General features: G+C 67.1%; 100 protein-coding genes and 3 tRNA genes (2 of these 103 cut by a window edge). 49 read left to right on the plus strand and 54 right to left on the minus strand.

The genetic code is table 11. The annotated features are described in order from the left end of the window. From G4D77_RS22635 to G4D77_RS22655, 5 genes are all read left to right on the plus strand, one after another. Positions 1–541, plus strand: partial view of an EamA family transporter gene (locus G4D77_RS22635; RefSeq protein WP_016451038.1) — the 3' portion only. The gene continues 341 nt to the left of window position 1, outside the view; the window shows 541 of its 882 coding nt (coding positions 342–882); the start codon falls outside the window, past its left edge; it ends in the stop codon at positions 539–541. Between the two features lie 14 nt (positions 542–555). After that, positions 556–1,410, plus strand: a complete 855-nt coding sequence (locus G4D77_RS22640) for a DUF429 domain-containing protein (RefSeq protein ID WP_034347629.1) — start codon at positions 556–558, stop codon at positions 1,408–1,410. 42 nt (positions 1,411–1,452) lie between these two features. After that, the gene (locus G4D77_RS22645; RefSeq protein ID WP_154833628.1) at positions 1,453–2,097 is read left to right on the plus strand and encodes a LysE family translocator; all 645 of its coding nucleotides are present in this window, start codon (positions 1,453–1,455) and stop codon (positions 2,095–2,097) included. A gap of 97 nt (positions 2,098–2,194) precedes the next feature. After that, positions 2,195–3,220 (plus strand): AraC family transcriptional regulator, encoded by a 1,026-nt coding sequence (locus G4D77_RS22650; RefSeq protein WP_026062612.1) that lies wholly within the window; start codon positions 2,195–2,197, stop codon positions 3,218–3,220. Between the two features lie 142 nt (positions 3,221–3,362). Further along, a complete protein-coding gene (locus G4D77_RS22655) occupies positions 3,363–4,376 on the plus strand; it encodes a Bug family tripartite tricarboxylate transporter substrate binding protein (protein ID WP_016445688.1) in 1,014 nt (337 codons plus the stop codon). Here G4D77_RS22655 and G4D77_RS22660 read toward each other — a convergent pair. From G4D77_RS22660 to G4D77_RS22685, 6 genes are all read right to left on the minus strand, one after another. Beyond that, positions 4,363–5,814 (minus strand): amidase, encoded by a 1,452-nt coding sequence (locus G4D77_RS22660; protein ID WP_154833629.1) that lies wholly within the window; start codon positions 5,812–5,814, stop codon positions 4,363–4,365. The two genes, G4D77_RS22655 and G4D77_RS22660, sit on opposite strands and share 14 nt — an antisense overlap. 100 nt (positions 5,815–5,914) lie before the next feature. Then, entirely contained in the window at positions 5,915–7,408 is a 1,494-nt protein-coding gene (locus G4D77_RS22665) for an ABC transporter substrate-binding protein (protein ID WP_154833630.1), read from the minus strand. A gap of 136 nt (positions 7,409–7,544) precedes the next feature. After that, entirely contained in the window at positions 7,545–8,387 is an 843-nt protein-coding gene (locus G4D77_RS22670; RefSeq protein WP_154833631.1) for an ATP-binding cassette domain-containing protein, read from the minus strand. Then, complete coding sequence (locus G4D77_RS22675; RefSeq protein ID WP_074921104.1) at positions 8,384–9,439, minus strand: ABC transporter ATP-binding protein; 1,056 nt, start codon at positions 9,437–9,439, stop codon at positions 8,384–8,386. Before G4D77_RS22675 ends, G4D77_RS22670 begins: the two co-directional genes overlap by 4 nt. A 14-nt stretch (positions 9,440–9,453) precedes the next feature. After that, positions 9,454–10,371, minus strand: a complete 918-nt coding sequence (locus G4D77_RS22680) for an ABC transporter permease (protein WP_016445693.1) — start codon at positions 10,369–10,371, stop codon at positions 9,454–9,456. Further along, positions 10,368–11,330, minus strand: a complete 963-nt coding sequence (locus tag G4D77_RS22685; protein WP_016445694.1) for an ABC transporter permease — start codon at positions 11,328–11,330, stop codon at positions 10,368–10,370. The genes G4D77_RS22680 and G4D77_RS22685 overlap by 4 nt, the downstream gene beginning before the upstream one ends. A gap of 290 nt (positions 11,331–11,620) precedes the next feature. On the opposite strand from G4D77_RS22685, the gene G4D77_RS22690 reads away from it, so the two are divergent. After that, positions 11,621–11,884 (plus strand): YfhL family 4Fe-4S dicluster ferredoxin, encoded by a 264-nt coding sequence (locus G4D77_RS22690; protein ID WP_016445695.1) that lies wholly within the window; start codon positions 11,621–11,623, stop codon positions 11,882–11,884. Between the two features lie 4 nt (positions 11,885–11,888). Here G4D77_RS22690 and pth read toward each other — a convergent pair whose 3' ends face one another. The 7 genes from pth to G4D77_RS22725 all read right to left on the minus strand — a co-directional run bounded on the left by pth (position 11,889) and on the right by G4D77_RS22725 (position 17,827). Beyond that, positions 11,889–12,512: an aminoacyl-tRNA hydrolase gene (pth, locus tag G4D77_RS22695; protein ID WP_154833632.1), complete on the minus strand. Its 624-nt coding sequence runs from the start codon at positions 12,510–12,512 to the stop codon at positions 11,889–11,891. A gap of 124 nt (positions 12,513–12,636) precedes the next feature. Then, positions 12,637–13,266 (minus strand): 50S ribosomal protein L25/general stress protein Ctc, encoded by a 630-nt coding sequence (locus G4D77_RS22700; RefSeq protein WP_016445697.1) that lies wholly within the window; start codon positions 13,264–13,266, stop codon positions 12,637–12,639. Positions 13,267–13,438: 172 nt separating this feature from the next. Further along, positions 13,439–14,398, minus strand: a complete 960-nt coding sequence (locus G4D77_RS22705) for a ribose-phosphate pyrophosphokinase (protein WP_026063011.1) — start codon at positions 14,396–14,398, stop codon at positions 13,439–13,441. Between the two features lie 44 nt (positions 14,399–14,442). Then, positions 14,443–14,519 (minus strand) — tRNA-Gln (locus G4D77_RS22710). A gap of 29 nt (positions 14,520–14,548) precedes the next feature. Further along, positions 14,549–15,412 carry a 4-(cytidine 5'-diphospho)-2-C-methyl-D-erythritol kinase gene (gene ispE / locus G4D77_RS22715; RefSeq protein WP_017405119.1) on the minus strand — a complete coding sequence of 288 codons (864 nt, stop codon included), beginning with the start codon at positions 15,410–15,412 and terminating at the stop codon, positions 14,549–14,551. Between the two features lie 70 nt (positions 15,413–15,482). Beyond that, entirely contained in the window at positions 15,483–15,995 is a 513-nt protein-coding gene (locus tag G4D77_RS22720; protein ID WP_046240494.1) for an outer membrane lipoprotein LolB, read from the minus strand. 44 nt (positions 15,996–16,039) lie between these two features. Beyond that, positions 16,040–17,827, minus strand: a complete 1,788-nt coding sequence (locus tag G4D77_RS22725) for a tetratricopeptide repeat protein (RefSeq protein WP_026062311.1) — start codon at positions 17,825–17,827, stop codon at positions 16,040–16,042. Positions 17,828–17,889: 62 nt separating this feature from the next. Here G4D77_RS22725 and mutM point away from each other — a divergent pair, with 62 nt between their 5' ends. From mutM to mutY, 3 genes are all read left to right on the plus strand, one after another. Continuing rightward, positions 17,890–18,717, plus strand: coding sequence for a bifunctional DNA-formamidopyrimidine glycosylase/DNA-(apurinic or apyrimidinic site) lyase (gene mutM / locus G4D77_RS22730; RefSeq protein WP_016445702.1), 828 nt, complete (start codon positions 17,890–17,892; stop codon positions 18,715–18,717). Positions 18,718–19,055: 338 nt separating this feature from the next. After that, positions 19,056–21,053 (plus strand): dynamin family protein, encoded by a 1,998-nt coding sequence (locus G4D77_RS22735; RefSeq protein WP_017405122.1) that lies wholly within the window; start codon positions 19,056–19,058, stop codon positions 21,051–21,053. 4 nt (positions 21,054–21,057) lie between these two features. Further along, entirely contained in the window at positions 21,058–22,128 is a 1,071-nt protein-coding gene (gene mutY / locus G4D77_RS22740; RefSeq protein ID WP_154833634.1) for an A/G-specific adenine glycosylase, read from the plus strand. 22 nt (positions 22,129–22,150) lie between these two features. Here mutY and G4D77_RS22745 read toward each other — a convergent pair whose 3' ends face one another. The 7 genes from G4D77_RS22745 to G4D77_RS22775 form a co-directional block, all read right to left on the minus strand. Then, a complete protein-coding gene (locus tag G4D77_RS22745) occupies positions 22,151–22,411 on the minus strand; it encodes a hypothetical protein (RefSeq protein WP_016445705.1) in 261 nt (86 codons plus the stop codon). Then, positions 22,408–23,841, minus strand: coding sequence for a cell envelope integrity protein CreD (gene creD / locus G4D77_RS22750; RefSeq protein ID WP_016445706.1), 1,434 nt, complete (start codon positions 23,839–23,841; stop codon positions 22,408–22,410). The genes G4D77_RS22745 and creD overlap by 4 nt, the downstream gene beginning before the upstream one ends. 124 nt (positions 23,842–23,965) lie before the next feature. After that, positions 23,966–25,426, minus strand: coding sequence for a two-component system sensor histidine kinase CreC (gene creC, locus G4D77_RS22755; protein WP_154833635.1), 1,461 nt, complete (start codon positions 25,424–25,426; stop codon positions 23,966–23,968). Between the two features lie 16 nt (positions 25,427–25,442). Further along, complete coding sequence (creB, locus tag G4D77_RS22760) at positions 25,443–26,165, minus strand: two-component system response regulator CreB (RefSeq protein ID WP_016445708.1); 723 nt, start codon at positions 26,163–26,165, stop codon at positions 25,443–25,445. Between the two features lie 30 nt (positions 26,166–26,195). Further along, the gene (gene rapZ / locus G4D77_RS22765; RefSeq protein WP_016445709.1) at positions 26,196–27,098 is read right to left on the minus strand and encodes an RNase adapter RapZ; all 903 of its coding nucleotides are present in this window, start codon (positions 27,096–27,098) and stop codon (positions 26,196–26,198) included. Between the two features lie 4 nt (positions 27,099–27,102). Further along, positions 27,103–28,878, minus strand: a complete 1,776-nt coding sequence (recN, locus tag G4D77_RS22770) for a DNA repair protein RecN (protein WP_046986090.1) — start codon at positions 28,876–28,878, stop codon at positions 27,103–27,105. Between the two features lie 2 nt (positions 28,879–28,880). After that, entirely contained in the window at positions 28,881–29,777 is an 897-nt protein-coding gene (locus tag G4D77_RS22775) for an NAD kinase (RefSeq protein WP_016451050.1), read from the minus strand. A gap of 30 nt (positions 29,778–29,807) precedes the next feature. Here G4D77_RS22775 and hrcA point away from each other — a divergent pair, with 30 nt between their 5' ends. The 3 genes from hrcA (at position 29,808) to G4D77_RS22790 (ending at position 31,203) form a co-directional block, all read left to right on the plus strand. Next, on the plus strand, positions 29,808–30,812 hold the full coding sequence (hrcA, locus tag G4D77_RS22780) for a heat-inducible transcriptional repressor HrcA (RefSeq protein ID WP_016445711.1): 1,005 nt from the start codon (positions 29,808–29,810) through the stop codon (positions 30,810–30,812). 67 nt (positions 30,813–30,879) lie between these two features. Then, positions 30,880–30,958, plus strand: a tRNA-Ile gene (locus tag G4D77_RS22785). Between the two features lie 168 nt (positions 30,959–31,126). Beyond that, positions 31,127–31,203 (plus strand) — tRNA-Arg (locus G4D77_RS22790). A 79-nt stretch (positions 31,204–31,282) separates the two neighbouring features. Here G4D77_RS22790 and G4D77_RS22795 read toward each other — a convergent pair. From G4D77_RS22795 to G4D77_RS22815, 5 genes are all read right to left on the minus strand, one after another. Then, positions 31,283–33,661 carry a CHASE2 domain-containing protein gene (locus G4D77_RS22795; protein ID WP_213757741.1) on the minus strand — a complete coding sequence of 793 codons (2,379 nt, stop codon included), beginning with the start codon at positions 33,659–33,661 and terminating at the stop codon, positions 31,283–31,285. 27 nt (positions 33,662–33,688) lie between these two features. Next, positions 33,689–35,479, minus strand: a complete 1,791-nt coding sequence (locus G4D77_RS22800) for a FecR family protein (protein ID WP_154833638.1) — start codon at positions 35,477–35,479, stop codon at positions 33,689–33,691. Continuing rightward, positions 35,476–36,189 (minus strand): response regulator transcription factor, encoded by a 714-nt coding sequence (locus G4D77_RS22805; RefSeq protein ID WP_016445714.1) that lies wholly within the window; start codon positions 36,187–36,189, stop codon positions 35,476–35,478. The genes G4D77_RS22800 and G4D77_RS22805 overlap by 4 nt, the downstream gene beginning before the upstream one ends. 95 nt (positions 36,190–36,284) lie before the next feature. After that, a complete protein-coding gene (locus tag G4D77_RS22810) occupies positions 36,285–37,577 on the minus strand; it encodes a tryptophan--tRNA ligase (protein ID WP_017404606.1) in 1,293 nt (430 codons plus the stop codon). 75 nt (positions 37,578–37,652) lie between these two features. After that, positions 37,653–38,330, minus strand: a complete 678-nt coding sequence (locus G4D77_RS22815) for a site-2 protease family protein (RefSeq protein WP_016445716.1) — start codon at positions 38,328–38,330, stop codon at positions 37,653–37,655. 176 nt (positions 38,331–38,506) lie between these two features. Between G4D77_RS22815 and G4D77_RS22820 the strand changes: the two genes are divergently transcribed. Next, on the plus strand, positions 38,507–39,832 hold the full coding sequence (locus tag G4D77_RS22820) for a methyl-accepting chemotaxis protein (protein ID WP_154833639.1): 1,326 nt from the start codon (positions 38,507–38,509) through the stop codon (positions 39,830–39,832). Between the two features lie 77 nt (positions 39,833–39,909). Here the strand turns inward: G4D77_RS22820 and G4D77_RS22825 are convergent, their stop codons facing one another. Together G4D77_RS22825 and G4D77_RS22830 are read right to left on the minus strand one after the other, a co-directional pair. Next, the gene (locus tag G4D77_RS22825) at positions 39,910–40,554 is read right to left on the minus strand and encodes an L-threonylcarbamoyladenylate synthase (RefSeq protein ID WP_016445718.1); all 645 of its coding nucleotides are present in this window, start codon (positions 40,552–40,554) and stop codon (positions 39,910–39,912) included. A 25-nt stretch (positions 40,555–40,579) separates the two neighbouring features. Further along, positions 40,580–41,443, minus strand: a complete 864-nt coding sequence (locus G4D77_RS22830; protein ID WP_016445719.1) for a 3',5'-nucleoside bisphosphate phosphatase — start codon at positions 41,441–41,443, stop codon at positions 40,580–40,582. 211 nt (positions 41,444–41,654) lie between these two features. Here G4D77_RS22830 and G4D77_RS22835 point away from each other — a divergent pair, with 211 nt between their 5' ends. After that, complete coding sequence (locus G4D77_RS22835) at positions 41,655–43,427, plus strand: methyl-accepting chemotaxis protein (protein ID WP_046984442.1); 1,773 nt, start codon at positions 41,655–41,657, stop codon at positions 43,425–43,427. Between the two features lie 57 nt (positions 43,428–43,484). Here the strand turns inward: G4D77_RS22835 and G4D77_RS22840 are convergent, their stop codons facing one another. The 7 genes from G4D77_RS22840 to G4D77_RS22870 form a co-directional block, all read right to left on the minus strand. Then, entirely contained in the window at positions 43,485–44,147 is a 663-nt protein-coding gene (locus G4D77_RS22840) for a DUF799 domain-containing protein (RefSeq protein ID WP_017407772.1), read from the minus strand. Position 44,148: 1 nt separating this feature from the next. Further along, positions 44,149–44,523 (minus strand): DUF4810 domain-containing protein, encoded by a 375-nt coding sequence (locus G4D77_RS22845; RefSeq protein WP_016445722.1) that lies wholly within the window; start codon positions 44,521–44,523, stop codon positions 44,149–44,151. Continuing rightward, positions 44,520–45,200 carry a CsgG/HfaB family protein gene (locus tag G4D77_RS22850; protein WP_154833640.1) on the minus strand — a complete coding sequence of 227 codons (681 nt, stop codon included), beginning with the start codon at positions 45,198–45,200 and terminating at the stop codon, positions 44,520–44,522. Before G4D77_RS22850 ends, G4D77_RS22845 begins: the two co-directional genes overlap by 4 nt. A gap of 98 nt (positions 45,201–45,298) precedes the next feature. Further along, complete coding sequence (gene recJ, locus G4D77_RS22855) at positions 45,299–47,017, minus strand: single-stranded-DNA-specific exonuclease RecJ (protein ID WP_154833641.1); 1,719 nt, start codon at positions 47,015–47,017, stop codon at positions 45,299–45,301. A 10-nt stretch (positions 47,018–47,027) separates the two neighbouring features. Beyond that, complete coding sequence (locus tag G4D77_RS22860) at positions 47,028–48,026, minus strand: hypothetical protein (protein ID WP_063328199.1); 999 nt, start codon at positions 48,024–48,026, stop codon at positions 47,028–47,030. Positions 48,027–48,092: 66 nt separating this feature from the next. Then, positions 48,093–49,418, minus strand: a complete 1,326-nt coding sequence (locus G4D77_RS22865; RefSeq protein WP_154833642.1) for a sulfatase family protein — start codon at positions 49,416–49,418, stop codon at positions 48,093–48,095. Between the two features lie 44 nt (positions 49,419–49,462). Beyond that, positions 49,463–50,485, minus strand: coding sequence for a tripartite tricarboxylate transporter substrate binding protein (locus tag G4D77_RS22870; protein WP_154833643.1), 1,023 nt, complete (start codon positions 50,483–50,485; stop codon positions 49,463–49,465). 143 nt (positions 50,486–50,628) lie between these two features. Here G4D77_RS22870 and G4D77_RS22875 point away from each other — a divergent pair, with 143 nt between their 5' ends. The 3 genes from G4D77_RS22875 (at position 50,629) to lolD (ending at position 53,159) form a co-directional block, all read left to right on the plus strand. Continuing rightward, positions 50,629–51,135 carry a MarR family winged helix-turn-helix transcriptional regulator gene (locus G4D77_RS22875; protein WP_223275107.1) on the plus strand — a complete coding sequence of 169 codons (507 nt, stop codon included), beginning with the start codon at positions 50,629–50,631 and terminating at the stop codon, positions 51,133–51,135. A gap of 61 nt (positions 51,136–51,196) precedes the next feature. Continuing rightward, positions 51,197–52,450 (plus strand): lipoprotein-releasing ABC transporter permease subunit, encoded by a 1,254-nt coding sequence (locus G4D77_RS22880; protein ID WP_034347641.1) that lies wholly within the window; start codon positions 51,197–51,199, stop codon positions 52,448–52,450. Beyond that, positions 52,443–53,159 (plus strand): lipoprotein-releasing ABC transporter ATP-binding protein LolD, encoded by a 717-nt coding sequence (lolD, locus tag G4D77_RS22885; protein WP_013800885.1) that lies wholly within the window; start codon positions 52,443–52,445, stop codon positions 53,157–53,159. Before G4D77_RS22880 ends, lolD begins: the two co-directional genes overlap by 8 nt. A gap of 43 nt (positions 53,160–53,202) precedes the next feature. Here lolD and G4D77_RS22890 read toward each other — a convergent pair whose 3' ends face one another. After that, a complete protein-coding gene (locus tag G4D77_RS22890) occupies positions 53,203–54,669 on the minus strand; it encodes a methyl-accepting chemotaxis protein (RefSeq protein ID WP_209799619.1) in 1,467 nt (488 codons plus the stop codon). Positions 54,670–54,883: 214 nt separating this feature from the next. Here G4D77_RS22890 and G4D77_RS22895 point away from each other — a divergent pair, with 214 nt between their 5' ends. From G4D77_RS22895 to G4D77_RS22935, 9 genes are all read left to right on the plus strand, one after another. Continuing rightward, complete coding sequence (locus tag G4D77_RS22895) at positions 54,884–55,705, plus strand: TatD family hydrolase (protein ID WP_043789797.1); 822 nt, start codon at positions 54,884–54,886, stop codon at positions 55,703–55,705. A gap of 75 nt (positions 55,706–55,780) precedes the next feature. After that, on the plus strand, positions 55,781–56,326 hold the full coding sequence (locus G4D77_RS22900) for a DNA-deoxyinosine glycosylase (RefSeq protein WP_016451089.1): 546 nt from the start codon (positions 55,781–55,783) through the stop codon (positions 56,324–56,326). Positions 56,327–56,346: 20 nt separating this feature from the next. Then, positions 56,347–57,147: a class I SAM-dependent methyltransferase gene (locus G4D77_RS22905; protein ID WP_016445733.1), complete on the plus strand. Its 801-nt coding sequence runs from the start codon at positions 56,347–56,349 to the stop codon at positions 57,145–57,147. A gap of 69 nt (positions 57,148–57,216) precedes the next feature. Continuing rightward, positions 57,217–59,019, plus strand: coding sequence for a type IV pilus assembly ATPase TfpB (gene tfpB / locus G4D77_RS22910; RefSeq protein ID WP_016445734.1), 1,803 nt, complete (start codon positions 57,217–57,219; stop codon positions 59,017–59,019). A gap of 196 nt (positions 59,020–59,215) precedes the next feature. After that, positions 59,216–59,704, plus strand: a complete 489-nt coding sequence (locus G4D77_RS22915) for a tripartite tricarboxylate transporter TctB family protein (protein WP_016445735.1) — start codon at positions 59,216–59,218, stop codon at positions 59,702–59,704. Positions 59,705–59,719: 15 nt separating this feature from the next. Beyond that, a complete protein-coding gene (locus tag G4D77_RS22920) occupies positions 59,720–61,231 on the plus strand; it encodes a tripartite tricarboxylate transporter permease (protein WP_016445736.1) in 1,512 nt (503 codons plus the stop codon). Positions 61,232–61,384: 153 nt separating this feature from the next. Then, complete coding sequence (locus tag G4D77_RS22925) at positions 61,385–62,701, plus strand: DUF3422 family protein (protein WP_016445737.1); 1,317 nt, start codon at positions 61,385–61,387, stop codon at positions 62,699–62,701. Positions 62,702–62,841: 140 nt separating this feature from the next. Continuing rightward, the gene (locus tag G4D77_RS22930; RefSeq protein WP_016445738.1) at positions 62,842–63,639 is read left to right on the plus strand and encodes an SDR family oxidoreductase; all 798 of its coding nucleotides are present in this window, start codon (positions 62,842–62,844) and stop codon (positions 63,637–63,639) included. A 183-nt stretch (positions 63,640–63,822) separates the two neighbouring features. Next, positions 63,823–66,573, plus strand: a complete 2,751-nt coding sequence (locus tag G4D77_RS22935; protein ID WP_046984437.1) for a bifunctional diguanylate cyclase/phosphodiesterase — start codon at positions 63,823–63,825, stop codon at positions 66,571–66,573. Here G4D77_RS22935 and G4D77_RS22940 read toward each other — a convergent pair. Then, entirely contained in the window at positions 66,548–67,459 is a 912-nt protein-coding gene (locus G4D77_RS22940; RefSeq protein ID WP_016445740.1) for a DMT family transporter, read from the minus strand. The two genes, G4D77_RS22935 and G4D77_RS22940, sit on opposite strands and share 26 nt — an antisense overlap. Positions 67,460–67,600: 141 nt before the next feature. Here G4D77_RS22940 and G4D77_RS22945 point away from each other — a divergent pair, with 141 nt between their 5' ends. Together G4D77_RS22945 and G4D77_RS22950 are read left to right on the plus strand one after the other, a co-directional pair. Next, positions 67,601–68,581 (plus strand): quinone oxidoreductase family protein, encoded by a 981-nt coding sequence (locus G4D77_RS22945; RefSeq protein WP_016445741.1) that lies wholly within the window; start codon positions 67,601–67,603, stop codon positions 68,579–68,581. Further along, positions 68,578–69,402, plus strand: coding sequence for an NUDIX hydrolase (locus G4D77_RS22950; protein ID WP_016445742.1), 825 nt, complete (start codon positions 68,578–68,580; stop codon positions 69,400–69,402). The genes G4D77_RS22945 and G4D77_RS22950 overlap by 4 nt, the downstream gene beginning before the upstream one ends. Before the next feature lie 21 nt (positions 69,403–69,423). On the opposite strand, the gene G4D77_RS22955 is transcribed toward G4D77_RS22950, so the two are convergent. From G4D77_RS22955 to G4D77_RS22970, 4 genes are all read right to left on the minus strand, one after another. Then, on the minus strand, positions 69,424–71,088 hold the full coding sequence (locus G4D77_RS22955; RefSeq protein WP_016445743.1) for a Na/Pi cotransporter family protein: 1,665 nt from the start codon (positions 71,086–71,088) through the stop codon (positions 69,424–69,426). Between the two features lie 253 nt (positions 71,089–71,341). After that, positions 71,342–71,857, minus strand: coding sequence for a signal peptidase II (gene lspA, locus G4D77_RS22960; RefSeq protein WP_016445744.1), 516 nt, complete (start codon positions 71,855–71,857; stop codon positions 71,342–71,344). An 18-nt stretch (positions 71,858–71,875) separates the two neighbouring features. Further along, positions 71,876–74,731: an isoleucine--tRNA ligase gene (gene ileS, locus G4D77_RS22965; RefSeq protein ID WP_209672037.1), complete on the minus strand. Its 2,856-nt coding sequence runs from the start codon at positions 74,729–74,731 to the stop codon at positions 71,876–71,878. Positions 74,732–74,836: 105 nt separating this feature from the next. Further along, positions 74,837–75,886 (minus strand): bifunctional riboflavin kinase/FAD synthetase, encoded by a 1,050-nt coding sequence (locus tag G4D77_RS22970; protein WP_034399628.1) that lies wholly within the window; start codon positions 75,884–75,886, stop codon positions 74,837–74,839. A 157-nt stretch (positions 75,887–76,043) separates the two neighbouring features. On the opposite strand from G4D77_RS22970, the gene G4D77_RS22975 reads away from it, so the two are divergent. Then, positions 76,044–76,652, plus strand: coding sequence for an HNH endonuclease (locus G4D77_RS22975; RefSeq protein ID WP_016445747.1), 609 nt, complete (start codon positions 76,044–76,046; stop codon positions 76,650–76,652). Between the two features lie 9 nt (positions 76,653–76,661). Here G4D77_RS22975 and G4D77_RS22980 read toward each other — a convergent pair whose 3' ends face one another. The 3 genes from G4D77_RS22980 to G4D77_RS22990 all read right to left on the minus strand — a co-directional run bounded on the left by G4D77_RS22980 (position 76,662) and on the right by G4D77_RS22990 (position 82,128). Then, the gene (locus tag G4D77_RS22980; RefSeq protein WP_154833646.1) at positions 76,662–77,978 is read right to left on the minus strand and encodes a methyltransferase domain-containing protein; all 1,317 of its coding nucleotides are present in this window, start codon (positions 77,976–77,978) and stop codon (positions 76,662–76,664) included. A 113-nt stretch (positions 77,979–78,091) separates the two neighbouring features. Then, positions 78,092–80,161: a sensor histidine kinase gene (locus tag G4D77_RS22985; protein WP_154833647.1), complete on the minus strand. Its 2,070-nt coding sequence runs from the start codon at positions 80,159–80,161 to the stop codon at positions 78,092–78,094. Then, positions 80,149–82,128 carry a sensor histidine kinase gene (locus tag G4D77_RS22990; protein WP_046238072.1) on the minus strand — a complete coding sequence of 660 codons (1,980 nt, stop codon included), beginning with the start codon at positions 82,126–82,128 and terminating at the stop codon, positions 80,149–80,151. Before G4D77_RS22990 ends, G4D77_RS22985 begins: the two co-directional genes overlap by 13 nt. A 168-nt stretch (positions 82,129–82,296) precedes the next feature. Between G4D77_RS22990 and G4D77_RS22995 the strand changes: the two genes are divergently transcribed. From G4D77_RS22995 to G4D77_RS23005, 3 genes are all read left to right on the plus strand, one after another. After that, positions 82,297–82,998: a response regulator transcription factor gene (locus G4D77_RS22995; RefSeq protein WP_016445751.1), complete on the plus strand. Its 702-nt coding sequence runs from the start codon at positions 82,297–82,299 to the stop codon at positions 82,996–82,998. 407 nt (positions 82,999–83,405) lie between these two features. Continuing rightward, on the plus strand, positions 83,406–85,664 hold the full coding sequence (locus G4D77_RS23000; protein WP_227740913.1) for an IPTL-CTERM sorting domain-containing protein: 2,259 nt from the start codon (positions 83,406–83,408) through the stop codon (positions 85,662–85,664). A 124-nt stretch (positions 85,665–85,788) separates the two neighbouring features. Continuing rightward, positions 85,789–86,736, plus strand: coding sequence for a bestrophin family protein (locus G4D77_RS23005; protein WP_046238074.1), 948 nt, complete (start codon positions 85,789–85,791; stop codon positions 86,734–86,736). 113 nt (positions 86,737–86,849) lie between these two features. Here the strand turns inward: G4D77_RS23005 and G4D77_RS23010 are convergent, their stop codons facing one another. The 3 genes from G4D77_RS23010 to G4D77_RS23020 form a co-directional block, all read right to left on the minus strand. Then, positions 86,850–87,965, minus strand: coding sequence for an acyl-CoA dehydrogenase family protein (locus G4D77_RS23010; protein ID WP_154833649.1), 1,116 nt, complete (start codon positions 87,963–87,965; stop codon positions 86,850–86,852). A 69-nt stretch (positions 87,966–88,034) separates the two neighbouring features. Further along, the gene (locus G4D77_RS23015; RefSeq protein WP_017405188.1) at positions 88,035–89,216 is read right to left on the minus strand and encodes an acyl-CoA dehydrogenase family protein; all 1,182 of its coding nucleotides are present in this window, start codon (positions 89,214–89,216) and stop codon (positions 88,035–88,037) included. 109 nt (positions 89,217–89,325) lie between these two features. Continuing rightward, complete coding sequence (locus tag G4D77_RS23020; protein WP_016445756.1) at positions 89,326–90,006, minus strand: YceH family protein; 681 nt, start codon at positions 90,004–90,006, stop codon at positions 89,326–89,328. Between the two features lie 96 nt (positions 90,007–90,102). Here G4D77_RS23020 and purN point away from each other — a divergent pair, with 96 nt between their 5' ends. Continuing rightward, positions 90,103–90,681, plus strand: coding sequence for a phosphoribosylglycinamide formyltransferase (gene purN, locus G4D77_RS23025; protein WP_034364124.1), 579 nt, complete (start codon positions 90,103–90,105; stop codon positions 90,679–90,681). 7 nt (positions 90,682–90,688) lie between these two features. Here purN and G4D77_RS23030 read toward each other — a convergent pair whose 3' ends face one another. Next, positions 90,689–90,961 (minus strand): DUF1653 domain-containing protein, encoded by a 273-nt coding sequence (locus G4D77_RS23030; RefSeq protein ID WP_016445758.1) that lies wholly within the window; start codon positions 90,959–90,961, stop codon positions 90,689–90,691. A 92-nt stretch (positions 90,962–91,053) separates the two neighbouring features. On the opposite strand from G4D77_RS23030, the gene G4D77_RS23035 reads away from it, so the two are divergent. Beyond that, positions 91,054–92,382 (plus strand): RsmB/NOP family class I SAM-dependent RNA methyltransferase, encoded by a 1,329-nt coding sequence (locus tag G4D77_RS23035; RefSeq protein WP_016445759.1) that lies wholly within the window; start codon positions 91,054–91,056, stop codon positions 92,380–92,382. A gap of 116 nt (positions 92,383–92,498) precedes the next feature. Further along, positions 92,499–93,722, plus strand: coding sequence for a DesA family fatty acid desaturase (locus G4D77_RS23040; RefSeq protein WP_046238076.1), 1,224 nt, complete (start codon positions 92,499–92,501; stop codon positions 93,720–93,722). Here the strand turns inward: G4D77_RS23040 and G4D77_RS23045 are convergent. Further along, positions 93,697–94,065, minus strand: coding sequence for a hypothetical protein (locus G4D77_RS23045; protein WP_016445761.1), 369 nt, complete (start codon positions 94,063–94,065; stop codon positions 93,697–93,699). The genes G4D77_RS23040 and G4D77_RS23045 overlap by 26 nt on opposite strands. Positions 94,066–94,276: 211 nt before the next feature. On the opposite strand from G4D77_RS23045, the gene G4D77_RS23050 reads away from it, so the two are divergent. Next, positions 94,277–95,761, plus strand: a complete 1,485-nt coding sequence (locus G4D77_RS23050; RefSeq protein ID WP_016445762.1) for an aminotransferase-like domain-containing protein — start codon at positions 94,277–94,279, stop codon at positions 95,759–95,761. A 66-nt stretch (positions 95,762–95,827) separates the two neighbouring features. Here the strand turns inward: G4D77_RS23050 and rpmG are convergent, their stop codons facing one another. The 3 genes from rpmG to trxB all read right to left on the minus strand — a co-directional run bounded on the left by rpmG (position 95,828) and on the right by trxB (position 97,474). Then, a complete protein-coding gene (gene rpmG / locus G4D77_RS23055; RefSeq protein WP_012207164.1) occupies positions 95,828–95,998 on the minus strand; it encodes a 50S ribosomal protein L33 in 171 nt (56 codons plus the stop codon). 20 nt (positions 95,999–96,018) lie between these two features. Beyond that, entirely contained in the window at positions 96,019–96,252 is a 234-nt protein-coding gene (gene rpmB, locus G4D77_RS23060; RefSeq protein ID WP_012207163.1) for a 50S ribosomal protein L28, read from the minus strand. 268 nt (positions 96,253–96,520) lie between these two features. Then, positions 96,521–97,474 (minus strand): thioredoxin-disulfide reductase, encoded by a 954-nt coding sequence (gene trxB / locus G4D77_RS23065; protein ID WP_016445763.1) that lies wholly within the window; start codon positions 97,472–97,474, stop codon positions 96,521–96,523. 260 nt (positions 97,475–97,734) lie between these two features. Between trxB and G4D77_RS23070 the strand changes: the two genes are divergently transcribed. From G4D77_RS23070 to G4D77_RS23080, 3 genes are all read left to right on the plus strand, one after another. Beyond that, entirely contained in the window at positions 97,735–100,098 is a 2,364-nt protein-coding gene (locus G4D77_RS23070; RefSeq protein WP_154833651.1) for a DNA translocase FtsK, read from the plus strand. 28 nt (positions 100,099–100,126) lie between these two features. Further along, positions 100,127–100,762, plus strand: a complete 636-nt coding sequence (gene lolA, locus G4D77_RS23075) for an outer membrane lipoprotein periplasmic chaperone LolA (RefSeq protein WP_047217411.1) — start codon at positions 100,127–100,129, stop codon at positions 100,760–100,762. Between the two features lie 167 nt (positions 100,763–100,929). After that, a complete protein-coding gene (locus G4D77_RS23080) occupies positions 100,930–102,456 on the plus strand; it encodes a methyl-accepting chemotaxis protein (RefSeq protein WP_154833652.1) in 1,527 nt (508 codons plus the stop codon). Here G4D77_RS23080 and brnQ read toward each other — a convergent pair. Next, positions 102,443–103,756, minus strand: coding sequence for a branched-chain amino acid transport system II carrier protein (gene brnQ, locus G4D77_RS23085; RefSeq protein ID WP_016451105.1), 1,314 nt, complete (start codon positions 103,754–103,756; stop codon positions 102,443–102,445). The two genes, G4D77_RS23080 and brnQ, sit on opposite strands and share 14 nt — an antisense overlap. A 441-nt stretch (positions 103,757–104,197) precedes the next feature. Here brnQ and G4D77_RS23090 point away from each other — a divergent pair, with 441 nt between their 5' ends. Continuing rightward, positions 104,198–105,508, plus strand: a complete 1,311-nt coding sequence (locus G4D77_RS23090; RefSeq protein WP_016445768.1) for a replication-associated recombination protein A — start codon at positions 104,198–104,200, stop codon at positions 105,506–105,508. Between the two features lie 38 nt (positions 105,509–105,546). Here the strand turns inward: G4D77_RS23090 and G4D77_RS23095 are convergent, their stop codons facing one another. Continuing rightward, positions 105,547–105,996 (minus strand): winged helix-turn-helix transcriptional regulator, encoded by a 450-nt coding sequence (locus G4D77_RS23095; protein ID WP_016445769.1) that lies wholly within the window; start codon positions 105,994–105,996, stop codon positions 105,547–105,549. A gap of 91 nt (positions 105,997–106,087) precedes the next feature. Here G4D77_RS23095 and G4D77_RS23100 point away from each other — a divergent pair, with 91 nt between their 5' ends. Further along, positions 106,088–106,816 (plus strand): SDR family oxidoreductase, encoded by a 729-nt coding sequence (locus tag G4D77_RS23100; protein ID WP_154833654.1) that lies wholly within the window; start codon positions 106,088–106,090, stop codon positions 106,814–106,816. Between the two features lie 52 nt (positions 106,817–106,868). Then, on the plus strand, positions 106,869–107,474 hold the full coding sequence (locus tag G4D77_RS23105) for a 2-hydroxychromene-2-carboxylate isomerase (RefSeq protein WP_016445771.1): 606 nt from the start codon (positions 106,869–106,871) through the stop codon (positions 107,472–107,474). Between the two features lie 8 nt (positions 107,475–107,482). Here the strand turns inward: G4D77_RS23105 and G4D77_RS23110 are convergent, their stop codons facing one another. Then, entirely contained in the window at positions 107,483–107,830 is a 348-nt protein-coding gene (locus G4D77_RS23110) for a GFA family protein (RefSeq protein ID WP_154833655.1), read from the minus strand. Between the two features lie 305 nt (positions 107,831–108,135). Here G4D77_RS23110 and G4D77_RS23115 point away from each other — a divergent pair, with 305 nt between their 5' ends. The 7 genes from G4D77_RS23115 to G4D77_RS23145 form a co-directional block, all read left to right on the plus strand. After that, the gene (locus tag G4D77_RS23115; protein WP_016445773.1) at positions 108,136–109,065 is read left to right on the plus strand and encodes a branched-chain amino acid ABC transporter permease; all 930 of its coding nucleotides are present in this window, start codon (positions 108,136–108,138) and stop codon (positions 109,063–109,065) included. Positions 109,066–109,075: 10 nt separating this feature from the next. Next, positions 109,076–110,155 carry an ABC transporter permease subunit gene (locus tag G4D77_RS23120; protein ID WP_016445774.1) on the plus strand — a complete coding sequence of 360 codons (1,080 nt, stop codon included), beginning with the start codon at positions 109,076–109,078 and terminating at the stop codon, positions 110,153–110,155. Between the two features lie 17 nt (positions 110,156–110,172). Beyond that, positions 110,173–110,967, plus strand: coding sequence for an ABC transporter ATP-binding protein (locus G4D77_RS23125; RefSeq protein WP_016445775.1), 795 nt, complete (start codon positions 110,173–110,175; stop codon positions 110,965–110,967). 3 nt (positions 110,968–110,970) lie between these two features. After that, on the plus strand, positions 110,971–111,717 hold the full coding sequence (locus tag G4D77_RS23130) for an ABC transporter ATP-binding protein (protein ID WP_016445776.1): 747 nt from the start codon (positions 110,971–110,973) through the stop codon (positions 111,715–111,717). A 252-nt stretch (positions 111,718–111,969) separates the two neighbouring features. Beyond that, on the plus strand, positions 111,970–112,332 hold the full coding sequence (locus G4D77_RS23135; RefSeq protein ID WP_154833656.1) for a DMT family protein: 363 nt from the start codon (positions 111,970–111,972) through the stop codon (positions 112,330–112,332). Positions 112,333–112,475: 143 nt separating this feature from the next. After that, positions 112,476–113,123, plus strand: coding sequence for a DUF47 domain-containing protein (locus tag G4D77_RS23140; protein ID WP_016445778.1), 648 nt, complete (start codon positions 112,476–112,478; stop codon positions 113,121–113,123). Between the two features lie 22 nt (positions 113,124–113,145). Continuing rightward, positions 113,146–113,149 carry the 5' end (the start) of an inorganic phosphate transporter gene (locus G4D77_RS23145; RefSeq protein WP_016445779.1) on the plus strand. It continues 1,007 nt past the right edge of the window, so the window shows 4 of its 1,011 coding nt (coding positions 1–4); the start codon lies at positions 113,146–113,148; its stop codon lies off the right edge, out of view.

Raw genomic sequence — 113,149 nt, forward strand, 5'->3', positions numbered from 1 at the left:
TGAGCGGATTTCCTCGTTGGGCGTGCTGGGCATTGCCGGCGTGGTGGTCGGCGTCTTCCTGATCGCGGGAGGCCCCGGCCTGCTGCGCGCGCGCCATGATCCCGAAGCCCGCGAACGGCTCAGGATGGGCCTGTGGTACGGCCTGCTGACGGGCGCCTTCATCGCCAGCTACACCGTGGTGGACGGCTATGGCGTGAAGCTGCTGCTGATGTCGCCCATCCTCATCGACTACATGGGCAACTTCGTGCGCGTGTTCCTGCTGGCGCCCGTGGTGCTGCGCGACCTGCCCACGGCCCGGCATCTGTGGCGCGCGCAGTGGCGCTTCGCGGCCCTGGTGGCGCTGATCAGCCCCATCGCCTACGTGCTGGTGCTCTACGCCATGCAGGATGCGCCCATGTCGCACGTGGCGCCTGCGCGCGAAGTCTCCATGCTGTTCGCGGCGCTGATCGGCGGGCACATGCTGCGCGAAGGCGATCGCCTGGCACGCATTGCGGGCGCCGTGTGCATTGCCGTCGGTGTGACGGCGCTGGGCCTGGGCTGAGCACCATGGCGGCAATGCGGGTACTGGGCTGCGATTTCAGCAGCCGACCTACGGCGCGCAAGCCCATCACCATGGCCCTGGGCCGCCTGCTGGCTGGGGACACGGTGGTCCTGCAGGATTTGCTGGAGTTCGCCTCGCTGGACGCCTGGGCCGCCTGGCTGGCCCGGCCTGCCGATTCGGCGCAGTCAGCCTGGGTGGGCGGTTTCGACCTGCCTTTTGCCCTGCCGCGCGAACTGGTGGAGCAGCTGTGCTGGCCCACGGAATGGGCGGCCTGCATGGACCACTACGCCGGCCTCACGCGCCAGGCCATACGCGAGCAGTTCAAGGCCTTTTGCGCGGCGCGGCCCGCAGGCGGAAAGTTCGCGCACCGGGCCACGGACGGGCCTGCCGGTGCCAGCCCTTCCATGAAATGGGTGAACCCGCCCGTGGCCTACATGCTGCATGCCGGGCTGCCCTTGCTGCGCGCGGCCGGCGTGCACCTGCCGGGCCTGCAGCCTCCCGGCAAAGGCGATGCGCGCCGCGTGGCGCTGGAAGCCTACCCGGGCATGCTGGCGCGCGCCGTGATCGGCCGCCTCAGCTACAAAAGCGACGAACCCGCACGGCAAACGCCCGAACGCCATCAGGCGCGCGTGCAATTGCTGGCGGCGCTGGAGCGCGGCGACAACCCGCTGGCGTTGCGCCTGCGTATCGACGCCGAAGAAACCCGCAACCAGTTGCTGGCGGACGGCAGCGGAGACCGGCTGGACGCCGCAATCTGCATGCTGCAGGCCGCCTGGGCTGCGGCCCGCCATGCGCAGGGCGATGCGCTCTACGGGTTGCCGCACGACCTGGACCCGCTGGAAGGCTGGATCGTCACGGCCCAGGCCTGATCTGCGCCGCACTGAAATACTCGAATCGGGAAGAGACAAGCGATGCCCACCTTTGAAACCTTGCTGGCCTTTTTCGGCGTGGCCGTGCTGCTGGGCCTGAGCCCGGGGCCTGACAACCTGTTCGTGCTCATGCAATCGGCCCAGCGCGGCTGGCGCGTGGGCCTGTGCGTGGTACTGGGCCTGTGCCTGGGGCTGGTGGTGCATACGGCGGCGGTTGCGCTGGGTTTGGCGGCGCTGGTGGCTGCGTCGCCCCTGCTGTTCACCGCCATCAAGCTGTGCGGCGCCGCCTACCTGGCCTGGCTGGCCTGGGGTGTGCTGCGCGCCGTGGCCCGGCCGGGCGAGATGCCGCAGGCCGGCGCAGCCGACCCGCTGACCCCCGCACGGGCGCTGCGCTGGGTGGGGCGTGGCGTGGTGATGAACCTCACCAACCCCAAGGTGCTGATCTTCTTCCTGGCCTTTCTGCCGCAGTTCGCGGACCCCGCGCGCGGCGGCGTGGCCACGCAGGTGATGGTGCTGGGCTGCGTGTTCATGCTGGCGGCGCTGCTGGTGTTCGGTGCCATCGCATGCTGCTCGGGCTGGTTCGGCGTGCTGCTGCAGCGATCCGTGCGTGCGCAGAACTGGCTCAACCGCGTGGCCGGGCTGGTGTTCCTGGGCATGGCGGTGCGGCTGGCGCTGGTGCAGCGCTAGGGCCTGTTCACACTAGTGCGGGGCCGTGGCACAGTCCCTCCATGCTTTTTCGCTCACGCCCCTTGGCGCCATGAGCAGCGGCGTCCTCATCCAACCCATGCCACAGACCACGGCCCACACCATTGCCATCGTCCAGGTCCTGCAGATCGTGCAGGGCGTGCAGCGCAATGGCATGGATGTGCCAGCCATCCTGCGCCGCGCCGGCATTGCGCCTGCTCTGCTGGATGCGCCGCTGTCGCGCGTGACCCAGGCGCAGTACGCGGCGCTGATCCGCGTGCTGCGCCGCGTCTGCCGCGACGAGCTGTGGGGCCTGTGCCGCCATCCGCTGCCCGTGGGCAGTTTTGCCCAGGCCTGCCGCACCATGCTGCCCTGCCGCACGCTGGGCGAGGCATTGCAGGCCGGGCTGCGTTTCTACCGCCTGGTGCTGCGCGACTTCGCGCCCCGGCTGCAGGTCGTGGACGGCGTGGCCCGCATCGCCATGGTGTCGCTGCGCGAGCGCGATGCGCCGCTGGCCTATGCCGAGCGGTCCTTCTGCTTTCTGGGCTATGGCGTCATGTCGTGGCTGGTGTCGCGCAGGATAGAGCTGACGGGCGTGTGCGCGCCGGCCGGCGCCAGCATGCCGTATGGCACGGAGGCGCAGCGCCTGTTCCTGGCGCCGCTGCAGCGCGACCGCGACTTCACGGGGCTGGAGTTCGATGCGCGCTGGCTGGAGCTGCCCGTGGTGCAGACCCCTGAGAGCCTGGCCGAATTCCTGGACCAGGCGGCCATGGGCCTGGTCATCCGCTACCGCGACCGCACGCGCCTGGGCGAGCGCATCCGCCGCCTGCTGCGCCGCGATCTGGCGGGCGAGCTGCCTTCGCTGGAGCAGGTGGGCGCCGCGCTGTCCATGACGCCGCAGACGCTGCGCCGCCGCCTGCGCGACGAAGGCCTGGGTTTCCAATCCCTCAAGGACGACCTGCGCCGCGACGCGGCCATCGAGCTGCTGAACCGGCCGGAGCTGACGCTGGCCGATATCGCCGCGCGCGTGGGGTTTGCCGAGGCCAGCACCTTCCACCGCGCCTTCAAGGGCTGGACCGGCCTGCCGCCGGGCGCCTACCGGCAGGCCCAGCATCGCGGCCGCTGATCTTTTTTGCCAATCATTTTGAGACGATCGGCGATTGGTGGCTGAAGGCCTGGTGGCCACACTGTCCATGGACCCTGCCACTGCGGCAGGGCACACCGCCCCGCCAACGAGGGCGGAGCACCGAAGGACAAGGAGACAAGCCATGGAATCGAGCCGACGCGGCTGCCTGCGGGCGGCGCTGGCATGCGCTGCCAGCGCCTCACTGGGTGCCGCCCTGGGAACGGCATCGCCGATCGCCTTTGCACAGCCGGCAGGCGGTGCCTACCCGTCCAAGCCGCTGCGCATGGTGATTCCCTACCCGGCAGGCGGCGGCACCGACATCATCGGGCGCATCATTGCCCAGCAACTGAGCCAGGCCTGGGGCCAGCCCGTGGTGGTGGAGAACCGGCCGGGCTCCAGCGGCATCATCGGCGGCGACGTGGTGGCCAAGTCGCCGCCAGACGGCTACACGCTGCTGCTGGGGATCACGGCCATGATCCAGTCGCCTGCGCTGTACGCCAGGATGCCCTATGACGTGCTCAAGGACTTTGCCCCCGTATCGCAGGTGGCCCTGTCCTCGGACCTGTTCGTGGTGCCGCGCGACGTGCCGGCCACGACGCTGCAGGAGTTCATCGCCCTGGTCAAGGCCCATCCGGGCAAGTACAGCAACGGCAACTACGGCAACGGCACCTCCTCGCACATGCATGGCGAGCTGCTGCGCGCCCGGGCCGGGCTGGACTTGGCGCTGATTCCCTACAAGGGCGCGGCGCCGCTGGTCAACGACGTGCTGGGCGGGCAGCTGTCGTCGGGCTTCATCGATGTGTCCTCGGCCAATGCGCACCTGAAGTCGGACAAGATCCGCATCCTGGCCATCACCGGCATGCAGCGCCACCCGGCGCTGCCCGAGGTGCCCACGTTTGCCGAGCTGGGCCTGGCCGGCTTCGAGGCCAATGGCTGGTTCGCCACCTTCGTGGCGGCGGGAACGCCCCGGCCCATCGTGGACCGGCTCTCGGCGGAGGTGCGGCGCATCGTGGCCACGCCCGAACTCAGCGGCCGCCTGGCCTCCATGGGCCTGCGCCCGGTGGGCGGCACGCCCGAGGAATTGGCCTCCGTCATGGCGCGCGACATGCCGCGCTGGGCGCGCATCGTGAAGGAGGCGGGAATCAGGCTGGAGTAGCCGATGCAGTCTGCGCCCGGTCCTGGCCCGACTGAACGGGCTGTGGCCAGGCGGGCTGGGGTGGGCGCAACTGCTCCAGCACCCGGCTGAGCCGGAGCACGCCCAGGTCGTCGAACCGGCGGCCTGCGATCTGCACGCCTATGGGCAGCTGCCCGTCATGCCCGCAGGGCACGGATGCGGCGGGCTGTTCGGACATGTTGTAGGGCACGGTAAAGGCAATGTGCTCCAGCGGCCGCAGCGGGTCGTTGGTGGGGCTGGGCAGGTGGGCCGGGAAGGCCGTGATCGGCGCCACGGGGGACAGCACGTAGTCGTAGGCCGCCGTGGCCCGCACCGTGGCCGTGCGCAGAAGGTGCGACTGCTGGCTGGCCACGAACAGCTGCGTGGATGTCAGTGGCGCGGCACTGTCGGCCCATTCGCGGATGAAGGGCAGGATCACGCGGCGCTGCGCGTCCGTCAGCGACTGCATTTCCACATGTGATCGCATGCGCCAGAAATGGTCGAGGCCGTCGAGCATGTCGCGGGTGAGCCAGGGCTCGATGCGCTCGATGTGCGCGCCGGCCGATTCCAGCCAGGCCGCAGCCTGCTCCACCACGGCGCGCACGCGGGGCTGCAGGGGCAGGCCGCAGCCGGCATCCAGCAGCAGGCCTATGCGCAGGCCGCGCACCTGGGCAGGGTCCATGTCGAAGCTGTGCCATGCAATCTCCTGGTGCGGCAGGCCCATGCTGTCGCGTGCATCGGGCAGGGACAGCACCTGCATCATCAGCGCGGCGTCGGCCACGCTGCGGGTCATGGGACCTGCGCAGCGGCCAGTGTAGGGCGGGTCGATGGGCACGCGGCCCAGGCTGGGCTTGAGGCCGAAGATGCCGCACCAGCCCGCCGGCAGGCGGATGGAGCCGCCGATGTCCGTGCCCACGTGCAGCGGCCCGTAGCCGGCCGCCGCAGCGGCGCCCGCACCGGCGCTGGAGCCGCCCGGCGTCTTGTCCGGATCCCAGGGATTGAAGGTGTTGCCGTGCAGCGAGGACAGGCCGGACGACAGCATGCCGTAGTCCGGCATGGTGGTCTTGGCGAAAAGGATGGCGCCTGCCTCGCGCAGGCGCGCTGCGGGTGGGGCATCCAGCGGGGCCGCGACCTGCGGCATGGCGGCCGTGCCCACGGGCGTGGGATCGCCGCGCGTGGCGATGTTGTCCTTGACCGTGGCGGGAACGCCGTCGAGCAGGCCGGCCGGCTCGCCGCGCAGCCAGCGGGCCTCGCTCTCGCGGGCCCGGGCCAGGGCGGCCTCGGGGCGCAGCAGGTAGGTGGCGTGCAGGGCCGGCTCCCAGCGCTGCACATGGGCCAGCAGGTCGTGCATGACCTCGACGGGCGAGAGGCTGCGGTCCCGGTAGGCGCGCAGCAGCGCATGGGCGGGCAGGTCGTGCAGGGCCTGTGTCGTTCCAGTCATCGCGGCTTCCTCGAAGATGGCGGTTCTTGCGGCAGATCTGGCGCAGTGTGGCCCGGTGCCACCGGCGCGCCTGTCGCCTGTGGCTCAGCCTGTGCGCGGTTCAGGTGGCCCAGGACAGTGCGGAGAGATCGTTGACGAAGACGGGCATGTCCTTCCACAGTCCGCGCAGGTTCTTGTTGGCCACGGTGACCCATTGCGGCGTGTAGAGGAAGGCGTGCACGCAATCCTGGGCCAGCAGGCGCTGCGCATCGCCCAGCAGGCGCGAGCGGTCAGCGGGGCGCGAGGCGTTCTTGATCTTGTCGTACAGCTCGTTGAACTGGGACGACTGGTAGCCCCAGTAGTAGTCGGGCTTGGCGAAGTTGCCCAGGTCGAAGGGCTCGACATGGGAGATCAGCGTCAGGTCGTAGTTCTTGAGCGTGTAGGTGCCCGACAGCCACTGTGCCCATTCGACGTTCTGCAGCTTGGCTCGGATGCCGATCTTGGCCAGCTGCGCGGCAATCACCTCGCCGCCCTGGCGCGCGTAGGGCGTGGGCGGCAGGGTCATGGTCAGCTCCAGCGGCGTCTTGACGCCGGCCTCGGCCAGCAGCGCCTTGGCCTTTTCCACGTCGAAGGGGTTGATGCCCGTGGTGTCCACGTAGCCGAAGGCCGTGGGCACGTAGTAGCTGCCAATGGGCAGGCCGTAGCCGTCGCCCGCGCCGTCGATGACGGCCTTGCGGTCGATGGCGGCGGCGATGGCGCGGCGCACCCGCGCATCGTTCAAGGGCTTGCGCGCGTTGTTCATGGCCAGGATGGTCTTGGCCCGCGAGCCGCTGACCACGACCTGGAAGCGCCCGTTGGCCTTGAACTGGGCCACGCTGCGCGGCGTGACGCGCGGGAAGGCGTCGACATCGCCGGCCAGCAGTGCGGCCACCTGGGCTGCAGGGTCGGAAATGAAGCGGAAGGTGGCACGGCGAATGCGCAGGCTGGGGGCCGTGCGGTACCGGGGCCAGGCCGTGAGCGTGACCGAGGCGCCCTTGTTCCAGTTGCCCAGCTGGTAGGGTCCCGTGCCCACGGGGCGCGTGGCGTTGGTGGCAGCGCTCTTGGGCTCCACGATGATGGAGGTCGCCTGCCCCAGCACGAAGAGGAAGTCGGGGTCGATGTCCTTGTTGGTGACGACCACCGTGTGGTCATCCACCACGCGCGTGGACAGGGCGGCGAAGGTGCGCTTGTCCTTGTTGGTGCTCTTGTCGTCGCCCGCGCGGTCGAAGGAGTACTTCACGCTGTGGGCGTTGCAGGGCTCGCCGTTCTGGAAACTCACACCCTTGCGCAGGCGGAAGGTGTAGGTCTTGAGGTCGGGCGAGACCTCCCAGCTTTCGGCCAGCAGCGGGGAGACGCTGCCGTCCGGATTGATCTTGGTCAGCGTCTCGAACAGGTTGTAGAGCACGATCTCGCCAATGGACGATGCGGCGCCGGCCGTGGGGTCCAGCCCCGGCGGCTCCAGCGTCATCGCCAGCGTGACACTGTCCTTGCGGCCCTGGGCCAGCGCAGGCCAGGGCATCAGCAGGGGCAGGCCGGCAGCAGCGGAGCTGGCCAGCAGGGAACGGCGATTGAACATGAACAGGTCTCCGGAAATTCTTGCAGATGGGTCATGGGCCGCTGGCTGCGGCCTGCAGCAGTGTTTTTACACCAGCGCGCGCGTGCGCGTGGCCATGAGGGCCCGGTCCGCTCCGGTGGTTGTCAGCTTTCGGCTTTCAGGCTCGGTGCTGCAGGGCGATGCGTGGCACGGCCCGTACCAGGGCCTGGGTGTAGGGATGCCGCGGGGCGTGGAACAGTTGCTGCGGAGCCCCGCGCTCGACGATGCGGCCTTCGCTCAGCACGATGGCGTCGTCGCACAGGTGCTGGACCACGGCCAGGTCGTGGCTGATGAACAGGTAGGACAGGCCCAGCTGCTGCTGCAGATCGCGCAGCAGGTTCAGTACCTGGGCCTGCACCGAGACGTCGAGGGCGCTCACGGGCTCATCGGCCACGATGAGGCGGGGTCGCGTGACCAGGGCGCGTGCAATGGCGATGCGCTGGCGCTGGCCGCCCGAGAATTCATGCGGGTACTTGTCCAGGTCCTGCACGCGCAGCCCGACCTGCTCCAGCGTGGCGCGGGCCAGGTCGCGCCGGGCTGCGCGCTCGGGCGGTGCAGGCTGGGCGGTCAGGGGCTCGCAGACGATGTGTTCCACCGTCATGCGCGGGTCCAGCGAACCGTAAGGGTCCTGGAACACCATCTGGAAATCGCGGCGCGCCATGCGCAGGGCCTGGTTGCCGAGCCGGTGCAGATCCTGGCCCAGCAGCTGCACGCTGCCGGCGCTGGGCGTGTCCAGCGCCATGACCAGGCGTGCCAGCGTGGACTTGCCGGAGCCCGACTCGCCCACCACGCCCAGGCTGCGCCCCGCCGTCAGCGTGAAATCCACGCCGCGCAGCGCATGCACCTGCTCCGGCGCGCGCCACAACGAGCGGCGTGGCAGCCGGTAGCTGCGGGCCAGGTCCGTCACCTGCAGCAGGGGCGGATCGGCAGCGGCCGGTGCCTGGCGGTCGTGCTCCGTCATGTGCTGCGGCCCTGCGTATGCATGCCCGGCGCAATGGCCTCGGAGCGCAGGCAGCGCACCACATGCGGCTGTGCCCAGGCCTGCAGGGCGGTGGGCGTGGGCCGCTGCGGGCGCTCCAGCACCAGGGCGCGCGGGCGCTCGCTGTGGCAGGTGGGCTCGGTATAGCTGCAGCGGCCCGCGAAGGCGCATCCGGCTGGCAGGTCCACCAGCTCGGGCACGGTGCCGGCAATGGTGGGCAACCGCGCCGGCGGCTGGTGGCCTGGTCCCGAAGGCTCCAGCTGCGGCCTGGCGGCGAACAGGCCGCGCGTGTAGGGATGGGCGCGGCGCGCGAAGATGGCCTCGGTCATGCCGCTTTCGACCACGGTGCCGCCGTACATCACCTGCAGCTGCTCCACGTTTTGCGCGATCACTCCCAGATCGTGCGAGATCAGCAGCAAGGCCATGGAGTGCTCGGCCACCAGTTCCTGCAGCAGATCGAGAATTTGCTGCTGCACGGTCACGTCCAGCGCCGTGGTAGGTTCGTCGGCGATCAGCAGGTCGGGCCCGCAGGCCAGGGCCATGGCGATGGTGATGCGCTGGCGCTGGCCGCCCGAGAACTGGTGCGGATAGTCATCAAAGCGCTGGGCTGCGCGGGCAATGCCCACGCGCTCCAACAGGGCCACTGCGCGCTCGCGCGCGGCCTGGCGGCCCAGGCGCTGGTGGTGGCGCAGCGGCTCGGCCACCTGGCGGCCGATGCCGTGCACGGGGTTGAGGGCCGTCATGGGCTCCTGAAACACCATGGCCATGCGGTTGCCGCGCAGGCGGCACAGCGCGCGCTCGTCCATGTCCAGCAGCTCCTGGCCGTTGAGCCGGATGCTGCCGTCCACCTGCGCATGCTCCGGCAGCAGGCCCATCAGCGCCAGGGCGGTCAGCGACTTGCCGCAGCCCGACTCGCCGATCAGGCCCAGCGTGGCGCCGCGCTCCAGGATGAATTCCAGGTTCTGCACGGCACGCGCGCGGCCGCGCGGGGTCTGCAAGGTGATGGTGAGGCCGGAGACTTCGAGCAGGGGCATGGCGCGTGTCTTCCTCAGCGCTGGCGCGACAGGCGCGGGTCGAGCAGATCGCGCAGCCCGTCGCCCAGCAGGTTGAGCCCGAGCACGGACAGCGCAATGGCCAGGCCCGGCCACACGGCCAGCAGCGGCGCCTGGAACATGAGGGTCTGGGCCTCGCTGAGCATGCGGCCCCAGGAGGCCTGCGGCGGCTGCGTGCCCAGGCCCAGATAGGACAGGGCGGCCTCCGCCAGAATGGCCAGCGCGAACTGTATGGTGGCCTGCACCACCAGCACGGGCAGGATGTTGGGCAGCACATGGCGCCAGGTGATGCTGGCGCGGCCATGGCCGCAGGCGCGTGCAGCCAGCACGTATTCACGTGCCCAGACCGCCTTGGCCGATGCCCGCGTGATGCGCGCAAAGGTGGGAATGTTGAAGATGCCGATGGCAATGATGGCGTTGACGATGCCCGCGCCGAACACGGCCGTGAGCATGATGGCCGATAGCAGCGCAGGAAAGGCGAAACTGAAATCGGCCAGCCGCATGATGGCCTCTTCCACCCAGCCCCGGCAGGCCGCGGCGACCAGTCCCAGCACCACGCCCATCGACAGCCCGATGCCCACGGCGATCACGCCGACCAGGATGGAACTGCGCGCGCCCAGGAACAGCAGCGAGGCCACATCGCGCCCATAGGCATCGGTGCCCAGCCAGTGCAGGCTGCCGGGTGCGGCCAGCTTGGCATCCAGGTCCATGTCGTAGGCCGAGCCCGGCGTCCACCACAAGGACAGCAGCGCGGTGAGCAGCAGCAGCGCGGTCAGCATGGCACCCAGCATGAAGCTGCGGTGGCCCAGCATGCGCCGGCCCAGGCTGGCCGGCCTGCTGAGGGTGACCGCCCGCGTGGGCCGATGGCCCGGTGGCGCAGCGGTCGGCGAAACAGGGTTGCCTGGCTGGCTCATATGTCGCTGGCCTCGATGCGTGGATCAATGGCTGCGTACAGCACATCCACGATGAAGTTGATGACCACCACCATGGCCGCCAGCAGCAGCACGCAGTTGCGCACGACGATGAGGTCGCGGTTGGCGATGGACTGGAAGATCAGCCGGCCCAGGCCCGGCAGGTAGAACACGTTCTCCACCACGATGGTGCCGGCCAGCAACTGGGCAAACTGCAGCCCCATGACCGTGAGCACGGGAATCATGGCATTGCGCAGCACGTGGCCCCAGAGCACGGCGCGGCGCGGCAGGCCCTTGGCGCGGGCCGTGCGAACGAAGTCCTCGCGCAGCACTTCCAGCACGGCCGAGCGCGTGATGCGCGCCAGGATGGCCGCCTGCACCACGGCCAGCGAGATCGCCGGCAGCAGCAGGGCCTGCAGTGCGGGCAGGACGCCGCCGCCATCGGCCTCGCTCCAGCCTGGAAAGCCGCCTGCGGAAAACCATTGCAGCTTCACCGAGAACACCAGGATCAGCAGGATGGCGAACCAGAAATTGGGGATGGCAATGCCGATCTGCGCCAGGCCCATGACGCCCAGGTCGCCCCATCGGTTGTGGCGCGAGGCGGCATAGATGCCCGCTGCCAGGGCCAGCACGGTGGTGATGAGCATGGCCATCACGGCCAGCGGGGCGGTCACTGCCAGGCGCTCCAGCACCAGATCGCTGACCGGTGTGCTGTAGGCGTAGCTCAGTCCCATGTCGCCATGCAGCAGCCCCTGCAGCCACTGCAGGTAGCGCTGCCAGGCTGGCTGGTCCAGTCCCAGCTGCTCGGCCAGCGCCTGCACGGCCTCGGGGGCGGCATCGGGCCCCATCAGCGTCTGGGCCGCATTGCCGGGCAGCACTTCCAGCACGCCGAACACCACGGCCGAGGCGCCCAGCAGCGTGGCTGCCAGCATCAGCAGGCGCTTGAGCAGGAAGACGCTCATGGGCAGTCGGCCTTGGCACGGTGTTGGGCTGTCACGTCGGCGGAATGTGTGTGGGTGGTTCTTGGCGGGCCCGAATGGTAATGCGCACGGCCCATGCGCGCAGCATAGCGGCCTTTGAAGGTGCATCGCTCCGTGCCGATCCGGCGCGTATGCTTGCCCGTGCAGCCTTCATGCGTATGAAGGGGGCAGGATAATGGCGCAATGACTGATGCCACCTTGCTGCAAGGCCCGTTCGGGGTGCAAGGGCCTGCCCGGCCCGGAGCGTGGCGTGCGCTTGCGAGGGACCTGCCATGGCTTTGATGATCACCGACGAATGCATCAACTGCGATGTCTGCGAACCCGAGTGCCCCAACGATGCAATCTCCATGGGCGAGGAGTACTACGAGATCGAGCACAGCAAGTGCACGGAATGCGTGGGGCATTTCGATGAACCCCAGTGCGTGCAGATCTGCCCCGTGGCCTGCATTCCCGTGAATCCCGCCCACGTGGAAGACCGCGAGACGCTGATGCAGAAATACCTGCGTCTGCAATCCCAGGCTCCCGCCGCTTCCTGATCGCTCAGCCCTTGTCGCTCTCGGCTGTGGCCGAGCGCACGGGCTTGGGGCGTGGAGGCTTGGTGGTGTGGATCAGCAAGGTCGCCTTGTCCATGTCGCCCGCCTGCAGCTCGGGCCAGGCCTTGAGCGAATGGGCAATGCTGTCCTCGATCAGCTGGCGCTGGTCGGGCGCGGGCTTCTTGAGCACCCAGTTGGCGACTTCGGCCTTGTGCCCCGGGTGGCCTATGCCGATGCGCAGCCGCCAGTAGTCGGCCGAGCCCAGCTGGGCATGGATATCGCGCAGGCCGTTGTGGCCGCCGTGGCTGCCGCCGCGCTTGAGCTTGACCTGGCCTGGGGCGAAGTCCAGTTCGTCATGGACCACGAGGACCTCCTCGGGCTGGATCTTGAAAAAGCGCGCCAGCGCGCCCACCGATTTGCCGGACAGGTTCATGAAGGTCTGCGGCTCGAGCAGCCAGACACTCTCGCCACGCACGCTGGCGCGGGCCATGAGGCCGAAGTAGCTGCGCTCGGGCACCAGGTGGACCTTGAGTTCGCGCGCCAGCGCATCTATCCACCAAAAACCCGCGTTGTGGCGGGTGTCCTCATACTCCGGCCCGGGATTGCCCAGGCCGACAAACAATTTGATCATCGGGCGATTATCTCCATGGCGGCCTCAGCAGGCAGGCGATGGTGTTCACCATGCAAAAGGCCCACGCGAGGTGGGCCTTTTGCAGGTTGCGGCAGCCGCAGCCGCCGCAAGGGAAAGCCAAGAATTACTTCTTGCCCTTCTTTGCCGGAGCGGCCGGGGCCGCTGCGGGAGCTGCGGATGCATCAGGAGCCACTTCGGGCAGCTTGATGGAGATCAGGGCCGGGTTCTTGTTGGAGCCGCGCACCACAGCCTTCACGCCGTTGGGCAGCTTGACGTTCTGCAGGCCCAGGGTCGACTTGGAGGTCAGGCCGCTCAGGTCCACCTTGATGAACTCGGGCAGTTGAGCGGGCATGCACACCACGTCCAGTTCATGGATCAGGGGAGTGATGGTGCAGTTCTCGACCTTGACGGCCTGGGACTGTTCCATGCCCTCGAAGTGCAGCGGCACCTTCAGGTGAACCTTGGTCTTGTCGTCAACGCGCTGGAAGTCCACGTGCAGGATCAGCTGCTTGTAGGGGTGGAATTGCACGTCGCGCAGCACGACCTTGGAGGTCTGGCCGTTGACTTCCATGTCCAGAACGCTGGAATGGAACACTTCCTTCTTCAGGGCGTGCCACAGGGCGTTGTGATCGATCTCGATCAGTTGGGCTTCGGCAGCACCGCCGTAGACGATGCCAGGGGCCTTGCCCGAATTGCGCAGACGGCGGCTCGCACCCGTACCTTGCTTGGCGCGCTCAAAAGCGACGAATTGCATAACTAACTCCTAGATGGATGGACCGCGACCAGCCTCATCCGTTGATAAAAGAACGCCTGCCCCGTGCGGAACAGGCTGCTCTTGCGGTGTCCCGGGATGGTCCTGAAACCATCCCGGAACGCGCAAACCTCCCGAAGGAGGTTTGCTGGTTCAGACCACAGGGGCCGATATTTTATTCGGAGAACAGGCTCAGCACCGAATCGCCGGTGGAAATCCGCTGGATTGTCTGGGCAATCAGGGGGGCCACGGACAGTTGGCGGATCTTGCCGCAAGCCTGGGCTTCGGCGCTCAGAGGAATGGTGTTGGTCACCACGACCTCGTCCAGTGCACTGCCGTTGCCGATGCGCTCGATGGCCGGACCCGAGAAGATCGGGTGCGTGCAATAGGCGTAGACGCTCTTGGCACCACGCTGCTTGAGCACTTCGGCTGCCTTCACCAGGGTGCCGGCGGTGTCGATCATGTCATCCATGATCACGCAGTTGCGGCCGTCGATGTCGCCGATCACGTGCATGACTTCGGAGACGTTGGCCTTGGGGCGGCGCTTGTCGATGATGGCCAGGTCGCAGCCCAGCTGCTTGGCCAGCGCACGGGCACGGACCACGCCACCCACGTCGGGCGAGACAACGATCAGGTCTTCGTAGTTCTTCTGGCGCAGATCGCCCAGCAGCACCGGCGTGGCATAGATGTTGTCCACGGGGATGTCGAAGAAACCCTGGATCTGGTCTGCGTGCAAGTCCATGGTCAGCACGCGCTCGACACCCACGGCCTGCAGCATGTTGGCCACGACCTTGGCCGTGATCGGCACGCGGGTGGAGCGCGGGCGGCGGTCCTGGCGGGCGTAGCCGAAGTAGGGAATCACCGCGCAGATGCGCTCGGCCGATGCACGCTTGAGGGCGTCCACCATGACCAGCAGTTCCATCAGGTTGTCGTTGGTCGGTGCGCAGGTCGATTGCACGACGAAGACGTCGCGCGTACGCACGTTCTGCTTGATCTCGACGGCGACTTCTCCATCGGAGAAGCGACCCACGTCGGCTGCACCCAGCGTGGTGCCGAGGTGCTGAACGATTTCAGCGGCCATGCCAGGATTGGCATTGCCGGTGAAGACCATGATGTCAGGATGATGTGAATGCATTGAGCGCCCCAGTACGATGGGTTTGCCTTGACGCGAAAGACGTTTGGCAGGGGAGGAAGGACTCGAACCCTCGCATGCCGGAATCAAAATCCGGTGCCTTTACCAACTTGGCGACTCCCCTACACAGGCCCTCTGCCGCAGGCAGACAGCCTATAAACTCTCATCTTTGAGCCAATCCTTGAGGGGATGGGCCTGCAGATTCCTGCAAACTCTGACATTCCAGATGCCTGGGGCATTCTCGAAGTCGATTGTTTGCGTCAGTGGTGCAAATACTGCACTTCCCGAGCCCGTCATTCTAGCACGCAGTTTGAAGGACTTGAGCCAATCAATGGCTTTTTTCACTTCAGGCTGCAGCCTTTCGGCGACGGGCTGCAAGTCGTTCTGGCCAAAGCCATAGTGATCTGCAGCAAAGTCAGCGATTGTAGCATGGGCATGATCGCGCTTGAGGTCGGGGGCGCGGAAGATGGACAGGGTTTCCAGTCCCGCCTCGGGCTTGACCACCACGAACCGCTGGGGCGGCAGGGCATGGCTGTGCTCCAGCGGCGTGATGTGCTCGCCTATGCCCTCCACCCAGGCGGAGCTGCCGCACAGAAAGAAGGGCACATCTGCGCCCAGGCCCAGTCCAATGCGCTGCAGTTCGCGCCGGGTCAGGTTCAGTTGCCACAGGCGGTTCAGCGCCATGAGGGTGGATGCCGCATCCGACGATCCTCCGCCCATCCCGGCCTGTGCCGGCAGGCGCTTTTCCACGCCTATGTGCACGCCCTGGCTGCAGCCGGTGGCCTGTTGCAGCGCGCGTGCGGCCCGCATGATGAGGTCGTCGGCAGGAAGGGCCATGCCCGAGAGGTCCTCGCGGCTGACGTTGCCGTCGCCGCGCTTGTCGAAGTGCAGCGTGTCGTGCCAGTCCAGCAGCATGAAGACCGATTGCAGCAGGTGGTAGCCATCGTCTCGGCGGCCGGTGATATGGAGGAACAGGTTGAGCTTGGCCGGAGCCGGCACGTCGTGGAGCGAGCGCATGGGCTGGAGAGGATGAGAGGGATGGAGGCGGGTGCGGCGGGATGGGGGCAGAGGGCGCGCCCGGCGCAAATCAGGGTGTGTCGAGCACGATGCGCAGCGCTGCCGGCGGCTGCGGGTCATGGCGCCGGGCGGACAGCCGGCCCTGCTCCATGCGGGAGAGATCGACCTGCCAGCCTGCGGCTGCGGTGGCCCGGCCCCGCAGCCAGTCGAACAGGGCAGCGATGGGCAGGTCGCTGCCCGTCAGCTCTTGCACCAGCGTGGGCAGCGAGTCCGAGGTCTTGCGGTCCTCGCCTTGCTGCAGGCTGGCCTGTCCTGGCGCCCAGAGCAGGCGCGCCAGCGTCGATCCCAGGGGGGTGAACAGCAGCAACTCGCCGCGCTGGGGGGTGCCCAGCAGCTCGAAGCCTGCGCTGAAGGATTGGTTCTGCGCATCTTCCACCTGCAGCGCCAGTCGGCCCGACCAGTGCCCGGCGGCGGCCGGTGCTGCTGCATCGGCCTGGAGCTGGCGGGGTGGCAGGGCGCAGCCGGCCAGAGTCAGCAGCGCCGTGGCAGCAGCCGTGGCGCACAGCTGCCGGCGGATGAGCATGGGGCGCAAACGATGGGGCACGGGGTGGGGCACGGCGCGGCGGCTCAAAGCGAGACGCCCAGGCGGCGCAGGGTGTCGCGCAGCGTGGTGTTGTCGGGGCTGGAGGCCAGGCCCTGGCGCCAGATCTTCTGCGCGCGTTCGCGATCGCCCTTGACCCAGAGCACCTCGCCCAGGTGCGCCGCGATCTCCACGTCGGGGCGGGAGGCGTAGGCGCTTTCAAGCAGCTTGAGCGCTTCGTCCAGGTTGCCTTGGCGGAATTTCACCCAGGCCAGGCTGTCGGTGATGAAGGGGTCGCCTGGCGACATCTCCAGCGCCTTGCCCACGAGCTTTTCTGCTTCGTCCAGATGGATGCCGCGCTCGGCGAAGGAGTAGCCCAGCGCGTTGTAGGCATGCTGGAAGTCGGGCCGACGCGCGATGATGCCGCGCAGCAGCCGCTCCATTTCGTCATGCTTGCCGATGCGCTCCGCGAGCAGGGCCGTGTCGTAGGCCAGTTCGGCGTCTTCGGGGTCCTGTTTTTGCAGCTCGGCCTGCAGCGCATAGGCCTGGGCATTCTGATTGGCGTCGCGCAACAGCTGCACTTCGGCCAGACGCTTGAGCCGTTGCTGACTGGGGCCGCTGGCAGGCACGGCTTCGATCAGGGCGCGCGCTTCCTTGAGCTTGCCCTGGCGTGCAAGCAGGCTCGCTCGGCGCGCCTGCACGCTCAGCAGGTTGGGGGCATCGTCGATGCGGCGCAGCAGGGCATCGGCCTCGTCGAACCTGCCTTGCTTTTCAGCGATCTGTGATTGCAGCAGGTAGTACTGGGACTGGCCAGCGCTGCGCGCCACGCCGGCAGGAATCTGCGGCACGAGCTTGCCGAAGCGCTCGGTGGATGCCTGAGCCGCACCCACATCGTTCGTTTGCAGCTGCAGGGCGGCCAGCGTGGCCCAGGCTTCGGCGTAGTCGGGCGAATCCATGGTGATGGAGACCAGTTGCTGCCGGGCCTCGTCCAGGCGCTGCTGACCCAGCAGCACGCGGGCATAGGCCATGCGCATCTGGGCTGACGGGTTCTTGGCCAGGTAGCGCTTGACGATGGGTTCCGCCTCCGGCATGCCGGCTTCCAGCAGCTCCATGGACAGCAGGGCCACGGGGCCTGTGTCGGGCGTCAGCGCCTGGGCCTTTTGCACGGCCTGCATGGCTGCGGCCTTTTGCCCGGCGCCCAGGCGCATGTGGCCGATGGTGGCCCAGGCCAGCGGGCCGCTGGCCGGATTGTCGGTTTCGCCGGCCATAGCCTGCTCGACCACATCGGCAGCAAGGGCCTTGTCGCTGGCGTTGTTGTAGAGCTGGGTGATGCCCAGATAGGTGGCAGGCTTGGACGGAGCGGGCGTGGCCTCGATCTCGCGCTTGAGATAGCTGCCGGTATCGGCGATGCGGTTCAGCGCCACCAGGATCTGGAGCACGAAGCGGTTGGCATCGCGTGACTGGGGAAAGGCGTCCAGCCAGGCGCGGGCATTGGCCAGTGCGCGCTCACCGGAGCGCGACTGCAGCGCCAGTTCCGTGCCACGGCGGTACAGCTGCTCGCTGCCGCTGGTGCGCGCAGCCTCCATCATCATGGCCTGGGCATCGCCCAGCGCGCCTTCGCTGGCAGCGATTTCGCCGACCAGGATCTCGTAGAACAGTTCGGCGTTGAGCGCTGCGCGCTCCTCTTCGGCAGACGCGGCGGCGGACGATGGAGGTTCCGGGGATTCCGTCTCGATGGTGGCTGCGGTCTTGCCAGGCAGTGCCCAGGCAGTGGCGGAACCCATGGCCAGGGCTGCTGCCACGGCGAGTCCCTGAAGGCGAAGGCGATGATCCATCGAATCATAATAATCGAAGCCTCGGCCCGCATTTCGCACAACCTCAGTACAACCCGGATCGCATGCCCGAATTGCCAGAAGTAGAAGTCACGCGGCGTGCGTTCGCCTCGCAGATCGCCGGAGCGCGCATTGAATCCGTGGCGCTGGGCAAGCCATTGCGCTGGCCTCTGGGCATTGCCCCCGAGCTTCTGACCGGGCGCGAGGTGCACAGCGTGCGCCGGCGCGGCAAGTACCTGCTGATGCAACTGAGCGAAGGCCTGCTCATGCTGCATCTGGGCATGTCGGGCAGCCTGCGTTTCGTGGCGCCGCACGAGTTGCCGCTGGGTCCGGCGGGCGCACATGACCATTTCGATCTGCACACCAGCAAGGGCCAGCTGCGCCTGCACGATCCGCGCCGGTTCGGTGCGGTGATGTATGTGCCGGCCGAGAACGATCCCTGGGCGCGCAGGCTGCTGGACCATCTGGGAATGGAGCCGCTGGATGACAGCTTCCTGTTCGAGACCTTCAAGGCCGGTCTGAAGGCCAGCCGTACGCCCATCAAGCAATTGCTGTTGAGCGGCAGCGTGGTGGTGGGCGTGGGCAATATCTATGCGTCCGAAGTGCTGTTCATGGCACGCATTGCGCCCACGCAGCCGGCCTGCGAGGTGGGGCCGCGCAAGGTGCGCCGGCTGTTCGAGGAGATTCGCCGCGTGCTGGAACTGGCGGTGGAGCAAGGGGGAACGACGCTGCGTGATTTCTCGGCGCCCGACGGCATGGCAGGCCACTTCCAGCTGCAGGCCAAGGTGTATGGCCGCGAGGGCCAGCCCTGCACGCATTGCGGCTCGCCCATACAGCTGCTGCGCCAGGGCCAGCGCAGCACCTACTTTTGCGCGCGGTGTCAGAAAGCGTGAGATGGCCTCAAAAAGAGGAGCGAATTCTCAACGTCTCGTAACGCTTGTGGAGGCCAATCTGCGCGAGATTCATATCGGGTCTGTGCGGGAGGCTCACATTTCTGAAAAATTACCCCTCAGCCGCGCTGGATTGATGGTGAAATATTGTTTCATTTGTAAATAAACGATGTTTTGCCCTGAATCCCCCCGTTCCAGGGGCCGGCCTTGGGGCGCAGCTGCGGGCAAAACGGGGCGACGGTGCTATATTTTGATGAGAAAAGGCATCACGCTTGCGGCGCAATGTCGAGGCGATCACTAAGCATCGGCAGGCATTGGCGATGCAATGGCGGGGGAAACACGTGGGACCATCATTCAACGAGCAATTCGACCAGCACGGCGCATGGCGCCGTGGCTTTGCGCAGCAATTGCATGCGCTGCGCGAATGGTTGCAGTCCCAGGAGCTGCTGGATGTCGCTGTGCAGGAGCGGCTGCAGCGGCTGGAAGCCCAGGTGCGTGGCGACAAGGTCATGGTGGCCTTCGTGGCCGAGTTCTCCCGCGGCAAGTCCGAGCTGATCAACGCAGTCTTCTTCGCCCACTACGGCCGCCGCCTCATGCCGGCCAGCGCAGGTCGCACCACCATGTGCCCGGCCGAGCTGGGCTGGGAAGCCGAACTGCAGCCCAGCCTGCGCCTGCTGCCCATCGATACGCGCGAATCGCTGGAAAGCCTGGGCCAGTGGCGCGCCCGGCCCGAGGCCTGGCTGCAGCTGCCGCTGGATGTGAACAATGCCCAGCAGATTGCCGACACGCTGGCCAAGGTGGCCGAGGTGCGCAAGGTGTCGGTGGATCTGGCGCGAACCTGGGGCTTCTGGCATGACGATGACCAGGGCGGCAATCCCTTCGTGGATGAGCAGGGCCTGGTGGAGGTGCCCATGTGGCGCCACGCGCTGATCAACATGCCCCATCCCCTGCTCAAGCAGGGGCTGGTCATTCTGGATACGCCCGGCCTGAATGCCGTGGGTGCCGAGCCCGAGCTGACCGTCAACCTCATCCCCCAGGCCCATGCCGTGGTCTTCGTGCTGGCGGCCGATACCGGCGTGACCAAGTCCGACCTGGCCATCTGGCGCGACCATGTGCTGCCGCCCGATGCGGCGTCGGGCCAGCAGGCACTGGCCGATTCGCGTCTGGTGGTGCTCAACAAGATAGATACGCTGTGGGATAGCCTCAGCTCCGCGACGCAGGTGCAGGCCCAGCTGCAGCGCCAGCGCCAGGAATCGGCCCAGATGCTGGGCCTGCCTGTGGAGCGGGTGTTGCCCGTGTCGGCACAAAAGGGCCTGGTGGCCAAGGTCTCCGGCAACGAGGCGCTGCTGCAGGCCAGCGGGCTGCCCATGTTCGAGAACATGCTGGCCGAGGGCATCATGGGCCAGCGCCAGAAGGTGCTGCAGACGGCTGTCAGGGCCAATGTGCAGCAGTTGCAGGTCGAGGTGGAGCGCGTGCTCAATATCCGCCGCCGCGACCTGGACGACCAGATGGCCGAGCTGCGCAGCCTGCGCGGCAAGAACGCCAGCGTGATTGCCTCCATGCGCAACCGCATCGAGAGCGAGCAGCGCGATTTCGATGCCAGCGCCGCCAGGATCCAGGCCGTGCGCCTGGTGCACATGCGCATGCTGCGCGACATCTTCCGCCAGCTCGGTTCCAGCGCGCTCAAGCAGGAACTGGTCGATCTCAAGGAGGCGCTGGAGCAGCGCGGCCTGAAGCTGGGCGCGCGCAAGGTCTACGCGGAAACCTTCGAACGCCTGCGCACCGTGGCGACGCGGGCCCAGGCGCAGGCCGGCGAGATCCAGTCCATGCTGGGCGCGACCTTCAAGGAACTCAATGCCGAGTTCGGCTTCTCGCTGCAGGCTCCTGCGCAGCTGGAGCTGACCGAGTTCGGTGGCGACCTGCAGCGCATCGAGGCCAGCTACACCCAGTACCTGGGCCTGGGCCACGCGCTCAGGCGCAGCAATCCCGCGTTTGCCCAGCGGCTGATCAAGGCCCTTGCCATGCGTCTGCGCACGGTCTTCGAGTCTGCGGCCAACGACGTGGACATGTGGAGCAAGTCCGCCACGGCCCAGCTGGATGCCCAATTGAAAGAGCGCAAGCGCAGCTTTGCCCGCCGCATCGAAGCGGTGGACCGCATCCAGAATGCGGCTTCGGGCCTGGTCGAGCGCATTGCCGAAATCGAGGCCGCCGACGAACAGCTCACGGCCTTGCAGCTGCAGCTGGGACAGGCCACCATGGAACTGCTGCAACCCCTGTCGCCCACGCCCGCCTTCCCCGGCCTGGCAAAGGCTGCACAGGAAACTTCACTGACTGCTTGATATCTTGACCTTTCCCTCGATTGCCACGCCCGTCGTGCAGTGGCAGGCGTCGCATGGACGCAATCACCTGCCCTGGCAGCAGACGCGCGATCCCTACCGCGTCTGGCTCTCTGAAATCATGCTGCAGCAGACCCAGGTGAGCACCGTGCTGGGCTACTACCAGCGCTTTCTTGATGCCTTTCCCGATGTCGCCAGCCTCGCGGCCGCGCCGCAGGATGCCGTGCTGGCGCTGTGGAGCGGCCTGGGCTACTACAGCCGTGCGCGCAACCTGCACCGCTGCGCCCAGGCCGTGGTCCAGGAGTGGGGTGGTGCCTTTCCACGCAGGGCCGAGGATCTGGCCACGCTGCCCGGCATAGGCCGGTCCACGGCGGGCGCCATCGCGTCCTTTTGCTTTTCCGAGCGTGTGCCCATCCTCGATGCCAATGTGCGGCGCGTGCTCACGCGCGTGCTGGCCTTCGATGCCGATCTGGCCGTGGCCAGGAACGAGCGCGAACTGTGGGACCTGGCCCAGCAGCTGTGCCCCACCGAGGACCTGCAGCAGGCCATGCCCCGCTATACCCAGGGCCTGATGGATCTGGGTGCCACCATCTGCACGCCGCGCAAGCCCAGCTGCCTGGTCTGTCCGCTGCAGCAGCAGTGCCGGGCGGCCCGCTTCGGCAATCCCGAAAACTACCCCGTGCGAACGCGCAAGCTCAAGCGCAGTTCCGAGGCCTGGTGGCTGCTGATCGCCGTGGACGGGCAAGGCCGCGTCTGGCTGGAGCGCCGCCCGCAGCAGGGCATCTGGGCGGGCCTTTATGCGCCTCCCGTGTTCAATGAACGCGAGGCGCTGGAGCAGGCCGCCGCACGGCACTGGCCCGCCGCACGATCCGCCGACTGGACCGAGCTGCCGGCTTTCCTGCATGTGCTCACCCACCGTGATTTGCATCTGCATCCGGTGCGCGTGTCTGTCCATGGCAGCGGCCCGGATGCTGCCATGGCAGACGGCCAGGGCTGCTGGGCCGATGCCAGGGCCTGGGCCGACATGGGCCTGCCGGCCCCGGTGCGCAAGCTGCTGGATGCGCAGTTTGCGGGCTGAAGCCCAAGGCCGCCGCGTCTTCCTAGAACGTGCGGCGCGGCAGGAGCAGGGCGCAGCGCAGCAGCATCCACGCCAGCCATTGTTCACGTGCGCCCGGCTTGCGCCGTGCGCGTGCGGCGGCCTCGGCAATGTGCAGACGCAGGCTGAACAGGGCCTGGCGGTCGCCCCTTTGCACCGCCTGGTGCCAGGCCTGCTCGCAGCGCTGGCGTTCCAGCGCCTGATCGAGCGGGCTGCGCACGCCGGGCACATCGGCCGTGCCAGGGGTGTCGGTGAGGACGTTCATGGCTGCAGCGCTCCCACGGTTGGGCGGGTGCCTGCGTCTGCATCGCCGCGGTCGCCATCCTGCCGGCCAAAGGCATACCAGTCCACATGCCGTGTGCAGACCATGATCAGGGCCAGCACGGCGAACAGCGCGATGGAGCCCACGATGAGCGCGCTTTGCTCCAGCTGCAGCAGCACATACAGCAGGCCGTAGAGCGAGGCGATTCCCGCAGCAAACGGCAGGCCGCGCTGCAGGCTGCCCAGGATGTGGCTCGCGTAGTAGGCCAGCAGCAGCACGCAGGCCGAGGCAGCAATGCCGTAGGCGCTGGCAAATCCCATGTGCTCCGACAGGCTGATCAGCAGCAGGAAGAAGCTGCACAGCGCCGATCCCACCAGCAGGTACTGGATGGGGTGCACGCGCAATTGCTTGAGCACCTCGAACAGGCCGACGGCCACAAAGGTCAGCACCACGAAGAGCAGGCCGTACTTGGTGGCCCGGTCGCTCAGCGAGTAGGCGTTGATGGGATCCACGAAGTCTGTGTCCAGCGACTCCAGGCAGGGGCCGCTGCTGGGCGCGTGCGCCGTGGCGGCGTATTCCTCCATGTCGCGGCGGCCTGGCTGGCACAGCGGCTGCTGGTCGGTGAAGGCCTGGCGCGCGGAAGAGGCCAGTGCCGAGAGATTCCAGCTGGCGTTGAATCCCTTGTCGCTGACTTCACGCCGGTTGGGCAGGAAGCTGCCGCCGAACGAGGGGTGGGGCCAATCGGCCGACAGCTGGACCTGGCTGTGGCTGCCCAGCGGCACGAAGGCCAGCTTTTCGGTGCCCACCAGTTCCAGGGCAATCTTCAGCTCAAGGGGCTCGTCCTTCTTGAGCAGGGCAGGCGCCAGCTCCGCCTGCAGGCCTTGCGAGTAGCGTTCCAGCGAGGTACCGGGTCCCACGTCCAGGCTCTTGCCGCCGGCCTCGATGGTGGCCGAGCGTATACCGCGCGGATCGGTCAGCGACAGCGCCACGCGCAGTGCGCCGCAGCGCACGGCCTGGTTGGCTGTCGCTTCGATGGACGGCTTTTCCAGGTACTGCGCGGCATGGGTGAAGCTGGCGCTGATGCTGTCCTGCATGGCGTAGGTGCTGACCTGGTGCAGGCCGCGCGAGCGCTCTTCCATGCGTGCCGTTGCCTCATGGCGCAGTTGGTCGGGCAGCAGCATGCGCTGGAACTGGCGCGTGGTCCATTCCGTCTTGCTGCCCTTTTCTATGCCGGTGGTCTCGGTGCAGTTTTGCACCAGCACCGGTCCCATCAGCGTCTGGCGTCCGGCCAGGCTGGCGACCACGCCCTGCACGGCGTTGTCGCGGTTGCGTATGCGGTCGCGCACCACGTCATGTACCAGGCCCAGGCCCAGCATCAAAAGGCCCAGCATGACCAGCAGGGCCACGCCTTTGGCAAGAAGTCGGTTCTTCATTCCACATCCCGTTCGTTGATCGTGGACGCAGTCTGGGCGGGGGCTGTGTGGCCGGAATGAAGTCTGTGAAGTGAAGGTGAAGTCGGGTTCGCGCCGCCAAATCCGAGTGAACAGGCCCTGGAGGTCAGGGGGCCCGCTGTGGCCAGTTCAGCGTGACACGCAGGCCCGGGTGGGCGTTGGCGGCCTGCATGCTGCCGCCGTGCAGCAGCATGATGCGCAGCACGATGGACAGGCCCAGTCCCGTGCCGCTGCGTTCTCCGTTGGGGCGGGGGGTGGTGAAGAAGCGCTCGCCCAGCCGGCCCAGCAGGGCCTCGGGCACACCGGGGCCGTGGTCGCGCACGCTGACGCGGCCGGGCTCCAGGTCCACGTGGATGCTGCTGCCCTCTGGGGCGAAGTCGATGGCGTTGCTCAGCAGGTTGCTGAGGGCCAGCACCACCAGGTCCTGCTCCCAGGGGCCGCTGCTGTCCTGGCCGTGCAGCACCAGCTGGATGCGGCGCTGGTGCGCAGCGCTGTGGACTTGCGCCATGGCCTGTTCGGCACAGGCCTGCAGGCTGCAGGCCGTGTGCGGGTGCAGGGCGCGGCGCTGCTCCAGCTGGCTCAGGCGCAGCAACTGGTCCACGAGGTTCTGCAGGCGCTGGCACTGGTCCACCACCTGGCGCGCGAACAGCTCGCGGTCGGCGGCGGGCAGGTCTTCCTGCAGCAGCTCGCCTGCGCCACGGATGGCGGCCACGGGGCTCTTGAGTTCGTGCGTGAGGGCGCGCACATAGCCCTCGATGTAGTCGCGCCCCTCCAGGCGGCTGCGCATGTTCTCCATGGCGCGGGCCAGTTCGCCCAGCTCGCCGGGCATGCGTGGCGCCTCGGGCATGGGCGGGGCGGTGGTGGGGGAGGCGGCCTCGTTGAGCGTGGGCGCCTGTACCTGCTGGGCATAGCTGCGCAGGCGCCGCACATGGATGACCAGCCACCAGGTCACGGCAAAGCCCACGCCGGCCGACAGCAGGAGGAACAGCAGGCCGCCGCGCAGCATCTTGCTTTCCGCGCTGTCCACGATCTTCTGCACCGAGTGCGCGGGCTTGGAGGCCGTGAGCACGCCCGCAATGCGGCCTTCCACCATGATGGGTGCCGACACATACATGACGCTGCTGGCCTCGTCGTTCTGCACCTCGCGCGTGGTGCGTGCGCCGTATTCGCCGCGCAGCGTGCGGTGCACGTCGCGCCAGCGCGAGTAGTCGGCGCCCTGGTCCAGGCCGGCCGAGTCGAACAGCACCAGGCCTTGCTGGTCGGTGATGGTGACGCGCATGTCCAGGCTGGTCTTGCGCGTGTCCCAGATCCAGACCTTGACGGTCTGGTTGGCATAGGCCTGCATGTGGTGCGCGAAGCGGCTGTCCGCAAGGCTTTGCTGCAGCACGCCGCTGGCCATGTCGTCGCTGGCCAGCGCGGCCAGGGCGTAGGCGGTTTCGACCAGCGTGTCCTCGGTCACCTTGCGCACGCTGGGCTTGACCTCGACCATGAAGACGCGCAGCACGAAGAATGCGGCCAGGCCGTTGATGACGAAAAAGGCGAAGAACAGCCGCAGTCCGAGGCGCATGGCGTGCGGCGGCGTGTCAGCCCGGCAGCGTCAGGCTGTAGCCCATGCCGCGGTGGGTGGTGATGAAGTCCTGCTGCGGCACCTGGGCACGCAGCTTGGCGCGCAGGGTCTTGACGTGGGTGTCCACGGTGCGGTCCGTGCTGTCGCTGTCCTGGCCCCAGATGCTGTCGAGCAGGAACTCGCGGCTCAGGATGCGTCCGGGGCGCTCCAGCAGGCAGCGCAGCAGCTGGTACTCGCGCCGCGTCAGCTCCAGGGGCACGCCCTGCATGCGCACGCGCTGGCCTTGCGTATCGATGCTGAACAGGGCATCTGCCGGCGGCGCTGTGCTGGCTGTGGGCGCGGGCTGCAGGCGCTGCGCACGGCGCAGCAGGGCGCGGGTGCGGGCCACCAGCTCGCGCGGGCTGAAGGGTTTGGTCAGGTAGTCGTCGGCGCCCAGCTCCAGGCCCAGCACGCGGTCCATTTCCTCGCCGCGTGCGCTGAGCACCAGCAGCGGCACGGCGGCGCCGGCCTGGCGCAGCTCGCGGCACCAGTCCAGGCCGTTGCCATCGGGCAGGCCCACGTCCAGCAGCAGGGCATCGGGCGGCTGCGCCTGCCATTGCGCGCGTGCATCGGCCAGCTGCAGGCAGTGGCGCACGGCGATGCCGTCACGCTCCAGCGCATAGCAGACGGTGCGCGCGATGGCGGGATCGTCCTCCACCAGCAACACGCGCGGGGCGTTCGTCATCGGCATGCCTTGCATCGCAGTATTCCGGGAGCGGACCCTGGCGCTTCAGATGTCGTGCGCAAGCAGGTCGGCAGGCTTGGGGGTGGGGCGGCTGTCCAGCGAGCGGTGCCGGCACAGGGTGGGCCAGCGCGGGGCGAAGTGCCGCGCCAGTTCCTCGACCAGGAAGACCGAGCGGTGCTGTCCCCCCGTGCAGCCGATGGCCACGGTGACATAGCTGCGGTGGTTGCTGGCCATCATGTCCAGCCAGGACTCCAGGAACTGCTGGATGTCTCGGCGCATCTGGTCCACGCCGGGCTGCTGGCGCAGGAACTCGGCCACGGGCGCATCCATGCCGGTCAGCGGGCGCAGCTGGGGTTCGTAGTGCGGATTGGGCAGCATGCGCACATCGAATACATAGTCGGAATCCGAGGGCAGGCCGTGCTTGAAGCCGAAGGACTGGAAGACCAGGGTCATCTGGCCCACCGGGGCCGCAATCAGCTCCTTGATATAGCTTTGCAGCTGGGACGAGCGCAGGTGGCTGGTGTCGATGACATGCGATTTCTCGCGCAATTCGCCCAGCAGTTCGCGCTCGGTTTCTATGTCCTGCACCAGGGCGCGGCGGCCCTCGGCGACAGGCCCTTGCGACAGAGGATGGCGGCGCCGCGTTTCGGAGAAGCGCCGCACCAGGGTGCCCGTGGTGGCGTCCAGAAAGACCAGGTGGGGCACGACACCCTGGCGCTGCAGCCGCTCCAGCTGCCCGGGCAGGTGGGGCAATCCCCCGGCGCTGCGCGCATCCATGGCGATGGCCACCTTGTTGCTGTGGCGGCCGTGCTCCAGTTCGACGAAGGCGGACAGTAGCTCGGGAGGCAGGTTGTCCACGCAGTAGTAGCCGGCATCCTCCAGCGCATGCAGGGCGACGGATTTGCCCGATCCGGACATCCCGGTGATCAGCACGATCTCAAGCGACATGGCATCAGCCTCCATTGGTGTTGCGCGCGCCGTTGGCCGCACGGCCCGGCTTGGGCCGGGTACGCTGCGCGTCGGCCTGCGGCCGCTGCCGGCCGGGCCTGCGCGGCGCCGGGCGGGGCGGGGGTGCCTGGCGCGCCATGGCCAGCATTTCGCGGGCATGGGCCATCGTGGTTTCGGACTGGCGCTCGCCGCCCAGCATGCGGGCCAGCTCTGCCTCGCGCGCGGTGCTGTCCAGCGGCTGCACGGTGCTGAGCGTGCCCTGCCTTGCGCGCTGCTTGGCCACCAGATAGTGGTGGTCGGCACAGGCCGCGACCTGCGGCAGATGGGTGACGGACAGCACCTGGCGCGATCGGCCCAGCGCATGCATGAGGCGGCCCACGGTCTCGGCGACGGCGCCGCCCACGCCCGAGTCCACCTCGTCGAAGATCAGCGTGCCGGCCTCGCCCAGCTCGCTGGTGGTCACGGCAATGGCCAGCGAAATGCGCGACAGCTCGCCGCCCGACGCCACCTTGGCAATCGGCTTGGGGCTGGCTCCAGGATGGCCGGCGACCAGGAAGGCCACGCTGTCCACGCCAAAGGCACCGGGAGAATCGGCTGTGGACAGGGCGGCCTCGAACAGGCCGCCTTCCATGCCCAGGCCCTGCATGGCCTGGGTGATGGCGCGCGACAGGCGCGGCGCAGCCAGGGCGCGTTGCTGCGACAGCACCCGGGCGCTGGCCTGGTAGTGCTGCTGCGCGGATTGCTCTGCAGCGTGCAGGGCCTCTATGTCCACGGCGGCATCCAGCTGCTGCAGCTCCTGGCGCCAGCCGGCCAGCAGTGCCGGCAGCTCATCGGGCGTGCGGCGGTAGCGGCGCGCCAGCTGCATCCACAGCGACAGGCGTGCATCCAGCTCGGCCAGGCGTTCGGGGTCCAGGTCGGCGCGGCGCAGATAGGCCTGCAGCGAATGGCGCGCATCCTGCACCTGGGCCGTGCACGAGGCCAGCACGTCGGCGATGTTCTGGAACTCGGGCTCCAGGTGTTCCTGGTTCTGTATCAGATGGCTGGCGCGGCCCAGCGGAGTGATCACGCCGGCCTCGTCGTCCTCCAGCATCTGCAGCGTGGTCTGGGCGGTGTCTATCAGGGTCTGGGCATGCGACAGGCGCGTGTGCTGGGCATTAAGCTCGTCCCACTCGTCGGCCTGCGGGGCCAGCTTGTCGAGTTCGGTGATCTGCCACTGCAGCCGTTCGCGTTCGCGCTGCAGGCTGTCCTGGGCGGATTGCGCATGCTGCAGGGCTTGTCGTGCCTGGCTCCAGCGGCTCCAGCAGGCCTGGACCTCGCGGCTGTCTATGCCTGCATAGGCGTCCAGCAGCGCGCGTGCTGCGTCGGGTCGCGTGAGGCTTTGCCAGGCATGCTGGCCGTGGATGTCGATCAGCTGCTCGCCCAGGGCGCGCAGCTGCGTGGCCGTGGCCGGCGTGCCGTTGATCCAGGCGCGGCTGCGGCCCTGGGTGTCCACCGTGCGCCGCAGCAGCAGGCTGTTGTCCTCGCAGGCCAGGCCTGCCGCCTCCAGCCAGGGGCGCAGCCGCGCGCAGCCGTCGAACTCCACGCAGATATCGGCCTGGGGGCAGCCTTCGCGCACCACGTCGGCGTCGGCGCGGGCGCCCAGGGCCAGCTGCAATGCATCGATCAGGATGGATTTGCCGGCGCCGGTCTCGCCGGTCAGCACGGTGAAGCCCGCATGCCAGTCCAGATCCAGGGCCTGCACGATCACGAAGTCGCGCAGCACGATGCGCTTGAGCGCCATGGTCAGGCGCCTCCCTCGTTCCAGCCCAGTTTCTTGCGCAGCGTGGCGAAGTAGTTCCAGCCCTTGGGGTGCAGAAAGCGCACGCTGTGGTGGGCGCGGCTCACGAGGATGCGGTCGCCGTGCTGCAGCGAGGCCAGCGACTGCATGTCGAAATTGGCGCTGACATCGCGCCCGGCCACGACTTCGATCGTGACCTCGTTGGCATCGGACAGCACGATGGGGCGATTGGACAGGTTGTGCGGCGCAATGGGTGCCATGACCCAGGCGGGGATGGACGGATGCATCATCGGCCCGCCAGCGGACAGGGCATAGGCCGTGGAGCCCGTGGGCGTGGCCACGATCAGGCCGTCGGCGCGCTGGTTGGAGACAAAGCGGCCGCCGACCTCGATGCGCAACTCCACCATGCCGGAGGTGCCGCCGCGGTTGACCACCACGTCGTTCATGGCCAGGGCCTCGAACACGCATTCGCCCTCGCGGATCACGCGGGCGCACATCAGGGGACGCAGGTCTTCTTCGTACTCGCCCTGCAGCATGGGGGTGAGCGTGGCCTCGAAGTCCTCCAGCGCGATGTCGGTGACAAAGCCCAGGCGGCCCTGGTTCACCCCGATCAGGGGCGTTCCGTATTGCGCCAGGTGCCGGCTCACGCCGAGCATGGTGCCGTCGCCGCCGACGACCAGGCCCAGGTCGCAATGCCTGCCCAGGCCATCGACATCGAGGGTGGGGTAGTCTGTGAGCCCTGCGTGCAGGGCCGATTGGGTATCGAGCACGACTTCGCAGCCCTGGCGCCTGAGGAAGTCCGCAATGCGCTCGAGCGCGTTGCTGGCATTCTCGGACGGGGCGCTTGCGCTGGGAGCGTGGTACTTCCCGATCAAGGCAACGTGGCGAAACGTGGACGTCATTTCTGGAAATTACATCATTAAAATCATCACATGCTCGACGAACGTGCCAAGTTGTTGCTCAAAGCGCTGATCGAGCGTTACATCGCTGACGGCCAGCCTGTGGGCTCGCGGACCCTGTCGCGTGCGTCGGGGCTTGAATTGTCGCCTGCCACGATACGCAATGTGATGGCTGACCTCGAAGACCTGGGGTTGATCATCAGTCCGCACACCTCGGCCGGCCGCATTCCGACCGCCCGGGGCTACCGGCTGTTCGTGGACACCATGCTCACGGCGGACCGTGCAGATATCGTGACGCCCGAGCTCGTGCCCGAGCAGCCGCAGAAAGTCATAGCCAACGCCGCCAATCTGCTGTCCAGCCTTTCCCAGTTCGTGGGCGTGGTGCTGGTGCCTCGCCGTACCTCGGTGTTCAAGCACATCGAATTCGTGCGACTGTCGGAGCGGCGCTTTCTGGTCATCATCGTCTCGCCCGACGGTGACGTGCAAAACCGCGTCATCTTCACCGACGTGGATTACTCGGCCTCTCAGCTGATCGAGGCATCGAACTTTCTCAACAGCCACTACGCAGGCCTGGCCATGGAAGAGGTGCGCGAGCGCCTCAAGGGCGAGGTCGAGCTTTTGCGCGGCGAGGTGGCCACCCTCATGCAGGCAGCCGTCAACGTGGGCACGGAGGCCATGACCAGTGCCCAGGAGGACGTGGTCATCGCGGGCGAGCGCAACCTGCTGTCGGTCAGCGATTTCTCCAGCGACATGGGCAATCTGCGCCGCGCCTTCGACCTGTTCGAGCAAAAGACCCAGATCCTCAGGCTGCTGGATTTCTCCAGCCAGGCTGAAGGTGTGCGCATCTACATCGGGGGCGAAAGCCAGGTCGTGCCCTTCGAGGAGCTGTCCGTGGTCAGCGCGCCCTACGAGCTCGACGGCAAGGTGGTGGGCACGCTGGGCGTGATCGGCCCCACCCGCATGCACTACGACCGCATGATCCAGATCGTGGACATCACCTCCAAGCTGGTCAGCAACGCGCTGAGCCACAAGCGCTGAGCCGCGCAGGTTAGGATCTACAATAGCTGTTTGCCATGGCGTGCATCCGCGCTGCCTTGGTGAATCAGGGGCCTTAGCTCATGCTTGGTTAGAGCAGCGGACTCATAATCCGTTGGTGCCCAGTTCGACTCTGGGAGGCCCTACCATTCATTGGTATGAAAAAGCCTGCCGCCTTTCCGGGCGGCAGGCTTTTTTGCTGGGCGCGACGCTGCCGGCTGGCATGGCTGCCATTGAATGCGACTTCCAGGTTTTTTGCAGAAATATGGCGCTTTTGCCTGGAAGCTCCAAAACCCGCTGCTACAATGCGAAGCGTTGCGGCTGTAGCTCAGCTGGATAGAGTACTTGGCTACGAACCAAGGGGTCGTGGGTTCGATTCCTGCCAGCCGCACCAAAAAACGCAAAGCCCTGAAGTTGAAAGACTTCAGGGCTTTTTCGTTTTCACGGGCCCTCCGCCGGGATGACACCCCCGGTCAGGCTTGCTGCGCCTTCGGCAGCACGATGCTGAAGGTGCTTCCCTGGCCTGGCGCGCTTTCTATCTGCAGCTGCCCGCCATGGCGGGCAGCCACGGTGCGGACAAAGGCCAGCCCAAGGCCTGCGCCGTCCAGGTGCTGATGGTGGTCCAGGCGCTCGAAGGGCTGGCTCAGGCGGGCGACGGCCTGCGCATCCATGCCGGGTCCGTGGTCCCGGATGGCGATGCGGCAATGGCCGGCGTCCTGCAGCAGCAGGCATTGCACCGTGGCGCCGCTTGCCGGTTGCCCGTGCGCTCCGTACTTGATGGCGTTGCCGATCAGGTTGACGGCTGCGCGGTGGAGCATGCCCGGGTCGCCCAGCACGGGGCATTCCTGCTCGGGCAGGCTGAATTCCAGCTGCACATGGGCGGCGCTGGCCTGGGCCCAGCAGCTTTCCACGGCCTGGTCCAGCACCAGGCCCAGGTCCAGCTGCTGCTGGCGCAGCGCCTGCTGCTGGGCACGAGCCAGGTGCACGAAATCGTCGGCCAGCTGCAGGGAGGCCTGGGCATAGCCTTCGATGCGCGGGAGCAGCATGCCCAGGTCGGGCGCTTGTACGGAACCACGCTGCATCTCCAGCAAGGTGATGATGGATGCCACGGGCGCCCGGATGTCGTGCGAGATGAACTGCATGGCCTGGTCGCGCTGGGCCTGGGCGCTGCGCAGATCGCTGATATCGACCAGGGTGATCAGCCAGCCCGTGGTGGGCGGAGCCTCGAAGGCCTGGACCAGCAGCATCAGGCTGCGGCCGCGGCCGTCGCGCCCCTCGCTGCTGAGCGGCAGGCCGCCGGCGGCAAGCGCCCTGGCCGTGAGCAGTGGGCTGCCGGCTTGCGGGCCGGGCGCCGTGTCCAGCGCCCGCAGGCCATCGAGCAGCCTGGGAAGGGAGTCGCCAGCGCGCAGGTCGTGATCCAGGCTGCGCGCATAGGCATGGGCCGCGGCATTGGCCAGCAGCACATGGCCCTGGCGGTCGCAGACAAAGGTGGGCGAGGGCAACTGGCGCAGGCTTTCGCTGACGAAATGGTGCAGGGCGCGCAGTTGCCGCGAAGCCTGCTCGACGGCGGCAATGCGCTGGTCCAGCAGGTCGCCGCCCAGGCGCAGCGCGGTGGGCAGGCCCTGGCCCTGCAGGTCTCGCAGTTCCAGCGCCAGAAAGCGGGCGGCGGCGCGCAGGCGCAGCCAGCTCCACAGCGGATAGGCCAGGGCCAGGCCCAGAAGGGCTGCGGCAGGGGCCGTCTGCACCTGCAAGATGCGTGGTGCCAGCCCGGCCAGCGACAGGCAGGCCAGGGCCAGCAGCGCGCAGGCCAGCATGCCGCCCGAAGGGCCCAGCCAGGCCAGGGCCAGCAGGGCCAGCAGCACGGCTGCGGTGTTGAGCGCACGGTCCAGCCCCGCCGAAGCGCGGTGTACGTGCGAGCCCTGCAGGCTGCCGTTGAGCACATGGGCCAGCATTTCCACGCTGGAGATGGGGCGCGCGCTGGCACCCAGCGGTGCGGTGAACTGCGCTCCCAGTCCGGCGGCCGTCGTTCCTATGAGCACGTATTTGCCGCGAAATGCCGCAGCAGGAATGCGGCCGCGCAGCACGTCGATGTACGAATAGGTGGTGAAGGGCGAGCGGTCACGCGCGCCCTGCTCGGGCCTGGCCTGTGCGAAGGCAATGATCTCCCGCTGGCGGCGCTGCCATGCGGGTGTGCCGGGGTCCAGCGGCGGCACGGGTTCGGGGCGGGCGCATGCGCGGCCGTGCTGGCCCACGCAGTGCAGGGCCAGCGCCATGTGCCACCAGGGCTGCTGCGCGCTGCCTTCAATGGCATGGAAGCTGCGCACGGCGCCGTCGGAATCCACGGGCAGCTGGGTGTGGCCCAGCGCTGCCGCAGCCTGTGCAAAGGCCGGCAGCGGATCCGTGCCCGGCGCCACGGGCAAGGCGGTGCGGCCGCTGCGCTGCAGGACGCGCGCCAGCAGCAGGTCATCGCCGGGATAGTCCAGATCTTCTTCGCTGAGCATCACGTCCAGGCCGATGGCGCGCGGCGGGGCCTGGCTGATGCGCTCCAGCAGGCCCGCGTGCAGGGCACGCCTCCAGGGCCAGCGGCCTATGGCGTCGATGCTGGCATCGTCGATGGCCACGATGACGATGTCCTGAGATGCCTTGGGGCGGTGCAGCCAGCTGGCCGTGTCCTGCACCAGTCCGTTGATGCGCTCCAGCTGCCCGTCACCGCTGAGCCAGAACACCAGGGACAGCAGTCCCGCCGCCAGCAGCAGCCAGTCCCGCCGCAGCCCCCGGCCACGCGCGGGCGCCGGCTGCACCTGCTGCGCCGGCGTGGCGGGACTGTCAGGCGAAGGCGGCAGGGTGGACAAGCGCGGTCAAGGATTGAACGGGTGCGGTTACTGGCGCTGCAGGCGCTCTCCGCTGCCCGATTGCATCATCTCGCCGCTGGCATCGACGATCCAGCTGCCGGTGCGGAACTGGCGTGCGGCCGAGAAATCGCTGCGCAGGCCGTTGGCGTCCTCGATCTGCAGCCGCAGGTAGTAGCTGCCTGCGGGCAGGTCCTCGGTGCTCCATTGCGGCTGGTCGGTCCAGAGGTCAACCAGCGGCGCGGTGAACTCCTGGTCGCGCGCCACCATCACGTGGTAGCGCTGGCCGGGCTCGCCACTCCAGCGGATCTGGCGGCTGCCCTCGGCGGGGCCGTCGCCCATCTGCAGCGCGCTGGCCGAGGGCTGGGGCGGCACGGCCGCCAGCTGCATGGCCTGGGCTGCGGCGAACGGGCCCTGGTCGGGCTTGCCGTCGGCCAGCGTGCGGATGCTGGCGGCGCGCCAAAGATAGCGGCCGGCCGGCAGCCGGGCCAGCGCGGCTGCGGGCAATGTGCAGTCGTTCAGGTCGCGCGCGTCGATGGCGGGTTCGGCAAAGCCGGCCTGGGCATCGGCAGAAACGACCTGGATGCGGTAGCGCACGGCGCCCACCACCTTGGTGCACTGCAGGCCGGCGCGGCCCAGGCCCACGGTGGCGTCGGCCTGCGGTGATTCGTACAGCGGCGGCACGGGATGGGCCTTGACGCGCAGGGCGCGCCGGCTGGCTGCACCCGGAATGCCCTGGGCGTCGATGCCGCGCAGGGACAGTACATAGTCGCCATCGTCCACGCCTGCCAGGCGCAGCGGTGAGGCCGTGGCCTGGAAGCTGGCGCTGCGCAGCACCTGGGTCATGTCCGCGTCGCGCGACAGCTGCAGCTGGTAACGCACGGCGCCGGGCAAGGCCGGCAGGGGCAGGCTGATCCAGTTGGCGTCTTCCGCCAAGGCGGGCCAGGCGGTGATGTCGGGCGCACCCAGCATGGGGCGGGGTTGGCCGACGCGGCCGTCTGCCGCCACGGCCACGCCCTGGCCGGGGTGCAGCAGCGCATCGCCGGAAGGTGCGCCAGAGGCGTCCGAGCCCACGGCGACCGTGCCTTCATCGACGGCGGCCGCTGTCCTGCCTGCCGCATCGGTCTGCACCAGGAAACGCGTGCCGCGCACGCTGGTCGATGCCGCAGGCGTGCGCACTTCGAAGCGTCGCTGGGCATTGCCCTGCTCGGGGGGGACCGAGGCCTCCACGCTGCCTTCTCGCAGGTCGATCACGGACTGCAGGCTGCCGGCCCGGCCCTTGCGGCGCATCTGGCGCAGCAGGACATCGGACTGCGACTGCACGCGCACCAAAGAGCCATCGGCCAGGCGCACGGCCACAAAGGCGTCCGGCGCAAGCTGCAGTCGATCGCCTTCCTGCAACGTCTGTCCCCTGCGCAGGACCTGGCCTGCGTCTTCGGCCGAGCCGCTTTGCGTGTCGGCCAGATGGTCGAGCGCGCGTGTGCTGCGCGCATCGCCCTGCACGAATTCCACGGAGGCCACGGCGGCGCGCAGCAGGCGCACGGGAATCTCCAGCACGGAGCCGGGCCGCAGGCGGTACGGGTTGGCCACGCCGTTGTGCTGCTGCAGCTGGGTCCACTGGCGTGCATCGCCCAGGTAGCGGCTGGCCAGCTGTTCCAGGGTGTCGCCTGTGGCCACGCGGTGGGCGAGCATGTCGCCGCCGCTGGCGGCGGGTTTGATCTGGGCCTGTGTGGCGGCAGCGCCCAGCAGGGCCAGGCTTGCCAGCAGGCAGGCCCGCGCGACGGGCCCGCGCAGGCTGGCGGCGAGCAAAAGTCTGTTCATGGTGTTTGAGGTGCCGCCTGCAATGCCTCGTCAGGCACGTCCAGGCGGTAGCCGTAGCCGTACACGGCGCTGATGGCGTAGGGCTGACCGGCGCGCAGGTTCAGCAGCGCGCGCAGGCGCGAGATATGTGTGTCCAGCGAGCGTGACTGCACTTCGGCGTTGTGGCCCCACACGGCTTCGCGCAGGTGTTCGCGCGACAGCAGGCGGCCCTGGTTCTGGAACAGCGTCAGGGCCAGCGTGTATTCGCGGTGCGTCACCTCGATGGGCTGGCCATTCATTTCCAGGCTGTTGGTGGTGGTGAGGAACCGGAAGGGGCCGAACTCCAGCACGCTTTGCGTGTTCACCGGATAGGCGCGGCGCAGCAGGGCGGCCATGCGCGCGCGCAGCTCGCCGTGGCGCACGGGCTTGACCATGAAATCGTCTGCGCCGCAGGACAGGCCTTCGACGATGTCGGCCTCTTCGCTGCGGTGGGTGATGATGAGGATGGGCAGCTCGCGGCTCACATGTCCGCGCGTCCACCGCACCAGGTCCGTTCCTTCCATGTCCGGAAGGTGCCAGTCCACGATCAGAAGGTCGAAGCTCTCGCGGCGCAGTTCCAACTGCAGGGCCGAGCCCGTCTGGTAGGTGTGGCAGCTGTGGCCCGTCTCCAGCGCAACCTGACGCAGCATCTCCAGTTGCAGCGGATCATCGTCCAGAGCAGCGATACGCATCCCAATGTCCTTTCACGCAAGCGCCAGAATCCCGGGCGCAGGGCTTGCGGGCAAGACTGCCCGCAAATATGCGGTTTCTCAAGCGAAGCTTACCCTTACTCCGAAGCATCGCGCAGTTGCTGCAGGGCGGCCAGCACCAACTGCGCGTCGGCGGGCTGCAGCCGGGACTGCAGTGCGGACAGGGCCGCCTCGCCTTCCCTTTGAAGTTGGCCGATGGCCTGGCCGGCTTCCTTGGGGGCGTCGAAGCCCAGGCTTTGCAGCAGCAGCTGGCCGTCGGCAGCCACGAGCTTGAAGTAGAACTTGCCGTCGGCTTCGCGGTATTGCTTGAACTGGGGCAGGGCCTGCTTCGCGGCCTTGGCCTTGGCGGCCACGGGGGCCTGGGCCAGGCTGCGCAGGCCGACGGCCGAGCGCAGTTCTCGGATCAGGGGCAGGGTCTCGCGGCGGGCCTTGGTGGCGCCGGCCTGCAGGATGTCCTCCAGTTCGCCCGGATGGGCCACCAGGTGCTCGTAGCGTTCGCGCATGGGGGCCAGCTCGCGGTCGATGCGCTCGAACAGCTGCTGCTTGGCGTCGCCCCAGGCAATGCCTTCGGCGTACTGGCGGCGCAGCGCCTCGGTTTCTTCCTCGCTGGCAAAGCCCTGGTAGATCTGGAACAGGGCCGAGCCCTCGACTTCCTTGGGCTCGCCGGGCGTGCGCGAATCGGTGGTGATGCTGCCGATGAGCTTGCGCAGCTGCTCGCGCGTGGAGAACAGCGGGATGGTGTTGTTGTAGCTCTTGCTCATCTTGCGGCCGTCCAGGCCGGGCAGCGTGGCCACGTTGTCCTCGACCTGTGCCTCGGGCAGCGTGAAGAACTCGCCGCCATAGATGTGGTTGAAGCTGGAGGCCATGTCGCGCGCCATCTCGATGTGCTGGACCTGGTCGCGGCCCACGGGCACCTTGTGGGCGTTGAAGGCCAGGATGTCGGCAGCCATCAGCACGGGGTACATGAACAGGCCGGCAGTCACGCCGTCATCGGTCTCGGCGCCGTCCGCGTGGTTCTTGTCCACGGCCGCCTTGTAGGCGTGGGCGCGGTTGAGCAGGCCCTTGCCGGTCACGCAGGTCAGCAGCCAGCACAGCTCGGGGATCTCGGGGATGTCGGACTGGCGGTAGAAGGTCACATGCTCGGGGTCCAGCCCCGCCGCCAGCCAGCTGGCCGCGATCTCGATGGTGGAGCGCTGCACGCGCGCCGGGTCCTGGCACTTGATCAGTGCGTGGTAGTCGGCCAGGAAGTAGAAGTTCTCCACCTCGCGCGAGCGGCTGGCCGCGATGGCCGGGCGCAGCATGCCGGCATAGTTGCCGAGGTGCGGGGTTCCGCTGGGAGTGATGCCGGTGAGGAAACGGATGGTGCTCATGACGGGAGACTGCGACAGGCAATAGAGAGAAAAGAAGGGAATCTGACGGGCAGGCTGGGCGGGTCTGCCGCGCGTTCAGCGCAGCAGCGCGATCAGCGGCGTCAACGCGAGATCGATCACGGCATAGCCGAGATCCATCAGCGGCCGCAGCCACAGGCTGCCGACCACGCCGGCGATGACCAGTCCCATGACGATGAAGAATCCCCAGGGTTCGATCCGCGCCACCCATTGCGCCTGGCGCCAGGGCAGCAGGCCGACGAGGATGCGCCCGCCGTCCAGCGGCGGCAGCGGGAAGAGGTTGAAGGCCCACATCACCAGATTGACCAGGATGCCGGCGCGGCACATTTCAATGAAGAAGCGCTCGCCCACTCCCGATCCGACCAGAACCACGAGCAGCACGCCCCACATCAGCGCCTGCACGAAATTGGAGGCCGGGCCCGCCAGGGCCACCCAGATCATGTCGCGCTTGGGGTTGCGCAACTGGTCGAAGCGCACGGGCACGGGCTTGGCGTAGCCGAACAGGAAGGCGCCCGAGGTGGCGAAATACAGCAGCAGCGGCATCAGGATGGTGCCGATGGGGTCGATGTGCTTGATGGGGTTGAGCGTGATGCGTCCCATCATGGCGGCCGTGTTGTCGCCGAAGTGGCGTGCGGCATAGCCGTGGGCAGCCTCGTGCACCGTGATCGCGAAGAGCACGGGCAGGGCATAGATGAGTACGGTCTGGATGAGGTTGGAGATGTCCACGGCGGGCATTGTCTCAGACGGCGGCCACCCTTGCCGCTGGGCACCGCCAGAGCCCGTGCGCAGCGCTGCGGCCGACCGGATATGGTGGTTTCCCGCGGATTGGCAACAGCCGCCTCTATGTTGCAAAATGAAACAGCAATGCGATGGGCGAATCAACAGGTTTTTCACCAAGGCCCTCGGGCCATATGGACAAGAGGTGGCACGTGGGCGTACTGGGCTTGGGCAGGCTGCCGATAGGCTGGCGGCTGGTGATTGCGTTCGGCGGTATCAATCTGCTGGTGTTCACGATGATGGCGGTCACGGTGCTCTCGCTGGGGCAGGCCGAGCAGGCGCTGGCGGCCGGCGGGGCGACCACGGTGGCCGAGCAGGCGCTGGTGCACACGCGCTGGTGGGTGCTGGGCCTGGGGGCGGCCGTCTGCACACTGGCCCTGGTGGCCTGGTTCAGCCTGCGGCGCGGCATCGTGCAGCCGCTGGGCCAGGCCATCCTGATTGCCGAAACGGTGGCCGCCGGCGACCTGAGCCAGGAGTTTTCGACCGAGCTGCAGGGCGACTTCGGCCGCCTGCTGGGCGCGCTGGGCACCATGGAAGACACGCTGACCGAGCTGGTCGGCCGCATCAAGCAGTCCACGGATTCCATCGGCCTGTCGGCCGGTGAGATCGACGCCGGCAACACCGACCTGTCGCGCCGCACCGAGGCCCAGGTCTCGGCGCTGGCCCAGACGGCGGCCAGCATGGAGCAACTCACGGCCACCGTGCGCCAGAACGCGGAGCGCGCGCATTCGGCCAGCGGCCTGGCCGTCGATGCATCGTCCACGGCCAGGCGCGGGGGGGCCGTGGTGGGCGAGGTGGTGCAGACCATGGAGGCCATCAGCGGCAGCTCGCGCAAGATCGTGGACATCATCCAGGTCATCGAAGGCATTGCCTTCCAGACCAATATCCTTGCGCTGAACGCGGCCGTGGAGGCGGCACGCGCGGGCGAACAGGGTCGGGGCTTCGCCGTGGTGGCCAGCGAGGTGCGCAGCCTGGCCGGCCGTTCGGCCGAGGCTGCCAAGCAGATCAAGGAACTGATCACCACCAGCGTGCGCCAGGTGGAAAGCGGCGCGGGCCTGGTCAACCAGGCGGGCGCCACCATGCAGGAGATTGTCGGCGCCGTGGGCCAGGTCTCGGGCCTGCTCGGCGAAATGTCGCAGGCCCTGCGCGAGCAAAGCGAAGGCATTGCCCAGGTCAACGCCGCCGTGGGCCACATGGACAGCGCCACCCAGGAGAACGCGGCCCTGGTGCATCAGGCCTCGCGTGCGGCCTCGGCGCTGAGCGAGCGCGCCCAGGAGCTGGAGCAGGCCGTGGGCGCCTTCAAGCTCGATGACGAGCCGCAGGACGCTGGCGCTGGCGTGCGGGTGCAGCCGCAGAAGCCGTCGATGGCTCCCGCCGCAGTCTTGTCCGCCGCTGTGACGAGGCCGTTGCAGCGCGTGCCGGCTGCTGCACCCCCGCCCCTGGAGTGGGCGCAGCACTGAACGCCTTTCAGGATCAAGCTGCAAAAACAGACGCCGGGCATGCCCGGCGTTGATGTTTGTGCGGGGGGTGGGGTGATTCAGGTCATTTCCAGGCCCAGGGCCTCCAGGCTGCCCCGGCCTTGCCGCACCACGGTGGGCGGATTGCCCAGGGCCATGGGCACCAGGTCGATCACCGTGGTCGGCTCCGAGGGGCAGGCACCTGCATCGACGATGGCATCGAGCTCGTGGGGAAAGCGCTCCAGGATGGCATCCGCGTCATGCAGGGCCTCGGTCTCTCCGGGCGGGATCAGCGTGGTGGCGATCAGCGGCTCGCCCAGCTGCTCCAGCAGCAGCTGCGTGCCCTTGCGGTCCGGCACGCGCAGGCCGATGGTCTTGCGCGAGGGGTGGCTCAGGCGCTTGGGCACTTCCTTGGAGGCTTCCAGGATGAAGGTGTAGGGGCCCGGCGTGGCCAGCTTCAACAGCCGGTACTGGCGGTTGTCCACGCGCGCATGGCTGGACAGCTCCGACAGGTCGCGGCACAGCAGCGTGAGGTGGTGCTTGTCGTTGATCTGGCGGATGCGGCGAAGCCGCTCCACCGCAGGGCGGTCGTCCAGATGGCAGACCAGGGCATAGCTGGAGTCCGTGGGAATGGCCAGGATGGCGCCCTGGCGCAGCATGTCGGCGGCCTGCTTGATGAGACGGGGCTGGGGATTGTCGGGGTGGGCTTCGAAGCGTAGGACCATGGTGTGCGTTGTTTGCGGGAAGGGCTCAGGCCGGCTGAATGCGCTCGCCCAGCAGTTCCCATACCGGCGTCAGCTGGCCCGGCAGGTAGGGCAGGTCGCCCAGGTCGGTATGCGACTCCTCGGGGCTGTGGAAGTCGCTGCCGCGCGAGGCGGCCAGGCCGAACTCGCGGGCCATGTCGGCATAGACGGCGTACTCGCTGGGGCGGTGGCTGCCGGTGACGACCTCCACGCCCTGGCCCCCATGGGCCTTGAATTCGGAAAACAGCGCGTACTCCTCGTTGGCCGTCAGCGCATAGCGGGCCGGGTGGGCGATCACCGCCACGCCGCCGGCCTGCGTGATCCAGCGCACGGCGTCGGCCAGGCGCGCCCAGGTATGGGGCACGTAGCCGGGATGGCCTTCGGTCAGGTAGTGCCGGAACACCTCGCCGGTGTCGCGGCAGCGGCCGGATTCCACGAGAAAGCGCGCGAAATGCGTGCGCGAGATCAGCGCGGGATTGCCGGCAAAGCGCAGCGCGCCTTCGTAGCTGCCTTCAATGCCGGCCAGCTCCAGCTGGCGGGCCATCTCGCGGGCGCGGGGACCGCGTCCGTCGCGCGTGGCATGCAGGCCTTCGACCAGGGCCGGGTCGTCTGCGTCAAAGCCCAGTCCCACGATGTGCACCGTGGTGCCTGCAAAGCTCACCGAGATCTCTGCGCCCGTCAGGTAGTCCAGGCCGCAGGCGCGCGCTGCGGCGGCTGCGCGGTGCTGGCCGCCGACCTCGTCGTGGTCGGTCAGCGCCCACAGCTGCACGCCGCGGGCTGCGGCACGTTCGGCCAGTTGTTCAGGCGTCAGCGTTCCATCCGAGACCACGGAGTGGCTGTGCAGATCGGCATTCAGATAGGACTTGGGCACCGGCCCATTGTAGGTGTCGGTCCTTTTCCGAGCCTGGCGCTGCGGCTGGGGACTTCCCTGAGTGCGGGTTTACCGCCCTCAATAGTGACAGCGGCATGACGATGATCAGCCAGGCGCCGTCAAGGGTGGACAAGAATGATTGCCCGGAGCGAAGGTCGGCGGGGCGCCATGGCCAGGCTCCGGCATTGTTAGAAAAAAGATCGGTTTTTCCATGAATCTGAATCAAATCACCGTCGCCCAGAAACTCTGGGCCCTGGTGCTGGGACTGCTGGTGAGCATGCTGGCGGTCAACGGCGGCATCCTGTTCTATCTGCACGGAGTCAACGAGAAGATCAACACCGACGTGATGACCGCGCAGCGCGGCGCCACGCTGGCGCGTGAGTGGCGGCATCTGACCCAGATGAGCGTGGAGCGCTCCATCGTCGCGGCCATGTCGCCCGACGAGACGCTGGCCGCGCAGCAGCGCGCGCTGATGAGCAAGGGCATAGAACGCATCAACGTGCTGCAAAAGCAGGTGGGCGAGCTGCAGCTCGATGCCAAGGGCAAGCAGGCGCTGGAGGCCGTGGCGGCCGAGCGCCGGGAAACGCTCAAGGCCAACTCGGCGGCCCAGGATGCGCGCAAGGCCAGCGACTTCGCCTCCACCTTCGACATCGTGGAAAAGCAGCTGCGCCCGGCGGCCGAGCGCTACAACACGGCGCAGGAAGCCTTTGTGCAGCAGCAGGAGCGCCAAAGCGAGCTGGCGCGCGAGGAGGGCGTCGCCCACCGCACCCGGGCCTACTGGATCGGCGCCCTGGCCAGCGCGCTCATCGTGGCCCTGGGCCTGTTCATGGGCATGGCCATCATGCGTTCCATCACACGTCCGCTGGACCAGGCCGTGGCGCTGGCCGACGGCATTGCCGCAGGCGATCTCACGGGGTCGGTGCAAAGCAACCGGGGCGATGAGCTGGGCCATCTGCTGCAGGCGCTCAACGGCATGGCCCAGCGGCTGCGCGGCGTGGTGGGCGAGGTGCGTTCGGGCGTGGAGTCCGTGTCCACGGCCTCCAACCAGATCGCCAGCGGCAACCAGGACCTGTCCTCGCGTACCGAGCAGACGGCGGCGAATCTGGAGGAGACGGCGGCCAGCATGGAAGAGCTGACGGCCACCGTCACCCAGTCGGCCGATACGGCGCGCCAGGCCAACCAGCTGGCGGCCACGGCCGCGCAGGCGGCCGAGCAGGGCGGCGCCGTGGTGGCCCAGGTGGTCACCAGCATGCAGCAGATCACGGACAGCAGCCGCAAGATCGCCGACATCATCGGCGTGATCGACGGCATTGCCTTCCAGACCAACATCCTGGCGCTCAACGCCGCCGTGGAAGCGGCCCGCGCAGGCGAGCAGGGCCGGGGCTTTGCCGTGGTGGCCGGCGAGGTGCGTTCGCTGGCGCAGCGCAGTGCCGAGGCCGCCAAGGAGATCAAGCTGCTGATCACCACCAGCGTGGACAACGTGCAGTCGGGCTCGCAGCAGGTAGAGCAGGCGGGGCGCTCCATGGAGGAAATCGTCTCCAGCGTGCGCCGCGTCAGCGACCTCATCGGCGAGATCACCGCCTCGTCCACCGAGCAGCGCGACGGCATTGGCCAGGTCAACCAGGCCGTGAGCCAGCTCGACCAGATGACGCAGCAGAATGCGGCCCTGGTCGAGGAATCCAGCGCGGCTGCGCTGGCTATGCAGGACCAGGCGCGGCGCCTGTCCGAGGTGGTGGCGGTGTTCAAGCTGGGGCAGGAAGGCAGTGCGCTGGCACCGGCCCGGGCGCAGGCGCCCGCCAGTTCAGCCGCCGTGGCGCGCCGACCGGCAGCAGCCCCTGCAGCGGCGGCGCGTCCCGCGCCCGCGGCACGCCCGGCTGCCGCCGTGCGCAATGCACCGGCGCCCCAGATCCAGCCGCCTGTGGCCAAGGCGCCCGCCCGGGCACCTGCCAAGGCCGGCGCGGACGACGACTGGGAGACCTTCTAGCGGGAGGAGCGGGGATGCAGGCCGGCGCGTCCATGTGCGCCGGCCTGCAGGCCTTCGTCAGTTGCGCGGTTTGCCGTAGTCGGGCGAGCGCGGGCCCGGCAGCAGTCCGCGCTGCGCCATGGGCGACAGCAGGCGCTGGTTGGCGATGGAGGCGATCTGCACGCTGCGGTCGTTCATGGTGTCCAGGATCTGGTTGAGCAGTGCCGTCACCAGAATGCCGACCAGTCCGCCGCCCGAGCTTTGGCCTTCGGCACTGGAGGCCGTGGCGCTGCCGTCCCACAGCTGTGTGCCGGTACGCAGGTCCACCAGTTTGGCGTCCAGCGTGACCACCGAGGCGCTGCTGATCACCGCATAGCTGGTGCCGTAGTTGCGGATGTTCAGGTACAGGGCCGCATCGGCGCCAAAGATTTCACGGAGCTTGGCCACGGGCAGTTCCTGCGCATCGTCGGCGCTGACGATGCCGTTCTGGCGGAACATTTCCTCGGTGACCGCCACGGGCAGGACGTAGTAGCCAGCCTCGGCCAGCGGCAGCGTGATCTGCGACAGCACGCCCGCCGGCGCATTCACTTCCGGCGACTGGTTCAGCGCGGGCATGACCAGGATGGATGCAGGCTTGGATGCCCGCAGTGCCGAATAGTCATAGGGCGCAGTGGTGGCGCACCCGGTCAGTGCGACGGTCATGGCCAGGGCCAGGGTCTTGATGTGTGTGCTCAGGCGCATCTCAATCCTTGCGGGCCGTGAAGGTTTGCAGCAGCGTGTCCATGAACTTGGCGGATTCGGGGAAATGCTGCTTTTCCTCTGCCAATTGCTGCACCGTCTTTTCGTTGTTGCCGGTCCGGGAATACAGCATGGCCATATGGGCGCGATAGCCGGGGGGCAAAGCCTTTCCCTCGGCCTGCACCTTCAGGCGGGTTTCTTCCAGCTTGAGCAATTGGTCCTCGGCGCCTGTGCTTCCGTCATCCTTGAGGTATTGATAGACCTGGGGCTGGTAATCGTTCCAGGCATACAGCGGCTGGCGCGGTGCGGCGCAGCCGGCCAACGAGGCGCAAATGGCCAGTGCAGCCAGGGTTGCGGCCGAATGGGGAATCTGCTTCATTGCGCGGGCTTCCATGCACCGCTGTCCATGCCGGCCGCCAGCTTGTCCACGGCTTCGCGGATGGCCAGATCCAGCACCTTGCCATTGAGTGTGGAGTCATAGCCGGCCGTGCTGCCGAATCCCACGATTTCCCGGTTCGACAGGCTGTATTCGCCTGCGCCCTGCACCGAATAGACGACTTCGGAGGTCTGCACCCGGACGATGTTCAGGCTGACCTTGGCATAGGCCACCTGCTCCTTGCCACGGCCGAGCACGCCGAAGAACTGGCGGTCCCCGACCACCTTGCGGCCGAACTCGCTCACGTCGCCGGTCACGACGTAGGTGGCGCCCTTGATCGCCTGCTCCTGCCGGTTGAAGCCCGCTTCCTGGTGGGTCTCGGACATGTTGTCGCGGTCCAGCACGCTGAATCGGCCGCTTTGCTGCAGGTGGGTTACCAAGATGGTTCTGGCCTGGCCACCGAGGCGGTCGACTCCGTCCGAGAAAATGCCGCGCTGGAAGCTGGAGCGGTTGTCGAACTTGCCCACGGAAATGGGGCTGCGCGGGCCTTGATAGGCGCTGTATGCAGAAGCGGGTTTGGCCGTTTCAAGCGTGCGCGATTGCTCGGTGGTGGCGCAGCCGGAAAGGCCGGCGGCCAGGGTGATGGCAATGGCCGTGCAAGGCCACAGGCGAGAAGTCATGAGTTTTTCCCCGGTTTTCTTGGAATGAATTTGCAATAAATTGTTGCAAAAAACCGGGGATATTAACCGAGCGGCGCCGTGAAGGGCCGGTGGGATCTCTAGGAAATGTCCGAATGAACGCCCTCGATCAGGAATTGCACCTTGCGCTCTCCGCGCCATTCATTGATGTCCATGCGAAATGCAATGCAGGCCGATGACGGCAGCGGGTCGGTATGGCCGAACCAGATGCCGTCCACGGTTTCGCCCTGATGGCGCAATTGCAGTTTCAGGTGCTTTTCCCCGACCAGGCGCTGTGACAGCACTTCCAGCTGTTCACTGAAGGTGGGAGGCGCAAAGCCCTGGCCCCAGACCGCGAGATTGAGCTGCTCGACCATTTCCGGCTTGCGGAAATCCGGGTCCAGAGGCCCGTCGGTTTCTATGCGCCGCGTCAGCGTGGCCGCGTCCAGCCATTCCTGGGCCACCTGGGCCAGGGCCTTCTCGAACACGGCGAATCCGGCTTCGGCAATGGTGCAGCCGGCCGCCATGGCGTGGCCGCCGAAGCGCAGCAGCAGGCCAGGGTGGCGCTTGGATACCAGGTCCAGCGCGTCGCGCAGGTGAAAGCCGGGAATGGAGCGGCCCGAGCCCTTGAGTTCATGCTCGTGCCCCGGCGCGCCGCTGGCTGCGAAGACGAAGCTGGGCCGGTGCATGCGGTCCTTGATGCGCGAGGCCACGATGCCGACCACGCCTTCGTGGAAATCGGGGTCGAACACGCTGATGGCGGCCGGCGGCGTCATGCCGTCCGTGCACAGGCCCTCGGCCATGAGCAGGGCCTGCTCGCGCATGCCGCCTTCCAGCTCGCGGCGCTCGCGGTTGATGGCGTCCAGCATCTGGGCCAGGTTGGCGGCGCGGCCCGCATCGTCTGTGGTCAGGCACTCGATGCCGATGGTCATGTCGGACAGCCGGCCTGCTGCATTGATGCGCGGGCCCAGGGCAAAGCCGAAGTCGAAGGTGGTGGCCGCAAAGGCCTTGCGGCCGGCCGCGTCGAACAAGGCCTGCAGGCCCGGCTGCATCTGGCCCCGGCGTATCTGCTTGAGGCCCAGGGCGACCAGGCGGCGGTTGTTGGCGTCCAGCCGGACCACGTCGGCCACCGTGCCCAGGGCGACCAGGGGCAGCAGGGCCTCCAGACGGGGCTGGCTGGTCTTGTCGAAGCGGCCGCGCGCGCGCAGTTCGGCTCGCAGGGCCAGCAGCACGTAGAACATCACGCCGACACCGGCCATGGACTTGCTCTCGAAGCTGCAGCCGGGCTGGTTGGGGTTGACGATGGCATCGGCCAGCGGCAGGTGGTTGCCGGGCAGGTGGTGGTCGGTGACGACCACCTGCAGGCCCAGGGACTTGGCCTCGGCCACGCCTTCGACGCTGGCAATGCCGTTGTCCACGGTGACCATCACGTCGGCGCCGGTTTCCTTGACACGGCGCGCGATGGGGGGTGTCAGGCCGTAGCCGTCCACCACGCGGTCGGGCACCAGGTAGCTGACCTCGGTCGCGCCCAGCATGCGCAGGCCGCGCCAGCCCACGGCGCAGGCGGTGGCACCGTCGCAGTCGTAGTCGGCCACGATGCACAGGCGCAGGCCGCGCTCTATGGCATCGGCCAGCAGCCGCACGGCGGCGTCCATGCCCAGCAGGCCCGAGGGGGCCAGCAGGCGCGCGGGCGTGTCGTCCAGTTCGTCGGCGGAGCACACGCCGCGTGCGGCGTAGAGCTGGGCCAGCAGCGGGTGGACACCGGCCTGGCGCAGTGCCCAGGCCTGCTGCGCAGGGATCTCGCGGGGAATGATTTTCATGGGCAGTGTGTCAGAGCATGCGGCCCAGGTCGGGCAGGGCGCGGGGGCCGAAAAGGCCCGTCAGCCTGTCCAGCCAGCGCGGCGGGCGGCTGCTCCATGCGATGGCATGGCGTTCGCCGCACAGCGTCAGCGTGAGCGGGTGGCCTGCGCGCACGCGCTCCAGCAGGCGGGCGATGAGCCCGGCGTCCAGCGCCTTCCAGGCCTCGCGCCACGCAGCGGGGTTGCCCTGCAGGGCTGCGGCGTGAAGGTCGTCCAGGCATTGCACGGCGGCCTTGGCGCCGGTGGCCGTGCCGGGCTGCAGGCGCCCGGCGCCGTGGACCCAGAAGGCGTTGATGGGCACCTGGCCGCGCGCGGCGCGGGCGTCGTTGAAGACATGGGTGTAGAGCAGCATCTGCACCTCGCTTTGCAGGCGGTGCAGGGCGCGCGCCTGCTGCGCATCGGGCAGCCAGGGCCGCACGTCGCGGCCGATGACGCGGTCCATGGAGGCCGTGGCCAGGTCATCGAACAGCGCACCGCGCGCCAGCCAGCGCTGCGGCTGCTGGTACTCCAGCACGATGCCGTCGTCGGCGAACCAGGGCGCCAGCAGGGCCAGCAGCTGGCGGGATTCCTCATCGCTGAGGGGTGTGGTGGCGGGATCGCTCTGGTGCACCTGGTCTGCGCCTATGTGCCAGTGGCAGGGCGTGACATAGGCGCAGGCCTGTGCCGTCTCACCGGCCTGCCAGGCGGCCCAGGCAATCAGGCCCGGTGCATCGGGCAGGCCCAGCGAGCGCGCCAGGGCGCGTTCGTGGGGGGGAGAAAAATCCATCTCCGTGCCGGTCTGTGCGGGCGCGGGCTGCATCAGCGCCAGCAGGGATTGGAGATGGGGCAGCTCCAGTCCGCCCCAGACGGCCGCGACGGCAGCGTCATCCGCTGCATCCGAGGACGGACCGCCGGCATAGGGAATGATCCATTCGGTCGTTTCCTCCAGCGGGGCTTGGGTGGAGGACACCAGGGGCGCGGTCAAAAGCATGGCCGCTATTGTCGGGCATGGGGTGCCGCAGTGCCGGCGCCTTCGTTTTTCCCCTTGGAGCGCGGTTCAGCGCTGGGGCATGTCCCGGGCCGAAGAGACCAGGCTGACCGTGGCGTCCTCGGGGATGGGCGGCATGCCCTGGTTCCAGTCTTCCCAGGCGCTGCGCATGGCGGCCAGACGCTCGGGCGCGCGCACTGCCTGGTTGGCGCGCTCGCGCTCGTCGGCGGCAAGGTCGAACAGGTAGTCGATGCCGTCCACGCGCAGGTACTTCCAGTCGCCATCGCGCAGGGCACGTTGGCCGCGGTGCTTCATGCGCCAGTGCAGGGTGCGTGGGAATTCGGCATCTTCGGCGCGCAGCACGGGCAGCAGCGAGATGCCGTCCAGCGCATGGCCCTCTGGCGCCTGCACGCCGGCGGCATCCAGCACCGTGGCCGACCAGTCCATGCTCATGCAGTGCTGGGGGCTGCTGCGGCCCGGTGCGATCACGGCCGGCCAGTGCGCGATCCAGGGCACGCGTATGCCGCCCTCGGTCAGGTCCATCTTGCCGCCGACCAGGGGCCAGTTGTCGGAGAAGCGTTCGCCGCCGTTGTCGCTGGTGAAGACGATGAGGGTGTTGTCCAGCTGCCCGTTGGCGCGCAGCGCCTCGACGATCCAGCCTATGCCTTCGTCCATGTGGTGGATCATGCGGCGGTACTGGTGGATGTTGCCGCCGTCCAGGTGGGCAATGCCTGCGCCCAGTGCCTCGGCCGTGCTGCGGTCCTCGCGCGTTTCCCAGGGCCAGTGCGGCGCCGTGTAGTGCAGGCTCAGGAAGAAGGGCGCATCGCCCTGGGCCATGCGGTGGACGAAGTCCACGCTGCGCTGCGACAGCAGGTCGGTCAGGTAGCCCTCGTCATGGTGCTCCTCCTCGCCCACCCACAGGTCGTGCTGGCCCGAGCTGCTCAGGTGGGTGAAGTAGTCCACGCCGCCTGACATGGGGCCGAAGTATTCCTCGTAGCCCGAGCGCAGCGGGCCGAAGTGCGGCGGGTAGCCCAGGTGCCACTTGCCGATCAGCGCCGTGCGGTAGCCCGCATTCCTGAGCATGGAGGCGACGGTGGGCATGTCCGGCGGCAGGCCCAGCTTCTCGCCCAGCGGCGTGCCGCGTGTCCTGCTGTTGATGGGCTCCTCGGCCGCGCCGCGCAGGCGGTACTGGTAGCGCGCCGTGGCCAGGGCAAAGCGCGTGGGAGAGCACACGGGCGAGTTGGCATAGCCCTGGGTGAGCCTGAGGCCGCCGGCGGCCAGGCGGTCGAGCACGGGCGATACCGGGCCGAAGTCGGCCGCGCGGCCGCCGTAGCAGCCGAGGTCGGCATAGCCGAGGTCATCGGCCACGATGAAGAGGATGTTGGGACGGGACATGGAAATGCGCTCTGTGCAGGGTCGTGGGCGGGAAGCGGCGGCGCTCATTCCATCTTCATTCCGGTGGACTGGATCACGGTCCGGTAGCGGTCGGCCAGCGCCTGTATGCGTTCGGCGGCGGCCGGGCCGGTCAGGCCTTCGTAGAACAGGTCGTTGGCGCGCATGCGCTCGCGCAGGGCCGGATCCTTCATGGCCTTTTCCAGCGCGGACTGGATTCTTGCGACCAGGGGCTCGGGCGTGGCGGCAGGCACCCACAGGGCGAACAACACTTCCTGCTCCAGGTCCTTGTGGCCCAGCTCGCCCACGGTGGGCACGCCGGGCACCAGCGGGTTGCGCTGGCGCGTGGTCACGGCCAGCGGCACGACCTTGCCGGCCGCCACCTGGCCCAGCATGGCCGAGGAGCTGATGATGCCGCCGTCCACCTCGCCCGCCAGCACGGCCGTGCTGGCCGGGGCGTTGCCCTTGTAGGGCACGTGACTGACTTTGGCGCCCGTGGCATGGGTGAGGATGGCCGAGGCCAGATGGCCCGGCGTGCCGTAGCCGGCCGAGCCCAGCGTCAGGCCGCTTCTCTTGCCCTGGGCGATGAACTGGTCCAGGGTCCTGAGGCCTGTGCGTGGGTTGACGGCCACCATCATTCCCTGCGAGGCGATCATCATCACGGGACGCAGGTCCGTGCCCTTGAACGGCATGCTCTTGTAGATGAAGGGATTGACGGTGAAGGTCGTGTCGATGCCGACCAGCAGCGTGTAGCCGTCGCCGGGCGCCTTGGCCGCGTTGTCGGTGCCGATGTTGCCGCCCGCGCCGGGCCGGTTGTCCACGACGAAGGGCTGTTTGAGTTCACGCTGCAGTACCTCGCCCAGGCTGCGCGCCAGGATGTCGGCGGCGCCGGCGGGCGCGAAGGCGACGACGATGCGCACGGGTTTGGCGGGCCAGGCGGCAGCATCGGCGGCCGCATCGGCCCGGGCGCCAGCGCCGGAGCCCAGGCCCAGCAGAAGGGCCAGGCCGGCCCGCAGCAGCGGGCCGCGCAAGGCATGGGTGGCATGGGTGGCTTGGAACAGGGAAAACATGGTGGCGAACTTTCTGCGCTGCGGGGGCGCCGGGCTTTGCGAGAATCCCCAGGCCGGCTCCGGACGGTGGCTCCCGTTGTCTCCTTTCCGGACGGGGCCACTGTAGAAGTCCCTGCAGCAATTGATCTAATCAACTGTTCCCCGTGAATACCCGTCCAGCCCCCACGTCCATCCAGCAGATGCTGCTGTTTCGCATCAACCGCTACTTTGGTGCGGCCGGCGGCGTGGCCATGCGCATGTGCGAGGCGCATTTCGGCATCACGCGCCGCGAGTGGGGCGTGATGGCCACGGTGGCTGCCAACGAGGGCCTGCTGTCGTCGGAGCTGGCCGAACGCGCGCAGCTGGACCGCGCACGCACCTCGCGCGCCCTCAGCGGGCTGGAGGAAAAGGGCTGGGTGCAGCGCAGCCCCCTGCCCGGCGACCGCCGCCGCGTGGCCGTGTCGCTGACCGCCGAGGGGCGGCGCATGTACGGCCTGATCCTGCCGCGCATGGCCCAGATCCACCTGGACCTGGTGTCCGTGCTCAGCGACGAGGAACTTGAACAATTCGACACCTTGCTGGCCAGGCTGCAGCGCCATGCGCTGACGCTGGAGGCAGAGGGTCGCTACGACGCCCTGCCGCGTGTGGACCGCGGACGGCACCGGCGCTGACACGCCGACGGCAAAGCCTGCCGCCATGCAGGGCCTGCGGGCGATGACACAATGCATGCCCATGCAATTTCCCTACGAACTGGCCGTCGGCTGGCGCTACACCCGGGCCGGGCGCGCCACGCGCCGCAACGGCTTCATCTCGTTCATCTCCGGCGTCTCCATGCTGGGCATCGCCCTCGGTGTCGCGGCGCTGATCATCGTGCTCAGCGTGATGAACGGCTTCCAGAAGGAAGTGCGCGACCGCATGCTCAGCGTGGTCTCGCACATCGAGATCTTCGCGCCCCAGGGTGCGGCGCTGCCCGATCTGGAGCGCACCATGCGCGAGGCGCGCGCCAACCCCGACGTGCTGGGCGCCGCACCCTTCGTCGCGGCCCAGGCGCTGCTGGCACGCGGCGAGGACATGAAGGGCACGCTGGTGCGCGGCATCGATCCGGCGCGCGAGGGGGAGGTCACCGACGTGGCCGCCACCAATGCCGAGGTGCTCCAGCGCCTGGTGCCTGGCGAGTTCAACGTGGTGCTGGGCGTGGAGCTGGCGCGCTCGCTGGGCGTGCGCCAGGGCGACATGGTCACGCTGATCGCCCCGGGCGGCCAGGTCACGCCGGCCGGCGTGGTGCCCCGCCTCAAGCAGATGCATGTGGCCGGCACCTTCGACTCCGGCCACTACGAATACGACTCGGCCCTGGTGATGATGCATTACGAGGACGCGCAGCGCCTGTTCCGCCTGGAAGGGCCGACTGGCATCCGCCTGAAGCTCAAGGACCTGCATGAGGCACCGCGCGTGGCCATGGAACTGGCCCACACCATCACCGACCGCCTGCTGATCCGCGACTGGACCCAGCAGAACCGCACCTGGTTCGCGGCCGTGCAGCTGGAAAAACGCATGATGTTCATCATCCTCACGCTCATCGTGGCCGTGGCTGCGTTCAACCTCGTGTCCACGCTGGTGATGACGGTGACCGACAAGCGCGCCGACATCGCCATCCTGCGCACGCTGGGCGCCTCGCCGTCCAGCATCATGGGAATCTTCATGGTGCAGGGCGCCATGGTCGGCGTCATCGGCACCTTCGCGGGCTTGCTGCTGGGCCTGGGCATCGCCTTCAACATCGATGTCATCGTGCCGGCCATCGAGCGCCTGCTGCATGCCAACTTCCTGCCCAAGGACATCTACCTGATCAGCAAGATGCCCAGCGATCCGCAGTACAGCGACATCATGCCCATCGCCGTGATCTCCCTGGTCCTGGCCTTTGTCGCCACCATCTACCCGAGCTGGCGCGCCAGCCGCGTGAACCCCGCCGAGGCGCTGCGCTATGAATGAAGTGAATGTGATGCCCGGTTTCGAAGTGTCCCAGCAGGGCGCCGTGGTCCTCGATGCGCGCGGCCTGACCAAGCGCTTCGCCGAAGGACGGCTCAACGTGCAGGTGCTGGCAGGTGTCGACCTGCAGGTGCGTGCGGGCGAGACGCTGGCCATTGTCGGCGCCTCGGGCTCGGGCAAGAGCACGCTGCTGCACCTGCTGGGCGGGCTGGATGCCCCCACCAGCGGCAGCGTCACCCTCAAGGGCGAGCCCCTGCATGAACTCAGCGCCCAGAAGCAGGGTGCGCTGCGCAACAGGCACCTGGGATTCATCTACCAGTTCCACCATCTGCTGCCCGAATTCAGCGCCCAGGACAACGTGGCCATGCCGCTGCGCATACGCCGCGACGACCGGGCCGAGTGCATGGAGCGCGCCGCACGCATGCTGGCGGCCGTGGGCCTGGGCGAACGCATGCTGCACCGGCCGGCCGAACTGTCGGGGGGCGAGCGCCAGCGCGTGGCCATTGCCCGCGCCCTGGTCACGCAGCCTGCCTGCGTGCTGGCCGACGAGCCCACCGGCAACCTGGACCGCAGCACGGCCGACACCGTGTTCCGCCTGATGCTGGAGCTGGCGCGCAGCCATGGCACGGCCTTTGTGATGGTCACGCACGACGAGCAGCTCGCGGCGCGCTGCGACCGCATGGTGCGCCTGGTGCAGGGACAGCTGGCCTGACCCTGTACTGGGTCCTGCGTGCGCCGTCCTGCGCGCTCCGGCGTCAGGCCATGCGCAGCAGCTTGCCGCCCATGTGCGGCGTGCGCACAGGCACCACGGTGGGCGCTGGCGCCGCCTTGATCTGCGGGGCCTCGGGAACCATGGCCGCCGGCAGCGACTTGCGCACGGGTTGCGCGCGGGGCGTGTCGCCGATGTTTACGCTCTGGGCCGTCAGGTCGGCCGTGACCTCGCGCAGCCGCGCAGACTGCGCCATGGAGGCCTGCACCACGTCGCCCATGATGGCCGTGACCTGGTGGGAGGAATCCACGATTTCCTGCATGGTCCCGCCGGCCTGTCGCACCTGCTCGGCGCCCAGAGCCACCTGCTCCACCGAGGTGTGGATGAGCTGCTTGATCTCCTTGGCGGCGGCGGCACTGTTCTGCGCCAGTGCCCGCACCTCGCCGGCCACCACGGCAAAGCCCCGGCCCTGCTCGCCGGCGCGGGCCGCCTCCACGGCGGCGTTCAGCGCCAGGATATTGGTCTGGAAGGCGATGCCGTCCATCACGCCGATGATGTCGTTGATCTTGCGCGAGCTGGCGCTGATGGACTCCATGGTGCCCATGACCTCGTGCACCGTGCGCCCGCCCTGCTCGGCCACCCGGCAGGCCTGGCGGGCCAGTTCATTGGCCTGGCCTGCGTGCTCGGCGCTTTCGCTCAGGCCCTGCATGGCCTCGCCCAGGGTCTGCGCGGCCGTGAAGCGGCGCGTGATATCGCGGGCGTACTTGACTACCTTGAAGGGCCGGCCGTCGGCATCGAGGATGGGGTTGTAGCTGGCCTCGATCCAGACCTGGCGGCCGTGCTTGCCGATGCGCAGGTACTGGCCTGCATCGTGCTGGCCGCTGCCCAGCTTGCGCCAGAACTGCGCGTATTCGGCGCTTTGGCGCTCATGGGGCTGGACGAACATGCTGTGGTGCCGCCCGACAACCTCGTCCAGCGTGTAGCCCATGGCTTGCAGGAACAGGCGGTTGGCATGGAGGATGTTGCCGTCCAGGTCGAACTCGATGATGGCCTGCACCTTGGAGATGGCCGCCAGCTGGCCTTCGGCATCGGCGTTGCGGCGCTGCTGCTCGGTGATGTCGGTGGCGTACTTCACCACCTTGAAGGGCCGGCCATGCCGGTCGAAGATGGGGTTGTAGCTGGCCTGCAGCCAGACATCGCGCCCATCCCTGGCGATGCGCCGGTAGCGCCCCGCATCGTGGATGCCGCTGCCCAGGCGCTGCCAGAACTGGGCGTATTCGGGGGATTCGCTGACCTGGCTGTCCACGAACATGCGGTGGTGCTGGCCGATGACCTCGTGCTCCTCGTAGCCCATGGTGTCCAGGAAGTTCTGGTTGGCAGCCAGCACATGGCCTTGCAGGTCGAACTCGATCACCGCCTGGGACTTGTGTATGGCGGCCAATTGCCCGTCAAGCTCCGCCTTGCGGCGTGCGCCACCGAGGTCCAGGATTCGACTCCATGCTGAGCGCTTCATGGGAATTCCTCTCTCCAAAGCATGCCGGCCGGTGATGCGGGAGCCCGATGCGGGGTGTAAGTGTTACTTTATGTATTTTTATGGAGGCGCAAGCCATTCGTGTATTGATTTTGTCAAACGGAGCTGACTCGCAATAAGCCAAGGGTTTGCCCTTGCTCCGGGCCTCGTCTGCCCCTTGGACGGGCGCTGCCCGGGCCGGTGGCATGATGCGGCCATGCCCGCCTGGATAGACACCCACTGCCACCTCGATGCCCCTGAATTCGATGCCGACCGCGATGCCGTGCGCGCGCAGGCGGCCGAGACAGGCGTTGCGCATCTGGTGATTCCGGCCGTGGCGCGCGAGCACTGGGACACGGTGGTGGCGCTGGCGCGGCGCCATGGCGACAGCTATGCGCTGGGCATCCATCCGCTGTACACGCCCAATGCCCGCGAGCAGGACATTGCCGCATTGCGCGAGACGCTGGACCGGCTGCGTGGCGATCCCCAACTGGTGGCCGTGGGCGAGATCGGGCTGGACTTCTTCGTGCCGGGGCTGGACGCACAGCGGCAGGTCTGGTTCTACGAGCAGCAGATCGCGCTGGCGCGCGAGTTCGATCTCCCGGTCATCCTGCATGTGCGCAAGTCCAGCGACCGGCTGCTCAAGACCCTGCGTGCACGGCCCGTGGCGGGCGGCATTGCCCATGCCTTCAACGGCAGCGGGCAGCAGGCCCAGGCCTTCATCGACCTGGGTTTCAAGCTGGGCTTCGGCGGCGCCGTGACCTATGACCGCGCGCTCAGGCTGCGCGAGCTGGCAGCCAGCTTGCCGCTGGACGCGCTGGTGCTGGAAACCGACGCTCCCGACATTCCGCCGCACTGGCTCTACACCACGGCCGGGCAGCGCGCCCAGGGCCAGGCCCAGGGCCGCAACACGCCGGCCGAGCTGGCACGCATTGCGGATGTGATTGCGCAACTGCGCGGCATCACGCCCCAGGCCCTGGCCGAGGCCACGGGCCGCAACGCGCGTGCCGCGCTGCGAGGCCTGCCCGCCATGGCCTGAACCAGGCTTGAGCGGAACCTGAACCTGAGCGGTCTTGCCGCCCGCTGCCAGCAGCCCGGCGACCGCTGGGCGACAATGCCGGCCATGTCCTTGACCGTTCCCGACCTGCCGCCCCCCGGCACCCCGCGCTGGCAGGGCCTGGCGCCGGTGGCCGATGCGCGGACCCGGGCCCTGGTGCTGGGTAGCTTTCCGGGCCTGCGATCGCTGCAATTGCAGCAGTACTATGCCCATCCGCAAAACCAGTTCTGGCCCCTGCTCCAGGCCTTGTGGCCCGAGTATCCGCAGCCCGGCCGCGATGACTATGCGGGCCGCTGCGAATGGCTGCTGGCCCGGGGCCTGGGGCTGTGGGATGTGTACGCCAGCTGCGAGCGCGAAGGCAGCCTGGACAGCGCCATCCGCGCTGCCGAGGTGAACGACTTCGCTGGGCTGCGCACGCACTGCCCGCAGTTGACGCTGGCCTTGCACAACGGTGGAGAAAGCTACAAGCACGCCGGCCGCACGCAGGCCCTGGGCCTGGCTGCCGTGAAGCTGCCATCGACCAGCCCGGCCAACGCGAGCTGGCGTTTCGAACGCAAGGTCCAGGCCTGGCGCGAGGCGCTGGCTCTCCATCAACTGCTCTGAATCTTTCTATTTTTCCCGACGTGATACGCAAGACCCGTGGCGCCGCCAAGGCCGCCCCTTCCTCTCCCGCCAACGCCGCAGATGCCGAGCTGCCCGAAGTCAGCGTCTCCGACGATGGCGATGTGCGCCACCTGCACCTGGGCACGCCCTGGATACAGGGCTCCATGCGCATACGCGAGCCCTTCGAGATCGAGCTGGAGTACGTGCAGCGCATGATGGGCTGGCTGCTGTTCATGGAACCCGCCAGCGTGGCCGGCCGCCATGCCATGCAGCTGGGCCTGGGCGCCGCGGCCATCACCAAGTTCTGCCACAAGAAGCTGCGCATGCGCACCACGGCCATCGAGCTGAACCCGCAGGTGCTGGCCGTGTGCCGCAGCTGGTTCAAGCTGCCGCCCGACAGCGACACGCTGCGCGTGGTGCTGGCCGATGCGGCCCAGGAAATCCGCAAGAGCCAGTGGCTGGGCACGGTCGATGCGCTGGCCGTGGATCTCTATGACCACGATGCGGCCGCGCCCGTGCTGGACAGCGCCGAGTTCTATGCCGATTGCCGCAATCTGCTGACCGAGGACGGCATCATGACCGTCAACCTGTTCGGCCGCACCTCCAGCTACGAGCGCAGCCTGGCACGCATGGCCGAAGCCTTTGGCGAAGAGGCCATGTGGGCCTTCCGCCCCACGCGCGAAGGCAACACCGTGGTGCTGGCCCAGCGCACCCCGCGCGCGCTCGACCCCGCAGCGCTGCAGGCCGCCAGCGCCCAGGTGCAGGCCCGCTGGGACCTGCCCACCACGCGCTGGCCCAAGATCTTCGTGCGGCCCTGGTAGAGCGGGCTGGCCGGGCAGGGAGGCCGGCAGGCTTACCATAGGGCGCAGTTCAGCTTCCGGCCCAACGCCATGTCCGACCCGACCTCCACCGCACAGCCCACAACCGCCGTCGCTCCGCGCAATCCTTCGGGGCCCCTGGACTGGCGCAGGCTGGTGCAGTGGCTGCAGGCCGACGGCGTGATCACGGCCGAAGAGGCCCAGCGCACCGTGGCGCGCTGCTCGCAGGCCGAGAGCACCCAGCACCCGCTGGTCCGGCTGGCCAACGTGGGCGTGGCCCGGGCCGGTGACGGGCGCGCGCTGGACATCGAGGAACTGACCCAGTACCTGGCGAGCCGCAGCGGCCTGGCCTACCTGCGCATCGACCCGCTGCGCGTGGATGCGGGCCGCGTGGGCGAAATCATGAGCGCCAGCTATGCCGAGCGCCACAAGGTGCTGCCCGTGCAGGTGTCGCCGCAGGAAGTGGTGGTGGCCACGGCCGAGCCGTTCATCGACGACTGGGTGGCCGAGGTCGAGCGCCAGGCGCGCCGCAAGGTGCGCCGCGTGCTGGCCAGTCCGGTGGACCTCAAGCGCTACACGGGCGAGTTCTTCGCCTTGGCCAAGTCGGTGCGCGCTGCCGAGAAGGCCGGCGGTGCGGCCAGCGCGGCCAGCTTCGAGCAGCTGGTGGAGCTGGGCAACAGCAGCAAGCAGCTCGATGCCAACGACCAGGGCGTGGTGCGCGTGGTGGACTGGCTGTGGCAATACGCCTTCGACCAGCGCGCCAGCGACATCCACATGGAGCCCCGGCGCGACCAGGGCGTGATCCGCTTTCGCATCGACGGCGTGCTGCATCCGGTCTACCAGGTGCCCATGGGCGTTCTCAACGCCATGGTCTCGCGCGTGAAGCTGCTCGGGCGCATGGACGTGGTGGAAAAGCGCCGTCCCCAGGATGGGCGCATCAAGACCCGCAACCCGCGCGGCGACGAGGTGGAAATGCGCCTGTCCACGCTGCCCACGGCCTTTGGCGAAAAGCTGGTGATGCGGATCTTCGACCCCGACAACACGGTCAAGGACCTGGATGCCCTGGGCTTCACCAGCCATGACGCCCAGCGCTGGAACGAGCTGGTGCGTCGCCCGCACGGCATCATCCTCGTGACCGGTCCCACGGGCTCGGGCAAGACCACCACGCTGTACTCCACGCTCAAGCGCGTGGCCACGGAGGAGGTCAACGTCAGCACCGTGGAGGACCCGATCGAAATGATCGAGCCCAGCTTCAACCAGACCCAGGTGCAGACGCAGCTGGACTTCGGCTTCACCGAGGGACTGCGCTCGCTGATGCGCCAGGACCCGGACATCATCATGGTGGGCGAAATCCGTGACCTGGCCACGGCCGAGATGGCCGTGCAGGCTGCGCTGACCGGCCACCTGGTGTTCTCCACGCTGCACACCAACGATGCGCCCAGCGCCGTGAGCCGGCTGATGGAGCTGGGCGTGCCGCCCTACCTGATCAACGCCACGCTGCTGGGCGTGCTGGCCCAGCGCCTGGTGCGCACGCTGTGCCCGCAATGCAAGCAGCGCGACGAGGAGACTTCGGCCGCCACGCTGGCCGAGGCCGTGCGGCCCTGGAAACTGTCAGGCAGCTACCAGCCCTACAAGCCCGTGGGTTGCGTGGATTGCCGCATGACGGGCTTTCGCGGGCGCATGGGCCTGTACGAGCTGCTGACCGTGAGCGAGGCGCTCAAGCAGCAGATCCACACCTCGCCGTCCATGGATGCGCTGCGCCGCCAGGCCGTGCAGGACGGCATGCGTCCGCTGCGCCTGGCCGGAGCCCTGCGCGTGGCCGAAGGCGTGACCACGCTGCAAGAGGTCATGGCCAGCACGCCCCTGCTGGGCTGACTGGCGGATAAAAACGTAAGTGCCTGCTCTTGCGCAGGCCGTTGCCAATGATGGATGGGGTGCCTGGCATGGGCACCCTTTTTTCCTCATGCGGGTAGGACATGAGGGTATGCCCTTTGTAGGTGGAATCCACATTCGGACACAGTTTTTCTGAACGCAAAATCGCCGGGTCGTGATTCCGTAAGGAGACATTCTCGTGAAAATCAAGAGTCAGAAAGACTTTTTTTCCGGCGTGATGTTTTTGGTTGTCGGCCTCGCTTTTGCGATCGGCGCAACCAACTACACCGTCGGCACCGGTGCCCGCATGGGCCCGGGCTACTTCCCGCTGATCCTGGGTGTGCTGATGTCCATTCTGGGCACGGCCATCTGCTTCTCCGGCCTGACCAAGGGACCCTCCGGCGGTGACAAGATCGGCAAGTGGGCGTGGAAGCAGGTGTTCTTCATCCTGGCCGCGAACTTTGCCTTCGGCATCCTGCTGGTCGGCGTTCCCAATCTGGGCATTCCCCAGTTCGGTCTGATCGTCGCCATCTATGCGCTGGTGTTCATCGCCAGCCTGGGCGGCCATAGCTTCAACTTCAAGGAAGTGGCAATTCTGGCCACCGTTCTTGCCGTAGGCAGCTATGTGGCCTTCGTGTGGGCACTGAATCTGCAGTTCCCCGTCTGGCCCAGCTTCATCACCGGCTAAGCAGGAGCATCGTCCGTGGAACTTTTTCAGAACCTGGCGACCGGCTTCGGCGTCGCCTTCACTTTCCAGAACCTGATCTACTGCTTCGTCGGCTGTCTGCTCGGTACGCTCATCGGCGTGCTTCCAGGCATCGGCCCCGTGGCAACGATCGCCATGCTGCTGCCAGCGACCTACGCCCTGCCTCCGGTGGCGGCGCTGATCATGCTGGCCGGTATCTACTACGGTGCGCAGTACGGTGGCTCGACCACCGCCATTTTGGTGAACCTGCCGGGTGAATCCTCGTCCGTGGTGACCGTGATCGACGGCTACCAGATGGCCAGAAAGGGGCGAGCGGGACCCGCTCTCGCTGCCGCAGGACTCGGCTCGTTCTTCGCAGGCTGCGTGGGCACCGTGATCCTGGCCGCCTTCGCGCCTCCGCTGACGGAAGTGGCCTTCAAGTTCGGCCCTGCCGAGTACTTCTCGCTGATGACCCTGGGCCTGATCGGCGCCGTGGTGCTGGCTTCGGGCTCGCTGCTCAAGGCCATTGCGATGATCGTGCTGGGCCTGCTGCTGGGCATGGTCGGTACCGACGTGAACTCCGGTGTGGCCCGGTACAGCTTCGACATTCCCGAACTGACCGACGGTATCGACTTCGTCGTGATCGCCATGGGCGTGTTCGGCTACGGCGAAATCATTGCCAACCTGTCCAAGCCCGAGGACGAGCGCGAAGTGTTCGCAGCCAAGGTGACCGGCCTGATGCCCACCGCCGAGGACTTCAAGCGCATGCTGCCTGCCATGCTGCGCGGCACGGCCCTGGGTTCTGCCCTGGGTATCCTGCCCGGTGGCGGTGCCATGCTGTCGGCCTTTGCTGCCTACACCATCGAGAAGAAGACCAAGCTCAAGCCGGGCGAAGTCCCCTTCGGCCAAGGCAACATCCGTGGCGTGTGCGCGCCCGAGTCGGCCAACAACGCAGGTTCGCAGACCTCCTTCATCCCGCTGCTGACGCTGGGCATTCCGCCCAACGCCGTGATGGCACTGATGGTGGGCGCGATGACCATCCACAACATCCAGCCGGGCCCGCAGGTGATGACCAGCAACCCCGAGCTGTTCTGGGGCCTGATCGCCTCGATGTGGATCGGCAACCTGATGCTGATCGTCCTGAACCTGCCGCTGATCGGCGTCTGGATCAAGCTGCTGACCGTGCCCTACCGCTGGCTGTTCCCGTCCATCGTGCTGTTCTGCGCGATCGGCGTGTACGGTACCAACAACAACACCTGGGACGTGTGGATGGTGGGTATCTTCGGCTTCGTGGGCTATGTGTTCCACAAGCTGGGCACCGAACCGGCTCCCTTGCTGCTGGGCTTCATCCTGGGCCCGATGATGGAAGAAAACCTGCGCCGTGCGCTGCTGCTGTCGCGTGGCGACTGGAGCGTGTTCGTGACCCGTCCGATCTCGGCCGGCCTGCTGCTCGCCGCCGTGGTGCTGCTGGTGGTGGTGCTGATGCCCGCAGTGAAGAACAAGCGCGAAGAAGCATTCGTCGAGGATTGATCGCCTCAGCGCTGCAACCATGTTGCTTGACGGCCCTTCGGGGCCGTTTTTTTTTGCGTCGACGAGAAATGCACGTGAAAGCTGTTGATCCCGGATGGCAGGAGGACGCAGCGCCCGTGCCTGCACAATAGCGCGCAGTCTTTCGAGGTCACGATGTCCCCACTTCTGTCATCCCAGCACCCGCTGCGCGTGCTGCTGCACAACGAGATCCATGCGCGTCCCGCCGAGGAAATGCAGGCGCCGCTGGCCATCACCCACGTGGTGATGCTCACCGACGCGGCCCAGCGCGAGGCCAGCCGCGCCCATGTGGCCACCCTGCTGCGCAACCACCACCTGCCCCCGCCCGATGCGGCGACCACGCATGTGCTCATCGATCTGGGCGCCTTTCACCTGCGCTGGGAGCTGCACACGGAATTCGTCTGCTGGACCTTCAGCAAGCCCATGTCGCAGGCCGGCATGGACGATGTGCGCGAGCCCGAGGCCGCCATCGACTACGTGCCGCGCGACTGGCTGGCTGCATTGCCTGGCCAGTGCCTGAGCGGCCTGCACCTGTGGGCCTTGCAGGAACAGGCGATCAACGAGCCGCACCTGGTGCGCCACCTGCTGCAGGAAGACACGCTGGTGGGCGCACGCGTGGCCGGCGATGCGGGCAAGGTCTACACGGACTTCGCCATCCATGCCGATGGCTTCTCGCGCATGCTGCTGCTGGCCGGCGAATCGCTGTCGCCGCGCCGCCTGGGGCGGCTGGTGCAGCGCCTGCTGGAGATCGAGACCTACCGCATGGCGGCCTTGCTGGGCCTGCCTGCCGCCCGCCAGGCCGCTGCCGTTCTGGCCACGGCCGAGCGGGACCTGGCGGCCCTGGCCCATTCCATCCGCCTGGCGGACCGCGATGCCGAGCCGGCGCTGCTGGACCGGCTCACGCGCCTGGCCGGGCAGGTGGAGAGCGAGTACGCCACCACGCACTCGCGCTTTTCCGCCAGTGCGGCCTATTTCGAACTGGTGGACAAGCGCATTCAGGACATCCAGGAATCACGCATCGACGGCATACAGACCATCCGCGAGTTCATGGACCGGCGCCTGACGCCGGCGCGCAGCACCTGCGAATGGGCGGCGCGGCGGCAGAACGCGCTGTCCGAGCGCGTCTCGCGCGTCAGCAGCCTGCTGCGCACGCGCGTGGAGATCGAGCAGCAGCAAAGCAGCCAGCAACTGCTGGGCGCCATGAACCAGCGCCAGGACATGCAGCTCAAGCTGCAGTCCACGGTGGAAGGCCTGTCCGTGGCCGCCATCACCTACTACTTCACGGGCCTGATCAGCTATCTGGCCAAGGGCGCCAAGGCCCTGGGCTGGCCCTGGTCGCCGGAGAGCACGGCCGCCGTCGCCATTCCCGTGGTGGCGCTGGGTGTGTGGTGGTCCTTGCGCAGGCTGCACCACAGGCTGTTCCGTGGCCAGCACGGCGGCGGCGCGCATTGAAGGCAGCGCCAGGGGCTCGCCGGTGCGCCGGCGAGTTCACGTTTTCTCACGTTTGGCGTGAAAGCGTCGAAGCCTCGCGCACAATGTGCGCTGCCGTTCTGCAAGGATCGAGCAAGGTTGTGTTTGTTCAGGAGTGAGACATGGATCTGGGAATCGCGGGCAAGTGGGCCCTGGTATGTGGCGCCAGCAAGGGCCTGGGCTTTGGCTGTGCCAAGGCGCTGGCGCAAGAGGGTGTGAACCTGGTGATCAATGCGCGCAATCCCGAGGCCCTGCAGGAGGCCGCGGCCAGCCTTGCGGCCCTCGCGCCGCAGGTGAAGGTGCTGGCCGTTGCCGCCGACATCACCACCGAGGAAGGCCGTGCCGCCGTGCTGTCGGCCGCCGGCGGCCCGGGCGTGGATTTCGATATCGTCATCACCAATGCGGGCGGCCCGCCTCCCGGCGATTTCCGTGACTGGGACCGCGCGGCCTGGCTCAAGGCCGTGGACGCCAACATGCTCACGCCCATCGAGCTGATCAAGGCCACGGTGGACGGCATGGCGGCACGCGGCTTCGGCCGCATCGTCAACATCACGTCCAGCGCCGTGAAGGCGCCCATCGACATCCTGGGCCTGTCCAACGGCGCGCGCAGCGGCCTCACGGGCTTTGTGGCGGGCCTGGCGCGCAGCGGCATCGCGGCCAAGGGCGTGACCATCAACAACCTGCTGCCCGGCAAGTTCGACACCGACCGCCTGCGCACCACCTTCACGGCCGCCGCCAACAAGAGCGGCAAGAGCCTGGACGATGTGCGCCTGGTGCAGCAATCCCAGGTGCCGGCGCGCCGCTTCGGCACGCCCGATGAATTCGGCGCCATCTGCGCCTTCCTGTGCAGCGCCCACGCAGGCTACATGACGGGCCAGAACATCCTGCCCGACGGCGGCCTGTACGCAGGAACCTTCTGATGCGCCAGGGCACTGCGACCATGACCGCCTCCGGAGCCCGCAAGCCCCGGACAGTGCCAGGCATGGCCGCGCAGTTGCAAACGGGCGGCGGACAGGGGCGGTCTTGAAAACCCCGGCCCTGCATCGCGGCCAGCGGCCTCGCCGCAGCCTGCCCATGTCGCATGCCATGCAGGGAGCCGGGAGATGAGCGAACTGTCCCACCAGACGGACTGGTCGCAGGCGATTGCAGGCCCCTCCGCGCGCCCGGCGGCTGCGCTCAGTCCCCCAGGCGTGCGCCATACCCTGGGCCTGATGCTCGTGCTGCTGACGGTGGCCCTGGCGGCCGCAGTCGTCTGGCTGCTCAGCGGCATGCGCACCACCGCGCAGGAAGAGGCATCGCTGCGCCTGGTGCGCTTTGTGCTCGGTACCGAGGCGGCCATCAGCCGCAGCCTTGAATCCCTGGACGCACTGGCCATGGGGGTGGATGAATGGCTGGGTTCGCGCGATCCCGCATCGGCCTCGCAGCCGCAACTGCAGGAGATGCTGCACGCCATGGAGCGGCAGAACACGCTGGCGCGCCGCGCCTCCGTGCACGACTCCAAGGGCCGCGAGCTGGCGGCTTCGGGCGATGGCCCGGCCATTGATCTGCCGGCCCAGGCCTGGGAGCGCCTTGCGGCCCAAAGCCGCTCAGAATTGCTGGCCAGCCCGCCTTCCGTGGCGCCGCAGCCGCCGGGCGGCGAGCGCATGCTCTATCTGGTGCGCCCGCTGAGCCGTGCGCAGCAGGGTGGCTATGTGCTGATGCAGGTGCCGGTGGCGGCGCTGGGCGCGGTGCTGGCCCAGGGCGGCGTGCTGGACGGACTGGAAGTCACGCTGGAGCAGGGCAGCGGCGAGCTGCTGCTGTCCATGCCCCCCTACGGCGAGGCCTCGGCTGCGCGGTTGCTGCCGGCGACATCGCAGTTGGCGTCCAGCGGCGTCATGCCCATGGCCGCACGCCTGAGCCGCGTGCCCGCCCTGGTGGCCGCGCATCCGCTGCCCAAGGGCAATCTGTGGGTCACGGCCAGCCTGCCCATGTCCTCCGTGCTGGCGGGCTGGCGTGTGGCGGCCTGGCTGATGGTGCTGGCCGTGATGATCTTCGGCGTGCTGCTGGCCATACTGGGCTGGACGGTCCACCGCTACATGGATCGCCTGCATGCCGCGCGCCGTCAGGCACAGCGCTCCGAGCAATGGCTGGACCAGGCGCTGGACAGTATGGTCAGCGGCTTTTTGCTGCTGGATTCACAGCAGCGCGTGCTGCGCTGGAATCGCTGCTACGAGGAGATGTTTCCATGGCATGCGGATCAGCTGGAGCCCGGCCGGCCCCTGCAATCCCTGCTGGATGCCAGCCCCAGCGCCGTGGGTCTGGTGGCGGCGCCGGAGCAGATCGATGAGGCGAAGGACCTGCACCGGCAACTGGTGCTGCGTCCTGGCGTCCCCATGGAGCAGCAACTGGCCAGCGGCCGTTTCGTGCAGATGACGGCGCGCCCGGCTGCCGAGGGCGGCGTGGTCATCACCTACAACGATGTCACCGATATCCGGCTGGCCACGGCCGAGATCGAAAGCCTGGCCTTCTACGATCCGCTGACCAGCCTGCCCAATCGCCGCCTGCTGCTGGACCGCCTGGCCCAGGCCACGGTGCTGGCTGCGCGCGAAGGCTGGACCGGGGCGCTGCTGTTCCTGGACCTGGACCAGTTCAAGATGCTCAACGACACGCTCGGCCATGAAGTGGGCGACCAACTGCTGCAGCAGGTGGCGCACCGGCTGCGCAGCGCCGTGCGCTCTTCGGACACGGTGGCGCGCCTGGGGGGCGATGAATTCGTGGTCATGCTCTGCGAGCTGTCGCACGAGCCTGCCGAGGCGGCCACGCTGGCCCAGCGCATTGGCGAGAAGATCCTGGCGCGGCTCAACCAGTCCTATGTGCTGGGTGCCCACCTGCACCGCAGCGCCTGCAGCATTGGCGCCACGCTGTTCGGCCGCCAGCCGCAGTCGGCGGCCGAGCTGCTCAAGCAGGCGGACATCGCCATGTACCAGATCAAGGCGCGCAACGGCAGCGGCCTGTGCTTCTTCGATCCGCAGATGCAGGTGGAGATCCACCAGCGCGTGCGCATGGAGGGCGACCTGCGCCAGGCCCTGGCGCAGTCCCAGTTCGAGCTGCACTACCAGCCCCAGTTCACGCTGGCAGGCGAGGTCATCGGTGCCGAAGCCCTGCTGCGCTGGCGCCACCCCGAGCGCGGCCTGGTACCGCCCGGCATGTTCATCGCCGTGGCTGAGGAAAGCGAGATCATCGTGCCGCTGGGCATGTGGGTGGTGCGCACGGCCTGCGAGCAGCTGGCTGCCTGGCAAAAGGATGCGCGGCTGCGCCATCTGCAGGTGGCCGTGAATGTCAGCGCCCGCCAGTTCCGCCACCAGGACTTTGCCTCCCAGGTCATCGAGCAGGTGCGCAGCGCAGGCATCGCCCCCCATCTGCTCAAGCTGGAGCTGACCGAGTCGCTGGTGATCGAGAACGTGCAGGAGTCCATCGCCAAGATGAAGCAGCTGCGCAGCCATGGCGTGTGCTTTTCCATGGACGACTTCGGCACCGGCCATTCCTCGCTGACCTACCTCACCCAGCTGCCGCTGAACCAGCTCAAGATCGACCAGTCCTTCGTGCGCCACCTGGGCATGCGCCATACCGACGATGTGATCGTGCAGACCATCATCGGCATGGCTCGCAACCTCAACCTGGATGTGATCGCCGAAGGCGTGGAAACGCTGGAGCAGCGCGCCCTGCTGGCGCACTACGGCTGCGAGTACTTCCAGGGCTATCTGTTCAGCCCGCCCGTTCCCATCCGCGCGTTCGAACAGCTGCTGGCCAAGGTGCCCGTGCGCACCGCGGCACACGGCCTGCCCAAGGCTATCCCCGGCGCGAAGACACCATGATGCCGCCCACGATGAGTACGAACGCCAGGCCGTGGTACAGGCGCGGCGCTTCGCCCAGCAGCGCGATCGACAGCAGGGCGGTGAACAGCGGGATCAGATTGCCGAAAAAGCCCGCCACGGCCGGGCTGCTGCGCTGCACGCCCAGCCCCCAGAAACGGTAGGCCAGGATGGCCGGGCCCAGGGCGATGAACAGCAGTGCCCCGCCCAGAGGCCAGCCCCACTGAATGTGGAACTGCCCCATGGCCATCTCGCCGCCCGTGAACAGGCCGGACCAGACCAGGCCGAAGACCATCTGGGCCAGCAAAAAGCCTGCCCAGTCCGAGCGCAGCCGCTGCGGGACCTGCGCCTTGGACAGCAGCCAGGTGTAGAGGGCCCAGACCATGGTGGCCAGCACCATGAACAGATCGCCGGGCACGAGCTGCAGATGCAGCAGCAGCTCAGGATCTCCGCGCGACAACACCACGGCCACGCCCAGCATCGACAGCAGTGCGCCCAGCAGTTGGCGCCGGCTGACGGGAATGCCCCAGACGATGCGGCCCAGGGCCAGCATCCACACCGGCATGCTGGAGCTGACCAGGGTGACGTTCAGCGGCGTCGAGGTCTTGAGCGCCAGATACAGCAGCGCGTTGTAGCAGCCGATGCCCAGCAGGCCCAGCACGGCGAACTGCCGCCAGTGGCTCCAGGTGCCGCTGCTGCGGCCCAGTGCCCATCCTGCCAGCGGCACAAGCAGGACAAAGGCAATGGCCCAGCGCAGGAAGTTCAGCGCAAACGGCGAGATCAGGTCATGGACCAGGCGGCCCACGATGGCGTTGCCGGCCCACAGCAGGGGCGGCAGCGTCAGGATGGCGGCGGTGGACAGCTTCAGCGGCGGGCTCGTGTGGCTCATAGGCCCGCCACTATAGGTGCTGCGAACGCTCTTTGCCGGCCTTGCGCCAGTCCTGTGCGGGCCCGGTGCAGCGTCTTGCGCGTGGCCTCCCGAAACATGGCACGATGCCGCTCTTGTTGGTTTTTTGCAGGAGTGCATCCCATGGGTATTGCAGTGCAGATCCGCCACAACGGCGGCCCCGAAGTCCTGGAGCTGGTGCAGGTCGCCGTGGGCGAGCCCGGGCCGGGCCAGGTGCGCATACGCCACCATGCGGTGGGCCTGAACTTCATCGATGTCTACCAGCGTTCGGGCCTGTACTCGCTGCCCATGCCCTTGAGCCTGGGCATGGAGGGCGCAGGCGTGGTCGAGGCCGTGGGAGAGGGCGTGCAGCACCTGGGCGTGGGCGACCGCGTGGCCTATGCCAGCAATCCGCCGGGCAGCTACAGCGAAGTGCGTGTCATGCCCGCCATGTGCGTGTGCCGCCTGCCCGACGCCATCGCGTTCGAGACGGCTGCCGCCATGATGCTCAAGGGCCTGACGGCCCAGTACCTGCTCAAGAAATGCATTCCGGTGGAGGGCCTGGCACCGGGTGATGCCGTGCTGTTCCATGCGGCGGCCGGTGGCGTGGGCCTGATTGCCTGCCAATGGGCCAGGGCCATGGGCCTGCAGCTCATCGCCACGGCAGGCTCGGACGAGAAGTGCGCGCTGGCCCTGGCCAACGGCGCGGCCCATGCCATCAACTACCGCAGCGAGAACTTCGCCGAACGCGTGCAGGAAATCACGGGCGGCCAGGGCGTGAAGGTGGTTTACGACAGCGTGGGCAAGGACACCTGGGAAGGCTCGCTGGCCTGCCTGCGGCGCTTTGGGCTGATGGTCAGCTTCGGCAACGCATCCGGTCCCGTGGCGCCTTTCGCACCCGCCGTGCTGGCCGCCAAGTCGTTGTATGTGACGCGCCAGACCCTGTTCTCCCACATCACCAGCCGCGAGGCCACCCAGGCCATGGCCGACGATTTGTTCGCCGTGGTGGAAAGCGGTGCCGTGAAGATCCACATCGACCAGCGCTATCCGCTGGCTGAAGTGCGCCAGGCCCATCTGGACCTGGAGGCACGCAGGACCACGGGCTCCACCATCTTGCTGCCATGAACGGGGAAAAGAGCCCAGCCGACCCAGGCGTGCAGGCATGGCTGAACCGGGTGCGCGCCGCAACCCGCCAGCCTGCGCTGCAGCCGCGCCGGCCGCTTCAGGTGGCGGCAGAGGAAATCGGTTCGCTGGAAGATGGGCTGGCTGCGCAGTTGCCGGACGGGGTGATGCAGGCCCATGGCGTGGCGCTGCGGCAGCAGGCCGGCCACTGGCACCTGCAGGGCGAAGGTGATGCCACGGCCCTGCTCAACGCCCTGGCACGCGTGCTGCGAGCCTGCGGCCACAGCGGCCCCTGGCGCAATGAGCAACTGGCCGTGTGCAACGTGCAGGGTCAGCGCATTGGCACCGTGGAGCGTGGCGCCGTGCGTCCGCTGGGCATTGCCACCCTGGCCGTGCACCTGGTGGGCGAGACGGCCGACGGCCGCATCTGGGTGCAGCAGCGCGCCGACAGCAAGCCCACCAACCCCGGCATGTGGGACACGCTGATGGGCGGCATGGTGGCCGCGCACGATACCCTGGAACAAGCCGTGCAGCGTGAAACCTGGGAAGAGGCCGGCCTGCGCGTGGGCGAGCTGCAGGGCCTGCGCCATGGCGGCCACGTACTGTTCGAGCGCCCCAGCGACGAGGCCGAGGGCCGTGGCTTCATGCGCGAACGCATCGACTGGTTCAGCGCCACCGTGCCGGCTGCGCTGGAGCCCAGCAACCAGGATGGCGAGGTGCAGGCCTTTGCACTGATAGAGCGCGACCAGCTCGTGCAATGGCTGCTGCAGGACCGCTTCACGCCCGAGGCCGCCCAGGTGCTGGCGGCCTGGCTGGGCTGGTGAACGGGCAAGGCTTGCGGCGCCTCAGCGCGCCGCCTTGTCCAGCGCCGATTCCTTGAGCCGGCTGGGCGCCAGGGCGCCGGCCGATTCCAGGATGGGATAGGCCACAGAGCACAGCAGCGAGTTGATGCGCTTGAGGTCGCTGATGAGGTCGATGTGCAGCGAGCTGGTCTCTATGCTGGAGACGGTGTTGTCGGACAGGCGGGCCAGGTGGGTGGCCGAGTAGGCCAGTTCCAGATCGCGAAAGCGTGCCTTTTCCTCCAGCAGCTTCTGGGCCTCGCGCACATTGCCGTTGAGAAAGACGCTCATGGCCAGGCGCAGATTGTCCAGCAGGTGGTGCAGCAGCTCGCGGATCTCCTGCGTGCCGGCCTCGGAAAACTGGCGGCCCTTCTTGATCTTCTTGTCCTCGATGTCCAGCAGCACGCGCTCGATGATGTCCCCGATCTGCTCCATGTTGATGGTGAAGCTGATGATTTCGGTCCAGCGCTGGCCCTCGCGTTCGTCGAGTTCGGCGCGCGAGATCTTGGTCATGTAGTACTTGATGGCCGAGTACAGGTCGTCCACCGTGCCTTCGAGTTCGCGCAGCTCCTGGGACAGCTTGAGGTCGTCGGTCTCCAGCACGCGCTGCATGCCGATCAGCATGGACTCGACCATGTCGGCCTGGTGCAGGGCCTCGCGCGCGGCGCAGGAAATGGCCAGCGACGGCGTGCTCAGCGCCGAGGGGTCCAGGTGGCGGGGCCGCAGCAGGCTGGTGGAACTGGCCTCGGGCTTGGGCAGCAGGGCCGTCACCCAGCGCGCCACGGTCTGCGTCAGGCCGATGAAGCACAGGCTGTTGAAGATGTTGAAGGCCAGGTGGAACAGCACGATGTTCTGGCCCTTGCCGTCGATCAGCGGCATCACATAGGTGGCCCACAGCCCCAGGAAGGGCGCCACGATGGCCACACCCATGATCTTGAACAGCATGTTGCCGATGGTGACCTGGCGCACTTCCACGCTGGACTTGGCCGTGGTCAGCACGGCCACCAGGCCGCTGCCGATGTTGGCGCCCAGCGTCAGGCCCAGCGCCACTTCCATGGGAATCGCGCCCGAGCTGGCCATGGCCGCGATCAGCAGCACGATGGCCAGGCTGGAATAGGCCATCACGGCCAGCAGCGCACCCAGCAGCAGCTCCATGAAGATGTCGCTGGTGACAGAGGCCAGCAGGGTGCGCACGGCGGGGGCTTCCAGCAGCGGCTCGGTGGCATCGACCACCAGGCGCAGGGCCAGCAGCATCACGCCCAGGCCGATGAGCACGCGGCCTATGCGCCCGGCCGTGGTGTCCTGGCGCGTGATGAACAGCACCACGCCGACAAAGATGAACAGCGGCGACAGCCAGGACAGGTCGGTGGAGAACAGCACGGCCATCAGCGCCGTGCCCACGTCGGCGCCGCGCATCACGGCCAGCGCGGCCGGCAGCGAGATCAGGCCCTGGCCCACGAAGGCCGAGGTCATCAGCGAGGTCGCCGTGCTCGACTGCACCAGCGCAGTCACGCCCAGGCCGGACAGCGCGGCCGAGAAGCGGTTGCTCATGCTGTGGGCGAGCAGGTTGCGCAGGTTGGCGCCGAACACCCGCAGCACGCCGGTGCGGACCATGTGCGTGCCCCAGACCAGCAGGGCGATGGCGGCCAGTAGATTGAGTAAGTGCTTCATGTGCTGTGAGCGGAGAAGCGGACCAATATAACCCCGGTCCCGGCTTGCGCGCAGGAGAGTCGGCCGCATGAGCGCACAGTTTGGTGCGAAATAAGGAAAATTGTAGAAATAAAACGAATCGAAAAGAATTTCGGTTGACCCAAAACGCACTCAGGAAAACCCGAGGAAAACCCGCCGGCATGCAGCCGGTGGCCCCCTCAATGAAAAAGCCCCTCGCAAGAGGGGCTGGCGGCGGCTCCGGCTGCGGCAGGGATCAGGCGCCCTTGGCCCGCCGAGCGCGCAGCACCTCGTCCAGGATCAGCAGGGCCGCGCCCACGCTGATGGCGATGTCGGCCGCATTGAAGGCCGGAAAGTGCGAGCGGCCCCAGTAGAAGTCCAGGAAGTCCACCACGTAGCCGTGCTGCAGGCGGTCCACCACGTTGCCGATGGCACCGCCCAGGATGCTGGCCAGCGAGAAGCAAAACAGCTTCTGCCCCGGATGCTTGCGCAACTGCCAGACGATGAGCAGCGTGGCCGCCGCGCCGATGCCCACGAACAGCCAGCGCTGCCAGCCACCGGCTCCAGCCAGAAACGAGAAGGCCGCCCCCGTGTTGTGGGCCCGCACGATATTGAAAAAGCCCGTGATCGGCGTCCAGTCGCCCAGCTGGTAGGCATCAAGGATCCACTGCTTGGTGAGCTGGTCGATGGCGATGATCGCCAGCGACCAGGCCAGCCAGGGCCAGATGCGGCGGCTGCGGGATTCGGGGACTGCGGCAAAGCTAGGGGTCATGGCAGCGCCTCGGTGGGATTACGCCTTGCGGCGCTCTTCGCCGGCACCGTGCAGGTTGCTGTCGCAACGGCCGCACAGGCTGGGGTGCTCGGGGTTGATGCCCACGTCGGCACGGTAGTGCCAGCAGCGGTCGCACTTGGCATGGCTGCTGGGTGTGACGGCGGCCTGCAGCGTCTCGCCCGCCAGGGCCTCGGCGGCCGATGTGATGAAGACGAACTTCAGGTCGTCGCCCAGGCTTTGCAGCAGGGCCAGGTCTTCGGGCTGGGCCGAGACACGGACTTCGGCCTGCAGCGAGGAGCCGACCCGGCCTTCGGCGCGCACGGCCTCGATGTCCTTGTTCACCACGTCGCGGATCTCGCGCAGGCGGGCCCACTTGGCCAGCAGGGCCTCGTCGCCGGCCGGCAGGTCGGTGTAGGTCTCCAGGAAGATGGACTCGCTGTCGCCGAAGACCTTCCAGGCCTCTTCGGCCGTGAAGGACAGGAAGGGCGCCATCCAGCGCAGCATGGCGTGCGTGATCTGGTGCAGCGCGGTCTGGGCGCTGCGGCGGGCCAGGCTCTTGGGCGCGCTGGTATACAGGCGGTCCTTGAGCACGTCCAGGTAGAAGCCGCCCAGGTCTTCCGAGCAGAACAGCTGCAGCTTGGCCACCACGGGGTGGAATTCATAGACCTTGTAGTGGGCCAGCACCTCGGCCTGGAACTGGGCCGCGCGGGCCAGGGCCCAGCGGTCGATCTCCAGCAGCTCTTCGGTGGCAACCGAGTCTTTCGCCGCGTCGAAGTCGCTGACGTTGGCCAGCAGGAAGCGTAGCGTGTTGCGGATGCGGCGGTAGGCGTCCACCACGCGGGCCAGGATCTTGTCGTCGATGCCCAGGTCGCCCGAGTAGTCGGTCGAGGCCACCCACAGGCGGATGATCTCGGCGCCCATCTTGTTGCTCACGTCCTGCGGGGCGACGGTGTTGCCCAGCGACTTGGACATCTTCTTGCCCTGGCCGTCCACGGTGAAGCCATGGGTCAGCAGGCCGCGGTAGGGCGCGCGCCCGAAGATGGCCGAGGCCAGCAGCAGCGACGAATGGAACCAGCCGCGGTGCTGGTCATGGCCTTCCAGGTAAAGGTCGGCCTCGGGGCCCTGGTCGTGGTGCATGTCGGCGTGCGTGCCGCGCATCACATGCCAGAAGGTGGAGCCGGAGTCGAACCAGACTTCGAGGATGTCGGTGCTCTTGGTGTAGTGCACGGCTTCCTCGGCGCCCAGGATGTCCTCGGCCGTCACGCGGCTCCAGGCCTCGATGCCGCCTTGCTCAACCATGGCGGCGGCCTGGTCGATGATCTCCATGGTGCGCGGATGCAGTTCGCCGCTGTCCTTGTGCAGGAAGAAGGGCAGGGGCACGCCCCAGCTGCGCTGGCGCGAGATGCACCAGTCGGGCCGGCCGGCGATCATGTCCCGCAGGCGGGTCTTGCCGTTCTCCGGGTAGAACTGGGTGTGCTCGATGGCTTCCAGCGCGATCTGGCGCAGCGTCTGCGCGGGCTTGTCACCGGGCTTGGTGAACACGCCCTCGCCCTCATCCATGCGGATGAACCACTGGGCGGCGGCGCGGTAGATCACCGGCGTCTTGTGGCGCCAGCAGTGCGGGTAGCTGTGGGTGATGGTCGTGGTATCCAGCAGGCGGTCGCCCAGCTTGAGCGCATCGATGATGACGGGGACGGCCTTCCAGATGTGCTGGCCGCCGAACAGCGGCAGCTCGGGTGCGTAGACGCCGTTGCCCTGCACGGGGCTCAGGATGTCATCGCGCGTCATGCCGTTGTTCATGCAGCTGTTGAAGTCGTCCACGCCGTAGGCGGGGGCCGAGTGCACGATGCCGGTGCCGTCATCGGCCGTGGCGTAGTCGGCCAGGAACACGGGCGAGACGCGGTCAAAGCCCTTGTCCACGTGGGCCAGCGGGTGCTTGAACTGCAGGTGGTCCAGCTTCCTTCCCACGGCGGTGGCAAGGACCTGGCCTTCGAGCTTCCAGCGTGCCAGGCATTTGTCGACCAGGGCGGAGGCCACGATCAGCAGGCCGCGCTCGGTATCCACCAGGCTGTATTCCAGCTCGGGGTTGACGTTGAGCGCCTGGTTGGCGGGGATGGTCCAGGCCGTCGTCGTCCAGATGACGATGAAGGCGGGCTTGGCCAGCGAGGTCAGCCCGAAGGCGGCCGCCAGCCTGTCGGGCTCGGCCGTGGGGAACATCACGTCCAGCGTCTGGCTTTGCTTGTCGGCGTACTCGATCTCGAACTCGGCCAGCGAGGAGCCGCAGTCAAAGCACCAGTACACCGGCTTGAGGCCGCGGTAGACGAAGCCGCGCTCCATGACGCGCTTCAAGGCGCGCAGCTCGGCGGCCTCGTTGGCGTAGTTCATGGTCTTGTAGGGATGGTCCCAGTCGCCGAGCACGCCCAGGCGCTTGAAGTCCACCATCTGCTGGGCGATCTGCTCGGTGGCGAATGCACGGCTCTTGGCCTGCATCTCGTCGCGCGGCAGATTGCGGCCATGCAGCTTCTCGATGGCGTTCTCGATGGGCAGGCCGTGGCAGTCCCAGCCCGGCACGTACATGGCGTCGAAGCCCTCGAGCTGGCGGCTCTTGACGATCATGTCCTTGAGCGCCTTGTTCACCGCATGGCCGATGTGGATCTTGCCGTTGGCGTAGGGCGGGCCGTCGTGCAGGATGAACTTGGGCGCACCGTGGCGCGCATCGCGCAGCTTCTTGTAGATGCCCTTGTCCTCCCATTCCTGGACCCAGCCCGGCTCGCGCTTGGGCAGATCGCCGCGCATGGGGAAGGGCGTGTCGGGCATGTTCAGCGTGGCGCGATAGCCCGCATTGGCGTTGGGAGAGACTTTCGAATCAGACATGGAGAACCTTGAAAGCAGGCCAGAGCCCGGACCGTCTGGTCCAGGCACGGGAAAAAGGGGAGGAAGCCTGGTGCGCACCCGCGCCCGGGCAGGTGACGGAGATCGTCAAATTCGGTCGCGCGTGGTCTGGCGACGGGTCTCGGTGTAGATGGGTGTGTGGATGGTGGCGAAGAACGCGCGCGCGTCATCGCAGTCCTTGGCGATGCCGGCGGTGAGGGCGTCGAGACTGTCGTACTTCAGCTCGTCGTGCAGTTTGTGCAGAAGTTCCACGCGGATGATTTTACCGTAGGCCTCTTCGCCACCCGGCGCGCCGGGCCAATCGAGGCAGTGGGTTTCCAGCAGGACGCGCCCGCCGTTGACATCCGTCGGGTCCAGGGAAGGGCGCACACCGAGGTTGGCCACGCCGCGCAGAGGACGCTCATGCAGTCCGTGGACCAGCACCGCGAAGATGCCGCTGGCCGCGGGCTTCCAATGGTTGAAGCGCAGGTTTAGCGTTCGAAAGCCGTCGCCCGCGCCCTGGCGGCTTTCGGCCAGGCTGCGGCCCAGCTTGCGCCCGTGGACCACATGGCCGGAGATGGTGTAGGGATGACCCAGCAGCCGCGCCGCATCCTGCATGCGCCCCTCGGCCAGGGCGCAGCGCACATGGGTGCTGGACACGCGCAGGCCATGCACTTCGTAGCTGTTCATGCGGGCTACGTCAAAGCCCTGGCGCTGGCCTGCCGCGTCCAGCATGGCGTAGTCGCCCGCGCGCTGGGCGCCGAAGCGGAAATCGTCGCCGACCAGCACGTATTTCGCGCCCAGGCCGGCCACCAGCACCTCATCGATGAAGGCCTGGGGCGCCTGGCTGGCCAGCGCCCGGTTGAAGGGCAGCACCACGGTCTGGTCCACGCCGCAGCGCTGCAGCTCCGACAGCTTGTCGCGCAGCGTGCCTATGCGCGCCGGCGCGATCTCGGGCCGGCCCAGGGCCTGGGCGAAGTAGTCGCGCGGATGGGGCTCGAAGGTCAGCACGCAGGTGGGCACGCCACGCTGGGCAGCTTCAGCCGACAGCAGGGCCAGCATGGCCTGGTGACCCCGGTGAACACCATCGAAATTGCCGATGGTGACGGCGCAGGCCGGTTCTCGCCCTGGATGGTTGAAGCCTCGAAAAATCTTCATGGGACGCTTTGTTTTCAATAGCGGCTGGCACGCGCGCAGCCAGCGCAGGCTGTCAATCCGACACGGAAACAGAGTATATTGCCTCGATAAGGCCTGCCTTGCAGGCCCTGTGCACTGGCTGCATTCCCGTTCACCTTGGTGTCAGAGGAGGCGTGTCGTGAAGGTCTTGAAGCTGTCGGCCCAAGGGCTGCCCCAATCCTGGATTACGCTGGAGCAGGCGGCGCTGCATTACGCGGCGGACGATGTGCGCTGGGAGTCCGGCGGGGAAGTCGCCTGTTTCCGCGGTGGCCACAATGCCGTCACGGGCTGCCAGTCGGTCATCCACATCAACAGCATCATCGGCACGCGCGGTGCGCCCTCCATCAATCCGCACAGCCTGCAGCCGGGCCTGACCAACGGCAAGCTGTTCGCACGCGACCGCTGCATCTGTGCCTACTGCGGCCGGGTCTTCCACGAAAACGACCTCACGCGCGAACACATCGTGCCCATCTCCGCAGGCGGCGGCCATCACTGGATGAATCTGGTGACTGCCTGCCGTTCCTGCAACCACCGCAAGGGCGCCCGCACGCCTGAACAGGCGCGCATGCCCCTGCTCTACACGCCCTATGTACCCAGCCTCTGGGAAGACTTCATCCTGCGCAACCGGCGGATTCTGGCGGACCAGATGGAGTTTCTGCTGCTGCACGTGCCCAGAAGCTCGCGCTGGGCGCGCGATAGCCTCGTCGGGGACGGTGGGGCGCCCACGCACGAGGTGGCGTGGGCTTGATGAGAACTGTCAGGCAGCGGTCTTGGTTGCGGTCACGACGAAGCCCTGAACCGGTTGCCCGCCTTCCTGCCGCAGCACCAGTTCCTCGGTCGATACGCTGAAGCCCGCTTGCTTGCACAGTGCTTCGATATGGCTGCGCTTGTGGGCGTAGCGCTCGCTGGGCTGAAGAATGAGGTCCGGGCCATCTTCCGGAGCTGTTTCGCATGAGAAGATGAACTCGCCGCCGGTCTTGAGAATGCGTGCCGCATTGGGGATGACCGGCTGAGAGTCACCGATGTAGACCAGCACATCCAGGCAGGTGATCACATCGTATTCCTGGTCTGGTGTATTGCTCAACGCATCCAGCAGGTTGACATGGTGAAAACGGTCATAGACGCCATGCTTGGCTGCCTGCTCGATCATCTTGAGAGAGCTGTCCACACCAATCAGGTAACCTTGCATGGGGCCAAGGCAAAGCCCCAGCAAGCCCGTGCCACATCCCAGGTCGAGCACATTGACATCTTTTTCCGGATGACGTGCAGTCAATTGCTGCGCAACAAGTTTGGGCAGTTGGTAGCCCAATCCCTGGACCAGATGCTGGTCAAACTTGTCCGCCATATTGTCGAACAAGGTCCGGTGCATTTCCTCTGGCAGATGCGCCGGAGTCGTTCCCTTTGCCAATGCCGCGTAATATGCCAGGGTGGCATCTTCCGGGAATTGCTCTTCCAGTATCCGGATGTCACCCAGGGCATCCGAGGCCTGACCGTGCGCCACGATGTGCTTGATCCGCCCCATTCTGAATTGCGGCTGCTGAGGATGCTCTTCCACCAATGCATTCCACATCTGCAATGCTTGCGCATGGTCCCCCAGGTTGCCCAGATCGCTGGCCAGATGCTGGCGCAGCGTGGCATCACCCGCATGCATTTCTAGGCCTCGACGCAGGTGCCTGACGGCCATCTGCAGATTCCCGGCACGGTGCGCAATATCGATCACGCCAGCGAGCACCTGGGAATTTTGGGGCTCAATGCGGGACACCTTTTCTGCCAGTTCAATGGCTGAATCGAACTGACCATGCCTTGCGCGAAAGAGTGCTGTCTCCAGCAGGCCCGGCCCCCACATGGGTGCCAGCTCAAGGCATCTTGCGAAGGCTTCTTCGGCCTTGGCGTGATTCCCGGCCTTTTCAGCCATCAGTCCGCCCAACATGAAGACGCGAGCGTCACCAGGCACTTGGCGGTGAGCCTTGTTCAGAGTCTGGGCGGCTTTTTGCAGGTCGCCTTTCGCGATCTGCTGGCGAGCCATTTCCAGGTGCTTGCGGTTGATATCGGCGGGAATGGAAGTAGCGCTCATGGACAGGTGTGTGTTTATGGCCAGGATGAGGCGGGCCTTGATGGCGGCAAATGCCGACAGGCCACGCCAGTGGCGAACTTTTCATTATCGTGGATTCTTCGCTGCATCATGTTTCAAGTCGCTGTCTGCAAGGTTTTGGACTGCGCAGCGGCAGCGGGATGCGGCGGCAGCGTGAGCGTGAAGCTCGTGCCGCCCTCCGGTGAAGGTGCCGCCTGTATGTCGCCGCCATGCAGTCGCGCAATGCGTCGGGCGACCCACAGGCCCAGGCCGAAGCCGCGGGCCTGGTCGGAGCGGTGGCCGCGCTCGAAGCGCTCGAAGATGCGCAGCGCCAGCTCGGGCGCCAGGCCTGGGCCCTGGTCGCTGACGGTGAGCTCCAGCTGACCACGGTCGTCGGTGCGCGCACGCACGGTGATTTCTCCGGCCTTGGCGTACTTCACGGCGTTGTCCACGAGGTTGGACAGTGCGATGCGGATGAGCGTGGAGTCGCACTCCCAGATGGCGGGCGCCTGCGCGCTGTCCAGGCGCAGACGGTGGCGGCGAGACCAGTGCACGAGCTGCGCGGCATCATCGACCAGCTCCATGACGGGAGCGCGGTGCAACTGCAGCCTGAAGGCGGGAGCGTCCAGGCGGTCGCTGATCAGGCAGTTGTCCACCAGGGCCGTGAGGCGTCTGCAGGCGCGCCGGATCTGGGCGGCGCGTTCGAGCTGGGAGTCGATGTCGGGGGAGGGAAAGGAAAGTTGCTCGGTGGCGGCACTGTCCACCACGGCCAGCGGCGTGCGGAACTCATGGTTGACCATGTTGAAGAACTGCCGCTGCTCCAGTCGCAGCGTGCGTTCGCTGTGCAGCGCCGCCTGCAGCGCGTTCTGCGCCCGCAGCAGCTCGGCCGTGCGCAGCCGCACGCGCTCTTCCAGCGCATGCTCGGATTTGGCCAGGGATTCGAGCAGTTGTGCCTGGCGTGCCATGGAGTCCCGGAATTTATGGATCAGGCTGGCGCCGACGGCCACGGTGATCACGATGTTGACCAGCAAGGTGTTGAGCTGCCAGAAAACGCTGGTCTCTATGGTGGGCAGGCTGGCAAGGCCCACATAGGCTGCCGTCACATACAGTCCCATGAGCCCGTACATGGTGCTGGGAACGACCATCAGCACATGGACCAGGCTGGCACGATCGCGCAGCAGATTGCTCCATGCGACCACCGCAAACAGCGCGCTGATGGCCCAGGGCGCGCCGACCCCTATCCAGGCCCAGTCCTGGTAGCGGCCGAGCGGGATGCTTGGCAGGCACAGCAACGGGATGATTCCCAGGGCGAGCAGGGCCCGGTCCATGCGCCGCCAGCGTGTGTCGCGGGTCAGCAGCTCGCGCATCTGCCAGGCCAGGGCGGCGGGAAGCATCAGGGTGCCAAGGCTGACGCACAGATGGCCCCAGTGCGCCAGATGGTCGGGCAGCCAGATCTGCAGGTAGCCCCGGTCGCTGGCGCCGTGTATCAGTACGGCGATGGCTGCCACGGCCATGGCGGCCAGTTTGCGCAACCGCAAGGCCAGGGCTGCCCCGATGATCAGCAGGGCCAGCATGAGGTTGATGCCCTGGTGGATGCCCGATGCCCATTCCACGGCCGAGAACTGCGTCATCAGACCGCTGCTGCGCCAGATCGTGGCGTCCAGCTGCATGGGGCTTGAGGTCTGCACGCGCAGGATGAAGGGCTGGTCCGTGTACAGCGGAAACACGAGCTGGCGCACATGGACCCGTGGTTCGCCGGTTGCCGTATCGCCGCTGCTGCGCATGCGCCAGGCGCCGTCCATGTACTGGTACAGCGCGACCTGGTCCAGGTAGCTGGGCAGGATCTCCAGCCACAGAGGGTCCTGCTCGGGGTCGATCTTCCCGGCCGCGATATAGGGAGCCTGCACCTTGAGCCAATACACATCGCGCGTGTAGCCCTTGTTCAGCGGTGTGTCGAGCGCGGTGAAGTCCGTATCGGGCAGGGCTGCCACCTGGTCGATGGTGAGGCTGCCCTGCGCATCGACAAGCGCCAGCATGGGCAGGTCCGTGCCCAGCTGCAGGCGCTTGGCTGGAAGGGACTGCCAGGCCGGACTGAGGATGAAGCAGACCACCAGCACCAGCGAAAACACCAGCCAGCCCGGCAGCGCCAGACGGTTCAGGACACGCAGCAGGCTCAGGATACGCATGGCGAGGCGGGCTGTGTTGCAGCTGTAGCAAGGCCGCTGTCTTCGGGAATGCTGCAGGGCAGCGTCAGCGTGAAGCAGGTGCCTCCGCCCGCAGCTGGCGTGACCTGCACATCGCCGCCATGCATCTGGGCCACGCGCCGGGCCACCCACAGGCCCAGGCCGAAGCCTCGGGTCTGGTCCGAGCGCTCTCCGCGCTCGTGCAGCTCGAAGATGCGCTGCGCCAGCTCGGGCGCCAGGCCAGGGCCTTCGTCGCTGACGGTGAGCTCCAGCTGGCCCTGCCCGTCCAGGCGGGCACACACGGCGATTTCGCCGGCCTGGGCATATTTCACGGCGTTGTCCACGAGGTTGGACAGGGCGATGCGCACCAGCGTGGGATCGCACTGCCAGGAGGCGGGGATGCCGGCAGTCTCCAGCCTCAGATGATGGCGGCGCGACCAGTGCACGAGCTGTACGGCATCGTCGATCAGGTCCGTCACCGGAACCCGGTCGAGCTGCAGCCGGAACGCAGGCGCGTCCAGGCGGTCGCTGACCAGGCAGTTGTCCACCAGGGCCGTGAGGCGCCTGCAGGCACGCCGGATCTGGGCGGCCCGCTCCAGTTGGGAGTCGATGTCGGTGGACGGAAAGGTCAACTGCTCCGTGGCCGCGCTGTCCACCACGGACAGCGGCGTGCGGAATTCATGGTTGACCATGTTGAAGAACTGGCGCTGCTCCAGCCGCAGGGTGCGTTCGCCGTGCAGCGCGGCCTGCAGCGCGTTCTGTGCATGCAGCAGCTCGGCCGTGCGTGTGCGTACCCGGCCTTCGAGCGCGTGCTCGGAGCGGGCCAGTGACTCCACCAGTTGCGCCTGCCTGTCCATGGAGTTCTGGAATTTCTCGACCAGGCTGGCGCCCACGGCAATGATGATGAGGATGTACAGCAGCAGCGATTCCAGTTGCCAGTACATGCCGGCTTCGATGTCGGAGGACACCAGCCCCGTGAACGCTGCAGCCACGTGGATGCCCATGACCGCATGCAGCGTGTAGGGAATCAGCACCAGCAGGTTGACGATGCTGGGGCCCTGGCGGAGCAGGTTCTTCCAGGCCACCAGAGCGCTCAGCATGCTGGCCATCCAGGGGACGCTGACTCCTAGCCAGGCCCATTGCGTGTAGTGCCCCATGGGAATGCTGAGCAAGGCCAGCAGCGGCGCCAAGGTCAGCAGCACCAGCATGCGGTCGATGCGGCGCCAGATCGTGCCGCGCGTCAAGGTCTCGCGTGCCTGCCAGGCAAAGGCGGCAGGCAGCAGGAAGACGCCCACGCTCACCCAGATATCCGCATGCGGCGCCCAGGGCTCGGGCAGCCACAGCTGGGCATAGCCGCGCACATTGGCGTTGTGGGTCAGAACCACGAACGCCAGCAGCGTCATGGCCATCAGGCTGCGCATGCGAAGGGCCAGGGCTGCGCCGGCGATCAGCAAGGTCAGCACCAGGTTCACGCCCTGGTGCACCCCCGAGGCCCACTCCACGCTGGACAGCCAGGCCATCAGCCCCGTGCTGCGCCAGACCGTGGCGTACAGCTGCATGGCGCTGCTGGTCTCGATGCGCAGCACAAAGGGCTGGCCGGCGCGCAGTGGAAACACCAGCTGGCGCACATGGATGCGCTGGGCCATGGGCACCGTGTCGCCGCTTTCGCGTGCCTGCCACAGGTCATTCGCCTGCTGGTAGAGCGTGACCCTGTCCAGATAGGTGGGCGTGATCTCCAGCCACAGCGGATCATTGCCGGCCAGCGCACTGGCGGGTGCGAGGGCAGGCATGGCAACCCTCACCCAGTAAGCCTGGCGGGTATAGCCCTCGTTCAGAGGCGTGCGCCGGGTTTCGAAGGCATCATCGGGCAGGGCCGCGACCTGTTCAATGGTCATGCTGCGGCCCGCATCGGCAAGCACCTGCATCGGCAGGTCCTTGCCCAGACGCAGTCCCTTGTCAGGGGGAGACATGGTTGCCGGGCTCAGCACGAAAAATGCGAGCAGCCCGAGCGATACCGTGATCCATGCAATAAAAGTAAATTTTTGTGTGTTTCTCTGAACTGTGAGCATTCGAGAGTGTTCGTGCATGGCGGCGGACGTTCAACCCAATGAAAATCCGCGCACCAATAGGCAAACATCATGCAGCAGACACTAGAGCCATCGATCGAGTTCACCGTCGCCGTCGTAGAGGACGATGAGGATATTCGTATCAATGTGTGTCGATTTTTAACAAAGTCTGGCCTGCATGCCTGGGGCACGGATTCTGCAGAAGACTTCTACATAAAGCTACTGCGCGAAAAGGCAGATCTGGTCGTCGTCGACCTGGGTCTGCCCGGCGAGGACGGGCTGAGCCTGGTCAAGCGCCTGGCCGAGCAGGAGATCCCCGTGGTGGTGCTCACGGCACGCGGCGATCTGGACAGCCGCATTGCCGGCCTCAATGCCGGCGCGCTGCAGTACTTCGTCAAGCCCACCGACATGAACGAGCTGGTGGCCGGCATCCGCTCCCAGCTTCGCCGCAACACCGGTCAGCCGGGCAGGGCGTCCGCCCCATTCCTGACCTGGCGCCTTGACCCCCTGTCGGCCTGCATGGTCGCACCCAACCACCAGATCATTGCCCTGACCAGCCGTGAGCTGGAATTGCTCGGCTGCCTGATGGCAACCCCCGGGACCATGGTGTCCAAGCAGACCCTGATCGAGGCCATGGGCTATGCCGATGTGGATGACGGTTTTCACCGCATCGAATCGCAGCTGACGCGGCTTCGCCGCAAGACCCTGGATATCTCCGGGCTGGCCCTGCCGGTGAGGGCCGTGTTCGGCCGAGGGCTGGTGTTCGTGCCTTAGGCGCCTTTTTCTTCTCCATTTCAGCTTTTTGAACCGCAGCCGTCCGGGCATGCGGAAGGGATTCGTTCGCCCATTTTTTTGCTGCAAAAGCGCGTGCGCGTGCTTGGGCGGCTTGGTGCGGGCGGCGTGCGCAGGCGGGCGGCGTGGGCCGTCGGAGTTTTCAACCGTGATCAAACACACATGAAGAGAGGAATGGTATGGCGAGACAGAGTTTGCATATCCGGCCCACAGGGCCGCGCATGAAGGCCTGGAGGCAGGCCAGAAGTCTGGTTGCAGCTGGCACCCTGGCAATGGTGGGTGCAGTTGCGCAGGCGGCATTTCTGAATGGGGACTTCGAGGCAGGGGACCTGACTGGCTGGACCCCCCAGGCCTGGACCAACAATGGCACCCAGGCCAATCCGAAGCGCTTGAGCGAGTTGCGCCTGCAGCCACCTGGCACCAAGTCCCATCTGGTCGAAATCGCCAGCGGCTCGGAAGGCGCTGCAGACGAAGTCCTGTTCCGGGGTGACGCCGGCCAGTCCGCCCTCAAACTGACTTTGGCAGGCTCCCACTCTGCCCGCATCAACCTCAAGGCGAACAGCGCTACCCCAGCCAGCAACGTGATACCTCGGTCCAGCAAGGTCACGGGGGGACTCGCCGGCTGGACCCAGCAGGTCAATACGGCAAGTTCCATCACCCAAGAAGTGACGCTGACTGCGGATGACATCGACCAGGACGGCAAGATCCACATCCGATTTGTCGCGGCGCCCGTGCTTGAGTACGCCAGCAATCACGGAGGCGAGGATCGCCCCTACTTTGCCATCTCGCTGGTCAAGACCTATGACGCCCAGACCGCCACGGATCTGACGGGCTCACCCCAGGAGTTGTTCTTCAAATACCACTACGGCGGCGAGCCGGGAGCACCCTGGAAGACCTTTACCGACAAGGGCGGTGCCATCCAGAACTACACCGACCCCCAGGCCTACGATGTCGCTCCTGGCAATGCCTACCTGCGGGTAGGCGACAAGGTCAGGCTGCAGGCCGTGGCCTCGGCCTGCAGTGCCGGTGGCCACGCAGGCCATCTGTACGTTGACAACTTCGGCACGACCCTGCCCAAGACCCTGTGGATCAGCGCGTCCGGGCCTGTCAGCGCGCCCAAAGCGGACGGCACGGAGATCACCTACACCTATACCTACACGAACAACGGCAGCACCCCGGTGAACAACGTGAAGGTCACGCCCGCGATGCCCGTGGGCACGGATGCGGGCATCAGTCCGACCACGTTCGTGTCGCTGGCCGGCGACGGCGGCGCTTGCACGGCCCCGGCCGTGGGCAGTTCAGATCCTGCCCAGTGCGACTTTGGGACCCTGGCTCCCGGGCAGTCGGGCACGTTCACGATGACCGTGAAGGTTCCTGCGGGCACGCCGTCAGACCAGATCAACAACGGCAACTACACCATCGGAGGCGACCTGACCTCGACCCTGCTCGGTGCCATGGTGCAGACCCAATTGCTGGCTCCCGCGGCGAGCAGCGACATGGTGCCTGAGGTCTCCGGACTCCCGCCCACCGCCGTGGTCGGCGTGCCCTACACCGGCAGCTTCTCCTGCAAGAACGATGGTGCAGCCAGCGCAGGCCAGGCCATCTGCGATGCCTCCGGTCTGCCCCCTGGCGTGACGGCAGGCCAATGCACGATAGACGGCACGGCCTGGATGCAGCCCGCCGTGGTGCCTGCGGGCAAGACGGTGGTCTGCCAGGTCTCCGGCACACCGACGGGTCCAGGCGGCAGCTCGACGGTCACGGTGACCACGGGCGGCGACAACGATCTGACCCCGGGCAACAACACGGCCACGTCGAACATCGCGGTCACCACAACGCCGGACATGCAGATCAATCTGAGCGGACTGCCCTCCACCTCGCCGCTGAACATTCCCTATAGCGGCAGCTTCACCTGCAGCAACCAGGGCCTGGCCAACGCCGTGAGCGGCACCTCCTGCGCCGTCACCGGCCTGCCGGCTGGCGTGACGCAAGGCGCATGCTCCATCAGCCCCGGCAATGCCGCGTGGGTGGCGGGCAATGCGGTGCCGGTGGGAGCCACGGTCACCTGCCAGGTGAGCGGTACGCCCACAGCCGCAGGTTCGTCCACGGTCACGGGCACCACGGGCGCAACGGATGATTCGAATGCGGCAAACAACACCGCGACCATGAATGTGTCCACCGTTGCAGTGCCCGACATGGGCGTCGATCTGAGCGGCCTGCCGACCGCGTTCACTGCCGGCACGCCCTACAGCGGCAGTTTTGTCTGCAAGAACCAGGGCTCGGCCGATGCATCGGCAGGCACCTCGTGCGCAGTCACGGGACTGCCGCCTGGCGTCAGCCAGGGCGCTTGCCGCATCAGCCCCTCCAATGCAGCCTGGTCCGCAGGGGATGCCGTGCCTGCGGGCGCCAGCGTGACCTGCACGGTCAGCGGAACGCCCAGCTCCGTGGGGGCGGTGGCACTGACGGGCAGCACCGGTGCGACCGGAGATGCCAACCCGGCCAACAACACGGCTTCCCGCGCGGTGGCCGTGGCCGTATCGCCCGCCTCCATCCCCACCCTCTCCGAATGGGGCCTGATCCTGATGTCCGTCTTGATGGGCATCATGGGCTGGGGCATGGTGCGCCGCCGCCGCCGCTTCAACGCGCTGTGACCGGCAACCGGTCGTGACGCAGGGCGCCCTTCGGGGCGCCTTTTTTTTGGTTCGGAGCATGGCCGCAGCCCATTGACATGCTCAATATGTGATCGAATAAGGGTTTATACCTATCATTCGCCCCATGATCGTCCGTGATCGCCCCGCCGGCCTCAGGCTGTTTCTGATTTTGCGGGGCTCGGTGCTCCAGCGCATCCAGGTCACGCTGCTCGTGAACATCGTGTTTGCCGCCATCATCACCCTGGTGCACGGCAATCTCTTCGACGTGAAGATCACGGTGACGCCCATCCCCTTCACGCTGATCGGCCTGCCGCTGGCCATCTTCCTGGGGTTTCGCAACAACACCGCCTACGACCGCTACTGGGAAGGACGCAAGCTCTGGGGAGAGATGGTGATCTGCGCGCGCACGCTGGCGCGCCAGTGCCAGAGCCTGATTGCGCTGGACACGGTGCCCGATCCCCGGCGCCGCGACAGCGACGTGCGCGTGCGCATGGTGCACCGGGCTGTTGCCTTCGCGCATTCGCTGCGGTCCCAGCTGCGGGGCCTGCACAACGATGCCGAAGCCGGCCGCTGGCTCGTGGACAGGGAATGGCGCCAAATCCAGGCCCTGCCGCTGGAGCAGCGCTGCGACGCACTGATGATGTCCATGGGGCATGACCTGGCGCAGTGTGTGCGCCGTGGCGAGATGGAGCCCTGCCTGGCCGCGTCCATGGACAAGACCTTCACACGCATGACGGCCGCTGCCGCCTCGTGCGAGCGCATACGCAACACGCCCATGCCGTTCTCGTATGCGCTGCTGCTGCACCGCACGGCCTATATGTACTGCTTTCTGCTGCCGTTCGGCCTGGTGGACACGACCGGGTTCATGACGCCCTTTGTCGTGGCCATCGTGGCCTACACCTTCTATGGGCTCGACGCCCTTGGCGATGAACTCGAAGAGCCCTTTGGCCTGGAGAGCAACGACCTGCCGCTGGACACCATCTGCCGCTCCATCGAGATCAGCCTGGGCCGCACGCTGGGCGAGACGGATCTGCCCGCGCCGCTCAGGCCCGAGGGCTACAGGCTGACCTGAGGCGGCGGGCAAGCATGGGAAAAAGCAAAGGCCCATGAAAAGCCCATGAAAAGCCCATGAAAAAGCCCCGCAGTTTCCTGCGGGGCCTGGTGGTCTGAAGCGGGACCCGAGGCTCAGGCAAACACGCCGGCCGTGTCCTGCATCTTCCCGGACACGATGCCCAGATGGTGCAGCGTGTCCCCACCCGTCATCTCCATCTGCGTCAGGCGCTTGAAGTAGTGGCTGCCTGCGTACTCGTCGGTCACGCCGATGCCGCCGTGCAGCTGCACCGACTGCTGGCCCACATAGCGCAGCGACTGGCCCAGCTGGACCTTGGCGCGCGCGATGGCCACGTGGCGCTCGGCCTCGGGCGTGTTCATCTTGAGGCTGGCGTAGTAGCTCATGGAGCGGGCCAGCTCCAGCTGCATCTTCATGTCCGCCACGCGGTGGCGCAGGGCCTGGAAGCTGGCGATCACCGTGTTGAACTGCTTGCGCTGGTTCATGTACTCGGTGGTGAGCTTCAGTGTCTGCTCCATGGCGCCCACGCCTTCGGCGCACAGGGCGGCGTTGGCCACGTCCTGGGCCAGCGTCAGGGCGGCCAGGCCATCGGTCGTCACCAGCGTGGCGGGGGTCGTCTGGCAGCGCAGCTCGGCGGCGCGGCTGCCATCCTGGGTCCGGTAGCCCTGGGTGCTGACGCCGCTGGCGCTGCGTTCCACCAGGAAGAGGGCGATCTTGCCGTCCAGCTGGGCCGGCACCAGGAAGGCATCGGCCGCGTCGCCTGCGGGCACCACGCTCTTGGTGGCATCCACCGTGTAGCCGCCGCCGCTCTTGCCGGCCGTGGCCGCGCAGACGTCGAGCCGGTAACGGGCCTGGCGCTCCTGGTGTGCCAGCACGACCAGGGCCTCGCCGCTGGCCACGCGCGGCAGCCACTGGCCGGCCACGGTGGCGTCGGCATGCTGGCCGAGCACGCTGGATGCCACGAAGGCCTGTGCCAGCGGCTCCATCACCAGGCCGCGGCCCAGCTCTTCCATCACCACCATCACGTCGGTGGCGCCCTGGCCCAGGCCGCCGTGCTCCTCGGGCACGGTCAGTGCCGTCAGGCCCAGTTCGGCCAGCTCGCCCCAGGCCTCGCGCGAGAAGCCGCCCGCCTCGACGATGGAGCGGCGGCGCTCGAAGGTGTAGCCCTTGTCCACCCAGCGGCGCACCGCGTCGCGCAGTTGCTGCTGGTCATCCGAAAAATCAAAGTCCATTTTCTGTCTCCCGAAGCTGATCGAAGCGCGTCCGGCGCACTTCTGGGGTCAGCGAAACTCCAGCCAAAATCAGCCCAGCACCGTCTGAGCGACGATGTTTCTCTGGACCTCGTTGGAGCCGCCGTAGATCGTCGTCTTGCGCATGTTGAAATAGGTCGACGCCAGCGGCGCGTTGTCCGCCACGCCGCCGGGGAAGTCGCCCTGCCAGCCGGCTTCCATGGCTTCTTCGATGAAGGGCAGGCTGAAGGGGCCTGCGGCCAGCATCATCAGCTCGGAGTAGCGCTGCTGGATTTCACTGCCCTTGATCTTGAGCAGGCCGGCGATGTCCAGCGGGTTCTTGCCCGATTTCTCGGCCGACAGCACGCGCAGCACCAGCATCTCCAGCGCCACCACGTCGACTTCGAGCTTGGCGATCTCGTCGCGGAAACGCTGGTCCTCATAGACGCCTTCGGCCTTGGCGATGCGCTTGAGGCGTTCCAGCTCGCGCTTGGCGCGGTTCACGTCGGCGATGTTGGTACGCTCGTGGCTGAGCAGGTGCTTGGCGTAGGTCCAGCCCTTGTTCTCCTCGCCGATCAGGTTCTCGGCCGGCACTTCCACATTGTCGAAGAAGACCTCGTTGACCTCGCACTCGCCGTCCAGCAGCTTGATCGGGCGCACGGTCACGCCAGGGCTCTTCATGTCCACCAGCAGGAAGCTGATGCCGGTCTGGGGCTTGCCCTCGTTGCTGGTGCGCACCAGGCAGAAGATCCATTCGCCGTACTGGCCCAGCGTGGTCCAGGTCTTCTGGCCGTTGACGATGTACTTGTCGCCCACGCGCTCGGCGCGGGTCTTGACGCTGGCCAGGTCCGAGCCCGAGCCCGGCTCCGAGTAGCCCTGGCTCCACCACACTTCGCCGCTGGCAATGCCGGGCAGAAAGCGCTGCTGCTGCTCGGGCGTGCCGTAGGCCATGATCACGGGCGCCACCATCACGGGGCCGAAGGGAATGATGCGCGGCGCGCAGGCCAGGGCACATTCCTCCTCGAACAGGTGCTTTTGCACGGCGTTCCAGCCGGGTCCGCCGAACTGCTTGGGCCAGCCGTAGCCCAGCCAGCCTTTCTTGCCAAGAATCTTGGCCCAGTTCTGCAGGTCGTCGCGCGTCAGGCGCAGCGAATGGCGCACCTTGTGCGCGATGTCCTGGGGCAGGTTGGCCCGCACCCAGGCGCGGACTTCCTCGCGAAAGGACTGTTCTTCAGGGGTAAATGCCAGGTCCATGGACTGTGTCTCCTTCAATCCCGGCTTTTGTAGCACGCGCGTTCTTTTTTGAACTGTCCAGGGCGTGACAACCTATGGCAATCCCTGATGGCTTCACGGCCGCCGGATATCAGGCAGGCTGATCGGGTTCTTCCAGTCCTAGCTGGGCGTAGACATGTGCCAGACGTGCCTGCAGCTGGCGTACCTGGGCTTCCAGATCGACCACGCGCTGGGCCAGGGCATCGCCGCGTGCGCCTGCTGCCGCAGGGGCCGAGGCGATCGCGTTCACGTCCACGGGGCCGCACAGCAGGTGGGCCCAGCGTTGTTCGCGCGCGCCGGGCGCGCGGGGCAGCAGGACGACCAGCGGGCCGCCTTTTTCCTCGCTGCGCTCGCGCAGCTCTTCCAGGAAGGCTTCGACCGAGGAGATGTCGGCAAAGCGGTGCCAGCGCTCGGAGTTGATGCGCAGCTCGCCAGCCGTCTGCGGGCCGCGCAGCATCAGCAGGGACAGCAGCACGGCGCTCTGGTCGGGCACACCCACGCCGCGCGGGAAGTTGTGTTCCCAGCGCGTGGCGCGTGCGCTGCTGATCTGCACGGACATGGTGCGCAGGCGCAGGCTGTCCAGCGCTTCCTGGGCTTCGCCCTCGCTGACTTCCATCACCGGATCGCGGCTGCTTTTCTGGTTACAGCCCGTCACCAGTGCGTTGAGCGTGAGCGGGTAGCTGTCGGGCACGGTACGCGCCTTCTCCATCAGGGTGGCCAGCACGCGGGCTTCGACGGCGGTCAAGGGGGTGGAGCGGGGATCGAATGGCATGGGTCTGAGGGCAAGAGGTGACAAGGCCCGGCAGGGCCATGGGCCTTGCCGGGGCTGGCGCAGGCCGCGCGGCCCGCGGTGCGACAATCGCCGCCCATGAAAAATATCGTGATCCTGATCTCGGGCGGCGGCTCGAACATGGCTGCCATTGTGCGTGCTTCGCAGCAACAGGACTGGGCGCGGCGTTATGGCGCCCGCGTGGCCGCCGTGGTCAGCAACAAGGCCGAGGCTTCGGGCCTGGTTTTCGCGCGCGAGCAGGGCATTTCCACCGAGGTGCTGGACCACCGCCCGTTCCCCAGCCGCGAGGCCTTCGACGCCGAGCTGGCCCAGGTGATCGACCGGCACGCGCCCGCGCTGGTCGTGCTTGCCGGCTTCATGCGCATCCTCACGCCGGGCTTCGTTGCGCATTACGAAGGTCGCATGATCAACATCCACCCCTCGCTGCTGCCCGCCTTCACGGGCCTGCACACGCACCAGCGGGCCATCGATGCAGGCTGCCGCTTCGCCGGCTGCACCGTGCACCGCGTGACGGCCGAGCTGGATGTGGGGCCCATCCTGGAGCAGGCCGTGGTGCCCGTGCTGCCCGGCGACACGGCCCAGGCACTGGCCGCGCGCGTGCTGGTGCAGGAGCACATCATCTACCCGCGCGCCGTGGCGCAGTTGATGCGGGGCTAGGGTCTGCTCACAGGCCTTCGCTCTGAAAGGCCTGCTGCTCCACTTCGGGGCAGCGTGCAAAGCGGGGCTGCTCCACGCCGTTGATGACCACGGTTTCGTTGAACATGGCGGCCGGCCGCACCCACAGGCCGCGCTCGCCGTAGAGCGCGCGGTACAGGGTCATGGACTCGCGCGTTTCGCTGTGGCGCACGGTGGCAAGCACCTCGTAGGGAGCGCCCTTGTAGTGGCGGTACAGGCCCGGGGGCGTGGCAATCAGAGGGGGCAGGTCGTCATCGGTCATGGGGCGCCATGGTAGCCGTGCCAGCCCGGCGTTGCTCCGGGTTCCGACCTGCGCCCCTCTCGGATTTGCAAGGCAGTGGGACAATCGCGGCCATGCATCCCAAACAGCTTCTCGACGCCTGCGCCGAACTGGTCAAGCGCACCCTGACTTTCGAACACCCGGCCGACGCCGTGGTGTCACGCTTTTTCCGTGAAAACCGCAACCTGGGCCCGCGCGAGCGCGCTGCGCTGGCCGAGACCGCCTACACCGTGCTGCGCAAGAAGCTGCTTTTTGAGAGCCTGGCGCGTTCTGGCAGCGGCTCGCGTGAACGCAGGCTGGCCATTTTGGGCTTTGCCCACAGCCAGGAGGCACTGGCCCGCGTGGCTGGCAAGACCGAGCAAGGTGTCAAGGACGCACGCAGCTTCGTGCGCGCCGCGCTGTCGCCGCAGGAGCTGCAATGGCTGGACGCCTGCGAGGCCGTGCGTCCCGACGAACTGATGGAGCCGCACCGCCACAACCTTCCCGAATGGCTGGTCGCGCCGCTACAGCAGCAACTGGGCGATGACTTCTGGGCCTTTGCCCAGAGCATGGAACAGGCCGCGCCGCTGGATCTGCGCGTCAATGCGCTGAACGCCAAGCGTGCCGATGTGCAAAAGGAACTGGCCGATGCCGGCATCGTCGCCGAAGCCACACCTTACTCGCCCTGGGGCCTGCGTGTGCAGGGCAAGCCGGCGCTGGCCCGGATGGACGCTTTCACGCGCGGTGCCATCGAGGTGCAGGACGAAGGCTCGCAACTGCTGGCGCTGATGCTCGATGCCAAGCGCGGCGAAATGGTGGTCGATTTCTGTGCAGGCGCAGGCGGCAAGACCCTGGCCATTGGTGCTTCGATGCGCAGCACGGGGCGTCTGTACGCCTTCGATGTCTCGGGCCACCGGCTCGAGGCCCTGAAGCCGCGCCTGGCGCGCTCGGGCCTGTCGAACGTGCACCCCGCGGCCATCGCCCATGAGCGCGACGACCGCGTCAAGCGCCTGGCCGGAAAGATCGACCGCGTGCTGGTCGATGCGCCCTGCTCGGGCCTGGGCACGCTGCGCCGCAACCCCGACCTCAAGTGGCGCCAGTCGGCCAAGGCCATCGAGGAACTCACGCAAAAGCAGGCGGCCATCCTGGCCAGTGCTGCGCGGCTGGTCAAGCCGGGCGGGCGCCTGGTCTATGCCACCTGTTCGGTCCTGCCCCAGGAAAACGAAGCCATCGCCGACGCCTTTGCAGCGGAGCACTCTGACTTCGTGGCCATGGATGCCGGAGAACTTCTGGCCCAGCTCAAGGTGGAGCGGGGCGATGTGCTGTGCAGCGGCGGCGAGACCGGCACGCAGTACCTGCGCCTGTGGCCCCAGCGCCATGAGACGGACGGGTTTTTCGCCGCCGTTTGGACCCGGAAGCCGTAACTTGCAGACGCAATAAGCTGTAAATCGCGGGAGATTGCCGAACGCCTTCACGGGGGGCTCGCCTAAAATTGAGGCATCGGTGCCATTGGGCGCCGGCTTTGGCAAAGGCTTGGGTCATGTCTGTGGATATCGCGTCGGTTTGGAACATTGCCCTGGACTGGATGGCCCATGGCCTGTGGCAGCTGTCGTGGTGGCAGCTGCTGCTGTATGCCCTGGTCACCACCCACGTCACGATTGCGGGCGTCACCATCTTCCTGCACCGCTGCCAGGCCCATCGTTCGCTGGACCTGGGGCCGGTGCCCTCGCATTTCTTCCGGTTCTGGTTGTGGTTGGGCACGGGCATGGTCACCAAGGAGTGGGTAGCCATCCACCGCAAGCACCACGCCAAGTGCGAAACCGAGGACGATCCCCACAGCCCGCAAACGCGCGGGCTGGATACCGTGATGCGCCAGGGCGCGGAGCTGTACCGCGAAGAGGCCAAGAACGCCGAGACGCTCAGGAAGTTCGGCCACGGCACGCCCGACGACTGGATCGAGCGTCATCTCTACAGCCGGCATTCGATCTGGGGTCCTTCTCTGATGCTGGTCATCAACGTGCTGCTGTTCGGCGCCATCGGACTGACCATCTGGGCCGTGCAGATGGCCTGGATTCCGTTCTGGGCTGCCGGCGTGGTCAACGGCCTGGGCCATTTCTGGGGCTACCGCAACTTCGAGGCCCAGGACGCCAGCACCAACCTCGTGCCCTGGGGCCTGGTCATCGGCGGTGAGGAACTGCACAACAACCACCACACCTATCCGACCTCGGCCAAGTTCTCGGTCAAGCGCTATGAGTTCGATGTGGGCTGGGCCTACATCCGGGCGATGCAGGCGGTCGGCTGGGCCAAGGTCAAGAAAACGCCGCCCAGGCTGGTCATGGGCGCCATCAAGCCTGTGGCCGACGAAAAGACGCTGGAGGCCGTGATCGCCAACCGCTACGAGGTCATGGCTCGCTATGCGCGCGGCGTGCGTGCCGCCGTGCAGTTCGAACTCGATGCGCTCAAGCAGCGCAAGGCGCAGCAGGCCGACCTGTCCTTGCTCAGGACGGCGCGCCGCTGGCTGCACCGCGATGCCGACAAGGTGCCCGCCCAGGCGCAGGACCAGCTGGCCCAGGCGCGCGCCGCCCATCCCGTGCTGGACCAGATGCTGGTCATGCGCGAGGAGCTGCGCCAGCTGTGGCTCAACACCTCGCTGTCGCGCGAGCAGCTGACGGCCCATCTGCAGGCCTGGTGCCATCGCGCCGAGGCCAGCGGCATTGCCGCGCTCAAGGAGTTCTCGGTCAAGCTGCGCGCTGCCCACGCCTGAAGCTGCGAAGCCAGCCGGCAAGCGTCCATTCCCGGGGCCGCATCTTCTCTTCGGAGGCGATGCGGCTTTTTGCTGCGGGGTTCGGCTGCAGTTCCAGACCTGCCGTGGCCTGGGACACGGAGCGGACTCTTATCCGCAGGTCCGCGCCTGCGCGCCAGCCCTGGCCCGGCTGCAGCCTGAGGGTCAGCCCCGGCGCTGCATCGGCCCAGGCCTGCTGCGGGACGCTGATTTCCAGGCTGCCCTGGCGGCAAAACAGCTCGCAGCCCTCCTGCATGGACAGATACAGGTCGTTTCCGGGGGCGAGATGGCGCAGTTCGAAAGAGCGGGTGTGGGCGTTGTGCATGGGTCGTTGTCCTGTAGTTCCAGGCCCCAAGCGTAGGCATTCGGCCCTCTTTGGCACAGGCACAGCCTATGGTTTGTTGCGCCGCAGCAGTGCAGGCAGTCCATGTTCTGTTCTGCTGCATGGCTTGATGATCTGTATCTGTTGCGTAACAGGGCCTTGAGGCAAGATCTCAGTCAAGCACTTCCATCCCCAGCCGTTTTCCATCCTGCCCATGACCGCCGCAAGCGCCGCCCCCACCCTGTACCGCCGCCTGGCGGCCGACTACAGCCTGGCCATGGAGATGGGCACGCTCAAGGCGGGCGAGCGCATGCCTTCCGTGCGCGAGCTGATGCGCCGCCACGAGGTCAGCCTGTCCACGGCGCTGCAGACGCTGCGGCATCTGGAGGATCTGGGCCAGCTCGAGGCCCGCCCGCGCGTGGGCTACTTCGTGCGCGATGCCCGGCCTGCAGGGCTGGCGCCTGCCAGCGAACCGGATCTGAGCCAGCCCGTGCAGCCGTTGCCACAACAGCACTTTGCGGGCATCAATGAGCACATCTCGCTCATGCTGGAGCGCGGCCGCCAGGCCGATGTGCAGGTGGACCTGGGCGGTGCCACGCCGCCGCCGGAACTGTTCGATCGCGGCTACCTGAACCAGGCGGCTGCCCGGCTGCTGCGCGAGCAGCCCGATCTGCTGGTGCTGGGGCGTTCCATGATGGGCAGCCACCCTGATTTCCAGCGGGCCATGGCGCGGCGCGCGCTGGCGGCGGGCATCCATGTCGCACCGGCCGATGTGCTGGCGACCACGGGCAATTCCGAGGCCGTGAGCCTGGCGCTGGCCGCCGTGGCCTCGCCGGGGGATGTGGTGGCCGTGGAGTCGCCGACCTACTACGGCCTGCTGCAGGTGGTGGAGTCCTTGCAGATGCAGGCGCTGGAGATTCCCTGCAGCCCGCGCACCGGCCTGTCCATCGAGGCGTTGGAGCTGGCCCTGCAGACCCAGCCCCGGCTGAAGGCCGTGGTGGTCGTGCCCGAGCTGCAGATGCCGCTGGGCACGCGCATTCCCGATGAACACAAGGCCAGACTGGTCGAGCTGTGCGCCGCCCACGGCGTGGCGCTGATCGAGGACGACTCCTACGGCCTGTTCGTGGAAAGCAGCCAGCCCGTGCGCCCCATCAAGGCCTGGGACCGCCTGCCGGGACATGTGATCTATTGCGAGGCCTTCAACAAGAGCATGGCGCCAGGCCTGCGCCAGGGCTGGATGAACGCCGGCCAGTGGCATGGCCGTGTGCAGATGCTCAAGTTCGCGCGCAGCCGGGGGACCCAGACCCTGGCCCAGTTGCTGGCGGCCGCCTGCGTGGGCTCGCCCGCGCATCTGCGCAATCTGCAGCGCCTGAAGCAGCAGCTGCGGCGCCAGCGCGAGGGCATGGCGCAGCTGGTGGCGCGCTTTTTCCCGTTGGGAACGCGGCTGAGCCTGCCGCCCGGCGGGCTCAGCCTGTGGCTGGAGCTTCCGGCTGGCGTGTCCACGTCCGCGCTGTTCACGCAGGCGCTGGCGCGCGGCATACGCACGGCGCCGGGCAGCATGTTCTCCAACTCGGGCCGCTACGAGCACTGCATGCGCCTGGGCTGCACCCTGCCCGTGGATGGCGTGGTCGAGCAGGCCTGCCGCGATCTCGGCGCCATGGCCTGCGCGCAGCTGGGCCAGCCCGCGCGCCACGGGTGAGGGACGCAAAAAAACCGCCGGGCTTGCGCTGGGCGGTTTCTTTGTCGGTACCAGGGACAGGCTGAATTACTTCAGCTTGATTTCCTTGTACGTGACGTGCTTGCGAGCCTTGGGATCAAACTTCATGATCGCCATCTTCTCGGGCATTGTCTTCTTGTTCTTGGTCGTGGTGTAGAAGTGGCCGGTTCCTGCAGTGGATTCCAGCTTGATCTTTTCGCGTCCGCCTTTAGCAGCCATGGTGTTTCTCCTTGAGGGATTTAGGCTTGGCCACGGGCACGCAGGTCTGCGAGCACGGAGTCGATACCGTTCTTGTCGATCAGGCGCAGAGCAGCGCTGGAAACGCGCAGGCGCACCCAACGGTTTTCGCTCTCAACCCAGAAACGGCGGTATTGCAGGTTGGGCAGGAAACGACGCTTGGTCTTGTTGTTGGCGTGGGAAACGTTGTTTCCCACCATGGGCTTCTTGCCCGTTACTTCACATACGCGTGCCATGAGGACACTCCGATAGTTGTACAGCCGCCGACGCTGATGCCCTGCATTTGCTGCAGGGCCTGCCGGCAACCTCACCTCGCCATAAAGGGTGGCGGTAACCCCATCGCTGAAAGTGTCCTGGCCATGCAAGCAAGGCGCGCTTCAAATTCAGCAAAGCCACGGATTATAGCGTCTTCATGAGAAAAGCCCCTGGGCCAGCCAATCACGGCGGCAGCCAGGGGCTTTTGCCGCCCTGCACGAGGGCAGGGCGGGCGGGATGGCTTCCCGCTTATTCCTGCTCCAGGAAGCGCTGGGCGTCCAGTGCGGCCATGCAGCCCGTGCCGGCGCTGGTGATGGCCTGGCGGTAGACATGGTCCTGCACGTCGCCGGCCGCGAACACGCCGGGCACGCTGGTCTGGGTGGCGAAGCCCTTGAGGCCGCCCTGGGTGATGATGTAGCCGGTCTCGTCCATCTCCAGGTGGCCCTTGAAGATCTCGGTGTTGGGCGCATGGCCGATGGCGATGAAGCAGCCCTGCAGCTGGATGTCCTCGGCATGGCCATCCTGGGTGCTCTTGATGCGGATGCCGGTCACGCCGGACTGGTCGCCCAGCACCTCGTCGAGCACGAAGTGGGTCTTGAGTTCGATCTTGCCGGCACGGACCTTGTCCATGAGCTTGTCCACGAGGATGGGCTCGGCCTTGAACTTGTCGCGGCGGTGCACCAGGGTGACCTTGCTGGCGATGTTGGACAGGTACAGGGCTTCCTCGACGGCGGTGTTGCCGCCGCCGACCACGCACACGGGCTGCTCGCGGTAGAAGAAACCGTCGCAGGTGGCGCAGCCCGAGACGCCGCGGCCCATGAAGGCCTCTTCGGAGGGCAGGCCCAGGTACTTGGCCGAGGCGCCCGTGGCGATGATCAGGCTGTCGCAGGTATAGGTGCCGGAGTCGCCGGTCAGCGTGAAGGGGCGCTTGGAGAAATCGACGCTGTGGATGTGGTCGAACACCACCTGGGTCTTGAAGCGCTCTGCGTGCTCCAGGAAGCGCTGCATCAGTTCGGGGCCCTGTACGCCGTTCACGTCCGCAGGCCAGTTGTCCACTTCCGTCGTCGTCATCAGCTGGCCACCCTGGGCCATGCCGGTCACCAGCAGCGGGTTGAGGTTGGCGCGCGCGGCGTAGATGGCGGCCGTGTAGCCGGCAGGGCCGGAGCCGAGGATCAGGACTTTGGCGTGTTGCGTAGAAGACATGGATGCAGTTCTTGAAAAAGGCGCACGCCGGCAGTCGGCGTGCAGAAAAAAGATACATCGGGCACAGCCATGGAGTATCGCTCCGCAGCCGGGTTCCCGTTGCCATGCGGATCAATGGCCCGGATTGTCAAAAATGATCGACATGGCGCCGTCATGCTGCGGCGTCATGTTCTGTTGCAAGTGCTTGCATTACGCTAGCAGGCCGTCCTGGCTGTTTTTGCGGCCAGCCCGAGGGGGCTGGGGTAAGCTCCCGCCTGCGTATGACCTACTCATTGAACGCTCTGAACGCTTCCACATCCGCCAAGGGCAAATCCAAGTCTGCGGCGCGCCCCGGCATGGTGGCGCGCTTCGGCCATGAAATGCTGCTGTTGGCGGGGCTGCTGGCCCTGGTGTTCTGGCTTGCCTCCATGCTCAGCTACTCGCCCCAGGATCCAGCGTGGTCCACCTCCGGGGTGGGACACGCGCGCCTGGTCGCCAACTGGATGGGCCGCGTCGGAGCCTGGCTGGCCGACGCCTGCTATTTCGGCTTCGGCATGTCGGTCTGGTGGCTGGTGCTGGCCTCGGTGCAGACCTGGATGTCTTCCTTCGCCCGCTGGCTGCGGGGCGGCGTGCCCCGCGATGGCGTGCAACTGCCGCCGCTGTGGCGCCGGCGCCTGCGTTTCTGGGGTGGCCTGCTGCTGCTGCTGGGCGCAAGCTGCGCGCTGGAATGGACGCGGCTGTACCGCTTCGAGAGCGTGCTGCCAGGCCCTGCCGGCGGCGTCTTTGGCTACATGCTGGGCTACCACAGCCTGCAATGGCTGGGCTTCATGGGTTCGGGCCTGATCGGCATCTGCGTGGCCGTGATCGGCCTGGCCATGGTGTTCCGCTTTTCCTGGGGGCATCTGGCCGAATCCATGGGCGCACGCCTGGATGGATGGGTGCATTTCCTCTTCGCGCGCCGCGAGAAGGCCCGGGACGAGGCCGCAGGCCGCCGTGCCGCGCGCGAGCGCGAAGAGGTGTTGCAGGAAGAGCGCACGGAAAGCGCCGTGCAGCACCCGCAGCCCGTGCAGATCATCGAGCCCGTGCTGCAGGAGGCGGCAGCCCCCAGCGTGCGCGTGGTCAAGGAGCGCCAGAAGCCGCTGTTCTCCGAATTGCCCGACAGCAAGCTGCCCCAGGTGGACCTGCTCGATGCGGCGCAGCAGCGCCAGGAAAGCGTCTCGCCCGAGACGCTGGAGATGACCAGCCGGCTGATCGAAAAGCGCCTCAAGGATTTTGGCGTGGAAGTGCATGTGGTGGCCGCCATGCCCGGCCCCGTGATCACGCGCTACGAGATCGAACCGGCCACGGGTGTCAAGGGTTCGCAGATCGTGAACCTGGCCAAGGATCTGGCGCGCTCGCTGTCCCTGGTGTCCATCCGCGTGATCGAGACGATCCCCGGCAAGAACTTCATGGCGCTGGAGCTGCCCAATGCCAAGCGCCAGTCCATCCGCCTGTCCGAGGTGCTGGGCTCGCAGGTCTACCACGACGCCAAGAGCATGCTGACCATGGGCCTGGGCAAGGACATCGTGGGCAACCCGGTGGTGGCCGATCTGGCCAAGATGCCGCACGTGCTGGTCGCCGGCACCACGGGTTCGGGCAAGTCGGTGGGGATCAACGCCATGATCCTGTCGCTGCTGTACAAGGCCGAGGCGCGCGATGTGCGCCTGCTGATGATCGACCCCAAGATGCTGGAAATGTCGGTCTACGAAGGCATTCCTCACCTGCTGTGCCCCGTGGTCACCGACATGAAGCAGGCCGCCAATGGCCTGAACTGGTGCGTGGCCGAGATGGAGCGCCGCTACAAGCTCATGAGCAAGCTGGGCGTGCGCAATCTGGCGGGCTACAACACCAAGATCGACGAGGCCAAGGCGCGCGAGGAATCGATTCCCAACCCCTTCAGCCTCACGCCCGAGGAGCCCGAGCCGCTGCAGCGCCTGCCGCACATCGTCATCGTCATCGACGAGCTGGCCGACCTGATGATGGTGGTCGGCAAGAAGATCGAGGAGCTGATCGCGCGCCTGGCCCAGAAGGCCCGCGCGGCCGGCATCCACCTGATCCTGGCCACCCAGCGCCCCAGCGTGGACGTGATCACCGGCCTGATCAAGGCCAACATTCCCACGCGCATCGCCTTCCAGGTCAGCAGCAAGATCGACAGCCGCACCGTGCTCGACCAGATGGGTGCCGAGTCCCTGCTTGGCATGGGCGACATGCTCTACATGGCCAGCGGCACGGGCTTGCCCGTGCGCGTGCACGGCGCCTTTGTGTCCGACGAGGAAGTGCACCGCGTCGTGGGCTACCTCAAGGAGCAGGGCGAGGCCGACTACATCGAAGGCGTGCTCGAAGGCGTCACGGCCGAGGGCGACAGCGAGTTCGGCGCGGAGTCCGGCGACGGCGGCAACGGCGAGAAGGATCCCATGTACGACCAGGCCGTGGAAGTGGTGCTCAAGGACCGCAAGGCCAGCATCTCGTATGTGCAGCGCAAGCTCAGGATTGGTTACAACCGCTCGGCCCGCCTGCTGGAAGATATGGAAAAGGCGGGCCTGGTCAGCGGTCTCACGGCCAGCGGGCAGCGCGAGGTGCTGGTGCCGGCGCGCGCCGGGGAATGAGCCCGCATTTCGCAATCATGGAGAAAGAATGAAACGTCTGTTGACTGCAGTTGTGATCGCGGCAAGCGCGACGGCCTCGTGGGCCGATGGCCTCAAGAGCCTGGAAGCCTTCATGAAGAATTCCCAGGCCGGCCGCGCCGAATTCACCCAGGCCGTCACGGCCCCGTCCAAGGATGGCCAGCCGCCGCGCACCAAGAACTCCAGCGGCCAATTCGAATTCCAGCGTCCCGGCAAGTTCAGGTTCGTCTACACCAAGCCGTTCGAGCAGACCATCGTGGCCGACGGCAAGACGCTGTGGCTCTATGACGCCGACCTCAACCAGGTCACGCAGCGCGCGCAGGCCCAGGCCCTGGGCAGCACGCCTGCCGCCATCCTGGCGTCGGCCAGCGATCTCAAGGCGTTGAGCGCCGACTTCGATCTGCAGTCCGCGCCCGAGCAGGATGGCCTGCAATGGGTCCAGGCCAGCCCCAAGGACAGGAACGGCCAGCTCAAGAGCGTGCGCGTGGGCTTTGCAGCCGATGGGCAGCTTTCGGCGCTGGACATCCTCGACAGCTTTGGCCAGCGTTCGCTGATCCGCTTCAGCAAGCTGCAGACCCAGGCATCCCTGCCGGCCTCGACCTTCGAGTTCAAGGTGCCTGCGGGCGCCGACGTGCTCAAGCAGTAATCCACCGCTGCACAGGGCGGCCCTTCAAGAACCTCACACGCTGCGGTGCGCAGTTTGTGAGGTTTTGTAATGGTTTTGCCTAATATCGCCGGGACAATAGCGGCCTGCGGCCAGCGACTGTTTCGACGTCCCTTCGAGGACATGCTGGCCGGCTCTCGCATGTCTTTATGAACCTCAGTCGCAAGTTGCCGCTCGCCATTGCCATGGCGCTGCTATTCACCCTGGCCGCCGGATTCTTCGGCCTCTGGTCGGCCCATCAATCCCTTGGCGTCTTTCACGGCGACGTACAGCGCCACATGGCCGCAGAGCGCCTTGCCGCAGAAGTGGAAGGCCACTTCAAGACCCAGGTCCAGGAATGGAAGAACGTGCTGCTGCGCGGCTCGGACAACGCGCTGCGCGAGCGGCACTGGAAGGGCTTTCTGTCCGATGAGCGCGCCGTGCAGGACAAGACCACCGCCTTGCTGGCCCTGGTGGAAGACACCGCCCTGCGCGAGATGGCCCAGCGCTTTGTGGCACAGCACCGCAAGATGGCCGAGGGCTATCGCGTGGGCCTGGACAAGTTCGAGGCCACGGGCTTCGACCCCTCCGTGGGCGACATGGCCGTGCGCGGCGTGGACCGCGAGCCGGCCGAGCTGCTGTCCCAACTCAAGGCAGGCATCGCTGCCCAGAGCAAGTCCGTGGCCGACGATGCGTACAGCAGCGGCAGGCGCGCCACGGAATTGAGCCTGGCGCTGATGCTGGTGGCGGCCGTGGCCGGCGTGGCCATTGGCTGGCTCATCACCCGCGCCGTGGTGGCACCGCTGCGCAGCGCGGTCCGGCTGGCCGAGAACGTGGCCCGTGGCCATCTGACCAATGCCATAGCGAGCGGCGGCCGCGACGAGCTGGGCCAGCTGCTGCGGGCGCTGGGCGCCATGCAGGAACAGCTGCGCAGCATCGTCGTGGAAGTGCGCGGCAATGCGGAGCAGGTGGCATCCGCCAGCTCGCAGATCGCAGCGGGCAACAGCGACCTGGCCCAGCGCACCGAGCAGCAGGCGTCGGCCCTGCAGATGACGGCATCCTCCATGGACCAGCTCGACTCCACCGTGCGCGGCAATGCCGATCACGCAGAGAAGGCCAACCTGCTGGCTTCGTCCGCCAGCGACATTGCCACGCGCGGCGGCGATGCCATCTCGGCCGTCGTGGGCACCATGCGCAGCATCCAGGATGCGTCCGAACGCGTGGTCAGCATCATCGAGGTGATCGACGGCATTGCCTTCCAGACCAACATTCTTGCGCTCAACGCGGCCGTGGAGGCCGCACGGGCCGGCGAGCAGGGCCGGGGCTTTGCGGTGGTGGCCGCCGAGGTGCGCACGCTGGCCCAGCGCAGCTCGGGTGCGGCGCGGGAGATCCGCGACCTGATCCAGGCCAACGCCCAGCGCGTGGCCCTGGGCGCCCAGGAGGTGGACAGTGCGGGCGCGACCATGGCCTCGGTGCAGGAGGCGATTGCCAAGGTCTCGCGCATGATCGGCGCCATCAGCCATTCCAGCGGCGAACAGAGCGCGGGCGTGAGCCATGTCAACAGCGCCATCGTCCGCATCGAGGAAGGCACCCAGCAGAACGCCGCGCTGGTGGAGCAGACCAGTTCGGCCGCCGAGAGCCTGCGCAAGCAGGCCCATCAGCTGGTCGAACTCATGTCGAGGTTCAGGACGGCTTGAACGCGGCGGCGGGCGCAGGGCGCAGCCGGTCGTGGAGGGCGGCCAGCACCAGGGTCGCGGCCACGGGCAGGGCCCAGCCCATGCCGTTGCCCGGCAGGCTGTTCAGGAACGCGGGCAGCCAGTCCTGCCAGCCGGCAGCCCTGGCTGCATCGATGAGACCAAACAACAGGGCCACGGCCAGCACCGGTGCGAACACCCGCTGCGCATTGCGCCACAGGCCAGACAGCAGGCTCAGCACCACCAGGGCGATGGCCAGCGGGTAGATGCCCACGAGCACGGGTCCGGATACGGCGATCAGCTGGGCCAGGCCCTGGTTGGACACCAGAATGCAGGCCAGGCCGATGGCCACCACCACTGCACGGTAGGGCAGGCGCAGCATTTGGCTGAAGTAGGCGCCGCAGGCACTGACCAGGCCCACGGCCGTGGTCAGGCAGGCCAGGGAGATCACCACGGCCAGCAGCAGGCTGCCGATGGGGCCGAAGGTGTGATCCACATAGCGCGTGAGGATGAGCACGCCGGTCTGTGCCTGCGGGGCGATGGACTGGCTGGTGGCGCCCAGATGGATCAGCGACAGATACACCATGCCCAGTCCGACGGCGGCGATCACACCCGCGACGATGGCGTAGCGCGTCTGCAGGCCGGTATCGGAGATGCCGCGGTCACGGATGGCGTTGACGATGACGATGCCGAAGGCCAGCGCCCCCAGCGCGTCCATGGTCTGGTAGCCCTCCAGGAAACCTTCGGTCAGCGGCGACACCAGGTAGTCGCCACTGGCCCTGGTGGCCTCCCCGGCCGGCAGCAGCACGGCGGCGGCGCCCAGCACCACCAGCGCCAGGATCAACACGGGCGTGATCAGCTTGCCGATGTTGTCGATCAGCTTGCCCGGGAACAGGGACAGGCCCATGACCAGGGCGAAGTACACGGCAGAGTAGATGAACAGGGCTGTGCTGCTGTGGCCCATGAAGGGCGCAAAGCCCATCTCGAACGACACCGTCGCCGTGCGCGGCGTGGCGAACAGCGGCCCCAGGATGAGATAGATCAGCAGGCCCAGCACCATTCCGGCCTTGCGGCCCACGGGCGAGGTCAGTGCGTCCATGCCGCCGCCCACGCGCGCCAGTGCGACCACCGTGAGCAGAGGCAGGCCCACGCCCGTCAGCAGGAAGCCCGTGGCCGCGGCGGCCGCGTGTTCGCCGGCGCCCTGGCCGACCATGGGCGGAAAGATGATGTTGCCCGCGCCGAGGAACAGCGCAAAGGTCATGAAGCCTAGGGCGATCAGGTCCCTGGTCTTGAGTGTTTGCATGGATGCAGAAATGAAAAGGCACCGCATTGCCGCATGGCAGGCGGTTCCGTAAACGGAGGGAGGCGCGGGTTGGAAGGCTGCGATGACGCAGGCCCGAAGGTCGCGCGTGGATCGCGCGGCCGGCTCCGCAAAGGGCAGCATTTTAGGGCTGCGGCCCGAAGCAGGTGTGAAATGTCAGTGATTGCTCTTGATGGGGTGCATGCAAACAATCCATGTCGTTTCAGTGACATGCCTGGAGGCGATGGCCATATTCCCGTCTGAAGATCAGGAGTTTCAGTCCACGGCCGACATCAGGCATCAAGGCCTGGCGCACCTGCGCCAGCCATGGCGTGGACAATGGCGCCATGGTTCTGCAACTGCATCTGTTCCCCTTGGCGAAGAATCCGCAACACGGGCTACCGCACCTCGCGTGCGGGGAGCGGCCTTCGAGAGAGCTGCCCCATGGCTGATCTGTTCACCCAGGAGCCCTCCGCACCACTGGCCGAAGCCCTGCGGCCCAAGACCCTGGACGAGGTCGTGGGCCAGTCCCACCTGCTGGGCGAAGGCAAGCCGCTGCGCCTGGCCTTCCAGTCGGGCAAGCCGCATTCCATGATCTTCTGGGGGCCACCCGGCGTGGGCAAGACCACGCTGGCCCGGCTCACGGCCACTGCCTTCAAGTGCGAGTTCATTGCGCTGTCGGCGGTGTTCTCCGGGGTCAAGGACATCCGCGCCGCCATGGAGCAGGCGCAGCAGAACCTGGCCATGGGCCGGCACACCATCCTCTTCGTGGACGAGATCCACCGCTTCAACAAATCCCAGCAGGATGCGCTGCTGCCCTATGCGGAAAGCGGCCTGGTGACCTTCATCGGCGCCACCACGGAGAATCCGTCCTTCGAGGTGAACTCGGCCCTGCTGTCGCGCGCACAGGTCTATGTGCTGCAGTCCCTGACCGACGAAGAGCTCAGGCAACTGCTGCAGCGTGCGCAGGAAAAGGCCCTTGGCGGCCTGCAGTTCGACGACCTGGCGCGGGACACCATCATCGGCTATGCCGATGGCGACGCCCGGCGGTTCCTGAACCTGCTGGAGCAATGCCAGACTGCGGCGGGCGCTGCAGGCGTCACCCGGATCGATGCCGAATTCGTGCAGAACGCGCTGACCTTGAATGCCAGGCGCTTCGACAAGGGGGGCGACAACTTCTACGACCAGATCTCGGCCCTGCACAAGTCCGTGCGCGGCTCCCATCCCGATGCGGCGCTCTACTGGCTCACCCGAATGCTCGACGGCGGCGCCGATGCGCGCTACCTGTCGCGGCGCATCGTGCGCATGGCCTGGGAAGACATAGGCCTGGCCGATCCGCGCGCCATGCAGATCGCCAACGATGCGGCCCTGACCTACGAGCGCCTGGGCAGTCCCGAAGGCGAGCTGGCCCTGGGCCAGGCCGTCATCTACCTGGCCATGGCTCCCAAGAGCAACGCCGGCTACAACGCCTACAACAAGGCCCGGGCCTTCGTGAAGCAGGACAGGAGCCGCGAGGTGCCCGTGCACCTGCGCAACGCGCCCACCAAGCTCATGAAGGAGCTGGGCTACGGCCATGAATACCGCTACGCGCACGACGAGCCCAACGCCTACGCGGCCGGCGAGACCTATCTGCCCGAGGGCATTGCGGAGCCGGGCTGGTACCAGCCCGTGCCACGGGGCCTGGAGATCAAGATCGGCGAGAAGCTGGCCGTGCTGCGCAAGTGGGATGAAGAGGCTGGCGGCGGCGGCGCATAGCCGAATCCCGTGAGAGCAGGCCGGGGCTGGAGCCAGGGCTAGGCGCCCGGGCCGGGCTCGACCGTCACATCCCGCGCGTGCAAGGGAGCGTGGCAGTGCGAGCAGACGATCAGGGGATCGAACGTGTGGCCGCACACCGAATGCCGGTGCAGCAGGGGCCGGCCTTCCTCGCCGGACATGTGCACATCGCCCCAGTGCACGATGGCCATGACCACGGGATGCAGGTCCAGTCCCTTGGACGTGAGGCGGTACTCGTGCCGCACCGGCGCCTCCTGGTAGGCCACCTTCTTGAGCACGCCGGCCTCGACCAGCCTGGCCAGCCTGTCCGACAGCATAGGGCGTGAAATGCCCAGGCGCCCCAGGAATTCATCGAAGCGGCGCACTCCCAGAAAGCAGTCGCGCAGCACCAGCAGCGTCCAGCGGTCACCGATGACCGAGACCGTGCGTGCGATGGAGCAGCGCTCCTCTTCCAGTTCGTTCCATTTCATTGGGCAGTTCCCCGCTTGACGGGTTCAGATTTTAAACCTACCGTGCATAAAGTTCAAAAAATGAACTTACTTCTTCATCCACGGAGATTCCATGACCGACAAGAAAGCCATCCTCGTCATCGGTGCCGGTGACGCCACGGGCGGGGCGATTGCCCGGCGCTTTGCGCGCGAAGGCTATATCGCCTGCGTCACCCGCCGCGATGCCGACAAACTCCAGCCGCTGGTCGAGCAGATCCGCGCCGCAGGGGGTGAAGCCCATGGTTTTGGCAGCGACGCGCGCAAGGAAGAGGAAATGGTGGCCCTGGTGCAGAAGATCGAGGCCGAGATCGCACCCATCGAGGTCGCCGTCTTCAACATCGGCGCCAATGTGCGCTTCGGCATCACCGAAACCACGGCGCGCGTCTACTTCAAGGTCTGGGAGATGGCCTGCTTCGCCGGCTTTCTGATGGGGCGGGAGGCGGCCAGGGTGATGCTGCCGCGCGGCCGGGGCACCATCATCTTCACGGGCGCCACGGCCAGCCTGCGCGGGCGCGAGGGCTTTGCCGCGTTTGCCGGTGCCAAGCACGGCCTGCGCGCCCTGGCGCAGAGCATGGCGCGCGAACTCTGGCCCAAGGGCATCCATGTGGCCCATCCCGTGATCGACGGCGCCATAGACACCGAATTCATCCGCAGCAATTTCCCCGAGCGCTATGCCCTCAAGGAGCAGGGCGGCATCCTCAATCCCGAGCACATTGCCGACCTCTACTGGCAACTGCACCAGCAGTCGCGCGACGCCTGGACGCACGAGACCGAGATCCGTCCCTGGATGGAGCCGTGGTGAGCCGCCTTGCCTTATCGCATCGTCACTTCCTCCCACTCCCGCAGGCCACGCCATGAACACCAAGGTGCAATTTCTCTTCGACTTCGGCAGCCCCAACGCCTATCTCTGCCACCAGGTCATTCCCCGGATCGAGGCGCGCAGCGGCATCCGCTTCGAATATGTGCCTGTCCTGCTGGGAGGCCTGTTCAAGCTGGCCAACAACCGCTCCCCGGCCGAGGCCAATGCCGACATTCCCAACAAGCGCGCCTATGAGGCGCTGGAGCTGCAGCGCTTCGTACACAGGCACAGCCTCACGCGTTTCCGGATGAATCCTCACTTTCCCGTGAACACCCTGCAGATCATGCGTGGGGCCGTGGCCGCCCAGGACATGGGCTGCTTCGAGCGCTATGTCGATGCGGTGTTCTCCAGCATGTGGGAGAAGGGCTGCAAGATGGACGATGCCCAGGTGATCGGCACCGAGCTGTCCGGGGCGGGTCTGGACGCCCCAGCCCTGATCGCCGCAAGCCAGACGCCCGAAGTCAAGGCCCGGCTGCTGGCAAATACCGAGCAGGCCTTCCACCGTGGCGCTTTCGGATCGCCCACCTTTTTTGTTGGCGACGAGATCTACTTCGGCAAGGACCGCCTGCGCGATGTGGAGGAAGAAGCGCTGCGGGCCTGAAGCCAGCTTCAGGCCGACCGTCCGTCGTAGCGCGTGATGCGCAAGGCTTCGGCATCCACGCCTTCCAGGCAGCGCACGTTGACGGCCGCCATGTGCCGGCCCTTGGGATCGGTGGCTTCGCCGAAAGGGTGGATGCCGCAGGTCGGGCAGAAGCGGTGCTGGATCAGATGCCGGTGGAAGGTGTAGGAGCGCATCTGCTCCTCGGGCGTGCTCAGCTGCAGCTGTTCGCGGGGCACGAACCACATGAGGGTGCCCTTGCGCGCGCAGATGGAGCAGTTGCAGGCCATGACCTGGGTGAGTTCGCCTTCCACATCGAAAGCGATGCCGCCGCAGTGGCAGCTGCCGTGGTATTTCATCGGGGTTCTCCGTGGCCACCGCTTGCCGGCGGCACTGCCGTTGATGGTAGGAGTTCATGCTGGCTGCGGCAAATTGCTGCAGTGCTACATAAGAGCGCGTGGCTTGTAAAGCCTCGGGAAACCCCGCTGCAACAAGGCGTTGCAGGCCACCGGGGGGTGCCTAGAATCGCCCATCCCCTGCGGCTTCCTGATCACAAGCCGGGATGCGGCAGGAGAGCTTCCACCACCATGGCATTGCTGGCTCCGTTCGTTTGGATGCGAGGCACGCTGAATGTCTCCATCCTGAGCAAAAGGGGAGAGCGCATATGGACATACTGCTTCAGCAGGTCATCAACGGATTGGTCCTGGGCAGCATGTATGCCCTGATCGCCCTGGGCTACACCATGGTGTACGGCATCATCCAGCTCATCAACTTCGCCCATGGCGAGGTGCTCATGGTCGGGGCGCTGACCAGCTGGAGCTGCATAGGCCTGATGCAGGAGGCCATGCCGGGCGCACCGGGCTGGCTGATCCTGCTGCTGGCGACGGTGATCGCCTGCGTGGTGGCCGCCGCACTGAATTTCGTGATCGAGAAAGTGGCCTACCGGCGCCTGCGCAGCAGCCCGCGCCTGGCGCCCCTGATCACGGCCATCGGCGTCTCGCTGCTGCTGCAGACGCTGGCCATGATCATCTGGAAGCCCAACTACAAGGCCTATCCCACGCTGCTGCCGAGCACGCCCTTCGAGATCGGCACGGCGGTGATCACGCCCACCCAGATCCTGGTGCTGGTGGTCACGGCGATTGCGCTGGCTGCGCTGACCTACCTGGTCAACTACACCAAGCTCGGGCGCGCCATGCGGGCCACGGCCGAGAATCCGCGCGTGGCGGCCTTGATGGGCGTCAAGCCTGACATGGTGATCTCTGCCACCTTCATCATCGGCGCCGTGCTGGCGGCCATCGCGGGCATCATGTATGCCTCCAACTACGGCACGGCCCACCACACCATGGGCTTTCTGCCGGGGCTCAAGGCCTTCACGGCGGCCGTGTTCGGCGGCATCGGCAACCTGGCAGGCGCCGTGGTCGGCGCCATGCTGCTGGGGCTGATCGAGTCCATTGGCTCGGGCTACATCGGTGATCTCACGGGCGGCGTGCTGGGCAGCCACTACACCGACATCTTCGCCTTCATCGTGCTCATCATCATCCTGACGCTGCGCCCCTCGGGCCTGCTGGGTGAGCGAGTGGCCGACCGCGCCTGAGGAGAGACGCATGAACAGCAAGAAGACCGTGCAATGGATCCTGGGTGGCCTGGCGCTGCTGGTGCTGCCGCTGGTGCTGCAGTATTTCGGCAATGCCTGGGTGCGCATCGCCGACCTGGCGCTGCTCTATGTGCTGCTGGCACTGGGCCTGAACGTGGTGGTGGGCTACGCGGGCCTGCTGGACCTGGGCTATGTGGCGTTCTACGCCGTGGGCGCCTACATGTTCGCGCTGATGGCCTCGCCGCATCTGGCGGAGACCTTCGAGGGCTTTGCCGCCATGTTCCCGGACGGGCTGCATACCTCCATCTGGCTGGTGATACCGCTGGCGGCGCTGCTGGCGGCCATCACGGGGATTTTGCTGGGCATTCCGGTGCTCAAGCTGCGCGGGGACTACCTGGCCATCGTCACGCTGGGCTTCGGCGAGATCATCCGCATCTTCATGAACAACCTGGACCAGCCGGTCAACATCACCAATGGCCCCAAAGGCATAGGCCAGATCGACTCGGTCAAGATCCTGGGGCTGGACCTGGCCAAGCGCCAGGAGATCTTCGGCTACGACATCAGCTCGGTCACGCTGTACTACTACCTGTTCCTCTTCCTGGTGCTGGTCAGCATCGTGATCTGCTGGCGCCTGCAGGACTCGCGCATAGGCCGCGCCTGGATGGCCATCCGCGAGGATGAGATCGCCGCCAAGGCCATGGGCATCAACACGCGCAACATGAAGCTGCTGGCTTTCGGCATGGGCGCCTCTTTTGGCGGTGTCTCGGGCGCCATGTTCGCGGCCTTCCAGGGCTTCGTCTCGCCCGAGTCGTTCAGCCTCATGGAGTCCATCATGATCGTGGCCATGGTGGTGCTCGGCGGCCTGGGCCATCTGCCCGGCGTGATCCTGGGTGCGGTGCTGCTGTCGGCGTTGCCCGAGGTGCTGCGCTATGTGGCCGGTCCCCTGCAGCAGATGACCGATGGGCGGCTCGATGCCTCCATCCTGCGCCAGCTGCTGATCGCGCTGGCCATGATCGTCATCATGCTGATGCGTCCGCGCGGCCTGTGGCCGTCGCCCGAGCATGGCAAGAACCTGCCGCACCAGTCCTGAGCATGGAGACAACGCAGATGGCGAATACGGCAGACAACAGCTCCAGCGCTCCAGTGCTCAGGGTTTCGGGCATTTCCAAACGCTTCGGCGGGCTGCAGGCGCTGTCCGATGTGGGCATGACAATTGGCCGGGGCCAGGTCTACGGACTGATCGGACCCAATGGCGCGGGCAAGACCACCTTCTTCAACGTGATCACGGGCCTGTACACGCCCGACAGCGGCAGTTTCGAGCTGGCCGGCAAGGCCTACGAGCCCACGGCCGTGCACAAGGTGGCCAAGGCCGGCATTGCGCGCACCTTCCAGAACATCCGGCTGTTTGCCGAGATGACGGCGCTGGAGAACGTGATGGTCGGGCGCCATGTGCGCACGCACTCGGGCCTGATCGGCGCGGTGCTGCGCACGCGCGGCTTCAAGGCCGAGGAGGCCGCCATCCGCGCGCGCGCCCGTGAATTGCTGGACTACGTGGGCATCTCCAAGTACGCGGACTTCAAGGCCCGCACGCTGAGCTACGGCGACCAGCGGCGCCTGGAAATCGCCCGCGCCCTGGCCACCGACCCGCAGCTGATCGCGCTGGACGAGCCTGCCGCCGGCATGAATGCCACCGAGAAGGTGCAGCTGCGCGAGCTGATCGACCGCATCCGCCGCGACCAGCGCACCATCTTGCTGATCGAGCACGACGTGAAGCTGGTCATGGGCCTGTGCGACCGCGTCACCGTGCTCGACTATGGCAAGCCCATTGCCGAAGGCACGCCGGCCGAGGTGCAGAAGAACGACAAGGTGATCGAAGCCTATCTGGGCACGGGAGGACACTGAACCATGGGCGAGCAAGAGCAAGACAAGGGCGTGTCCCCTCCGGTGCTGCTGAAGGTCGAGGGCCTGAAGGTGGCCTATGGCGGCATTCAGGCCGTCAAGGGCGTGGACTTCGAGGTGCGCCAGGGCGAGCTGGTCTCGCTGATCGGCTCCAACGGTGCCGGCAAGACCACCACCATGAAGGCCGTCACGCGCAGCCTGCAGATGGCGGACGGCGACGTGCACTACCTGGGCCGCAGCATCCGGGGCGTGGGCGCCTGGGATCTGGTGGCCCAGGGCCTGGTCATGGTGCCCGAAGGGCGCGGCGTGTTCGCGCGCATGACCATCACCGAGAACCTGCTCATGGGCGCCTACACGCGCAACGACAAGGCCGGCATTGCCGCCGACATCGAGCGCATGTTCGGCATCTTCCCGCGGCTGAAGGAGCGCCGCGACCAGCTGGCCGGCACCATGTCGGGTGGCGAGCAGCAGATGCTGGCCATGGCGCGCGCGCTGATGAGCCAGCCCAAGGTGCTGCTGCTGGACGAGCCCTCCATGGGCCTGTCGCCCATCATGGTGGACAAGATCTTCGAGGTGGTGAGCGACGTGCACGGCCTGGGCGTGACCCTTGTGCTGGTCGAGCAAAATGCCAGCCGTGCGCTGGCGCTGGCCGATCGCGGCTATGTGATGGAGTCCGGCCTGATCACCATGACGGGGCCCGGCCAGACCCTGCTCAGCGACCCGCGCGTGCGGGCTGCCTATCTGGGCGAGTGAGCGCCACGGCTGCCGTGAGCGCGGGGATGGATGGAATGCCCCGTGCCACTGACGGGATATGGCAAAAATATGACGATTTGATGAAGATTCATCAAGCGTCGATCGATGCGAGACTTTGCGTATTTGTGCGATGGAATGGGTTATTCGAGGAAATTCGCGCAAAAAGGCAATTTTTGGAAAGAAATCGAAAATCCGCCCTGCCCAGTGCCGGACGCGATAATTTGGGTTTCCCCGCGTCGGGCTGCACATCACATGAACTGGCTCCAACACATCCCCGTCGGGCTGCAGACCGTGGTCCTGCTGGCCATGAGCAATGTCTTCATGACCTTCGCCTGGTATGGCCACCTGAAGAACCACGCCTCGTCGCCCTGGTACGTGGCAGCCCTTGTCAGCTGGGGCATCGCGCTGTTCGAGTACCTGCTGCAGGTGCCCGCCAACCGCATAGGCCACACGCAGTTCAGCGTGGCGCAGCTCAAGATCGTCCAGGAGGTGATCACGCTGGCGGTGTTCGCGCCCTTTGCCGTGCTCTACCTGAACCAGCCGCTCAAATGGGACTTCCTCTGGGCCGGGCTGTGCATGGTGGGTGCGGTGTACTTTATTTTTCGCAGCGGCTGACAGGGCGGCGCGCCGGCGCGCAAAAACGCGCCTGGGACTCAAGAGTACACTTCGCCCCGTTCAAGCCGGGAAGCCATGCCAAGCATCCGCAATGTGACGCAGTGAGTCGCCTGGTTCCCCCTGTTTCCCGGTAAGGAGCATTCATGCTTTTTGGCAAGTTATTGCCGCGCGAAGGCAATTTTTTCGAGATGTTCAACCAGCATGCCGATCGCATCGTCGAAGCCGCGCATGCCTTCTCGCAGCTTGTCGCCAACTACAACGATCCTCATCTTCGCGAGAAGTACAACGAGGACGTGAACAACGCCGAGCGTGCCGCAGACCGCGTGACGCACGACGTCACCAAGGCGCTGCACAAGACCTTCATCACGCCGCTGGACCGCGAGCACATCCACTCGCTGATCAACACCATGGACGACGTGGCCGACCTGATCCAGGACTCGGCCGAGACCATGGCGCTGTACGACGTGCGCCACATGACGGAAGAGATCACGCGCCTGACGGACCTGTGCGTGCGCTGCTGCGAGCGGCTGCGCGATGCGGTCAAGCTGCTGTCGCGCATCTCCGATCCCTCGGTGGTGGACGCGGCGATGAAGACCTGCGAGGAAATCGACCGTCTCGAATCGGACGCCGACCGCGTGATGCGCTCGGCCATGAGCAAGCTGTTCCGCGAAGAGCCCGATGTGCGCGAAGTCATCAAGCTCAAGGCCATCTACGAGCTGCTGGAGACGGTGACCGACCGCTGCGAGGACGTGGCCAACCTGATCGAGGGCATCGTCCTCGAAAATTCCTGAGCCCTCGCGGAGTCGTTTCTCTATGG

The sequence above is a fragment of the Delftia sp. WY8 genome (genome assembly GCF_018437695.1).
Lineage (GTDB): Bacteria > Pseudomonadota > Gammaproteobacteria > Burkholderiales > Burkholderiaceae_C > Comamonas > Comamonas tsuruhatensis.

Bases quoted from the DNA above. Each gene is read 5' to 3' on its own strand.
- hrcA (WP_016445711.1), top strand. From the start codon at position 29,808: ATGCTCGACGAACGTGCCAAGTTGTTGCTCAAAGCGCTGATCGAGCGT.
- recN (WP_046986090.1), bottom strand. From the start codon at position 28,878: ATGGCGCTCAAGCGCATCGTGCTGCGCGACTTCGTGATCGTGCAGGCC.
- G4D77_RS22950 (WP_016445742.1), top strand. From the start codon at position 68,578: ATGAACGGGGAAAAGAGCCCAGCCGACCCAGGCGTGCAGGCATGGCTG.
- G4D77_RS23005 (WP_046238074.1), top strand. From the start codon at position 85,789: ATGATCGTCCGTGATCGCCCCGCCGGCCTCAGGCTGTTTCTGATTTTG.
- G4D77_RS23045 (WP_016445761.1), bottom strand. From the start codon at position 94,065: ATGCACAACGCCCACACCCGCTCTTTCGAACTGCGCCATCTCGCCCCC.
- G4D77_RS22640 (WP_034347629.1), top strand. From the start codon at position 556: ATGCGGGTACTGGGCTGCGATTTCAGCAGCCGACCTACGGCGCGCAAG.
- G4D77_RS23095 (WP_016445769.1), bottom strand. From the start codon at position 105,996: ATGAAATGGAACGAACTGGAAGAGGAGCGCTGCTCCATCGCACGCACG.
- creB (WP_016445708.1), bottom strand. From the start codon at position 26,165: ATGCAAGGCATGCCGATGACGAACGCCCCGCGCGTGTTGCTGGTGGAG.
- G4D77_RS22835 (WP_046984442.1), top strand. From the start codon at position 41,655: ATGAATCTGAATCAAATCACCGTCGCCCAGAAACTCTGGGCCCTGGTG.
- G4D77_RS23140 (WP_016445778.1), top strand. From the start codon at position 112,476: ATGCTTTTTGGCAAGTTATTGCCGCGCGAAGGCAATTTTTTCGAGATG.
- rpmB (WP_012207163.1), bottom strand. From the start codon at position 96,252: ATGGCACGCGTATGTGAAGTAACGGGCAAGAAGCCCATGGTGGGAAAC.
- G4D77_RS22745 (WP_016445705.1), bottom strand. From the start codon at position 22,411: ATGAACGTCCTCACCGACACCCCTGGCACGGCCGATGTGCCCGGCGTG.
- G4D77_RS23020 (WP_016445756.1), bottom strand. From the start codon at position 90,006: ATGCCATTCGATCCCCGCTCCACCCCCTTGACCGCCGTCGAAGCCCGC.
- G4D77_RS22705 (WP_026063011.1), bottom strand. From the start codon at position 14,398: ATGCATTCACATCATCCTGACATCATGGTCTTCACCGGCAATGCCAAT.
- G4D77_RS22865 (WP_154833642.1), bottom strand. From the start codon at position 49,418: ATGTCCCGTCCCAACATCCTCTTCATCGTGGCCGATGACCTCGGCTAT.
- lspA (WP_016445744.1), bottom strand. From the start codon at position 71,857: ATGACCCCTAGCTTTGCCGCAGTCCCCGAATCCCGCAGCCGCCGCATC.
- G4D77_RS22860 (WP_063328199.1), bottom strand. From the start codon at position 48,026: ATGCTTTTGACCGCGCCCCTGGTGTCCTCCACCCAAGCCCCGCTGGAG.
- G4D77_RS22890 (WP_209799619.1), bottom strand. From the start codon at position 54,669: ATGAAGCGCTCAGCATGGAGTCGAATCCTGGACCTCGGTGGCGCACGC.
- G4D77_RS22665 (WP_154833630.1), bottom strand. From the start codon at position 7,408: ATGTTCAATCGCCGTTCCCTGCTGGCCAGCTCCGCTGCTGCCGGCCTG.
- G4D77_RS23110 (WP_154833655.1), bottom strand. From the start codon at position 107,830: ATGAAATACCACGGCAGCTGCCACTGCGGCGGCATCGCTTTCGATGTG.
- recJ (WP_154833641.1), bottom strand. From the start codon at position 47,017: ATGAAAATCATTCCCCGCGAGATCCCTGCGCAGCAGGCCTGGGCACTG.
- G4D77_RS22930 (WP_016445738.1), top strand. From the start codon at position 62,842: ATGGATCTGGGAATCGCGGGCAAGTGGGCCCTGGTATGTGGCGCCAGC.
- G4D77_RS22810 (WP_017404606.1), bottom strand. From the start codon at position 37,577: ATGAGCACCATCCGTTTCCTCACCGGCATCACTCCCAGCGGAACCCCG.
- G4D77_RS22870 (WP_154833643.1), bottom strand. From the start codon at position 50,485: ATGTTTTCCCTGTTCCAAGCCACCCATGCCACCCATGCCTTGCGCGGC.
- pth (WP_154833632.1), bottom strand. From the start codon at position 12,512: ATGATCAAATTGTTTGTCGGCCTGGGCAATCCCGGGCCGGAGTATGAG.
- G4D77_RS22990 (WP_046238072.1), bottom strand. From the start codon at position 82,128: ATGTCTCCCCCTGACAAGGGACTGCGTCTGGGCAAGGACCTGCCGATG.
- G4D77_RS23050 (WP_016445762.1), top strand. From the start codon at position 94,277: ATGACCGCCGCAAGCGCCGCCCCCACCCTGTACCGCCGCCTGGCGGCC.
- G4D77_RS23010 (WP_154833649.1), bottom strand. From the start codon at position 87,965: ATGGACTTTGATTTTTCGGATGACCAGCAGCAACTGCGCGACGCGGTG.
- rpmG (WP_012207164.1), bottom strand. From the start codon at position 95,998: ATGGCTGCTAAAGGCGGACGCGAAAAGATCAAGCTGGAATCCACTGCA.
- G4D77_RS22895 (WP_043789797.1), top strand. From the start codon at position 54,884: ATGCCCGCCTGGATAGACACCCACTGCCACCTCGATGCCCCTGAATTC.
- G4D77_RS22660 (WP_154833629.1), bottom strand. From the start codon at position 5,814: ATGACTGGAACGACACAGGCCCTGCACGACCTGCCCGCCCATGCGCTG.
- G4D77_RS23115 (WP_016445773.1), top strand. From the start codon at position 108,136: ATGGACATACTGCTTCAGCAGGTCATCAACGGATTGGTCCTGGGCAGC.
- G4D77_RS22900 (WP_016451089.1), top strand. From the start codon at position 55,781: ATGCCGGCCATGTCCTTGACCGTTCCCGACCTGCCGCCCCCCGGCACC.
- G4D77_RS22685 (WP_016445694.1), bottom strand. From the start codon at position 11,330: ATGAGCGTCTTCCTGCTCAAGCGCCTGCTGATGCTGGCAGCCACGCTG.
- G4D77_RS22945 (WP_016445741.1), top strand. From the start codon at position 67,601: ATGGGTATTGCAGTGCAGATCCGCCACAACGGCGGCCCCGAAGTCCTG.
- G4D77_RS22935 (WP_046984437.1), top strand. From the start codon at position 63,823: ATGAGCGAACTGTCCCACCAGACGGACTGGTCGCAGGCGATTGCAGGC.
- G4D77_RS23120 (WP_016445774.1), top strand. From the start codon at position 109,076: ATGAACAGCAAGAAGACCGTGCAATGGATCCTGGGTGGCCTGGCGCTG.
- G4D77_RS22850 (WP_154833640.1), bottom strand. From the start codon at position 45,200: ATGACTTCTCGCCTGTGGCCTTGCACGGCCATTGCCATCACCCTGGCC.
- G4D77_RS22645 (WP_154833628.1), top strand. From the start codon at position 1,453: ATGCCCACCTTTGAAACCTTGCTGGCCTTTTTCGGCGTGGCCGTGCTG.
- G4D77_RS22775 (WP_016451050.1), bottom strand. From the start codon at position 29,777: ATGACGTCCACGTTTCGCCACGTTGCCTTGATCGGGAAGTACCACGCT.
- G4D77_RS23070 (WP_154833651.1), top strand. From the start codon at position 97,735: ATGACCTACTCATTGAACGCTCTGAACGCTTCCACATCCGCCAAGGGC.
- lolA (WP_047217411.1), top strand. From the start codon at position 100,127: ATGAAACGTCTGTTGACTGCAGTTGTGATCGCGGCAAGCGCGACGGCC.
- G4D77_RS22845 (WP_016445722.1), bottom strand. From the start codon at position 44,523: ATGAAGCAGATTCCCCATTCGGCCGCAACCCTGGCTGCACTGGCCATT.
- G4D77_RS23105 (WP_016445771.1), top strand. From the start codon at position 106,869: ATGAACACCAAGGTGCAATTTCTCTTCGACTTCGGCAGCCCCAACGCC.
- G4D77_RS22725 (WP_026062311.1), bottom strand. From the start codon at position 17,827: ATGGATCATCGCCTTCGCCTTCAGGGACTCGCCGTGGCAGCAGCCCTG.
- creC (WP_154833635.1), bottom strand. From the start codon at position 25,426: ATGCGCCTCGGACTGCGGCTGTTCTTCGCCTTTTTCGTCATCAACGGC.
- purN (WP_034364124.1), top strand. From the start codon at position 90,103: ATGAAAAATATCGTGATCCTGATCTCGGGCGGCGGCTCGAACATGGCT.
- lolD (WP_013800885.1), top strand. From the start codon at position 52,443: ATGAATGAAGTGAATGTGATGCCCGGTTTCGAAGTGTCCCAGCAGGGC.
- trxB (WP_016445763.1), bottom strand. From the start codon at position 97,474: ATGTCTTCTACGCAACACGCCAAAGTCCTGATCCTCGGCTCCGGCCCT.
- G4D77_RS22925 (WP_016445737.1), top strand. From the start codon at position 61,385: ATGTCCCCACTTCTGTCATCCCAGCACCCGCTGCGCGTGCTGCTGCAC.
- G4D77_RS22670 (WP_154833631.1), bottom strand. From the start codon at position 8,387: ATGACGGAGCACGACCGCCAGGCACCGGCCGCTGCCGATCCGCCCCTG.
- ispE (WP_017405119.1), bottom strand. From the start codon at position 15,412: ATGCGCTCGCTCCACGACGTGCCGGCTCCGGCCAAGCTCAACCTGTTC.
- G4D77_RS23130 (WP_016445776.1), top strand. From the start codon at position 110,971: ATGGGCGAGCAAGAGCAAGACAAGGGCGTGTCCCCTCCGGTGCTGCTG.
- G4D77_RS22820 (WP_154833639.1), top strand. From the start codon at position 38,507: ATGGACAAGAGGTGGCACGTGGGCGTACTGGGCTTGGGCAGGCTGCCG.
- G4D77_RS23135 (WP_154833656.1), top strand. From the start codon at position 111,970: ATGAACTGGCTCCAACACATCCCCGTCGGGCTGCAGACCGTGGTCCTG.
- G4D77_RS23090 (WP_016445768.1), top strand. From the start codon at position 104,198: ATGGCTGATCTGTTCACCCAGGAGCCCTCCGCACCACTGGCCGAAGCC.
- G4D77_RS22995 (WP_016445751.1), top strand. From the start codon at position 82,297: ATGCAGCAGACACTAGAGCCATCGATCGAGTTCACCGTCGCCGTCGTA.
- G4D77_RS22940 (WP_016445740.1), bottom strand. From the start codon at position 67,459: ATGAGCCACACGAGCCCGCCGCTGAAGCTGTCCACCGCCGCCATCCTG.
- G4D77_RS23125 (WP_016445775.1), top strand. From the start codon at position 110,173: ATGGCGAATACGGCAGACAACAGCTCCAGCGCTCCAGTGCTCAGGGTT.
- G4D77_RS22955 (WP_016445743.1), bottom strand. From the start codon at position 71,088: ATGAAGCACTTACTCAATCTACTGGCCGCCATCGCCCTGCTGGTCTGG.
- G4D77_RS22800 (WP_154833638.1), bottom strand. From the start codon at position 35,479: ATGAACAGACTTTTGCTCGCCGCCAGCCTGCGCGGGCCCGTCGCGCGG.
- mutM (WP_016445702.1), top strand. From the start codon at position 17,890: ATGCCCGAATTGCCAGAAGTAGAAGTCACGCGGCGTGCGTTCGCCTCG.
- G4D77_RS22985 (WP_154833647.1), bottom strand. From the start codon at position 80,161: ATGCGTATCCTGAGCCTGCTGCGTGTCCTGAACCGTCTGGCGCTGCCG.
- tfpB (WP_016445734.1), top strand. From the start codon at position 57,217: ATGTCCGACCCGACCTCCACCGCACAGCCCACAACCGCCGTCGCTCCG.
- G4D77_RS23015 (WP_017405188.1), bottom strand. From the start codon at position 89,216: ATGGACCTGGCATTTACCCCTGAAGAACAGTCCTTTCGCGAGGAAGTC.
- G4D77_RS22650 (WP_026062612.1), top strand. From the start codon at position 2,195: ATGCCACAGACCACGGCCCACACCATTGCCATCGTCCAGGTCCTGCAG.
- G4D77_RS23100 (WP_154833654.1), top strand. From the start codon at position 106,088: ATGACCGACAAGAAAGCCATCCTCGTCATCGGTGCCGGTGACGCCACG.
- ileS (WP_209672037.1), bottom strand. From the start codon at position 74,731: ATGTCTGATTCGAAAGTCTCTCCCAACGCCAATGCGGGCTATCGCGCC.
- G4D77_RS22805 (WP_016445714.1), bottom strand. From the start codon at position 36,189: ATGCGTATCGCTGCTCTGGACGATGATCCGCTGCAACTGGAGATGCTG.
- G4D77_RS22675 (WP_074921104.1), bottom strand. From the start codon at position 9,439: ATGCCCCTGCTCGAAGTCTCCGGCCTCACCATCACCTTGCAGACCCCG.
- creD (WP_016445706.1), bottom strand. From the start codon at position 23,841: ATGAAGAACCGACTTCTTGCCAAAGGCGTGGCCCTGCTGGTCATGCTG.
- G4D77_RS22815 (WP_016445716.1), bottom strand. From the start codon at position 38,330: ATGCCCGCCGTGGACATCTCCAACCTCATCCAGACCGTACTCATCTAT.
- G4D77_RS22980 (WP_154833646.1), bottom strand. From the start codon at position 77,978: ATGAGCGCTACTTCCATTCCCGCCGATATCAACCGCAAGCACCTGGAA.
- G4D77_RS23040 (WP_046238076.1), top strand. From the start codon at position 92,499: ATGTCTGTGGATATCGCGTCGGTTTGGAACATTGCCCTGGACTGGATG.
- G4D77_RS22720 (WP_046240494.1), bottom strand. From the start codon at position 15,995: ATGCTCATCCGCCGGCAGCTGTGCGCCACGGCTGCTGCCACGGCGCTG.
- G4D77_RS22840 (WP_017407772.1), bottom strand. From the start codon at position 44,147: ATGCGCCTGAGCACACACATCAAGACCCTGGCCCTGGCCATGACCGTC.
- G4D77_RS23030 (WP_016445758.1), bottom strand. From the start codon at position 90,961: ATGACCGATGACGACCTGCCCCCTCTGATTGCCACGCCCCCGGGCCTG.
- G4D77_RS22970 (WP_034399628.1), bottom strand. From the start codon at position 75,886: ATGAAGATTTTTCGAGGCTTCAACCATCCAGGGCGAGAACCGGCCTGC.
- G4D77_RS23035 (WP_016445759.1), top strand. From the start codon at position 91,054: ATGCATCCCAAACAGCTTCTCGACGCCTGCGCCGAACTGGTCAAGCGC.
- G4D77_RS23080 (WP_154833652.1), top strand. From the start codon at position 100,930: ATGAACCTCAGTCGCAAGTTGCCGCTCGCCATTGCCATGGCGCTGCTA.
- G4D77_RS22680 (WP_016445693.1), bottom strand. From the start codon at position 10,371: ATGAGCCAGCCAGGCAACCCTGTTTCGCCGACCGCTGCGCCACCGGGC.
- G4D77_RS22825 (WP_016445718.1), bottom strand. From the start codon at position 40,554: ATGGTCCTACGCTTCGAAGCCCACCCCGACAATCCCCAGCCCCGTCTC.
- G4D77_RS22690 (WP_016445695.1), top strand. From the start codon at position 11,621: ATGGCTTTGATGATCACCGACGAATGCATCAACTGCGATGTCTGCGAA.
- rapZ (WP_016445709.1), bottom strand. From the start codon at position 27,098: ATGTCGCTTGAGATCGTGCTGATCACCGGGATGTCCGGATCGGGCAAA.
- G4D77_RS22655 (WP_016445688.1), top strand. From the start codon at position 3,363: ATGGAATCGAGCCGACGCGGCTGCCTGCGGGCGGCGCTGGCATGCGCT.
- G4D77_RS22880 (WP_034347641.1), top strand. From the start codon at position 51,197: ATGCAATTTCCCTACGAACTGGCCGTCGGCTGGCGCTACACCCGGGCC.
- G4D77_RS22700 (WP_016445697.1), bottom strand. From the start codon at position 13,266: ATGCAATTCGTCGCTTTTGAGCGCGCCAAGCAAGGTACGGGTGCGAGC.
- brnQ (WP_016451105.1), bottom strand. From the start codon at position 103,756: ATGCAAACACTCAAGACCAGGGACCTGATCGCCCTAGGCTTCATGACC.